The organism is Agarivorans sp. QJM3NY_33 (assembly GCF_050870865.2).
GTDB lineage: Bacteria > Pseudomonadota > Gammaproteobacteria > Enterobacterales > Celerinatantimonadaceae > Agarivorans.
On sequence record NZ_CP194039.2, the window covers coordinates 2,336,271 to 2,451,613 of the forward strand.

At 43.7% G+C, this 115,343-nt stretch carries 104 protein-coding genes, 3 tRNA genes and 1 riboswitch (2 of these 108 cut by a window edge); of the genes, 65 read left to right on the plus strand and 42 right to left on the minus strand.

Annotated elements, in window-relative coordinates; translation table 11 throughout:
* From ACRRSY_RS10495 to cysB, 3 genes are all read left to right on the plus strand, one after another.
* Positions 1–144, plus strand: partial view of an ABC transporter ATP-binding protein gene (locus ACRRSY_RS10495; RefSeq protein ID WP_432452978.1) — the final stretch only. The gene continues 555 nt to the left of window position 1, outside the view; only the last 144 of its 699 coding nucleotides appear in the window; the start codon falls outside the window, past its left edge; it ends in the stop codon at positions 142–144.
* A gap of 10 nt (positions 145–154) precedes the next feature.
* Positions 155–2,653 (plus strand): ABC transporter permease, encoded by a 2,499-nt coding sequence (locus tag ACRRSY_RS10500; RefSeq protein ID WP_432463136.1) that lies wholly within the window; start codon positions 155–157, stop codon positions 2,651–2,653.
* A gap of 209 nt (positions 2,654–2,862) precedes the next feature.
* Positions 2,863–3,849: an HTH-type transcriptional regulator CysB gene (gene cysB, locus ACRRSY_RS10505; RefSeq protein WP_432452980.1), complete on the plus strand. Its 987-nt coding sequence runs from the start codon at positions 2,863–2,865 to the stop codon at positions 3,847–3,849.
* A gap of 71 nt (positions 3,850–3,920) precedes the next feature.
* Here the strand turns inward: cysB and ACRRSY_RS10510 are convergent, their stop codons facing one another.
* The 3 genes from ACRRSY_RS10510 to pabB all read right to left on the minus strand — a co-directional run bounded on the left by ACRRSY_RS10510 (position 3,921) and on the right by pabB (position 7,302).
* Positions 3,921–5,273 carry an L-serine ammonia-lyase gene (locus ACRRSY_RS10510; protein WP_432463137.1) on the minus strand — a complete coding sequence of 451 codons (1,353 nt, stop codon included), beginning with the start codon at positions 5,271–5,273 and terminating at the stop codon, positions 3,921–3,923.
* A 65-nt stretch (positions 5,274–5,338) separates the two neighbouring features.
* Complete coding sequence (locus ACRRSY_RS10515; RefSeq protein ID WP_432452982.1) at positions 5,339–5,902, minus strand: CoA pyrophosphatase; 564 nt, start codon at positions 5,900–5,902, stop codon at positions 5,339–5,341.
* A 29-nt stretch (positions 5,903–5,931) separates the two neighbouring features.
* Complete coding sequence (gene pabB, locus ACRRSY_RS10520; RefSeq protein ID WP_432463138.1) at positions 5,932–7,302, minus strand: aminodeoxychorismate synthase component I; 1,371 nt, start codon at positions 7,300–7,302, stop codon at positions 5,932–5,934.
* A 195-nt stretch (positions 7,303–7,497) separates the two neighbouring features.
* Here pabB and ACRRSY_RS10525 point away from each other — a divergent pair, with 195 nt between their 5' ends.
* Positions 7,498–9,024: a fumarate hydratase gene (locus ACRRSY_RS10525; RefSeq protein ID WP_432452984.1), complete on the plus strand. Its 1,527-nt coding sequence runs from the start codon at positions 7,498–7,500 to the stop codon at positions 9,022–9,024.
* A 12-nt stretch (positions 9,025–9,036) separates the two neighbouring features.
* Here ACRRSY_RS10525 and ACRRSY_RS10530 read toward each other — a convergent pair whose 3' ends face one another.
* The 5 genes from ACRRSY_RS10530 to ACRRSY_RS10550 all read right to left on the minus strand — a co-directional run bounded on the left by ACRRSY_RS10530 (position 9,037) and on the right by ACRRSY_RS10550 (position 11,722).
* Positions 9,037–9,489: a DoxX family protein gene (locus tag ACRRSY_RS10530; protein ID WP_432452985.1), complete on the minus strand. Its 453-nt coding sequence runs from the start codon at positions 9,487–9,489 to the stop codon at positions 9,037–9,039.
* Complete coding sequence (locus tag ACRRSY_RS10535) at positions 9,476–10,255, minus strand: HvfC/BufC family peptide modification chaperone (protein ID WP_432463139.1); 780 nt, start codon at positions 10,253–10,255, stop codon at positions 9,476–9,478. Before ACRRSY_RS10535 ends, ACRRSY_RS10530 begins: the two co-directional genes overlap by 14 nt.
* Positions 10,248–11,090, minus strand: a complete 843-nt coding sequence (gene bufB, locus ACRRSY_RS10540) for an MNIO family bufferin maturase (protein ID WP_432463141.1) — start codon at positions 11,088–11,090, stop codon at positions 10,248–10,250. The genes ACRRSY_RS10535 and bufB overlap by 8 nt, the downstream gene beginning before the upstream one ends.
* Positions 11,091–11,155: 65 nt before the next feature.
* Positions 11,156–11,410, minus strand: coding sequence for a BufA1 family periplasmic bufferin-type metallophore (locus ACRRSY_RS10545; protein ID WP_432452989.1), 255 nt, complete (start codon positions 11,408–11,410; stop codon positions 11,156–11,158).
* Between the two features lie 57 nt (positions 11,411–11,467).
* The gene (locus ACRRSY_RS10550) at positions 11,468–11,722 is read right to left on the minus strand and encodes a BufA1 family periplasmic bufferin-type metallophore (RefSeq protein WP_432452990.1); all 255 of its coding nucleotides are present in this window, start codon (positions 11,720–11,722) and stop codon (positions 11,468–11,470) included.
* Positions 11,723–12,121: 399 nt separating this feature from the next.
* Here ACRRSY_RS10550 and ACRRSY_RS10555 point away from each other — a divergent pair, with 399 nt between their 5' ends.
* From ACRRSY_RS10555 to ACRRSY_RS10565, 3 genes are all read left to right on the plus strand, one after another.
* Positions 12,122–12,727: a hypothetical protein gene (locus tag ACRRSY_RS10555; RefSeq protein WP_432463142.1), complete on the plus strand. Its 606-nt coding sequence runs from the start codon at positions 12,122–12,124 to the stop codon at positions 12,725–12,727.
* Between the two features lie 244 nt (positions 12,728–12,971).
* Entirely contained in the window at positions 12,972–13,610 is a 639-nt protein-coding gene (locus ACRRSY_RS10560; RefSeq protein ID WP_432463143.1) for a TetR/AcrR family transcriptional regulator, read from the plus strand.
* 51 nt (positions 13,611–13,661) lie between these two features.
* Entirely contained in the window at positions 13,662–15,983 is a 2,322-nt protein-coding gene (locus ACRRSY_RS10565) for an acyl-CoA dehydrogenase (RefSeq protein WP_432459462.1), read from the plus strand.
* 157 nt (positions 15,984–16,140) lie between these two features.
* Here ACRRSY_RS10565 and ACRRSY_RS10570 read toward each other — a convergent pair whose 3' ends face one another.
* Positions 16,141–16,992: a MurR/RpiR family transcriptional regulator gene (locus tag ACRRSY_RS10570; RefSeq protein WP_432452995.1), complete on the minus strand. Its 852-nt coding sequence runs from the start codon at positions 16,990–16,992 to the stop codon at positions 16,141–16,143.
* Positions 16,993–17,323: 331 nt separating this feature from the next.
* Between ACRRSY_RS10570 and ACRRSY_RS10575 the strand changes: the two genes are divergently transcribed.
* Entirely contained in the window at positions 17,324–18,289 is a 966-nt protein-coding gene (locus tag ACRRSY_RS10575; protein ID WP_432452996.1) for a glucokinase, read from the plus strand.
* A gap of 191 nt (positions 18,290–18,480) precedes the next feature.
* Positions 18,481–18,568: transfer RNA gene (locus ACRRSY_RS10580), tRNA-Ser, on the plus strand.
* Positions 18,569–19,048: 480 nt separating this feature from the next.
* Here the strand turns inward: ACRRSY_RS10580 and ACRRSY_RS10585 are convergent.
* Positions 19,049–19,219, minus strand: a complete 171-nt coding sequence (locus ACRRSY_RS10585; RefSeq protein WP_432452997.1) for a hypothetical protein — start codon at positions 19,217–19,219, stop codon at positions 19,049–19,051.
* 135 nt (positions 19,220–19,354) lie between these two features.
* Positions 19,355–19,867, minus strand: a complete 513-nt coding sequence (locus tag ACRRSY_RS10590; RefSeq protein WP_432452998.1) for a hypothetical protein — start codon at positions 19,865–19,867, stop codon at positions 19,355–19,357.
* A gap of 702 nt (positions 19,868–20,569) precedes the next feature.
* Between ACRRSY_RS10590 and ACRRSY_RS10595 the strand changes: the two genes are divergently transcribed.
* From ACRRSY_RS10595 to ACRRSY_RS10615, 5 genes are all read left to right on the plus strand, one after another.
* On the plus strand, positions 20,570–23,848 hold the full coding sequence (locus ACRRSY_RS10595; protein ID WP_432463144.1) for a DUF5107 domain-containing protein: 3,279 nt from the start codon (positions 20,570–20,572) through the stop codon (positions 23,846–23,848).
* Positions 23,849–24,100: 252 nt separating this feature from the next.
* Positions 24,101–25,093 (plus strand): arabinose ABC transporter substrate-binding protein, encoded by a 993-nt coding sequence (locus ACRRSY_RS10600; RefSeq protein ID WP_432453000.1) that lies wholly within the window; start codon positions 24,101–24,103, stop codon positions 25,091–25,093.
* A 50-nt stretch (positions 25,094–25,143) separates the two neighbouring features.
* Complete coding sequence (locus ACRRSY_RS10605; protein WP_432459456.1) at positions 25,144–26,649, plus strand: ATP-binding cassette domain-containing protein; 1,506 nt, start codon at positions 25,144–25,146, stop codon at positions 26,647–26,649.
* Positions 26,646–27,647, plus strand: coding sequence for an L-arabinose ABC transporter permease AraH (araH, locus tag ACRRSY_RS10610; protein ID WP_432453002.1), 1,002 nt, complete (start codon positions 26,646–26,648; stop codon positions 27,645–27,647). The genes ACRRSY_RS10605 and araH overlap by 4 nt, the downstream gene beginning before the upstream one ends.
* Positions 27,648–27,677: 30 nt before the next feature.
* Positions 27,678–28,874: an ROK family protein gene (locus ACRRSY_RS10615; protein ID WP_432463145.1), complete on the plus strand. Its 1,197-nt coding sequence runs from the start codon at positions 27,678–27,680 to the stop codon at positions 28,872–28,874.
* A 79-nt stretch (positions 28,875–28,953) separates the two neighbouring features.
* Here the strand turns inward: ACRRSY_RS10615 and ACRRSY_RS10620 are convergent, their stop codons facing one another.
* Positions 28,954–29,787: a hypothetical protein gene (locus tag ACRRSY_RS10620; protein WP_432453004.1), complete on the minus strand. Its 834-nt coding sequence runs from the start codon at positions 29,785–29,787 to the stop codon at positions 28,954–28,956.
* A gap of 312 nt (positions 29,788–30,099) precedes the next feature.
* A complete protein-coding gene (locus ACRRSY_RS10625; RefSeq protein ID WP_432463146.1) occupies positions 30,100–32,100 on the minus strand; it encodes a methyl-accepting chemotaxis protein in 2,001 nt (666 codons plus the stop codon).
* Between the two features lie 438 nt (positions 32,101–32,538).
* Here ACRRSY_RS10625 and ACRRSY_RS10630 point away from each other — a divergent pair, with 438 nt between their 5' ends.
* Positions 32,539–33,006 (plus strand): DUF2127 domain-containing protein, encoded by a 468-nt coding sequence (locus tag ACRRSY_RS10630; protein ID WP_432453006.1) that lies wholly within the window; start codon positions 32,539–32,541, stop codon positions 33,004–33,006.
* A 36-nt stretch (positions 33,007–33,042) separates the two neighbouring features.
* Here the strand turns inward: ACRRSY_RS10630 and ACRRSY_RS10635 are convergent, their stop codons facing one another.
* Genes ACRRSY_RS10635 through ACRRSY_RS10650 form a run of 4 tightly spaced genes read right to left on the minus strand, consistent with a single transcriptional unit; the run spans position 33,043 to position 36,550 of the window.
* Positions 33,043–33,921, minus strand: coding sequence for a metal ABC transporter permease (locus tag ACRRSY_RS10635; protein WP_432463147.1), 879 nt, complete (start codon positions 33,919–33,921; stop codon positions 33,043–33,045).
* Positions 33,914–34,792 (minus strand): metal ABC transporter permease, encoded by an 879-nt coding sequence (locus ACRRSY_RS10640; RefSeq protein WP_432463148.1) that lies wholly within the window; start codon positions 34,790–34,792, stop codon positions 33,914–33,916. Before ACRRSY_RS10640 ends, ACRRSY_RS10635 begins: the two co-directional genes overlap by 8 nt.
* Positions 34,785–35,666 (minus strand): metal ABC transporter ATP-binding protein, encoded by an 882-nt coding sequence (locus tag ACRRSY_RS10645; protein ID WP_432453009.1) that lies wholly within the window; start codon positions 35,664–35,666, stop codon positions 34,785–34,787. The genes ACRRSY_RS10640 and ACRRSY_RS10645 overlap by 8 nt, the downstream gene beginning before the upstream one ends.
* Positions 35,663–36,550 carry a metal ABC transporter substrate-binding protein gene (locus tag ACRRSY_RS10650; protein WP_432463150.1) on the minus strand — a complete coding sequence of 296 codons (888 nt, stop codon included), beginning with the start codon at positions 36,548–36,550 and terminating at the stop codon, positions 35,663–35,665. Before ACRRSY_RS10650 ends, ACRRSY_RS10645 begins: the two co-directional genes overlap by 4 nt.
* A gap of 283 nt (positions 36,551–36,833) precedes the next feature.
* Here ACRRSY_RS10650 and ACRRSY_RS10655 point away from each other — a divergent pair, with 283 nt between their 5' ends.
* Both ACRRSY_RS10655 and ACRRSY_RS10660 read left to right on the plus strand, forming a co-directional pair.
* Complete coding sequence (locus tag ACRRSY_RS10655) at positions 36,834–39,095, plus strand: peptidase U32 family protein (protein WP_432463151.1); 2,262 nt, start codon at positions 36,834–36,836, stop codon at positions 39,093–39,095.
* A 117-nt stretch (positions 39,096–39,212) separates the two neighbouring features.
* Complete coding sequence (locus ACRRSY_RS10660; protein WP_432453012.1) at positions 39,213–39,695, plus strand: FKBP-type peptidyl-prolyl cis-trans isomerase; 483 nt, start codon at positions 39,213–39,215, stop codon at positions 39,693–39,695.
* Positions 39,696–39,843: 148 nt separating this feature from the next.
* Here the strand turns inward: ACRRSY_RS10660 and ACRRSY_RS10665 are convergent, their stop codons facing one another.
* Positions 39,844–41,391: a phospholipase D family protein gene (locus ACRRSY_RS10665; protein ID WP_432463152.1), complete on the minus strand. Its 1,548-nt coding sequence runs from the start codon at positions 41,389–41,391 to the stop codon at positions 39,844–39,846.
* A 389-nt stretch (positions 41,392–41,780) separates the two neighbouring features.
* Here ACRRSY_RS10665 and ACRRSY_RS10670 point away from each other — a divergent pair, with 389 nt between their 5' ends.
* The 8 genes from ACRRSY_RS10670 (at position 41,781) to moaE (ending at position 48,077) form a co-directional block, all read left to right on the plus strand.
* On the plus strand, positions 41,781–43,913 hold the full coding sequence (locus tag ACRRSY_RS10670) for a YgiQ family radical SAM protein (RefSeq protein WP_432453014.1): 2,133 nt from the start codon (positions 41,781–41,783) through the stop codon (positions 43,911–43,913).
* Between the two features lie 142 nt (positions 43,914–44,055).
* Positions 44,056–44,352, plus strand: a complete 297-nt coding sequence (locus ACRRSY_RS10675; protein ID WP_432453015.1) for a Dabb family protein — start codon at positions 44,056–44,058, stop codon at positions 44,350–44,352.
* 136 nt (positions 44,353–44,488) lie between these two features.
* Positions 44,489–44,629, plus strand: a riboswitch (molybdenum cofactor riboswitch).
* Positions 44,618–45,592 carry a GTP 3',8-cyclase MoaA gene (moaA, locus tag ACRRSY_RS10680; protein WP_432453016.1) on the plus strand — a complete coding sequence of 325 codons (975 nt, stop codon included), beginning with the start codon at positions 44,618–44,620 and terminating at the stop codon, positions 45,590–45,592. It overlaps the preceding riboswitch by 12 nt.
* A gap of 216 nt (positions 45,593–45,808) precedes the next feature.
* Positions 45,809–46,381, plus strand: a complete 573-nt coding sequence (gene mobA, locus ACRRSY_RS10685; protein ID WP_432453017.1) for a molybdenum cofactor guanylyltransferase — start codon at positions 45,809–45,811, stop codon at positions 46,379–46,381.
* A complete protein-coding gene (moaB, locus tag ACRRSY_RS10690; protein WP_432453018.1) occupies positions 46,378–46,890 on the plus strand; it encodes a molybdenum cofactor biosynthesis protein B in 513 nt (170 codons plus the stop codon). Before mobA ends, moaB begins: the two co-directional genes overlap by 4 nt.
* Positions 46,891–46,896: 6 nt before the next feature.
* Positions 46,897–47,394: a cyclic pyranopterin monophosphate synthase MoaC gene (gene moaC, locus ACRRSY_RS10695; RefSeq protein ID WP_432453019.1), complete on the plus strand. Its 498-nt coding sequence runs from the start codon at positions 46,897–46,899 to the stop codon at positions 47,392–47,394.
* The gene (moaD, locus tag ACRRSY_RS10700; protein ID WP_432453020.1) at positions 47,388–47,636 is read left to right on the plus strand and encodes a molybdopterin converting factor subunit 1; all 249 of its coding nucleotides are present in this window, start codon (positions 47,388–47,390) and stop codon (positions 47,634–47,636) included. Before moaC ends, moaD begins: the two co-directional genes overlap by 7 nt.
* Entirely contained in the window at positions 47,637–48,077 is a 441-nt protein-coding gene (moaE, locus tag ACRRSY_RS10705) for a molybdopterin synthase catalytic subunit MoaE (RefSeq protein WP_432453021.1), read from the plus strand. It begins immediately after the preceding gene.
* A gap of 145 nt (positions 48,078–48,222) precedes the next feature.
* Here the strand turns inward: moaE and moeA are convergent, their stop codons facing one another.
* Positions 48,223–49,455, minus strand: a complete 1,233-nt coding sequence (gene moeA / locus ACRRSY_RS10710) for a molybdopterin molybdotransferase MoeA (RefSeq protein WP_432453022.1) — start codon at positions 49,453–49,455, stop codon at positions 48,223–48,225.
* A gap of 322 nt (positions 49,456–49,777) precedes the next feature.
* Between moeA and ACRRSY_RS10715 the strand changes: the two genes are divergently transcribed.
* The gene (locus ACRRSY_RS10715) at positions 49,778–50,377 is read left to right on the plus strand and encodes a GNAT family N-acetyltransferase (protein WP_432453023.1); all 600 of its coding nucleotides are present in this window, start codon (positions 49,778–49,780) and stop codon (positions 50,375–50,377) included.
* A gap of 1 nt (position 50,378) precedes the next feature.
* A complete protein-coding gene (locus ACRRSY_RS10720) occupies positions 50,379–50,660 on the plus strand; it encodes an acylphosphatase (protein ID WP_432453024.1) in 282 nt (93 codons plus the stop codon).
* Between the two features lie 101 nt (positions 50,661–50,761).
* Here the strand turns inward: ACRRSY_RS10720 and exaC are convergent, their stop codons facing one another.
* Positions 50,762–52,282, minus strand: coding sequence for an acetaldehyde dehydrogenase ExaC (exaC, locus tag ACRRSY_RS10725; RefSeq protein WP_432453025.1), 1,521 nt, complete (start codon positions 52,280–52,282; stop codon positions 50,762–50,764).
* Positions 52,283–52,535: 253 nt separating this feature from the next.
* On the opposite strand from exaC, the gene ACRRSY_RS10730 reads away from it, so the two are divergent.
* Positions 52,536–54,305: a sigma-54-dependent Fis family transcriptional regulator gene (locus ACRRSY_RS10730; RefSeq protein WP_432453026.1), complete on the plus strand. Its 1,770-nt coding sequence runs from the start codon at positions 52,536–52,538 to the stop codon at positions 54,303–54,305.
* 259 nt (positions 54,306–54,564) lie between these two features.
* Here the strand turns inward: ACRRSY_RS10730 and metG are convergent, their stop codons facing one another.
* Positions 54,565–56,616 carry a methionine--tRNA ligase gene (gene metG / locus ACRRSY_RS10735; protein WP_432453028.1) on the minus strand — a complete coding sequence of 684 codons (2,052 nt, stop codon included), beginning with the start codon at positions 56,614–56,616 and terminating at the stop codon, positions 54,565–54,567.
* Between the two features lie 472 nt (positions 56,617–57,088).
* Between metG and udk the strand changes: the two genes are divergently transcribed.
* The 3 genes from udk to ACRRSY_RS10750 all read left to right on the plus strand — a co-directional run bounded on the left by udk (position 57,089) and on the right by ACRRSY_RS10750 (position 60,265).
* Complete coding sequence (udk, locus tag ACRRSY_RS10740; RefSeq protein ID WP_432453029.1) at positions 57,089–57,733, plus strand: uridine kinase; 645 nt, start codon at positions 57,089–57,091, stop codon at positions 57,731–57,733.
* A gap of 109 nt (positions 57,734–57,842) precedes the next feature.
* Positions 57,843–59,723: an AsmA family protein gene (locus ACRRSY_RS10745; protein WP_432463153.1), complete on the plus strand. Its 1,881-nt coding sequence runs from the start codon at positions 57,843–57,845 to the stop codon at positions 59,721–59,723.
* Positions 59,724–59,833: 110 nt separating this feature from the next.
* Positions 59,834–60,265, plus strand: a complete 432-nt coding sequence (locus ACRRSY_RS10750; protein WP_432456178.1) for a low molecular weight protein-tyrosine-phosphatase — start codon at positions 59,834–59,836, stop codon at positions 60,263–60,265.
* A gap of 76 nt (positions 60,266–60,341) precedes the next feature.
* On the opposite strand, the gene rne is transcribed toward ACRRSY_RS10750, so the two are convergent.
* Positions 60,342–63,620 (minus strand): ribonuclease E, encoded by a 3,279-nt coding sequence (rne, locus tag ACRRSY_RS10755; RefSeq protein WP_432463154.1) that lies wholly within the window; start codon positions 63,618–63,620, stop codon positions 60,342–60,344.
* 414 nt (positions 63,621–64,034) lie between these two features.
* Between rne and rluC the strand changes: the two genes are divergently transcribed.
* Complete coding sequence (rluC, locus tag ACRRSY_RS10760; protein ID WP_432463155.1) at positions 64,035–64,985, plus strand: 23S rRNA pseudouridine(955/2504/2580) synthase RluC; 951 nt, start codon at positions 64,035–64,037, stop codon at positions 64,983–64,985.
* Between the two features lie 50 nt (positions 64,986–65,035).
* Here the strand turns inward: rluC and ACRRSY_RS10765 are convergent, their stop codons facing one another.
* A complete protein-coding gene (locus ACRRSY_RS10765; protein ID WP_432459439.1) occupies positions 65,036–65,620 on the minus strand; it encodes a Maf family protein in 585 nt (194 codons plus the stop codon).
* A 130-nt stretch (positions 65,621–65,750) separates the two neighbouring features.
* Between ACRRSY_RS10765 and yceD the strand changes: the two genes are divergently transcribed.
* The 13 genes from yceD (at position 65,751) to ACRRSY_RS10830 (ending at position 76,084) form a co-directional block, all read left to right on the plus strand.
* A complete protein-coding gene (gene yceD / locus ACRRSY_RS10770) occupies positions 65,751–66,281 on the plus strand; it encodes a 23S rRNA accumulation protein YceD (RefSeq protein ID WP_432453034.1) in 531 nt (176 codons plus the stop codon).
* A 12-nt stretch (positions 66,282–66,293) separates the two neighbouring features.
* On the plus strand, positions 66,294–66,467 hold the full coding sequence (gene rpmF / locus ACRRSY_RS10775; protein ID WP_432453035.1) for a 50S ribosomal protein L32: 174 nt from the start codon (positions 66,294–66,296) through the stop codon (positions 66,465–66,467).
* Between the two features lie 11 nt (positions 66,468–66,478).
* Positions 66,479–67,504 carry a phosphate acyltransferase PlsX gene (plsX, locus tag ACRRSY_RS10780; RefSeq protein WP_432453036.1) on the plus strand — a complete coding sequence of 342 codons (1,026 nt, stop codon included), beginning with the start codon at positions 66,479–66,481 and terminating at the stop codon, positions 67,502–67,504.
* Between the two features lie 7 nt (positions 67,505–67,511).
* Positions 67,512–68,471: a beta-ketoacyl-ACP synthase III gene (locus tag ACRRSY_RS10785; protein WP_432459438.1), complete on the plus strand. Its 960-nt coding sequence runs from the start codon at positions 67,512–67,514 to the stop codon at positions 68,469–68,471.
* A 15-nt stretch (positions 68,472–68,486) separates the two neighbouring features.
* Positions 68,487–69,416: an ACP S-malonyltransferase gene (gene fabD, locus ACRRSY_RS10790; protein WP_432459437.1), complete on the plus strand. Its 930-nt coding sequence runs from the start codon at positions 68,487–68,489 to the stop codon at positions 69,414–69,416.
* 12 nt (positions 69,417–69,428) lie between these two features.
* A complete protein-coding gene (gene fabG / locus ACRRSY_RS10795) occupies positions 69,429–70,163 on the plus strand; it encodes a 3-oxoacyl-ACP reductase FabG (protein WP_432459436.1) in 735 nt (244 codons plus the stop codon).
* A gap of 164 nt (positions 70,164–70,327) precedes the next feature.
* A complete protein-coding gene (gene acpP, locus ACRRSY_RS10800; protein ID WP_016403339.1) occupies positions 70,328–70,564 on the plus strand; it encodes an acyl carrier protein in 237 nt (78 codons plus the stop codon).
* 75 nt (positions 70,565–70,639) lie between these two features.
* On the plus strand, positions 70,640–71,884 hold the full coding sequence (fabF, locus tag ACRRSY_RS10805; protein WP_432453042.1) for a beta-ketoacyl-ACP synthase II: 1,245 nt from the start codon (positions 70,640–70,642) through the stop codon (positions 71,882–71,884).
* Between the two features lie 80 nt (positions 71,885–71,964).
* Positions 71,965–72,747, plus strand: coding sequence for an aminodeoxychorismate lyase (pabC, locus tag ACRRSY_RS10810; RefSeq protein ID WP_432464715.1), 783 nt, complete (start codon positions 71,965–71,967; stop codon positions 72,745–72,747).
* The gene (gene mltG / locus ACRRSY_RS10815; protein WP_432463156.1) at positions 72,740–73,729 is read left to right on the plus strand and encodes an endolytic transglycosylase MltG; all 990 of its coding nucleotides are present in this window, start codon (positions 72,740–72,742) and stop codon (positions 73,727–73,729) included. Before pabC ends, mltG begins: the two co-directional genes overlap by 8 nt.
* On the plus strand, positions 73,730–74,362 hold the full coding sequence (gene tmk / locus ACRRSY_RS10820) for a dTMP kinase (protein WP_432453044.1): 633 nt from the start codon (positions 73,730–73,732) through the stop codon (positions 74,360–74,362).
* Between the two features lie 13 nt (positions 74,363–74,375).
* On the plus strand, positions 74,376–75,311 hold the full coding sequence (locus ACRRSY_RS10825) for a DNA polymerase III subunit (protein WP_432463157.1): 936 nt from the start codon (positions 74,376–74,378) through the stop codon (positions 75,309–75,311).
* Positions 75,305–76,084, plus strand: a complete 780-nt coding sequence (locus ACRRSY_RS10830) for a TatD family hydrolase (protein WP_432453046.1) — start codon at positions 75,305–75,307, stop codon at positions 76,082–76,084. Before ACRRSY_RS10825 ends, ACRRSY_RS10830 begins: the two co-directional genes overlap by 7 nt.
* A 272-nt stretch (positions 76,085–76,356) precedes the next feature.
* On the opposite strand, the gene rsmF is transcribed toward ACRRSY_RS10830, so the two are convergent.
* Genes rsmF through ACRRSY_RS10850 form a run of 4 tightly spaced genes read right to left on the minus strand, consistent with a single transcriptional unit; the run spans position 76,357 to position 81,522 of the window.
* Positions 76,357–77,784, minus strand: a complete 1,428-nt coding sequence (rsmF, locus tag ACRRSY_RS10835) for a 16S rRNA (cytosine(1407)-C(5))-methyltransferase RsmF (RefSeq protein ID WP_432463158.1) — start codon at positions 77,782–77,784, stop codon at positions 76,357–76,359.
* Between the two features lie 16 nt (positions 77,785–77,800).
* Positions 77,801–80,410: an MlaD family protein gene (locus ACRRSY_RS10840; protein ID WP_432463159.1), complete on the minus strand. Its 2,610-nt coding sequence runs from the start codon at positions 80,408–80,410 to the stop codon at positions 77,801–77,803.
* Positions 80,403–81,005 (minus strand): paraquat-inducible protein A, encoded by a 603-nt coding sequence (locus ACRRSY_RS10845; protein ID WP_432453050.1) that lies wholly within the window; start codon positions 81,003–81,005, stop codon positions 80,403–80,405. The genes ACRRSY_RS10840 and ACRRSY_RS10845 overlap by 8 nt, the downstream gene beginning before the upstream one ends.
* Positions 80,989–81,522 carry a paraquat-inducible protein A gene (locus ACRRSY_RS10850; RefSeq protein ID WP_432459428.1) on the minus strand — a complete coding sequence of 178 codons (534 nt, stop codon included), beginning with the start codon at positions 81,520–81,522 and terminating at the stop codon, positions 80,989–80,991. Before ACRRSY_RS10850 ends, ACRRSY_RS10845 begins: the two co-directional genes overlap by 17 nt.
* A gap of 203 nt (positions 81,523–81,725) precedes the next feature.
* On the opposite strand from ACRRSY_RS10850, the gene ACRRSY_RS10855 reads away from it, so the two are divergent.
* The 4 genes from ACRRSY_RS10855 (at position 81,726) to prc (ending at position 85,223) form a co-directional block, all read left to right on the plus strand.
* Complete coding sequence (locus ACRRSY_RS10855; protein WP_432453053.1) at positions 81,726–81,989, plus strand: YebG family protein; 264 nt, start codon at positions 81,726–81,728, stop codon at positions 81,987–81,989.
* Between the two features lie 3 nt (positions 81,990–81,992).
* Positions 81,993–82,472, plus strand: coding sequence for a GAF domain-containing protein (locus tag ACRRSY_RS10860; RefSeq protein ID WP_432453054.1), 480 nt, complete (start codon positions 81,993–81,995; stop codon positions 82,470–82,472).
* Positions 82,473–82,553: 81 nt separating this feature from the next.
* Positions 82,554–83,183 carry an RNA chaperone ProQ gene (gene proQ, locus ACRRSY_RS10865; protein ID WP_432453055.1) on the plus strand — a complete coding sequence of 210 codons (630 nt, stop codon included), beginning with the start codon at positions 82,554–82,556 and terminating at the stop codon, positions 83,181–83,183.
* Positions 83,184–83,210: 27 nt separating this feature from the next.
* A complete protein-coding gene (gene prc / locus ACRRSY_RS10870; protein WP_432453056.1) occupies positions 83,211–85,223 on the plus strand; it encodes a carboxy terminal-processing peptidase in 2,013 nt (670 codons plus the stop codon).
* 62 nt (positions 85,224–85,285) lie between these two features.
* On the opposite strand, the gene ACRRSY_RS10875 is transcribed toward prc, so the two are convergent.
* On the minus strand, positions 85,286–87,220 hold the full coding sequence (locus ACRRSY_RS10875; protein WP_432463161.1) for an exoribonuclease II: 1,935 nt from the start codon (positions 87,218–87,220) through the stop codon (positions 85,286–85,288).
* Between the two features lie 131 nt (positions 87,221–87,351).
* Here ACRRSY_RS10875 and cobO point away from each other — a divergent pair, with 131 nt between their 5' ends.
* Both cobO and ACRRSY_RS10885 read left to right on the plus strand, forming a co-directional pair.
* The gene (gene cobO / locus ACRRSY_RS10880) at positions 87,352–87,948 is read left to right on the plus strand and encodes a cob(I)yrinic acid a,c-diamide adenosyltransferase (protein ID WP_432463162.1); all 597 of its coding nucleotides are present in this window, start codon (positions 87,352–87,354) and stop codon (positions 87,946–87,948) included.
* A 188-nt stretch (positions 87,949–88,136) separates the two neighbouring features.
* Positions 88,137–89,420, plus strand: coding sequence for a serine dehydratase subunit alpha family protein (locus ACRRSY_RS10885; protein WP_432463163.1), 1,284 nt, complete (start codon positions 88,137–88,139; stop codon positions 89,418–89,420).
* On the opposite strand, the gene ACRRSY_RS10890 is transcribed toward ACRRSY_RS10885, so the two are convergent.
* The gene (locus ACRRSY_RS10890) at positions 89,417–90,334 is read right to left on the minus strand and encodes a LysR family transcriptional regulator (RefSeq protein ID WP_432453060.1); all 918 of its coding nucleotides are present in this window, start codon (positions 90,332–90,334) and stop codon (positions 89,417–89,419) included. The genes ACRRSY_RS10885 and ACRRSY_RS10890 overlap by 4 nt on opposite strands.
* Before the next feature lie 111 nt (positions 90,335–90,445).
* Between ACRRSY_RS10890 and ACRRSY_RS10895 the strand changes: the two genes are divergently transcribed.
* The 4 genes from ACRRSY_RS10895 to ACRRSY_RS10910 all read left to right on the plus strand — a co-directional run bounded on the left by ACRRSY_RS10895 (position 90,446) and on the right by ACRRSY_RS10910 (position 95,234).
* The gene (locus tag ACRRSY_RS10895; RefSeq protein WP_432459424.1) at positions 90,446–91,903 is read left to right on the plus strand and encodes an NAD-dependent succinate-semialdehyde dehydrogenase; all 1,458 of its coding nucleotides are present in this window, start codon (positions 90,446–90,448) and stop codon (positions 91,901–91,903) included.
* Positions 91,904–91,920: 17 nt separating this feature from the next.
* Positions 91,921–93,201 (plus strand): 4-aminobutyrate--2-oxoglutarate transaminase, encoded by a 1,281-nt coding sequence (gene gabT, locus ACRRSY_RS10900; protein ID WP_432453062.1) that lies wholly within the window; start codon positions 91,921–91,923, stop codon positions 93,199–93,201.
* A gap of 307 nt (positions 93,202–93,508) precedes the next feature.
* Positions 93,509–94,867: a voltage-gated chloride channel family protein gene (locus ACRRSY_RS10905; RefSeq protein WP_432453064.1), complete on the plus strand. Its 1,359-nt coding sequence runs from the start codon at positions 93,509–93,511 to the stop codon at positions 94,865–94,867.
* Between the two features lies 1 nt (position 94,868).
* Positions 94,869–95,234 (plus strand): hypothetical protein, encoded by a 366-nt coding sequence (locus tag ACRRSY_RS10910; protein ID WP_432453065.1) that lies wholly within the window; start codon positions 94,869–94,871, stop codon positions 95,232–95,234.
* Between the two features lie 210 nt (positions 95,235–95,444).
* On the opposite strand, the gene ACRRSY_RS10915 is transcribed toward ACRRSY_RS10910, so the two are convergent.
* The 4 genes from ACRRSY_RS10915 to ACRRSY_RS10930 form a co-directional block, all read right to left on the minus strand.
* Positions 95,445–95,521 (minus strand) — tRNA-Val (locus ACRRSY_RS10915).
* 4 nt (positions 95,522–95,525) lie between these two features.
* Positions 95,526–95,602, minus strand: a tRNA-Val gene (locus ACRRSY_RS10920).
* Between the two features lie 181 nt (positions 95,603–95,783).
* The gene (locus tag ACRRSY_RS10925; RefSeq protein ID WP_432459423.1) at positions 95,784–96,791 is read right to left on the minus strand and encodes a DUF3080 family protein; all 1,008 of its coding nucleotides are present in this window, start codon (positions 96,789–96,791) and stop codon (positions 95,784–95,786) included.
* On the minus strand, positions 96,788–98,185 hold the full coding sequence (locus ACRRSY_RS10930; protein WP_432463164.1) for an MATE family efflux transporter: 1,398 nt from the start codon (positions 98,183–98,185) through the stop codon (positions 96,788–96,790). The genes ACRRSY_RS10925 and ACRRSY_RS10930 overlap by 4 nt, the downstream gene beginning before the upstream one ends.
* Here ACRRSY_RS10930 and ACRRSY_RS10935 point away from each other — a divergent pair.
* Complete coding sequence (locus ACRRSY_RS10935) at positions 98,184–98,804, plus strand: riboflavin synthase subunit alpha (protein WP_432463165.1); 621 nt, start codon at positions 98,184–98,186, stop codon at positions 98,802–98,804. The genes ACRRSY_RS10930 and ACRRSY_RS10935 overlap by 2 nt on opposite strands.
* On the opposite strand, the gene ACRRSY_RS10940 is transcribed toward ACRRSY_RS10935, so the two are convergent.
* On the minus strand, positions 98,801–99,004 hold the full coding sequence (locus tag ACRRSY_RS10940; RefSeq protein ID WP_432463166.1) for a CPXCG motif-containing cysteine-rich protein: 204 nt from the start codon (positions 99,002–99,004) through the stop codon (positions 98,801–98,803). The genes ACRRSY_RS10935 and ACRRSY_RS10940 overlap by 4 nt on opposite strands.
* A gap of 203 nt (positions 99,005–99,207) precedes the next feature.
* Here ACRRSY_RS10940 and thrS point away from each other — a divergent pair, with 203 nt between their 5' ends.
* The 7 genes from thrS to ihfA all read left to right on the plus strand — a co-directional run bounded on the left by thrS (position 99,208) and on the right by ihfA (position 106,201).
* Entirely contained in the window at positions 99,208–101,133 is a 1,926-nt protein-coding gene (gene thrS, locus ACRRSY_RS10945) for a threonine--tRNA ligase (protein ID WP_432453071.1), read from the plus strand.
* A gap of 3 nt (positions 101,134–101,136) precedes the next feature.
* Positions 101,137–101,679 (plus strand): translation initiation factor IF-3, encoded by a 543-nt coding sequence (gene infC, locus ACRRSY_RS10950; protein ID WP_432456180.1) that lies wholly within the window; start codon positions 101,137–101,139, stop codon positions 101,677–101,679.
* 99 nt (positions 101,680–101,778) lie between these two features.
* Positions 101,779–101,976, plus strand: coding sequence for a 50S ribosomal protein L35 (gene rpmI / locus ACRRSY_RS10955; RefSeq protein ID WP_016401507.1), 198 nt, complete (start codon positions 101,779–101,781; stop codon positions 101,974–101,976).
* Between the two features lie 18 nt (positions 101,977–101,994).
* Positions 101,995–102,348 carry a 50S ribosomal protein L20 gene (gene rplT / locus ACRRSY_RS10960; RefSeq protein ID WP_432453072.1) on the plus strand — a complete coding sequence of 118 codons (354 nt, stop codon included), beginning with the start codon at positions 101,995–101,997 and terminating at the stop codon, positions 102,346–102,348.
* A gap of 176 nt (positions 102,349–102,524) precedes the next feature.
* Positions 102,525–103,505: a phenylalanine--tRNA ligase subunit alpha gene (gene pheS / locus ACRRSY_RS10965; RefSeq protein WP_432459421.1), complete on the plus strand. Its 981-nt coding sequence runs from the start codon at positions 102,525–102,527 to the stop codon at positions 103,503–103,505.
* 12 nt (positions 103,506–103,517) lie between these two features.
* Positions 103,518–105,905 (plus strand): phenylalanine--tRNA ligase subunit beta, encoded by a 2,388-nt coding sequence (gene pheT, locus ACRRSY_RS10970; RefSeq protein ID WP_432463168.1) that lies wholly within the window; start codon positions 103,518–103,520, stop codon positions 105,903–105,905.
* 2 nt (positions 105,906–105,907) lie between these two features.
* A complete protein-coding gene (ihfA, locus tag ACRRSY_RS10975) occupies positions 105,908–106,201 on the plus strand; it encodes an integration host factor subunit alpha (RefSeq protein WP_432453075.1) in 294 nt (97 codons plus the stop codon).
* 67 nt (positions 106,202–106,268) lie between these two features.
* Here ihfA and ACRRSY_RS10980 read toward each other — a convergent pair whose 3' ends face one another.
* The 4 genes from ACRRSY_RS10980 to ACRRSY_RS10995 all read right to left on the minus strand — a co-directional run bounded on the left by ACRRSY_RS10980 (position 106,269) and on the right by ACRRSY_RS10995 (position 110,429).
* A complete protein-coding gene (locus tag ACRRSY_RS10980) occupies positions 106,269–107,027 on the minus strand; it encodes an amino acid ABC transporter ATP-binding protein (protein WP_432453077.1) in 759 nt (252 codons plus the stop codon).
* A gap of 14 nt (positions 107,028–107,041) precedes the next feature.
* Positions 107,042–108,133: an amino acid ABC transporter permease gene (locus ACRRSY_RS10985; protein WP_432453078.1), complete on the minus strand. Its 1,092-nt coding sequence runs from the start codon at positions 108,131–108,133 to the stop codon at positions 107,042–107,044.
* Between the two features lies 1 nt (position 108,134).
* Positions 108,135–109,331 carry an amino acid ABC transporter permease gene (locus ACRRSY_RS10990; protein WP_432463169.1) on the minus strand — a complete coding sequence of 399 codons (1,197 nt, stop codon included), beginning with the start codon at positions 109,329–109,331 and terminating at the stop codon, positions 108,135–108,137.
* Positions 109,332–109,403: 72 nt separating this feature from the next.
* Complete coding sequence (locus ACRRSY_RS10995) at positions 109,404–110,429, minus strand: amino acid ABC transporter substrate-binding protein (protein WP_432463170.1); 1,026 nt, start codon at positions 110,427–110,429, stop codon at positions 109,404–109,406.
* 516 nt (positions 110,430–110,945) lie between these two features.
* On the opposite strand from ACRRSY_RS10995, the gene cobB reads away from it, so the two are divergent.
* Together cobB and ACRRSY_RS11005 are read left to right on the plus strand one after the other, a co-directional pair.
* Complete coding sequence (cobB, locus tag ACRRSY_RS11000) at positions 110,946–111,647, plus strand: Sir2 family NAD+-dependent deacetylase (RefSeq protein ID WP_432453081.1); 702 nt, start codon at positions 110,946–110,948, stop codon at positions 111,645–111,647.
* An 11-nt stretch (positions 111,648–111,658) separates the two neighbouring features.
* The gene (locus tag ACRRSY_RS11005) at positions 111,659–112,423 is read left to right on the plus strand and encodes a glucosaminidase domain-containing protein (protein ID WP_432453083.1); all 765 of its coding nucleotides are present in this window, start codon (positions 111,659–111,661) and stop codon (positions 112,421–112,423) included.
* 1 nt (position 112,424) lies between these two features.
* On the opposite strand, the gene ttcA is transcribed toward ACRRSY_RS11005, so the two are convergent.
* The 4 genes from ttcA to ACRRSY_RS11025 all read right to left on the minus strand — a co-directional run.
* Positions 112,425–113,321 carry a tRNA 2-thiocytidine(32) synthetase TtcA gene (gene ttcA / locus ACRRSY_RS11010; RefSeq protein ID WP_432463171.1) on the minus strand — a complete coding sequence of 299 codons (897 nt, stop codon included), beginning with the start codon at positions 113,319–113,321 and terminating at the stop codon, positions 112,425–112,427.
* Between the two features lie 82 nt (positions 113,322–113,403).
* Positions 113,404–114,336 (minus strand): universal stress protein UspE, encoded by a 933-nt coding sequence (gene uspE, locus ACRRSY_RS11015; protein ID WP_432453085.1) that lies wholly within the window; start codon positions 114,334–114,336, stop codon positions 113,404–113,406.
* Positions 114,337–114,472: 136 nt separating this feature from the next.
* Complete coding sequence (locus ACRRSY_RS11020) at positions 114,473–115,219, minus strand: FNR family transcription factor (protein WP_432453086.1); 747 nt, start codon at positions 115,217–115,219, stop codon at positions 114,473–114,475.
* Positions 115,220–115,287: 68 nt separating this feature from the next.
* Positions 115,288–115,343, minus strand: the end of a protein-coding gene (locus ACRRSY_RS11025; protein ID WP_432463172.1) for a sulfite exporter TauE/SafE family protein. It continues 613 nt past the right edge of the window; the window shows 56 of its 669 coding nt (coding positions 614–669); its start codon lies off the right edge, out of view; the stop codon is at positions 115,288–115,290.

The following is a 115,343-nucleotide window of genomic DNA, read 5'->3' on the forward strand; positions in this document are numbered from 1 at the left end:
AACGGAAAAAACATTGAAGACTTGTTATTTGCATTAAACCAACAATCGGGCGCGACCTTAGTTTTGGTGACCCATGAACGAGGTTTGGCGGAGCGTTGCTCAAGGCAAATAACCTTACAAGCTGGGCAAATGATTGACGGATAAGGAATCTTCGATGAATAAGCTGATTTGGCGTTTATTTCGTGCTGAACTGCGGCGTGGGGAACTGACGATTATTGCCGCTGCTATTGTGCTTGCGGTGAGCTCAGTATGGTTGTTCAGTAGTATTACTGATCGTTTAGAACAGGCCATTTTTTCTAAGAGCGGAGACTTTATTGCCGCCGACCGCTTGGTTCGTAGTGGACATCCCGTTGATCTTGATTTGGCGCAGCGAGCAAGCCGCTTACAATTAGATTACGCGGAGCAATTGCTCTTTCCATCGATGTTATATGCCAATGATAAGTTAGTTTTGGCGAGTGTGAAGGCGGTGTCGAATCACTATCCACTGAAGGGGGCGTTGCGAGTGAGTAAACAGCCGACTGGTAGTGGTGGTGCCTCGATAAAAGGCGTTCCGATAGGACAAGTGTATTTAGCCGAACGTTTGTTTTATCAGCTTGGCGTAAATATTGGCGATCAAATTGAGATAGGCGAGGCGATATTAAAGATCGCCGGGCGTATCGTGAATGAACCAGATGCGCCATTTAGCGTATTTATGACTGCGCCTCGGGTCATGATGAATATCGCCGATGTGCTTCAAACCGAGGTGGTTCAGCCTGGCAGTCGCTTATCTTACCGCTACATGTTCGCAGGAAGTAAATCTCGTTTAGCCGACTTAGAGCTGCAATTAAAGCCCTTGCTCGCGGATAATCAACGTTTCATTAACGTCAGTAGTGGTAGCTCTCCGCTAGCCAATGCCTTAACCAAGGCGCAGCAATTTTTATTGCTTGCGGGCTTAATTGGGGTTTTGTTGGCTTGCGTGGCGATTGCGGTCGCCAGCAGGCTGTACTGTCAACGTCATTACGATACGGTGGCGATGTTTAAAGTTGTTGGGGCAAGTAAAGTACAGATCAGACGCATTTACATTGGACATTTATCTAGCGTCGTTTTGTTATCAACATTGCTGGGATTGGGACTTGCCTCCATTTTGCAATGGCCTGTGGTCAATTATGTGGAAGCTAGTATTAACATTACCTTGCCAAGCGCAGGTTTGAAACCTTATCTGATGGCGGTGGGTAGTGGTTTGATTTGTGGCTTTGCCTTTACTTTGCCCACTCTCTTACAGTTATTTAATGTGGCACCAATGCGGGTGATCCGTCGTGACAGCGACGATGGTGTGGTGAAGCCGTTATGGGTCGGCCTATGGATGCTGCTGAGCGTGTTTGGCTTATTATGGTTGTATAGCGCATCTTTATCGCTCAGCCTTATTCTATTGGGCGTAGGTTTATTGGCGGTGTTGGTGCTGTTGTTAACCAGCCAGCTATTGCTGTGGCTACTTAAAAAACGTTCAAGCAATTTAGGTCACGTGAGCCTTAAAATTGCGGTCTCATCGCTTTATAAAAGAGCAAAGCAGAATCGGGTTCAGTTGATTGGCTTTACCGTTGCCATCAAACTTGCTTTAGTGGTGTGGGTGATTCAACAGGATCTCATTAGCGAATGGCAGCAACAACTGCCGGCCGGGGCTCCTAACCATTTTGTTTACAATATTAGCCAACAGCAAAAACAGCCATTAATCGATCGTTTCGCGGCCGAGAACATTAATTTGGGCCCCTTGTTTCCGATGTTGCGTGGGCGCTTAGTGGCGATCAATGATGAGCTAGTGAGTCAGCAAGCCAATGGCGAATATTCAGATAAGGAATCGTCGCGTCGTCGTGGGGCTGGTCGGGAACTTAATTTAAGTAGCACTGCAGACTTACCCTATCGAAATCAAGTAATTGATGGCCAGTGGTTAAGCCCTCAAAGCCAGCAGCAAGCTTCGGTGGAGCAAGATTTTGCCGAGCGTTTAGCGATTAAACTCGGTGATACGCTGCGTTTTATGGTGGGAGCCAGTACCTTTGAAGTAAAGGTAAGCAGTATTCGCAGTGTTGATTGGAATACCATGCAACCAAATTTCTTTGTGCTATTGAGTCAAGATGTGATGGCCTCTTTTCCAAGTGGATATTTGAGTTCTTTTAATTTACCAGCCAATAAAAGTGCTTGGATGGCTGAAACTATGGCGAGTTTTCCTACCTTGGTATTAATTGATGTGAAGGCTCTGATTCAGCAGTTAAGCCAAGTGGTTGACCAAGTATCACTGGCGCTTCGATTGGTGTTGGTGGTGGTACTGTTAGCCAGTAGTTTAGTGCTATTTGCTCAAGTGCAGGGCTCGTTACAAGAACGCCGACTGCAAACGGTGATTCTACGCACTCTAGGTGCTAGCGGTAAAGTATTGAGAAATGCTGTGATTTATGAATTTGTTATCCTCGGTCTATTATCTGGCTTCATCGCCGCGTGCGCAGCTCAAGGGGTATTATTGTTACTACAAACTCAAGTGTTTGAGATCCGACCGATGTTGAACTGGAGCCTGTGGTTGATTGGCCCAGTGTTGGGAATGGTGGTGATTGCCAGTATGGGGGCGAGTTCAACCTTACGTTTACTGAAGCGAAACTCGGCTCAGTTGGTGAGAAGTTTGCGTTAAGCTTTTCTCGCTTTAGTGGTCTTTGTATTCACTTAAGTGGTGAGTCGCAGCCCAATCTAAGCTAATGTTGCTTCCGCTTTGTTAAAATCAATGGAAAGTGATTTCATTATGGTCTGCAATGGCTATATACTTATGAAAAAATGTAATAAGAGCTTAACTCGCGGGTATATTTGTGGTTAAGACAGTTTGGCGCTAGAGAATCTAACAAAATGAAATTACAGCAATTACGCTATATCGCAGAAGTCGTTAATAATAACCTTAACGTATCTGCAACTGCCGAAAGTTTATATACCTCGCAACCGGGGATTAGTAAGCAGATCCGCTTGTTAGAAGACGAGTTAGGGGTACAAATCTTTAAACGTAGTGGCAAACATCTTAGCCAAGTCACCCCTGCTGGCCAAGAAATTATACGGATCAGCAATGAAATTATGGCGAAGGTGGAGAGCATTAAAGCTGTGGCTAGTCAGCATACTCATCCTGACCAAGGCTCATTAAACATTTCCACCACCCATACTCAAGCACGTTATGCCCTACCAGAAGTGATTCAAGGTTTTATTCATCGTTATCCGAATGTTTCGTTAAATATGCATCAAGGCACGCCCAATCAAATTAACGAAGCGGTTGCCAAGGGCAGTGCAGACTTTGCGATTGCGACCGAGGCCTTACATATCTTTTCCGATTTGGTGATGTTGCCGTGTTATCACTGGAACCGGAGTATTCTCGTACCACCCGATCATGAGCTGGCGAAGAAACATCTGAATGGTGAAGTTGTGACCATTAATGATTTAGCTAAACATTCAATAGTCACCTATATTTTTGGTTTTACTGGACGCTCAGACCTTGACGACGCCTTTGGCCGTGCGGGTAAGGTACCCAAAATTGTCTTTACTGCCACCGACGCCGACGTGATTAAAACTTATGTGCGAATGGGCATTGGTGTCGGGGTATTGGCAACGATGGCGATTGATAAGCAACAAGATCAGGACTTAGTCGCGATTGATGCGAGTCACTTATTTAGAGCGAGTACCACTAAAATTTGTTTCCGAAAAGGAACCTTCCTACGGACCTATATGTATGATTTCATCGAACGCTTTGCTCCTCATTTGACTCGCGATTTAGTCGATAGGGCAGTACAAGCAAAATCATTCGATGAAGTTGAAGCTTTGTTCAACGAGATCCAATTACCAACCATTTAAGTGTTCAAAAAAGCAGTCGAAGTGACTGCTTTCATTGTTTCTGATTTTAATTCGCCAGTTAGCTGACTGCTTTAACACTCGATAATGTTGACCGCTAAACCACCGCGCGATGTTTCTTTGTACTTACTCTTCATATCACGACCAGTTTCCCACATCGTTTTTATCGCTTTGTCTAGCGATACCTTGTGTTCTCCACTCCCGCGAAGCGCTAAACGTGCGGCATTAATCGCCTTCAATGCGCCCATCGCATTGCGTTCGATACAAGGAACTTGTACCAAACCACCGATGGGGTCACAGGTGAGTCCTAGATTATGTTCGATGCCGATCTCGGCTGCATTTTCAATTTGTTCGGGTTTGCCGCCAAATAGAGCCGTTAAGCCAGCTGCCGCCATTGAGCAGGCGACGCCCACCTCGCCCTGACATCCAACTTCGGCACCAGAAATTGAAGCGTTGGTTTTATATAAAGAGCCAATTGCGGTGGCGGTCAAAAAAAACTGATTTAGGGCATCTTGGTCTAAGGCTTGTACAAAATTGTGATAGTAATGTAATACGGCAGGAATGATCCCCGCGGCCCCATTGGTCGGGGCGGTAACCACGCGTCCACCTGCGGCATTTTCTTCGCTAACGGCAAGCGCATATAAATTGACCCAGTCCATAACATTGAGGGGGTCAGAGCTTAGGTTTTGTTGCGAATTGAGCTGACGCTTTAAGCAGGGGGCTCGTCGAGCTAGCTTGAGGCCGCCGGGTAAGATCCCCTCTTCTCCCATACCGCGAGCCACACAGGCTTGCATTGTTTGCCAAATTTGTTGGGTGTACGCGCTAATGCTACGCGTAGAACAATGTACTTGCTCATTGCAAGAAACCACCGCAGCGATGCTTTTACCGCTTTCTTTACAGCGTAATAGTAAGGAATCGGCACTGTCGTAAGGGTAGGGGTAGTTAGCCTCATGGGCTGCAACGGCTTCGCCATCTTCAATAATGTAACCTCCACCAATCGAGTAGTAGGTTGCCGAAATGGTTTTACCATTGTCGAGTGTGGCGGTAAAACGTAAGGCATTACTGTGCACAGGTAAGCTTCTACGTCGGTGAAAAACAATCGCGCCAACTTTTGGAAAGTTAATTATTTTAGAGTTTAATAAATTTAACTCTTGGCTTTGTTCTACCTCTTGTAACATTTGCTCAACGGCATCAATATCAATAGACTCGGGAGTTTCGCCTAATAGGCCGAGAATGACTGCCTTACCTGTGCCGTGGCCTTTCCCGGTGGCGCCTAACGAGCCAAATAGCTCGACTTGTAAGTGATTGATCCGCTGGAATTGCGGTTGTAAATTTTCAGCAAATAGTTTCGCCGCCTTCATCGGGCCTACGGTATGAGAGCTGGATGGACCAATACCAATGGAAAAAAGGTCAAATAAACTTACCATTTATGTTGTTACCTAAAAAATCGAATCGAATAAGTTATTAATTCTGTTGTGCTAAGTATATCTAGTTATCCGCAACAATGAGAGGCCAAATTATACAATATTTGCGCGGTTGCTCCCCAAATGACGTGCTTTTCGACTTCGATGAAATAAACCTGTTTCACGCGGCCTTTGCGATAAAAACGATAGCCCTGATAATTGCTTAAAGACAAAAAAGGCTGCAAGGGTAAAACAATCACTTGAGCCACTTCGTTGTCGTTGATCTTAAACGCAAGGTCTTGCTTGGCGGTCGCGATAAAGGGACTCACCGAGAAATTGCTGACGGTATTTAACTGCGGAAGTTGCCCTAAAATGGTAAATAACTTGGGGTTAATTCCTATTTCTTCTTCGGTTTCACGCAATGCAGTGTGTTGTAAGTTGTGATCGGTGCTGTCGTATTTCCCGCCGGGAAAGCTGATCTCCGAGGGGTGATGCCGTAACTGAGCGCTGCGCTGAGTCAGTACCAGTTGCTCCGTTTGTCCTGGCTGGGCGATGATTGGCACCAAGACTGCCGCAGCTTGCTTTGTTGACTTGGCTGAGTTGGCCACAGCAGGATGCAATAGATAGCGTTGTAGGTAGTGGTGGGTATGCATAAATACAATTGGATCCTTGAGTCTCAGCCTTACTGTAAGGCTGGCAAAATACGACTGAGCTTATCGAAACATTCTTGGTATTCGGCATCGACCTCAGAGTCAACCACAATCCCGCCGCCAGCCCAACAATAGATCTGCTGTTGTTCACATACCAAAGTTCGGATCGTGATATTGGTATCCATATCGCCATTGGCGCTGATATAACCGATAGCTCCACAATAGGCGTTACGGCGGTTTGCTTCAAGTTCTTCAATAATCTGCATCGCCCGGATTTTAGGCGCGCCAGTGATTGATCCTCCAGGAAAACAGGCCGCTAGAAGTTGTTCGCTTGAGTACTGTTTGGCAAGTTCTGCGCGAATGGTACTCACCAGATGGTGCACCGCAGGGAACGATTCTATATTAAATAGCTTGGGCACTGTCACACTGCCAGACTTGGCGACTCGGCCAATGTCATTTCGCAATAGGTCGACAATCATCAAGTTCTCGGCTTGATCTTTTTCCGCGATGGCCAGTTCTTCGGCTAAAGCTCTATCTTTAGCCGGATCGCTACTGCGCGGGCGAGTGCCTTTAATCGGTTTGGTTTCGATCATTCCTTGTTTCAGGCGAATAAAACGTTCGGGCGATACACTCAGAATACAGCTGTCTTCGAGGCGTAAAAACGCCGAAAATGGTGCTTTGTTGGCTGCAATCAGTTTTTGATAAGCAGTGAGTTCACTACCTTGATAGCTGGCTTGAAAGCGTTGGGTTAAATTAATTTGGTAGCAGTCGCCACTGAGTAGGTATTGTTGCACCTGAGCAAAACGTTGCTGATACTGTGCCTGACTAAGGTTGCTCTGCCATTGGCTGGTTAAACTAAATGTTTGCTCAGGTGCCGCTTGCTGTTGTAATAACCATTGCTCGCGTTCTACCAGCTGTGCATAGGCGCTTAATTGATCATCATGATCAGCGTGGTGCACGAGAGTACTACGTTGTTGTTGGTGGTCATAGATCAAGGCCCAGTCATAAAATCCGACTGCCATATCCGGGCTACGCAGATCAGCTTGAAGACGTTGTGGTAGCGGCTCCAATTGGCGACCCAAATCGTATGACCAAAGTCCCAGAGCACCACCGCAAAATGGGAGCTCAAGTTGCTGATCCGTCGCCTTAGAAAATAATTGCAGCCGCAGTTTTTCTAATAAATCGAAGGGGGCTTGTTTGCTTTGGTAGTGTTGCTCGCCAAGTCTAACCGTGGATATTTCTGCTCGAGTACAAACCGTGGCGATGGGATCAGCCACTAAAATGTCGTAACGGCTGTTCTCATGCTCACTGGATGCGGATTGCAAGAAGCAACACCACTGTTGGTTGGCGATCCGCTCGAATAGCGTTGCCGATTCTAAACAAAAAGATTTACTAACAATCATAGGGTTGGTTTTTACTGGCCATTAGCTAAAGGTATTATAAATACGTAGATAAATTGTAAAAATTTCGGACTAGGTTATAGCAGGCTTTATAGCGCAAGCGTATTATAGGCGGGAAGGATAACGATTATAACCCGAATAGCCAAGGACTGAGTTCACTCAATGTACCAAGGCAAAATAAGGACCTGTGGAGACTTTATGACCATCATCCGAAAACAAGACTTTATTGACAGTGTCGCTGAATCACTGCAATTCATTTCTTATTACCATCCTCTCGATTTTGTGAAAGCGATGGCTGCGGCTTACGAGAAAGAGCAAAGTACCGCGGCAAAAGATGCCATCGCACAAATTTTAATTAACTCACGAATGTGCGCCCAAGGTTTACGACCGATTTGTCAAGATACCGGCATTATTACAGCCTTTGTCAAAGTCGGTATGCAGGTTCAGTGGGACAGTGACCTTACCGTGCAGGAAATGGTCGACGAAGGCGTGCGACGAGCCTATACCAATCCCGATAATCCACTGCGCGCTTCTATTGTCGCCGACCCGAATGGGGCGAGGAAAAATACCAAAGATAATACGCCCGCGGTGGTTCACATCGATTTAGTCGCTGGTGATAAAGTGGAAATTATGGTCGCCGCGAAGGGCGGTGGTAGTGAAAACAAATCAAAAATGGCGATGCTTAACCCTTCTGACTCTGTGGCCGAGTGGGTACTTAAAACCTTGCCGACCATGGGAGCCGGTTGGTGTCCTCCCGGCATGGTTGGAATTGGCATCGGTGGCACCGCAGAGAAGGCTGCAGTGATGGCAAAAGAATCGCTGATGGATCCGGTAGATATTCAAGACCTACAGGAGCGTGGCGCAACTAACGCCGATGAAGAGCTGCGTTTAGAATTAATGGAAGGTATTAATAAGCTGGGAATTGGTGCGCAAGGCTTGGGGGGGTTAACCACGGTTTTAGATGTCAAAGTAAAATCTTGCCCAACTCATGCGGCATCCAAGCCGGTGGTTTTGATCCCCAACTGTGCGGCGACTCGGCATGCTCATTTTGTTTTGGATGGTAGTGGTCCAGCACTGCTAACGCCACCGAAGCTGGAAGACTGGCCAGAAATTACCTGGGATGTGGGTGACAATGTACGCCGTGTTGATGTAAACAGCATTACTAAAGAAGAAATAGCCAGCTGGAAAATGGGCGAAACGGTATTGCTTAATGGTAAGATTTTAACGGGTCGCGATGCAGCGCATAAGCGTATTAAAGAATACTTAGAGCAAGGTAAACCATTCCCCAATGGCGTCGATTTTAACGGTCGCTTTATTTACTACGTAGGGCCAGTTGATGCGGTACGCGACGAAGCTGTAGGCCCTGCAGGCCCAACTACCTCGACTCGGATGGATAAGTTTACCGACATGATGCTTGAAGAAACCGGTTTGTTGGGCATGATTGGTAAGGCAGAACGCGGCCAAGCAACCGTTGATTCTATCGCGAAGCACCAATCGGTTTACCTAATGGCAGTAGGTGGCGCCGCCTATTTGGTGTCTAAAGCGATTAAGCAAGCCAAAGTCGTCGCGTTTGAAGATTTAGGTATGGAAGCCATCTACGAGTTTGAAGTTGAAGATATGCCAGTCACTGTAGCGGTAGATAGTGATGGCAACTCAGCTCATCAACAAGGCCCTGCTATTTGGAAGGCCAAGATTGAAGAGCTGGATGCAAAAATGAAAGCTTAATGAAAAAGCGGCTTAGGCCGCTTTTTTTTGTGCCATTTTATGCGTGAGGTAACGATCCAATGAAAGAGGACCTGCGCCCCATATTAAGTTGATCAGTAACATCAGTCCCCATAATTGGTGATCATAGAATCCGCCCGGCCACAGCACAGGATAAGACACGACCGCAATAATGTTGAATACGAACAGTTTTAAGGAAAATATACGGGTAAATAAACCCAAGACTAAAAAGATTGGCAAAATTAATTCTGCGGCGGTGCCTAAGTAAGCGGCTAACTCCCAAGGAATAATCGGAACCTGATATTCTTCTTCAAATAAGTAAAGAGTTGAATCCCATGAACTGATCTTAAGATAACCAGAACGAAAAAACACCGAAGCAACCCACAGTCGGGTGATGGTGAGTAACAGCGGGATCAGAAGTGATTGCATCGCCGTGACAGCTTTTAAATAGAGATTATAGATTGCCATGCTCTGGCCCTCCGGTGGCGTTTGCGTGGCTAAAGCTGGCAAACCTTTGTTGATGGATGGCATCACCCAATAAGGCTTCTAGTTCAAACAGACAATGTTCCGGTAATTGTTCTAAAGGCCGTTGCTGATGACAGTGGGCTAAGAACTCAAAACTAAGAGCCGATATTTGTTCTATGGCAACTTCAAAATTGGCTTGTTTAGTGAGTAATAGATAGTCATTTTGTTGTAGCTCGATCGCCTCAACTTGCTCGGCCTGTACCATCTGATAAATATCAAAAATAGGATACTGGCTGGATAACAAGGTATATTGCGGGGCCAAGTGCAGAACCACAGACCCCAAGTTTTCAGGCGCAATGGTTTGCAGTTCAGCGATAGATAAAAACGTGGAACTCAATGCTTGCCCGGCGGTTTGCTCAATCAGCCAATCGAGTTGAGCAACTGCTGGCAAATAGGGGAGCTCGGCTAGCTTGGGTTGTTGTTGCAGAAATAAATCAAAACCTTGACCAAATAAATTCAAGTCGCCTTGATCGTGTCCTTTGGCCAAGATGAAACGCTTAGCCGATTGACAAAAATATTCTTCACCAACCAATTTTTGGATGGTTGGGTAGCTCGCAGAGAGGGCTTCGCTTAAACTCAACAAGTAGTTGTTTTGGTATATCTGCATCGATTCGTCGGCAGTCAACTGGCCTTGCTGAAGATGTTGATGGATGGCGTTTTCTTGATGGTTTAGTGCATTTGAAAACTGCTGTTGTAATTGTTTAAGCACAAGCCACCTCTGTCACTAGTTGATCAATTGCGCGCGCTCGATCCATTTCCTGGCACAGTACTTCTAGCGCAGGGAAGTCACTATCCCATTCGATGAGTACAGGAATCTGGTTTGTAAAGTGTTGCTGGAAGTATTGATATAAATCCCAAACGGGTTGATGGACGGCTTGGTTATGGCTATCAATCAGCACCGTTTTTCCATCAAATTGTTTTTCGGTGTAGCCCGCTAGATGGATCTCTTGTACGGCGTTAAGATTGAGATGCTCGAGGTACTGCTGATAATTCCAGCCTAAGTTATAAGCACTCACATATACATTGTTAATATCAAGTAAAAGCCCACAGCCCGTTTGCGCCACGAGTTGGTTTAAAAATTCGGGTTCAGGGATATGGCTTTCTGCATAGGCCAAATATGCGGAAGGGTTTTCGATTAATAGCTGTCGTCCTAGAAAATCTTGGGCTTGATTCACGTGGTCAACAAATACTTTTAAGCATTCTTCAGTATAAGGTAGGGGTAGCAGGTCGTTGTAATAACGGCCATTTATACTGCTCCAGCTTAAATGTTCGGAAATTATAAAAGGTTGAATGTGATCAATTAAGGTTTTTAGTTTGCTTAAATGAGCAATACTCAATGCATCGCTAGAACCTAGTGATAGCCCAACGCCATGTACGCTAATAGGGGTGTGTTCAGCAATTTGAGTCAGCTGGTGATAGTCGTAGCTATGTGGATTGAAATAATTTTCGGCGTGAATTTCTAGCCAATCGATGTTGGGATGTTTGGCTAATAGCTGTGTCGCAAAGTCGGATCGTAAACCCAAGCCGTATTGTTTTTTAGTCATATTTATCGTCATCTTTACGGGGTGGGAAGGGACTGTCGAACCAAACTTGGTTCGACATCATCAACTTAGCTAGCTTCGGTGCTACCGCCAGCTAATTTGCCACAAAGACCCTTAGGTAAAACCACAAATGCATCTTTCTGGCTGTCAGATTTTGCAGTGCCAGCACAAGAGCTATTTTTAGTCGCGCAGTCATTTTGGCCTGCTTTGGCAACGCCGTAGCATTTTTCTTTATCGGCGGCGAATGCAGGGCTTGCACCTAAAGTTCCTAAAGCGATTAAACCTGAAACAGCAGTGGCGATGGCGAGGTTAGATTTTTTCATAGTTGATTCCTAATGTAGTGATCTTTAAATGTTGGTTTGCTTATTCAATGTTATTTATTAGCTAGCTTGGGTACTGCCGCCGGCCAATTTGCCGCAGAGACCTTTGGGTAAAACCACAAATGCATCTTTCTGGCTGTCAGATTTTGCAGTGCCAGCACAAGAGCTGTTTTTAGTGGCACAATCATTTTGACCCGCTTTGGCAACGCCGTAGCATTTTTCTTTATCTGCTGCGAATGCAGGGCTTGCACCCAAAGTTCCTAAAGCGATTAAACCTGATACGGCAGTAGCGACGGCGAGGTTAGATTTCTTCATGGTTGTTCCCTTATTCATTTAGCCTGGTGTTTGTTACAACTTGCTTACTTCGTTGTAACTAATGAAACCGAGTTTATTAAAAAAAGATTTCACGATGCATGAAAAAAATATTAATTATTTAATGATAATGGCTGTTTTAGTCCGGTTGATTTTTACAATAAATGTATATTTAACAGATGCTTGCGGGTGTTAATTGGAAATTAGATTATATTTTGTGAAGTCGTGTCAATTGTGTATTAAGTAGCCAGAATGTTAGCTGGAAGTGAAATGAAGCGTAGGAAAAAACAGGAGGCTCTCGATATTTTGAGGCGAGTTGACAGCGGGTATTGGGCAACAATGCTTGTGGAACCGCCATTCATAGTGAATCATGTAAGTACTCAATAAATAGAGGCGAACGATATGAAACTGGCAATTTGCTGGAGTGTAGGGGTTTTATTGTTAGGCGCTTGTAGTCCGCGGGTGCCGCCAAACCAACCGCAACGCAGTGCTCAGCAACAGCGCGACACGATAGTGGTGAGCGCCGACACGGGTTTTGCTTTAATAGCCCAACAAACCGTATGTGACCATCCAATGTTGGCCGAAGCGCTGCGTAATCCACAATTGTCGGATTTAGCAGCCTATGATCTGATGCACCACGCACTTACCAATGCATTGCTCGAGCGCGGGCTTGCTTATCAAAGTAAGGCGAGCGAAAGTTGTGACTATTGGTTGGCCTTTGCTATTCCTAGCAGCCAGCAACTTAGTGACCTGCAACTGATGAGTTTATTTGGGGTGTCTCCCGGTTTAGCCGATGATGGCAATCAAGATTTTCAGCGAGCAACTCTATACCTCAGTTTATATCAGCCTGGTTCAGGTCGCCCCAGTTGGCAGTTAAGTATGCAAGCCTTTGCTGCGGTGGAAATCGATCAACAGGGACGTAGAAAGCTGAAGCTTAAGCCAGAGGGTGTTGATTATGTGATAAACCGTATCTTTGCGCATTTGAAAGTCGACGTTATTCGGCCTTAAGTTTTCGAAGGCAAAAAAAAGCCCAGCTACAGGGATGCTGGGCGTTCAATTTAAGTGTTTAATTGCAGTGGCATAGATTAAGACCCGCCGTTTTCTAGAAAGTTTCAAATTTTTTTATTTTCTATATAAAAAAGTCGACGACAGTTCTCGTTTTTTGTTCTCTTCACAAAATATCCATGCCATAAACATTGACATCGCGGGGTCTTAAACGTAGTTTTTAAACAGTTGTTTAATTTTTAAAGGTGTGATGGTGAGACAAGGAACAAAAAGTAAGATCCTCGATGCAGCAGAGCGTTTATTTGCAGAACGCGGTTTTGCCGATACCTCATTGAGACTAATTACTTCGGAGGCAGAAGTGAACCTTGCTTCGGTGAACTATCATTTTGGTTCAAAAAAAGAGCTGATCCAAGCAGTGTTGATGCGCTATTTAGAGCAGTTTATGCCGTTAGTTGACGAGGCGATGCTCGTACATACGCAGAGCAAGCACGCGCCCAGTCTGGAGCAGGTGTTCAATTCATTTATTGAACCCTTGCTGGCGATGAATCAAATTAAAAGGCACGGCACTGCAATGTTGTTGTTACTGCTAGGTCGAGGTTATACCGATAGCCAAGGTCATCTACGAAAATTTATTACTCACCATTTCGGAGAAGTATTAAGTCGTTTCCAGCAAGCGGTGAAGCGTGCTTATCCGGAGTTATCTGACAGTGATATCTTTTGGCGTTTACACTTTACCCTCGGTACGGTGGTATTCACCATGGCATCAAGCGCGGCCTTAAAAGATATCGCCATCGCCGACTTTAACGAACAAATTAATACCGAAGGACTGATCCGTAAGGTGATTCCTTATCTGGCCGCCGGGGTCGGTGCGCCAAATAACCCATAATAACGATAGGCTAGTGAGCCAAAAATACGACGTGAAATAAAGGATACAGCCATGACAATTATACTAATGTTGCTGACCGCTATCGTGGTGCTGTTAAGTATTACCGAGACACGGATCAAGCTGGTTTCGCGACCAGCCTTTAAGATGTTTAAAAAGATTTTGCCCCCCCTGTCGCAAACTGAAAAAGAAGCCATGGAAGCGGGGTCGGTATGGTGGGACGGCGAACTATTTGGAGGAAAACCCGACTGGAGTAAATTGCATCAATATCCTAAAGCGCGTTTAAGTGAAGCCGAACAAGCCTTTATGGATAATCAGGTTGCAAGCTTACTCAAGCTACTAGATGACTTCGAGATTGTGCAAAACCAACGCGATTTGCCCAAACCGGTATGGGATTACTTAAAAGCCGAAGGTTTTTTTGCATTAATTATCCCTAAAAGTTATGGCGGACGAGAGTTTTCGGCAATTGCTAATTCAACCATTGTTAGCACCATTGCCACTCGCAGTTTATCGGCTGCGGTAACGGTGATGGTGCCTAACTCTTTAGGCCCAGGTGAGCTGTTACTGCACTATGGCACCCAGCAACAGAAAGATCATTGGTTACCCGGCTTAGCCGATGGCACTCATGTGCCTTGTTTTGCCTTAACTGGCCCAGAAGCAGGCTCTGATGCAGGAGCGATACCCGATAAAGGGATTATATGTAAGGGGGAGTTTAATGGTGAAGAGGTTGTGGGGATCCGCTTAAATTGGAATAAGCGCTACATTACGCTGGCACCTGTTGCTACGGTTCTTGGCTTAGCCTTTAAACTGTATGATCCCGAACATCTGCTCGGTGAGCAGCAAGAGCTGGGTATTACCTGTGCGCTGATCCCAACTGACCATCCCGGTGTGCGTACCGGCGATCGCCATTTTCCGTTAGGTTTAGCCTTTATGAATGGCCCAACTTTTGGTGATGATGTATTCATTCCCTTAGATTGGATTATTGGTGGCTCTGATTACGCCGGTAAAGGCTGGCGAATGCTGGTTGAATGTTTATCGGCCGGTCGCGGTATTTCGCTTCCAGCCTTGGGTACGGCAGTGGGCCATATGAGTTCACGAACTACCAGCGCTTATGCCTATGTTCGTAAGCAATTTGGTTTATCGATTGGGCGTTTTGAAGGCGTTGAAGAGGCCTTGGCTCGGATTGGCGGCATGACCTATCAATTAGAGGCTGCCCGTCGTCTTACCGCAGGCGCTTTAGATTTAGATCAAAGCCCTGCCATTGTCACCGCGATTGCTAAGTACCATATGACCGAAATGGCGCGTACCGTGTTAGATGATGCCATGGATATTCATTCGGGACGGGGGATCCAACTGGGTGAAATGAACTACTTAGGCCATGCATATAACGGGATCCCAGTTGCGATCACGGTGGAAGGTGCCAACATTCTCACCCGTAACTTAATGATCTTTGGTCAGGGCGCTACACGTTGTCATCCATATGTTCTCAAAGAATTGCAGGCGGCTGCTAATCCAGACGAAGCCGCAGGACTTGCCGAATTCGATGGCCTGTTAATCAAACATATCGCTTTTGGCGCAGGCAACTTTGTGGGTAGCTTATTCCAAGGCTTAACCGGTGCTTATTTTAATTCAAGCCCGGTTTCGGGAGAAACCGCTGTTTATTATCGCCAATTAACCCGGATGAGCCGAGGATTAGCTTTGTGTGCCGATATGTCGATGTTGATTCTAGGTGGAGAATTAAAACGTAAAGAACGGATCTCTGCGCGCTTAGGTGATGTGCTGAGTCATCTTTACTTAGCGTCAGCCACCTTAAAACATTATGAAGATCAAGGGCGTCCGGCAGAAGATCTACCATTTGTGAAGTGGGCGATAGAACGTAATCTTTACGAAATTGGTATCGCTTTTGAAGGTTTCTTTCAAAACTTCTCGAGTCGGGTGGTGGCACGAGTATTAAAATCGGTGGTGTTCCCATATGGCAATCGCTTTAAGCTAGCGGACGATGCAATAGGCCATAAAATTTGTGAAACCATGATGACACCAGGCTCCGCTCGCGAGCGCTTAAGTCAGTTATGTGTGACCGATGGCAGTAAAGGAGATGCGGTTGCAATTATTGAGCAGGCATTTTTGGCGATGTATAAAGTGAGACCACTAGAGCGGAAGATCGCCAAAGCTCAGAAAGCGGGTCAGTTACCACGTAAGGTTGAACTTGCAGAAATCGTTGCTGCTGCTCAGGCGCAGGATATCTTAAGTGAGACCGAAGCCGCTGAGTTACTCAAAGCAGATGCTTTACGTTCCAAGGCGATTCAGGTTGACCACTTCGAACCTGGCGTATTAGAAGAGAAAAACGCGCCAATTAGCGCTGTGCATGTTGCCTAATTCATTTGGCGACTACAAATAAAAAAGGATGCCATTGCATCCTTTTTTTGTATTCACAAAGATAGAATCACGAACTGTGGTAACAGTTCAGGGAACATCTAATGGTAAGCCTGCTAAAAGTTAGTATAAAGACTAGCGCTTAGCAGGCTGCGTTTGATTATTCGATACCTTTATCGGTTCTAGAGTCTTTTAAGCTTTGTTTCACTTTACGCAGATTCTCTCTGAATCGTTCACCACGACGCAGTGTAAAGCCTGTTGCGAGTACGTCGATAAGAGCCATTTGCGCAATACGTGATGCCATTGGCATATAAACGTCGGTATCTTCCGGAACATCCATCGACAACACCAAATTACATTCTTTGGCGAGTGGGGAGTCTTTAGTGGTGATGCCAATAACCATCGAATCATTTTGCTGGGCAAGTATTGCAATATCGATCATCGCTTTGGTGCGACCTGTATGTGAAATTAAAATAATCACATCTTCTTCGGTGGCCACAATACAGCTCATGCGCATCATTACAACATCATCAAAGTAGCTTACTGGCACGTTGAAGCGGAAAAACTTATTTAATGCATCTTGGGCAACTGAGGCTGAAGCGCCTAAACCAAAGAATGAAATCTTCTTCGCCTGAGTGAGTAAATCGACAGCACGATTCACCGCCACCGGATCTAAGCTATTTTTTGCCGCTTCTAAACTGGCCATCGAAGATTCGAATATTTTGGCAGTGTAGGCTTCTGGTCCGTCTTCCTCATCTACATGACGGTTCACATAAGGTGTACCGTTAGCCAAGCTTTGCGCTAAATGTAGTTTAAAGTCGGGAAATCCCTTAGTATCTAAGCGACGACAAAAGCGGTTAACGGTCGGTTCGCTTACATCAGCTAATTTAGCCAATGCGGCAATACTTGAATGGATTGCCGTTTGAGGAGAGGCAATAATAACTTCAGCAACCTTTCGTTCGGACTTACTAAAGTTCTCTAAATTTTTTGTTATTTTTTCAAGCGTATTCATAATACTCGTTATATTAAGCGCATTTGTTAAGGTTAAATTGTCAAATGTAATAATTTTTCAACATATAGATATGTAATACAATTACATAGACCGCTGGCTGAAACAAGATAAATTAGCATGAATGATAGACCAGACAACGTTTTCATAGTATGAGCTAGGTCTAATATTTTTGAAATCAATCTAAATATTAGTAATTTACTAACGAAATTCCAGTACAAAAGCGCTAAAATCCACAGATAATTAAGAACAACAGCTATTTAATGATAGTTTGTTAGAGTTATTTAATGATATTTTTGTTTTTATTTTTTAATTTGTTATCGAGGAAAACATAATGGCCGGTTTTGGGTTGATCGCTGATGTAGGTGGCACAAATATTCGTTTGGCGTTAGTCGAGTTAAAGACTGGCGAAATAGGTCGTTTACAGAAGTACCTGTGTGGTGACTTCCCCAGCATTGCTGATGTTATGTCGTTGTACTTGAGCGAACAACAAGAAACGGTCACCCAAGCCTGTATCGCCATTGCTTGCCCAACCGATCAAGACTGGATTGCGATGACCAATCATAGCTGGGCATTTTCTCGCAAGGCGGTTCAAGAGCAACTGGGCTTTGAAAACTTTTATGTGATCAACGATTACACCGGCATTGCCATGTCGATCCCAACCTTGAGCGATAGCCAGAAAATACAAATTGGTGGTGAACCCGCCAAATCTGGAGAGCCTATCGCGGTATACGGCCCCGGCACTGGTTTAGGCGTGGCGCATTTAATTCATCACGACAGCGAATATGTGTGTATTCCGGGTGAGGGAGGGCATGTTGAATTTGCACCCAATGATGCACTTGAAGCACATGTTTTGAGCTTCCTACAACAGCGTTATGATCACGTTTCGGCAGAACGCTTGTTATCGGGACCCGGTTTGGTCAATATTTATCTCGGCTTAATGGACTACCATGGCAAAGCAGCCGAAGACTTACAGCCTGCCGACATTACTACCCGCGGTTTGCAAGAAAGTTGCCCGGTATGCGTTGAAGCGATGCAAGTATTTTGTCGCGCCCTTGGCTCTTTTGGTGGCAACCTTGCCTTAAACATGTCGACCTTTGGCGGGGTTTACATTGCAGGCGGTATTATTAGTCGCTTTATGGAATTCTTTAAACATAGTGAATTCCGCGCGCGCTTCGAAGCTAAAGGGCGTTTTGCAGATTTTGTCGCTAAAGTACCCGTTTATGTGATCACCGAAGAACAACCAGGTTTACAAGGCGCATCGGCTTATTTGCGTCAAAGCAATGGCTACCGTATCTAAAGTTGAGCGATTCAAAGCATGGATAAAGGGAAGCATCGGCTTCCTTTTTTTGTGAGTACTTTTATCGTTGCAACAGCAATACTTGTGCAAGAAGTCAGCAACCAACGCCTTTTTAGAAAAAAATAGTTGACCCTCGCCAACGCTATCCGTAATCTAGCGCCTCATTATCGCCCCGAGCGAAAAACAATTTAGGTGACGTGTCCGAGTGGCTGAAGGAGCACGCCTGGAAAGTGTGTATACCGCAAGGTATCGAGAGTTCGAATCTCTCCGTCACCGCCATATTCAAATGAAAAGACGTCTAAGGACGTCTTTTTTTATGCCTGTAATATAGTTAAATCAATAGCTTATCATCTCATCTTGTTTCGGTTTGTCTCATAACGTCCGGCGATTTTGGGTATGACAGAGCGTATGATTTAATCACCCTTGGATTGGGTGTAGATTGGTTTCTGCGAGACTTTCTGAAAAATTGTCTATCTATTAATTGTATCAGTGTGATTACGTCAAAATTGCTTGGTAATTATACTAATACAGTTTAGGAAAAGGATTGGGACTCTATGCATCCCACTCTTTTTTTATACCACACAATTATATCTTCGAGTGGCGTTGGCAGCCATGCACCCGACAAGCCCACTGGCCAATATATACACTAATGAGTTCTTCGACTTATTACTATGAGCGAACAATAAACCCGCGGCAGCTCCTAAACCAGCACCTTGAAGTTGCTCGCTCGAAGGTTTGGTTTGATTAAGCTGTTTAAAATTACTTTTTTGAGCGTTTATAGCTGTAATAAACATTCTGGCCAAAGGCTATGGTAAACACAAAATAAAATAGCCAAGTACGTTGTGGCTCTGCAGATTGCTGCCAGTACCATGCAACAAAACTAAAGATGACCAGACAGTAAATAAGGCTAATGAATACACTTTTTATCATTGCTAGACTCCTGATTCGGTGTTTGATGATTTGGCAGCTCAGTATTTAAAATGTGGTGCCGATAGCCTTACCACACTAGGGCATCTTAAACCGGAATGATAAATTGAATAAAAAAAATACAACGTGATACTATTTTTAGAAAGAGCTTGGCCAGGCTTTTTCAATCGTGTTACTTAAATTAAAAGGAAACTTCAGTTCTGCCATTCCCTCTAGTTTTACTTTTAGCTCAGGGGAAATCTCTGCATATTCTTTTTCAATATACATATTCATGTCAGCAACAAGTAGGGCTTTAATCCTGTTGATTTTTAACGCTTCATCAGTGCTCGGATTGAACTCATCTAAGTTTTCCAGAGATACTAGGGTCCTAAGCGCTTCGCTGTATTCGTACAATGCACATTGCTGTAATGCTTTATAATTTACCACTGCTAAGGCTAAGGCAGCCTCAGAGGGGATTTTTTGCAATTGGACTAAGGTTTCGTTTGATACATTTGTGTTTCTTGCTTGCTTATCACATTGGTTCATTTTGTCAGCAAATGCTTCATATCTTGTTTGTAATATATCTTTTCCAAAATCTATCACCTCGCTTGAAGTATTCGCTTCGCAGCTCAATGTGCATAAAATGCCAAAAGCCAAAATAATATGATTCATCGCGTTATTTTACCTTACATTTTTTGTAAATAGCGCCCCCGAAATTTTCTCTTTTGGGCTCGCTGATGTTCTCAAATGTTGCTGTAGAGCAAGTTTTCAATTTGGCTATTAGCGTGCCTATCTAACGAAGAAAAGCTATTAAGAAAATACTCTCAATTGGTTTGGTATATGCTCCATGAAACGTAGTTGGCGTCAGCAGACATCACCTTAAAAAGATTACTATTTTCAATTATTTTGCCACGAGCGCTTGTTCTGACAGCACCACCAGTAAAAATAAGACTGAGTTGGCCAACAAGCATCACTACCCAGCCTATTTTTCTACTTTAATAATATGGGCTCTATATCGTCGATCGCTTGGCGACTCGCGTCGTTAAATTTAACATTGATGATCACTGGGCAGATCTTATCTTGCAGTGATATTCCATCATCACAAATTAAAGGGCACTATATTGATACAAAACTCTATTGTCAATTGGCTCATTACGTAGAGGCTGGGGGGTTGTCGTTTTCGAATAACAATTCTAAAGCCGCGCATGGCTACGTTGCGCTTAGCCCTTCATCAAAACGCTGTTAGTAAACTCAGATTATTAAACAGCGTGAAGCATTCACAATAATTCATTTCAAATAGCGCATAAGCTTGCCGCATCTTCATTATTTTTAATTAGAAGCGTGTACTTTTGAGGCATATGTATGGGAAATAGCGTGAATGTATGGTCAGAGACAATTGTTTTGCCAACATACCCCACCGGTTCTGTGGATCCCAATCCACTATTTCTTGAGAAGCGGGTTTACCAAGGCTCTTCTGGGGCAGTGTATCCCTACGGGGTGATTGATTCGATTCGCGAGCAAGCGGTCGACCAAGAATACCAAGCCATCTATTTAGAAAATGACTATATCAAAGTAATGCTGTTGCCAGAGCTTGGTGGTCGCATTCATCGCGCTTACGATAAGGTCAATCAACGAGATTTTGTTTACTACAACGAGGTGGTAAAACCAGCGCTGGTTGGATTAGTTGGTCCGTGGATATCTGGTGGGATTGAATTTAACTGGCCGCAACATCATCGGCCTACTACTTATATGCCAGTTGATGTGAATATTCGTAGCTTGAACGATGGTAGCGCAGAAGTATGGCTGGGTGAAGTCGAGCACATGTATGGCTTACAAGTAAGTGCAGGCTTTAAGCTTTATCCCGATAAGGCACTTATTGAGATCACTGGTAAAGTGTATAACGGTAATGCTGTGCCTCGGCATTTTCTATGGTGGTCTAACCCAGCGGTGAAAGGCGGCGACGATCATCAGAGCATTTTCCCGCCCGATGTTACGGCAGTTTATGATCACGGCAAGCGCGATGTGAGTGAATTCCCGATAGCTAAGGGCACTTATTATAAGGTGGATTACTCGCCGGGTACCGATATATCCAGATATAAAAACCTGCCAGTACCGACCTCTTATATGGCTGCTGGTTCCGATTACGATTTTGTGGGGGCCTATAGCCATCATGAACAAGGCGGCCTTTTACATATCGCTAACCATCATTTGTCTCCGGGGAAAAAGCAGTGGACCTGGGGAAATTGCGATTTTGGCCTCGCTTGGGATAAAAATCTCACCGATAGCAATGGCCCTTACATTGAGTTAATGACTGGTGTATTTACCGATAATCAGCCTGATTTTACTTGGATCGATCCCAACGAAGAGAAGATCTTCGTACAAAACTTCCTTCCTTATAGTCAACTTGGCATGGTGCATCAGGCCAATACTGATGTTGCATTAAAACTGCAACGTGATGCAGATGAAGTGCAGTGGGGACTATATGCTATCTCGAAGATTGAACATGCACGGGTAGTGATCCGTAACGATGAAGAGATCTTGGTTGATGAAGTGTTCTCGTTTGAGCCTTGCGAGGTGTATTTACAAACCTTGGATTATTCTGCCGACGAGCGATTAAGTATCACGGTGACTACTCAGAATGGTCAAAAGGTGCTTGTTTATCAGGAACACGGGGCTTCGGATCAGGCTATTCCAGATCCCGCCGATGCGCCTTTGCCACCTAAGGAGGTGTTGTCCGTCGACGAGCTGTATTTAATTGGACAACACTTAGAACAGTATCATCATGCTAGTGGTAAGCCAGAAGCCTATTATCTAGAAGCTTTGGCCAGAGACCCCTTAGATTATCGCTGCAATCTTGCTTTGGCACATCAAGAGTATGACCGTTGCGATTACCAACAAGCATTGGCCTTACTCGATAAAGCACTCCAACGAGTGCATCGTTACAATAAGAACCCAGCTTGCGGCCGCGCTAGTTTTCTTCGGGCTTGTGTACATGAAAAACTGGGTCAGTTGGATTTGGCCTATGCCGATTATTATAAATCGACTTGGAGTGGCAACTGTCGTGATAGTGGTTTGTTGGCGGCTGCGCGGATCTCATTTATTCAACAGCGTTACTTAGACGCATTGGATGAAATTAATCGTTCGTTAGCGCTCAACGGAACCAGTTACCAGGCCGCGTTTGTAAAAGCAGCGATTTTGATCGCATTGGGCCACCAGCAACAAGCGAAGGCACATATCGAATCGGCAATTCAGCAGTTTCCATTGGGTTACGCGCTATTTATGGAGCGTTACCGGCTTGAACAAACTCATGAATCGAAGCAGCGATTTATCACGCTGTGTCAGGGTAGACAAGCCAATGCGGTTCATGTGAGCGGTTTGTATCATTCTTTAGGCTTAACTCACTTAGCCATTCAAGCCATCGATTTAATCGATGCGGCAGGGGCAAATGCCTTGCTCATCAAAGCGGGATTAAGTGAACAGCATCCACAAGCCTTGTTGGCGCTGGCGGAACAACAATTTAATCAAAATGTATTGTTTCCGAATACGCCTATCGAGTGCCTTGCATTAAGCAAGTTAGCTGGTCAGCCCTTTGCCGATTATCTGCTCGGTTGTTTTTTCTATGCGAAAAAGTCTTACGCAAAAGCGCTTAAGTTATGGGAGACTGCTTTATCCAATAGGCCTAGTTTTAAAGCTTGTCATCGTAATTTGGCGGTGTACCACGCTAATAAACATGGGGATTATGAACACGCGATTAGCCATATGTCCTATGCTTGGGCGCTAGATTTAAGCGATGCGAGGGTTTTGTTTGAACTCGACCATTTAAGAAAGCTGGCCGCTTATTCACCGCAACAGCGTCTCGAGGCATTGGATCTGCATCAAAATGTGGTGTTGCAGCGAGATGATTTAACTGCGGAATGGATCAGCTTACTCAATATTGAAGGGCGTCATGAGCTAGCTTTTTCAGTCCTTCAACAGAAAAAGTTTCATCCTTGGGAGGGGGGCGAGGGGAAAATAACCGGTCAATACATTAATGCGCTGATCCGAAAAGCTTGCAGCTTGATGATGAATAAAGACTACGCCGAAGCCGAACAAGCGTTGTCCGATGCCTTTGCTTATCCTGATAACCTCAGCGAAGGTCGTCTGGTAGGCCAAACCGACAATGATGTTTATTTTTTATTAGGTTGTGTTGCTGAATGGAGAGGAAATTTACAGCACGCACAGCAGTGTTGGCAAAAAGCGATGCTCGGTTGTTCCAGCTTAAGCGAAAGCCGTTACTACAACGATCAACCAGCTGATTACCTTTTCTTTCAGGCACTAGCCTTAGCCAAGTGTGGTCAACGAGAGCAAGCACTGGCGCGTTTCACCGAGATGAAGCGCTGGGCCGATGCGCACTTGAGTGACCCAGTTGTTGAGGACTTTTTTGCGGTGTCGCTGCCAGAACTGATCGTATTTGATCGCGACATTGCTAAAAACCATCAAATTCATTGTCGGTTTATTCGCTATTTGGCATCACTTGGCTGCAGTCTACTTAGCAATAGAGGTGTCGCAGAAACAAACCAAGACCGATTAGCGGTTCTTCAATTGGAGCCGGGGCACGCCAAGATCAGTCTGATCGAAAGCCTTTATCCATTGTTATTGCCGGCTTGTGTTTAATAAGCCAACTCTATGGCAGTTTTTTAAAAGCGAATGAGGAGGGACATTAATACTAAACAAAGATTACTATATAGCGTGATTGAACTTCACAATATATAGCAAACATTACATTAACATCAGCATGAATAATAACGATAGCTGTTAAACAATAACGGCAGTTTAGAAATATAAAATACGACGTGAAATGTGTGAATTTCAGTTGAACAAAGGCTGAACGCATTACCATTTGGGGTGATTAAAATAGGTCAAATTATGAATATACTCTACAAAAAAATTGGTACCGCATTACTAACTGCATCGCTTTGCTCTATGTCTTTAGGCGCAGCTGCCGAAGCGAAAAAGAAAATTGGTTTTATTGTTAAACAACCCGAAGCAGGCTGGTTCCAAGATGAATGGAAGTTTGCAGAGGTAGCGGCCAAAGAAAAAGGCTTCGAGTTAATTAAAATTGGCGCGCAAGATGGTCAAAAATTGATGTCGGCGTTGGACAACTTAGGCACTCAACAGGCTGATGGGGTGATTGTGTGTGTCCCTAATGTAAAATTAGGCCCTGCCGTTGTGGCAGCTGCCAACAGAAACGGACTCAAGTTAATGTCGGTGGATGACCGACTGATTGATGGCAAAGGTAATCCCATTGAAGATGTGGTTCATATGGGGATTTCTGCTTATAACATCGGACGAGAAGTGGGGGACGCTTTATTGGCCGAAATAGATGCGCGTGGCTGGGACCGCAACGAAGTGGCGGCGATGGCACTCACCTACAAACAGCTACCAACTGCTTACCAACGAACCAAAGGGGCGACTGATGTTTTAAACGAGGCAAACTACCCAGCCGCCAATATGTTTGAAGCACCGCATCGACTCGATAATACCGAACAAGCATTTAATGCCGCGAATAGTTTAATCACCCAGAAAGGCCAATTTAAAAAATGGATTGTCTATGGCATGAATGACCAAGTGGTGATCGGTGGCGTTCGGGCCTTAGAAGGGAACGGAATTGCTTCATCGGACATTATTGGTGTTGGTATTAACGGTACCGAAGAAGCGATTAATGAATTCCGCAAGCCTGTTTCTACCGGATTCTACGGGACCATTATTTTAAGTGCCAAAGCACATGGCTATCAAACCTCGATCAATATGTATAACTGGATCGCCAATGGAGTAGAGCCTGAGAAGTTAATTTATACCTCAGGCTATCTGGCAACCCGAGATAACTATCAACAAGTGCGTAAAAGTTTAGGTTTGTAATTGTACAATGTTCGGGGTGTTTCACCCCGATTTCATCAAGGATTGTGTGAATGAATAACAAACTCGAATTTTGCGATGTATCTAAAAACTTTCCCGGAGTGAAAGCCCTCGACGCCATTAGTTTCTCGATAGGCCATGGCGAAGTTCACGGTCTTATCGGTGCTAACGGCGCTGGCAAAAGTACCTTGATGAAAGTACTTGGGGGAATTTACCCAGCGAGCTCGGGACATGTGGCCATCAACGACCAAAGCGTCAACTTTCGTTCTCCCAGTGAAGCGATTAAAGGCGGTATCGCTATTATTCATCAAGAGCTGCAATTGGTTCCAGAACTGAGTGTTGCAGAGAATATTTTTTTGGGTCGCTTTCCGTCACATCGGGGAAAAATTGATTGGAAAAAGATGAATCAACAGGCCGACATTCAGTTGCAAAGCCTTGGCTTGAGCTTTTCTTCCAAAGATAAAGTGAGTGGGCTATCGATGGGTCAGCAACAAATGGTGGAGATAGCCAAAGCGCTGATATTAAATGCCAATATTATTGCATTAGACGAACCGACCAGCAGTTTGTCGTCGGCCGAAACTAAAGTTCTGTTTAGAGTGATCCGCCAGTTACAAGCCGAAGGTCGGATCCTGATTTATATCTCACACCGAATGGCGGAGATATTCGACTTATGTAGTTCGTGCACCGTGATGAAAGACGGGAAGCATGTGATTTCTTATGACGATTTGAAACAAATTGATCGCAAAACCATTATTGAGAAAATGATCGGTCGTAACTTGGGCGATATGTATAACTATTCCCCAAGAGAACTCGGAGCAATTAATTTTTCGCTGGACAGCATTCATAGCCATCAGTTTCCTCAAAGCGTTGAATTTAATGTTCGTAAAAGTGAAATTCTAGGTTTTTTTGGCTTGGTTGGTTCGGGCCGTACCGAATTGATGAAGTCGATCATTGGCGCGATATCGAGTCAGCAGATCAGTGCTTCATTCAATCATTGTAAGCTGCCGTCGTTAACGCCTAAAAAGGCGATTCAAAAGGGGATCTTGTATTGCTCTGAAGATCGCAAAAAAGAGGGCAATATCACCTTTCGTTCGGTTTGGGAGAACATCACTGTCAGTAGTCGCCGAAACTTCTGGCGGTTCGGTGGGATCCTCAATCTTGCTAAAGAGTTGTCGGAAGCGGAACGCTTTGTAAAACGGCTGGATATTAAAACGCCATCTTTAGAGAAAGAGATCCAGTTTTTATCCGGTGGGAACCAGCAAAAAGTGATCCTTGCCCGTTGGTTGGCAGAGCCCAGTATCAATGTATTGATTGTCGATGAGCCAACGCGGGGCATTGATGTCTCGGCAAAGAACCAAATTTATAACGTGTTATACGAATTAGCGAACAAGGGAATATCGATTATTGTGATTTCCAGCGAGTTACCCGAGATTATGGGCATTACTGATCGCTTGTATGTGATGCGAGAAAATCAGATATCGGCCCAATTTAAACGTGAAGAATATCAAGAAGAAAGCATTCTTTCTAAAGCTTTCCCTGAACAGGAGATGAGCGCATGACCGCTTTAAATAAAACGGCCCAGATCGATCTATCTAGCCCGGCAAAAACCTCAACTTGGTCGTTGATCCGCAGTAGTGAGAACTTCAATATTATTGTGGTGTACATATTGTTGTTTATTGCACTGGCAATATTTGTCCCTTATTTTTTCTCACTGAGGAATATGGTGGGCCTTGGGCTTTCAATTTCACAAATTGGCATGGTGGCCTGTACGATGATGTTCTGCCTCGCATCGAAAGATTTTGATCTATCGGTGGGCTCTCAGGTCGCATTTTACGGCGTATTGGCGGCACTCATTGTGAACGCAAGCGATAGCTTTATCTTGGGGATTTTTGGTGCGCTTGTCGCGGGTATTTTCATCGGTCTCATGAATGGTATTTTTGTGACTAAAGTTCGGGTGAATGCGCTTATTGCAACCTTAGCGATGATGGAAATTGTCCGCGGCGGCGCTTATATTATCTCCGGTGGGAATGCGGTAGGCGTGGTTAACATGAACTTCTTTATGTTAGGCCAGTCGACGGTTCTGGGAGTACCAACGCCAATTGTGATCACTATATTGTGCTTTATTGTATTTGGCTTCTTGCTGAAAAATACCGCTTATGGACGAAATGCTTTAGCTGTGGGTGGGAATGCTGATGCGGCAAAACTCGCCGGGGTGGATGTTGATAAAGTTCGAATTGCCAATTTTGCGATACAAGGGGCAATTTGTGCCATTGCAGGTGTCATACTGGCGTCGCGTATTACCAGTGGCCAACCCAACGCATCCTTAGGTTTTGAGCTGAGTGTGATATCGGCTTGCGTGCTGGGCGGTGTATCGCTAAACGGCGGGAAGGCCAGTATTGTTGGGGTTGCGGTCGGGGTACTTATTATGGGAACGGTGGAAAATGCACTGAACCTGCTTAATATTGACTCGTTTTACCAATACTTAGTACGCGGTGGTATTTTGTTGCTTGCAGTTGGCGCAGACCAATATCGTCAACGATTAGCCGAAAGAGGGTAACTTATTTAGTGGATGAGCAAGGAGTCTAAAATGCTGAAAGGCATGAATAATCAGTCGGTGAGAACTTATAACGCAAAGTTGATTATTAGGCTCCTTTTTCAGTACCAACAATTAAGTAAGTCACGTCTGTCTCGCTTACTTGAATTGAGTATACCTGCCATTAGTAAAATTTTACTGTTTTTGGAAGACAGGGGCTGGGTAGAGCATGTGCATACCGAGCATATCGGAAGAGGTAACTCTAGCGGTGTGTATCAAATATCTCACAAATCCAGTCCAATCATTTGTATACACATCACGCCCAGTAAAATATCAGCGTTAGTGGTTAACGGTAAAATGGAGTTGCTACTTGAGCTGCGTGAGTGGCATATAGCGCCTGCTATTCCCGAAGAGTTGGTGCAGTCGGTGATTAAGGCTTATCGGCAGTGCGTTAACGCGGCTGCGGTTGGTAAATTAAAAATTGCTTTGGCACTGCATGGTCAGGTAGACGTCCATGCTGGCACTTCAATGTTTATGCCCCAAGCACCTTGGGATAGTCCGATTGATTTTAAGTATATTCTCGAAGCTGAATTAGAGACCCAAGTGGCGGTTGATAACGACTGTGTGATGCTGGCTCTGGCGGAGAAGTGGACCAATCCCGAGCATATTCGTGATTTTTGCGTGATTAATGTCGATTATGGGATTGGTTCTTCATTTTTGATTGATGATCAAATATTTAGAGGGCCACTTTATGGCAGCGGACAGATAGGCCATTCAATCATCGATCAAGATGGTCGAAAATGTGGCTGCGGTCGCTACGGATGTCTGGAAACCATATCGTCAACTAAAGCCATGTTGGCAGATATTAGAAAACAAATAAAAAACCGATTTTCTGACGAGTTGTACCAGTTCGATGAGCTGGAATTTGAGCAAGCGGTTCAACGGTATTTTGAAAACGATCCGCTGGTTCGCCGCGTCTGTAATAAAGCGGCAAGCACATTGGGGATCAGTATTTATAATTTTTTGGTCACGATGAGTGTGAATGATATCGTCATTTATGGCGAAGCCAGAAAATTAGGTGAGCAGTGGTTAGCTCAGGTTAAGGACCAAGCTCATTTCAATCCTTTTGAAGACAATGTAGCCTCGGTTAAAGAACAAAAAGCCAGTATTCGATTTGGAGATTTGAGTGATACAGAGTTACTCAAGGGAATAGGCTACTTGTTTATCGAAAAAATCTTGGAAGACTTTTAGTGGTTTTATACATCTCATCTTTATTATAAAACGCACCAACCGTAAGGCTTAAAAATAGCCCCAAAAGCTCAACATGGCCCTAGAGTGGCAATACCTTGATGGTCATTTTAACCTCCTGGCAGGCTTTGGGCTCTATTTCTGGCATTATGATCTGATGGTGAGCATCGATGGGGTAAGCCTGTGGCTCGATACAGATATAGCCATCGCTTATTGAAGGTTGATACAGTGTTATATAGTGGGTGTTATAGGTAATCACGATACGATAACCGAGATCCGGACGAAACAGGGTTGTTGCCGGGGTTGAGACTCTATAACAGTGATTCAACCATCCTTTCAACAACGCTTTTTTTGTTCTGAAATCATATTGTGTTGCGACGCGTTCTTGGTAAGCCATGGGGAGGTGATGCTCACCCTCAGGCCAATATCCTTGATGCAACAAACACAGTTCAGTTTTATCATTAGCGGAGAAAAATGGGTGAAGACCGATATTAAATGGGAACGCATTTGCAGATTGATTTGTCACCCGAAGCGTCACCGCTAAGGATGACTCGGATAATTGATAGCTAAGCATCGCTAAATAATCAATTTGCGGGCTCATATGCGACTCTAAAACTAATTGAATGGTGCTTTTATTTTTGTTGAGGACGCGCCATGGTTTCTTCCAGGCATCTCCATGTAAAAAAAACAGCTCGTCCCACTCGACATTTGGTAAGGATAGGTTTTGTCCATGCCAAGGAATTGTATTGCCAGTGACTCGGTTAGCAATTGGAGCCATTGGAAATAACCCCCCGCAACCTGCCCCCTCGAGAGCCGGCATCAGGATGTGTTGCTTATTCACCAGAAAGCGAAGAGCATAGCCTCCTCTGGAATCGATGCTGAGTGTGCAATTGGCGTAGTTGATATCTTGAAGCATGTGGGCGCAGCAATGTTGGTCGTTAGCTGACTATATCTCGATATTAAAAGCCAATCTGGTTTTGAAGTCCCAGTTATTAGTTAACGTAGTTTATAAGCATAATCGTGGAACAAAGCCCAAACGTTTTTGCTTCAGACGCTTGGGCTTTTATACTGTTCTAACTCATTATTTGTTGCTCGTTGCTGTAAACCACCACTAACTAAGTTATGTATCTTGCCATTAGAGCCACTCATTACTGCTCTTCATGCCGGGTTATTAGCAGATTTATTTTGTGCAATAAGTTGATTATATAATGAATCAGATCGGTATTACTTACTTTCTCTGCCGGATGGCGATTTGGCTGAGTTGATCGATCAGCTGACTTTCCTCTTCGATTAAAGTAATGCTTTGCTGAGCATCTTGCGCCTGCTGGATATCTCGTTCGGCGCTTAAGGCCGCGTTTTGCGAGTTATCTGAAAGCGTTGTCAGTTCGTTGCTAAAAGATTGAGAACCAAGCTCTATATCACTTAAAACGGTGTCGATACTGTCTATCCCATGGGTGATATGGTTAATCGACTGGGTTACTTCTTTAATCGTCTCGCCAGTTTCATGAACGCTGGTTTGGGTACGTTTGGATAATTGACGTACTTCATCGGCCACTACCGCAAATCCGCGGCCTGCTTCTCCGGCACGTGCCGCTTCGATGGCTGCATTTAGTGCCAGTAGGTTAGTTTGATCGGCAATGCCGCTGATTGATTGAATAATGTTAACGATTTTATCGGCGTTATTTTTAAGGGTGCTTACACCTTCCATCAATTCTTGGCGTTGGCTCTGTTGCTGATCGATTTTATGAATAAACGTAGCAAATTGTTCGCCTAAAGTTCGCAGCTGTTGGGCGGAGTCTGCAGTTTGGCTCGAGCCCTGCTGCAGTTGTGCGGTTGCCGATTGTAACAAGGGGTGAATTTTACTCATGTGCTGAATTACATCGGCTTGCAAAGTATTTATCTTCTGGGTACTCACCAATTTCGAGCGTAAGTAATAATTGTTAAAAGACGCTAAATAAAAGGGGTAGTTGTCGGCATATTCGTCACTAAACTGGCTATGGTCATCTACTTTGAAGAAAGCAACGGCGGTAATGGTTTGATTTTGGTGTAAGCCTAAAAACTCACCAAAAGTGGAAAATCCCGATAGGCAGATCCCATCAAAACTATTGGCTTGATTTAGACTGGAGCCATTGTTGAGCCGTCGTAAAATACAGTCGTTGGCGATCATCGCCAGCGGCTTGTTAGGTTTACCCCGCATAAATTGCTGATAGTCACGCTGAGTCGATTGGTTAAAGTCTTTTGCTTTGACCAATAATAAACGGTCGCCAAAACTAAAATCACTAAAGAAACGAATGCTACCATCCGCGTTGATTGCCGCAACCGAGCGAATAAATAATTCCTTGTTGATCTGAATACCAAAGGAGTGTTTATTGAGTTGCTGCTCGACTTGCTCTGCGCTGCAATGAAAATGCTCACTGAGGCAATCGACCGGGCTGCGGAGTTGCATCTTGTCGTCTAACACCGAATGTAATACGCGAGTAAATGGGTCGAATTCGGCCACGTCGAAGCCATGACCCGTGGCTTCAAAGTTGTGACTCTTCATGATGCCGTAACGATAAGCGGGGGCAACTTTACAAAAACCAACAATTGCTTGCTCGCTGAGTACCTGGCCATCTAAACCGACTTCGGCTTGTTTGAAGTCCAGTTTTCCGCCAGCGCTGCCACCAATGAAGTAACAGGGGAAACGTTGGCTGCGATAAAGGGCTTGGGTGAAAAAGTCTTCGCTGCCAGCTAAGCCATCAAAATAGGTGAGAGCAAGGGTGTCTCGACTTTCCACTTGAAAGGGTAACTGAATCGCTTTCAGTTCGCCGAGGATATGCTTAATTCGACGTTCGGCACTATCATCGGTGGCATGCGCACTTGTGGCCTTGAGTGTAATACGGTGGATCGATACATCGCTTAATATTTTACGTGAGAATGCATGCAATACCATCCCATCCCAAGTTTGCGGGGTCTCGTGATACAGTTTTGTACGTCCGCCGCCTAACTCACCGGCTGTCATCACCGCAATAATATGATCGGCAAAAGGCAGCGCTGTTTTCAGCTGTCGGTTCACTTCTGCAAAATTGCAGTGGGGTGATACAAAAGCGAGTACCAATGCAGTGCCTCCCTCTAACTCAAAATCTTTCAATTCTGCGAGTTTGAGTTGCTGACTGTTTATGGCGCGGGTGATGCTCACCGACACCTCGGTTTGCTCTTGTTTAGCGAAAATCCTTTTTCTAAAAAACATATCCATTGACTCCAAAAGTGAGCGCGCGATTGGCTTACATTTAGCACGCGCTCTTTAATCCGATTATTTTATGCTTTATATAGTAAGACATAAGCGACAGAGCTTAATTGATCAATATAGTCGTTCTTAGGGGATAAGCTTGAGGAAATACTAATAGTTAATGTCAATCATTGAAATTTGACAGTGAGGTTTAGGCGTTTGCAGAGTGCCGTGCCACGATGAATACTGGTGAAGCATTTTAAGGTGCCGCGTTGAGCAACGCAGACCTTCGGTGGTGTTTGTTCAAAGGTAGTTGCGAGGTATTTACTTTGAGTGCTAAGCTGCTGCGTGAATATCACCGCGAAGTTGAAGCCCGCAGCTGGCGCTGTGCTCAATTCGTCTTCTGTCGTATGCTGCTAAGAAGGCAAATTCATCAGCCCCTGCCATGAAAGAGTCGTTATGCTAAAAATAAAGAAAGGCTTACGAGCCGTGGCAATGTTAGAAGCCTGCAAGGGGGGCTTGTCGTTCATTGTGGCTTTAGGACTATTTCAACTGGCGGGTGAAAATTTACAGCAGGTTTTATTAAGGCTGTTAGAACATTTGCATTTTAACCCTGCAAGTCACTTCGCGAGTATTTTATTACATGACGCAAGTTTAGTGACTGAACAAAACTTGTATCTGGTTTTAATTGGCTCGCTGGTTTATACCATGGTTCGATTTATCGAAGCCTATGGTTTATGGCATGGCTTTGTGTGGACCGAATGGTTCGCTTTACTAAGTGGTGCGATTTACCTTCCCTTTGAAATCTATGAGCTGTTGACCCAACAGAACCTTTTAAGTGTGGTGGTGCTACTGCTTAACTTAGCCATTGTTCTCTATATGTATCAGGTGTTGCAGCATAGTCGCAATCGCCAGTTTGATGAATAAGTCGGTGCCAGCAAAGCGCTGACACCATGGGCGTGTTTAGGGCTGAGTCGATGAAAGTACGGTTTTTGGCTGCGAGGCTAGTTTCGCCGCGCGTCGCTTGCCTTTGTTATACAGGCTCTTGTAGCTAAAAGCACAGATGAACACGAGCGCTTGAAACAAGACGATACAGGCGCTAGTTGAACCATCAATATGGTAGCTAATTAAGACTCCCATAAAAGTCGAACAGCTCGCAACCAGACAAGCGATGATTAGCATTTGTTCAAAGCGTTTGCTAAGAATTAATGCAATCACCCCGGGTCCAACCAACATCGCAACCACCAATACAATGCCAACCACTTGAATGGCTGCCACCGTGGTCATCGCCATAAGAACCAACAATAAGTAATAAAGAAAGTTAGTATTTAAGCCGACCACCCGAGCATGACTTTTGTCAAAACAATATAATTTTAAATCTTTACGGAACCAGAGCGTACACAGCAATACCACTGAACAAATGGTGATGGTTTGTAGCATCAGGTTTTTTGATATGCCTAAGATATTGCCAAATAATACATGCATTAGGTGTTGGTCTGTTTCTACTTGGGTAAATAGGACTAAGCCAAGGGCAAACATACTGGAGAAGACAACCCCCATCACAGTATCTTCTTTGATTCGACTGCGTTGTTTTATATAACCAGTTAATAGGGCGCAACTAAAGCCAGAGATGAATGCGCCGATTAAAAGTGGAATGCTTAAGCAATAGGCTATCACTACGCCGGGGAGTACTGCGTGAGATATTGCATCTCCCATTAACGCCCAGCCCTTCAGAACTAAGAAACAAGAAAGCAAAGCACAAACCAGGCTGACGACCAGCCCGGTGAATAAGGCGTGCTGCATGAATTGATATTGCAGTGGCTCTATCAGCATATTAAGCATGTTTAATTCCTGACCGTAATTTGTTTAGCGACCGAGCTTGTCGGTGATGGCTATTGAGCAGTCCGTACTTGGGGGCGAACAATAACGCTGTGGCAAAAATGCTCACTTGACTCAACACGATTAAGCCGCCAGTGGAGGTATCCCAAAAATAACTGAGGTACACTCCAACTAAACTGGTGACCAGACCAAACAGCGTAGAAATAATCAGCATTACTCCAAATCTATCGCTCAAGAGATAGGCGGAGGCGCCAGGGATGATCACCATGGCGATCACCAGTAGCGCGCCAACAGCCTGTAAAGAGGCAACGGTGCAAGCACTTAACAGAACAAAAAATAGCAGTTTGAATCCACGGGCAGAGATACCGGTGGTGGCCGCTTGGTTTTCATCAAAAAAAACTAATAATAAGGGTTTCCAAAACAAGCCGATAATGACAAAGGTTGAGACGGAAATAATGAGTATTTGCAGTAGCTCGCTCTGGGTAATCATTAAGATGTTGCCAAAGATCACCGCTTGAATATTAATTGAGGTTGGATTTAGCGAAATAATTAACAAGCCTAAGGCGAAGAAACTGGTGAACACTAAACCAATAATGGCGTCTTCTTTTAGATGGGAAAGCTGTTTAATGATCGCCATACTGCCAGCGGCTAAGAAACCAGCAAAAAATGCGCCCACAGCAAGCGGCAGGTGAAGAGTGTAAGCCACCGCAACACCTGGCACGACAGAGTGGGATAGGGCATCACCAATTAGCGACCAGCCCTTCAGCACCAAGTAAGTGGATAAAAATGCGCAGACTGAGCCCACTAATGCACCTGCGAGTAGTGCATTATTCATATATTGATAACTGAAAGGTTCCAACAAATACTCAATCATAATCTTGCCTGCTGGTTTCTGTTAACAGTTGGCTGTGTTCGGTTTTACTCCCATAAAATACCGCTGGTTTTTCATGGTCAGAAATAATCGTTACGGTACGTTGGTCGTCGTCCTTATGCAGGTCTGAACCAGAAATACCCATCTGTTTGAGCACGCCACCGAAGGTTGCAGCAAGGTTTTGTTGGGTAAAGGTAGTTTCTACCGTACCCGTTGCGACCACACTGCGATTGATCAATATCACATCATTACAATAGTCGGCCACGTTACCTAAGTTATGGGTCGATACGAGAATCAAATAGCCTTGCTTTTTTAGAGACTTAAGTAAATCCATAATTGCATTTTCGGTATTGAAATCGACGCCGGTAAATGGTTCATCAAGCAGCATGATGCGGCTTTGCTGGCTCAATGCCCGAGCTAAAAACACGCGTTTCTTTTGGCCGCCTGACAACTCGCCGATCTGTCGGGTGGCTAATTCAGCAATGCCCATTCGCTGCATCGCTTGGTCGACAATTGCATGGTCTTTTTTTGTGGGTCGTTTTAACCAGCCCATATACCCATAGCGCCCTTGCATCACCACATCTTTAACCAAAATTGGAAAATCCCAATCAATGTCTTCGGATTGTGGCACATAGGAGACTAAGTTACTTTTTAAGGCTTGTTGGGTGGACATACCGGATAAAAGTATTTTGCCGCTGGTTAATTTTACCAAGCCCATTATGCTTTTAAATAGCGTGGACTTACCGCCACCATTGACCCCAACTAAAGCGCATATGGTTCCCCCAGATAAATCAAAGCTCACATCTTGGATTGCGGTAAACCCATTATTGTAAATCACGCTGACCTCTTGGGCCTGAATGCTGACAGCTTTACTCATAAATCAAACCCCCGTTTAATGGTGCTGGTGGTCACGCGTAATAAATCGATATAATTTGCAACCGGGCCGCCTTTTTCAGACAGTGAATCCACATAAAGTACTCCGCCGTAGTGGATCCCGGTTTCGCGGGCCACTTGCTTGGCTGCTCGGTCCGAAATAGTACTTTCGCTAAATATCACCGGGATGTGGTGTTGCCTAATGGTTTCGATTAATCGTTTTACTTGTTTGGGAGTTCCCTGTCTATCGGCATTGATTGGCCATAAATAGGTTTCATTGAACGCTAAATCTCTTGCTAGGTAGCTAAACGCGCCTTCGCTGGTGGCTAACCATTTTTGGCTTACCGGAAGAGTTGTAAAACTCTGTTTGATTGTTTGTTCTAGCTGGCTGATCTGTAGGGCGTAATTCTTAGCGTTACGGTTATAACTGGCAGCATTTTGGGGATCATATTTCACCAAGGCTTTGCGGATATTTTCGATGTATATCAATGCATTTTGGGTCGACATCCATGCGTGTGGATTGGGCTTTCCTTGATAGGGACCTGCATAAATAGAGATCGGTTCGATCCCCTCTGTAACCACCACTGACGGCTTTGTAGGCATGTTACTAAAAAACTGTTTAAACCAACGCTCAAGGTTTAAGCCATTCCACAAAATAAGATCGGCCGCTTGTGCTTTAACTATGTCTTTGGGTGTTGGTTGATAATCGTGAATTTCTGCGCCCGCTTTGGTTATCGATAGCACATCTGCATTTGTTCCGGCGACGTTCTGAGCAATGTCTTGAATAATGGTGAAAGTGGTGACAACTTTGAACTTAGCGTGTGCGGTGTAAGGAACACCAATTGCAAACAACAAAATTGAACTCGTGAGCCAAAACCGAAGTGCCATGACTGTTTCCTTTTAGGTAAATAACCACACCACTATAGATGATAATGATTATCATTTGCAAATTGGTTTTGGATTAATCATGCTCAAGGCTGGCTTATTTTAAGCGATTATTTTTGCAGGAAGTGGGGAGTGCTTGGGACTAGGTTCAGTATTAATCATGTTTTTATTAATTAAAATTTTATTTGATTCAAATTAAACTTGTGGCGCTTAGTTATCCCTTTGCGCTGAGCAATCGGTAGAATGCACGGCTTTGATCCTGACGAGTCGTGTAAAGTTTGTGCTTATGAAATCTCAGTTTGAATTGTTGGCTCCTGGAGGAGATCTTGGCTCGGTAAAGGCTGCTATCGCAGCTGGGGCCGATGCGGTTTATTTAGGCTTGGAGAAGTTCAATGCTCGGAGTCGAGCAAGCAACATCTCACTGGATCAGCTTGATGATCTGTGCATTTTGGCACATCAGCAAAATTGTAAAATTTTTGTCGCACTAAATATTATTTTATTAGAGAGCGAACTGCCTACGATGACTCGCTTACTCAATCGTTTGGTGAACATCGCGATTGACGGCATTATCGCGCAAGACTTGGGCTTGTTGCATATGGTTAAGCAACATTTTCCCAGCCTGGACGCGCATGCTTCAACCCAACTAAATACCCATAACATTGGGCAAATTAGTTTGTTGAACAAACTTGGGGTGAGTCGTGTAAATCTTGCTCGAGAACTCAATATTGAAGAAATTAAATTATTGGCAGACTACGGACATCAACACAATGTACTGATGGAAGTATTTGTACATGGTTCCTATTGCATTGGCTTTTCCGGACTATGTTACATCAGTTCGGTACGTAACGGTTGTTCTGGAAATCGCGGCCGCTGTAGTCAGCCTTGTCGCGATCAATACCAAACTACCCAAATGGGCAAAGACTTTCCGTTAAACCTAAAAGATAATTCTGCTTTTCATGATCTTCAGGCTTTGGCCGATGCTGGTGTTTATTCCTTAAAAGTGGAAGGGCGCATGAAACAAGCGCATTACGTATACACAGTCGTTGGACAATGGCGCCAGCAGTTAGACCGCTACTATCAGAGTCAGCCGTTGTTAAGCGACAGCACGCCTTTGTATAAGGTGTTTAATCGTGATTTTAGTAACGGTTATTTAAAGGGCAAGCTTAGCCAACAGATGTATATTGATAACTCTCGGAATCATGCACTACAACATTTTTCTCAGCAACAATCTGCACTGAGCGAGTCGGCACGGCAAGTGTTAAAACAGTCGCTATATGATGATAATAGCGCGCTCATTGCAAACATGCAGCAGGTGATTGACCGCTTAAGCATCAGCCAAATCCCGGTAAAAATTAAGCTGATCGCTAAGCTTGCTCAACCACTGAAATTAATCGCTCACAGCGGCTCGCAACAATTTATTCTCTGCAGCGAAGAAAATTTGCTGACAGCTAACTCACAGGGTTTGTCGACCCAACGACTGCAAGATTTATTTACTATCAACAATCGGGGCTATTGCCTAGCAGCGCTTGATGTGAGCGAAGTTTCCCCTGGGTTGGCTATTTCGGTCAAATCGTTATTTGCGCTCAAGCAACAGTTTGATCAACAGGTACTTCGGCAGCCGCCAAAGGTAAAAGCGCTTGATCCATCTGCATTGAATTGTTCCGTTGTGGCAAGCGCCGACAAACCAATAACTGTGCCTCGACTCGCGGTTTTAGTTGATGATCATAGTGATCTTGAGTTGGCTGAAATAGAAGAGGTAGATTTATATTGGCACTTACCAAATGCCTTCGCTGATTCTCTTGATGACAGCATTGCATTATTCCAAGCTAAACCAAGGCTTAAGGCCTGGTTTCCTGCAATCTTAATCGGTGAGCATTACCAAGCTGCGGGGGAGTTTTTAAGGGTGGTTCAACCGAAACTGTTGGTGACCAACAATAGTGGGATCGGCGCTTTGGCACAACAATTAGGGCTCAACTGGATTGCCGGGCCACAGTTGAACACAGCAAATTCATGGGCGATGCAGGCCCTTCAACAGCAGGGGGGCTGCGTTGGCGCATTTGTGAGTAACGAACTTAATGCCGGACAAATGCGCCAATTAAAAGCACCGCAAGGCTTTCGTTGCTTTTACAGCATTTACCATCCAATCAAGATGTTGACCAGCCGTCAGTGTTTATTTCAGCAAGTGGTTGGTTGTAAGAAAACTCAAGTTGATCATAAGTGTTTACGTAAGTGCGTAAAAACAAGCTCGATTATTAATTTGAAAGACGCTGAATATGTGATTAGTAAAAAGGCTGGTGAGCATAATAGTTTGTATAGTCAGCAACATTTCTTAAACAGTGAGATCTTAACAAAATTGCCTGGCATATTTAGCGACGTCTTAGTTGATCTTAGAGATGTGAAAAATCAGACAAGGATAGCGGCGCACCTTACTAAGCAAGCTTTAATCGCCGAGTTTGTCAGTTTATTAAATGCAGAGCCAAACGCAGAGCAAACATTACACAGCCATATAAGCCCGACTCAAATTAAGCAGTACTACAAGGGTTTATAGCTTGATTATCGCAACTGGAAGTACGGATTAAGCCGTTAGCGTGGCATTTTGTAAGCCAAAGCTTTAGAATTGGCGGTTTCGTGGCATCGCCACAACCCATAAATTGAGGAATCATTGATGACTATCGCAAAAGACGATGTTGCCATAATCGAATACACGGTACATGCAAACGGTGAGCAATTAGACACCTCTGAAGGTAAAGAACCACTGGCAGTGATTGTTGGTCAAGGTCAACTCGTACCAGGTCTAGAAAACGCGCTACTTGGTAAAAAAGTTGGCGATAAGTTTGACGCAGAGATCGCTGCCGCAGACGGTTATGGTGAGCGTAATGATAACCTTGTGCAAGCCGTGCCTAAATCAATGTTCGGCGAAGTTGAAGTGGAAGTTGGCATGCAGTTCCGAGCTACGACCGATGAAGGTGAGCAATCGGTGATTATTATTGGTATCGAAGATGATGAAGTCATTGTTGATGGTAACCATCCTTTATCTGGTATTGATTTAGCGTTTAGTATCGAAGTGGTTGAAACGCGTAAGGCCACCGAAGAAGAACTGGCCCATGGGCACGTTCATGCGGCTGGCGGTTGTGGTCACCACCACTAAGACGAAGCGGCTTAAAGTGTCGCGCAAGCTGGTGGCTCCAGAATAACCAGCTTGTTGCGAGGCGTGCCTCGCGAGCGACAGTATTTATCGTCGTAACATCACTATTCACCCCGCAAATAATTATCCAATATGGCTCGTTTGCGAGCGATTACAGTTGATCTTCCAGTGGCAACAAACCCACCAACCAGGCTTGAAATTTCCGCCATAGGGTGGCTTTCGGTTCTTGGCTGTAAATAATCTCGGTTTGATTGCGTAATTTTTCGCGCCAGCGTAGCCGATGATTACTATCGAGCTGAACTTGATAACTTTTATAATCCAGATTATCACGTATTTGTTGGGTGACCTTGTCCGCCAAATTAGGGCAGCTTAGTAACAAGCCCATTTCGGTGTTTAAATTGATGGAGCGAGGATCCCAATTAAAGGAGCCGATAAATAATTTTTCCTGATCGATAACAAACAACTTGCTATGTAAGCTGGCTCGAGAGGCCCCCTTACCGAAAAAAGCAAGCCGTTGACGTTGCTTTGCATCGGGTTTTATTTCATAAATAAACACGTTTGCTTCCAGCAGTTGCTGGCGGTAGTTTTTATATCCGGCATGCACCGCTGCGACATCGGTTGCGGCTAAAGAATTGGTAATCACACTCACATCTACGCCGCTTTTGGCTATAGCGGACAAACCTTGGCTACCTGCTACTCCGGGTACAAAATATGGCGAACTAAGCAGGATAGTTTGTTTAGCCCGACCCAATACTTGTGCCAGATTGCTAGCAACATCTTGCGCAAAATCGGGGTTTTTATCGGGATGGTCGACGAATAATTCAGCGTCACACCAATACAGTACATCGCGTAAAGAATGGTTGCTAATTAGCTGTTGATAGCGAGTATGCGCCTGTAGCAGCGGCTTAAGGCTTTGGCTGAATAATTGTTGTTCTAAACGTCGTAATTGGGCATCTTGGTCGACCGATTTAAGGTTGAGGGCTTCCATCGGGTAGCTACGTCGATCATTCCAGTACAAGTCGAAGGCTTGGCTCACCTGCTGAACCACCGGCCCAAAAGCCATGGCGTCGATGTCGGCAAAGTCGAGGTCATCCCGCGCGCTAAAATACTCATCGCCAATATTTCGACCACCAACCACACTGATCAAGCCATCGATGGTTAATGATTTATTGTGCATCCGGCTATTTAAACGCTGAAAATCTCCCAGCATATTGGTCACGCGAAAGCGTCTATTATAGAAGGGATTGAATATTCTCACTTCGATATTCGGGTGCATCGTAATGGCTTTGAGCATATCGTCGTAGTTATTGGTGTTAATGTCGTCCATGAGCAAGCGCACCCGTACCCCTCGCTCCGCAGCTTTTAACAAATGACCCAGAAAAATTGCCCCCGTTAGATCTTCCTTAATCATATAGTATTGGGCATCTATCGATAACTGAGCCTTTTCGATGAGGGCTATTCGTGCGGCCAGCGCACTCACCCCATCAGGTAATATCGCAATGCCATTTTTACCCGGCTGGTAGCTCTGAAGTTGCATGATACTTTGTTTATTGGACAGCTCATCTGGCGCAATTAGTGCGTAGCTCGCTTGTTTGTATTGGGCGATAAGTGCGGGGTCGGGACGCTGTGCACAACCAAAAAATACCAGGCCAGCGAATGCCATGATGATTAACTTTACTAAAAATTTAGTCGCGTCCATGTGCTTGTTCTTTTCCAAATAAATTGAATTGAGGACCAAGGGTTGGCTGCGAACATCGCCCAGTAAGCGCTTTTTTCATCGAGCAGTCGTTATCTCCCTAAGGCTCGGTAAGCAGCGTTTTTTACTAAGCGTTGCAATCTGTTTGGCCATACGATTGATCTAAACCAAAAGCGCTATCACCAATGGTATATATTGTGAATTTGGGCCGAAGGCCTCTCGCTTTGCTTAACTATTTAAATTACAAAGAAATGTTAGCTGTTATTTAGTGTTTAAGCTAGCTAACCAACAGGCAGATAAAAAGTTAGTTTGTTAATTTGGTGTTAATCCGTTTCCTTAGCTTGGTGAATACGTATATAATATGCGGCCTTCATTTTCGAGACCTTAAGCCTATGCACACCGCTGAAACCCTATTTAAACCTGAAAGCTGCGTGAATCGTCAGCGTAAGGCTGCGCCGTTTTTGCCGATGTCGCGCAAAGAGATGAAAGCTTTAGGTTGGGATAGTTGCGATGTGATACTCGTGACTGGCGATGCTTATGTTGATCACCCCAGTTTTGGTATGGCGGTGATTGGTCGAATGCTGGAAGCCAAGGGGTTTCGGGTCGGCATTATTGCGCAGCCCGAATGGACCAACAAAAATGATTTTATGCGCCTTGGTAAACCCAATCTGTTTTTTGGGGTGACGGCCGGCAATATGGACTCGATGATTAATCGTTATACAGCCGATCGTAAATTACGCCATGACGATGCCTACACGCCAAACAATGAAGGTGGCAAACGACCCGATCGGGCGGTAATTGTGTATTCACAGCGCTGTAAAGAAGCCTATAAAGATGTGCCGGTGATCTTAGGTGGTATTGAAGCCAGCTTACGACGAATTGCCCATTATGATTATTGGTCTGACAAAGTGCGTCGCTCGGTTTTGTTTGATGCCAAGGCTGAACTATTGATTTACGGTAATGCCGAACGTCCCCTGGTTGAAGTGGCCTATCGTTTGAGTCAGGGCGAAGCTATCGCCGAGCTCAACGATGTGCGTGGTACTGCGATTATTCGTAAACAAGCGCTGCCCGGTTGGAGCGGTTTAGATTCCAGTCATTTGGATAAACCCGGTAAAATCGATCCGATTATTAGCCCTTATGCCGAGATTGAAGAAAGCTGTTCTACTCAAGATGATTCGGTAGAAACGATTGATCCACAGCAAGCCAAGCCGATTGTGGTGCAGATGGAAAAGAAACGGCCTTGGGAAGAAGTTTACATTAACTTGCCGGCCTACGAGCAGGTGAAAGTGAACCCGGTGTTATACGCTCATGCTTCGCGTATTTTTCACCTCGAAACTAATCCCGGTTGTGCACGTGCTTTAGCGCAGCGTCATGGCGACCGGATTGTCTGGTTAAACCCACCGGCTTTACCTTTGAGTACTGAAGATATGGACGGGGTATTTGGTCTGCCTTATCAACGCATTCCACATCCCAGTTATGGCAAAGCGAAGATCCCAGCCTATGACATGATTAAGTTTTCCATCAACATCATGCGGGGCTGTTATGGCGGCTGTACCTTCTGTTCGATCACCGAACATGAAGGGCGAATTATTCAGAGTCGCTCGGAAGATTCAATCATTGAAGAGATCGAACAGATCAGAGATCAAGTTCCTGGTTTTACGGGGGTTATTTCTGATTTAGGTGGACCTACGGCAAACATGTATCGGCTGAATTGCAAGAGCCCCAAGGCCGAAGAAACTTGTCGACGCTTATCCTGCGTTTATCCGAGTATTTGCCATCATATGGACACCGACCACCAACCGACCATCGATCTATATCGGCGGGCTCGCAAGGTTGAAGGGATCAAAAAAATCCTGATTGCTTCTGGTGTGCGGTACGACATTGCTATTGAAGATCCGCGCTATATTAAAGAGTTAGCACTGCACCATGTGGGCGGATATCTGAAAATTGCGCCTGAGCATACCGAAGAAGGGCCCTTATCAAAGATGATGAAACCGGGCATGGGAACTTATTATAAATTTAAAGAGTTATTTGATAAGTACTCACAGGAAGCAGGGAAGAAGCAGTACCTTATCCCGTACTTTATTTCGGCTCATCCGGGAACCAAAGATGAAGACATGGTCACCCTTGCATTGTGGTTGAAGAAAAACAAGTTTCGCTTAGATCAGGTGCAAAATTTCTATCCTTCGCCGCTGGCCAATGCTACCACGATGTATCATACCGAGCGCAATCCTTTGCACAAGATCAGCCATAGCAGCGAGCGAGTTCCAGTAGCGAAAAAAGGGCGTCAGCGGCGTTTGCATAAGGCTTTACTGCGTTATCATGATGAGAAGAACTGGCCAATTATTCGGGAAGGTTTAACCAACATGGGCTTAACCAAGTTAATTGGGAATGGCTTACACCATCTGGTGCCTGCCGAAGGTCGTCGTGATGGTCGTCGCGCCGGTAATCGTGGTTTTAAAGGTGCCAAAAACAGCCAGTTTGCTGCCACCCGATTTACCAACAAGCAATTTAAACGTAAATAGGCTGGTGGTTGATTTGAATATTCTTTTTATTAGTGACTTAGTTTCAGCCTCTAGGTTATAGCGGCATGGCTCAACGGAGCGATAGATTGTTGAATCATTTCAATGTTTATCGCTCCGATATAGGCATTTGAAGGAGTACATCATGATACGGCATATATTGCTGATTAAGTTCCAGGCCACGGCAGACACGGTGCAGATTAAGCACTTGCAAACCTTATTTGAAGCGATGCCGCAAAAAGTTACTGGGGTGCTTACGGTTGAATGGGGCGTAAACAACAGCCCAGAGTATCGAAATAAGGGATATACGCATTCGGTACTGATGACTTTTGCAGACGAAGCTGGGCGACAAAACTATTTACCTCATCCCGAGCACCTTGCGCTTAAGCAAGTACTCAGACCTTTATTAGACGACATTATCGTATTTGACTTTCAGTTATAGCGAACGACAGCAAAGGTCTGGTGAGATAAATTTCCAAGCCAAATTCCTTTTAGTTCCACCAGCTTAATGCTAAAAGCATGTTACATAAACCCATCACTCGAAATAAATTACTTAACAAACAGCGATTTATTGCTTAGCATTCAGCAATCACCGAAGTCTAAATCGACCTAAGTCATAACGATATGGCGTTTAGACCCTTAGCAATAGTCTAAGCAGGGTAAAGGACAGAAATGCCTTTGCCTCCCGCATTTGGAAAGGTTGATTTATGTTATCGGATTCATTTTCCCGACAGTTTAGCTATTTGCGGCTTTCGCTCACTGAAGTTTGTAATTTTAAGTGCAACTACTGTCTTCCCGATGGCTATCATTGCGATACGCCTAAAAGCGAACTTAAGCTGTCGGAGATCGCGTTGCTCGCGCGTTGTTTTGCAGACTTAGGCACCAATAAGATCCGTTTAACTGGCGGTGAACCCAGCTTACGCAAAGACTTAGTCGAAGTGATCGAAATCTGTTCCCAAACCGAGGGAATTGAGCACTTGGCGATGACCACCAATGGTTTTAAATTAGCTAAACATGCCAAGCAATGGAGACAAGCCGGCTTAAACCATATTAATATTAGTGTTGATAGTTTGGACCCGCGTCAATTTGCTGCGATTACTGGCACCAACAGCTTTGTGAAAGTTATGGCGGGGGTTGACGAGGCTCTCAACCAAGGTTTTCGCTCTATAAAATTGAACGCGGTGTTGATTAAGCAGCTTGCAAAACATGGCTTTGAACAATATCTAAACTGGATCAAACACCGTCCGGTCGAAGTCCGCTTTATTGAAGTGATGGAAATAGGGGCAAATCCCGAATATTTTGAACAACATCATATTGCTGGGACGGGATTTAAACAGCAACTGCTGTCACGCGGATGGCAAGCGCAGATAAGAGCCCATAATGCCGGTCCTGCTGAGGTTTTTTACCATCCAGATTACGCCGGTAAGGTTGGTTTAATCATGCCCTATGCTAAAGATTTTTGTAGTACGTGCAATCGATTACGAGTCTCTTCTCAAGGGCGGTTGCATCTGTGTTTGTTTGGTGAAGAGGGGATTGAACTACGTGATTTGTTGAACTCCCCATTACAGCAGGCCGCTTTAACTCAACGAATTGAACAAGCCTTGTTGAGTAAAAAAGGGACTCACTTCCTTCATGATGGTAATACTGGCGCCACCCCTCATTTAGCGTCAATAGGCGGTTAGTTGTTAACGATGATGTATCATTGTGAGTCATCGGGAAGGTTGAAGTCACGTCATTTCCGTTTATCCCTTTAGCCAAGGCCCTTAAATTGGCCGCTGAGCCGAACAAGAGAAACACCAATAAGTTTATATTATATTAATACTTTTAATCATTACGCTAAATAGGCATTATTATGGTGAGCAAGCCGATGCAACAAAAGGATTGATGAGTCGTTATTTATGCAGGCAATTATCGGGGTAGTACTTGCAGGCGGGCGCTCTAGCAGGATGGGGCGCGACAAAGCGCTTCTTCACTGGCAGGGCAAAACTCTATTGCAGACCAAGGTTGAACAATTACAAAGGCTGCTTGGCTCTGCAGTATATGTGAGCGGCCAATATCCGGGCTATCAGTGTATCGTGGATATTGATATTTCCCGCGGCCCTTTGTCAGGTATTTATAGTTGTTTAAATCAGTTGGAGTCGCCAGCGTTTTTATTTGTACCGGTTGATATGCCATTACTGTCCGATGTGGTCCTCCGTCAATTATTGGCATGCTTTCAGCAAACCAATCGGAGTGCCTATTGCCAAAATAGTATGTTTCCACTTTATGTGGTTCGGAATCAACAAACAGAATCGATCTTACGCTCGCTGCTAGATGAACAAGATCCCAAGCGCGCTTCAATTGTTGCCTTTAGTTCAGCGATTGGTGCAAACGTCATTGAGTTACCCGCTGAATATCAAACAGTGATGGTCAATACTAATACGCCCGACCAATGGCAAGCGGCCCAAAAAACCAATGGAGAACACTCATGAGCCATTTGGCTACCGTTCAACAAACATTCTTAAATATTGCGGTACTTACGGTTTCAGATACCCGTAATGAAGCTACCGATAGTTCCGGCCAATATCTTGCGGAGGCACTTCAGCAAGCAGGACACCGGTTAGCGGATAAGCACATCGTAATTGACGATGTTTATCAAATTCGCGCGATTGTCAGCCAATGGATTGCTTCGTCTGAGATTGATTGTGTGATTAGCACTGGCGGAACAGGCTTTACTGCTAGAGATAATACTCCGGAAGCTATGAGCGTATTATTTGATAAAGACATTGAAGGCTTTGGCGAATTGTTCCGGAGTATTTCTTATCAAGAAATAGGCACATCTACGGTGCAAAGTCGTGCTTTAGCAGGTTTTGCCAATAAGACTGTGATTTTTTGTGTCCCAGGGTCAACCAATGCCTGTAAGACCGCATGGCAAAAAATACTTTTAGAACAACTTAATAGTACCCACAAGCCTTGTAACTTTGTGCCCCATATCAGGTGATTTTGGATGAGTAAATTTAGTCATATTAATGCTTCTGGCGAAGCTATCATGGTTGATGTCTCTGATAAGATAGCGACCAGCCGCGTGGCCAAGGCTCAGGCTTTAGTATTGGTTAACCAGCAGGTGGTTGATAATTTATTAGGTGCAGAGCAGCACAAAGGAGATGTTTTTGCTTGTGCTCGTATTGCAGGTATTCAAGCGGCTAAAAAAACTTCCGATTTAATCCCGCTTTGTCACCCCTTGATGCTGAGCAAAGTGAGTGTCGATTTAACTTTAGATGCATCTCGTCGAGAGATCTTGATTGTAAGTACTGTTAAATTAAGCGGCGTAACTGGGGTCGAGATGGAAGCTTTAACTGCTGCTAGCGTTGCAGCATTAACTATTTATGATATGTGTAAAGCGATTCAAAAGGATATTGTCATTCAAGATATTCGATTACTTGAAAAACATGGCGGTAAGTCTGGTTCTTTCCAAGTGAGTGGCCGTGAGGAAAATAAATGTTAATTAAGGTGTTATTTTTTGCTCGCTTAAAAGATCAGCTCGGCCAATCGGCGGTGACTATCGAACTCACCAATGGCGGCGACACTGCCACACTAAAACAGCAGCTTTTGAGCCTAGGCTCTCGCTGGACTGCATTGCAAGATCCAGCGTTATTAATGGCCGTTAATCACCAGCATGTAAACCACGATGTGGCTTTACATGCTGGTGACGAAGTCGCATTTTTCCCTCCCGTTACAGGTGGTTAGATGATTAAAGTTCAGCAACAAGATTTCGATGTAGGCGCCGAATACCAACGTTTGGCAACCAATTGCCACACCGGCTCGATTGTGTTTTTTGTCGGTTTAGTGCGGGATATGAATCTTGGAGAGCAAGTCGACAGCTTGCATCTTGAGCACTATCCCGGGATGACCGAAAAGCAGCTGGCTGATATTGTTGAGCAGGCCAAACAACGTTGGCCGATCCAAGATGCTAATATTATCCATCGAGTGGGGGATTTGGAAGTTAACCAACAGATTGTGTTTGTTGGAGTGAATAGTGAACACCGCGAAACGTCATTTGCCGCGTGTCAATTCATCATGGATTACTTAAAGACACAAGCTACATTTTGGAAAAAGGAACGTGGTCAGCAGGGCGAATCTTGGCTCGATGCGAGACAGTCTGATTTACGTGCCACAAGTAAATGGTAAAGCTTTAAGGGCTTCAACCTATAGCCTTACACTGATGGTCCTTCATTTTGCGATTCTAATGCCTTGTTGGTTAACGGCTAAGCTTTCATAAGCTTTGCCTTGTTTAGTGGAGCACCTAGCATCGAGATAGAGATCAAACCTAGCATTAAATCATGGGGCTGGCGAATAGCTCTATTTTGACCCATTCTCCTGCCATCACCTTGCCACGCTCTTGTTCTAACACGATAAAACAGTTTGCTTGACTAAGGCTGCTAAAAATAGCGCTGCCTTGATTTCCTGTGGGGGATACTTGCAGCTGCCCTTGCGCATCTGTACTCACAATACCACGCTGGAAATCGAGTCTTCCGGGACGTTTTTTCAACGCTGTCGTCGTTTGAGCGCTGATTTGCGGTGGCGCTTGATAATTCCAGGCACTTGCCTTTGCAATGACAAGCAAGGCCAATTTGTAAAAAGTAATGTAAGCGGAAACTGGGTTGCCGGGAAGGCCAATAAAGTAAGACTCTTTTAACTGGCCAAAAGCGAAAGGCTTACCCGGTTTCATTGCCACTTTCCAAAATCCGATCTCTCCCAGTTCGTCCAGCACCAATTTTGTATAATCTGCTTCACCAACTGATACGCCGCCACTACAGATCACAATATCAGCCTGTTGGTCTGCTTGCTCGAATGCTTGTTTGATCAATGAATGTTGATCTGGAATAAGCCCAAAATCGAGCACTTCAACAGGTAAGCGTTCTAGCATCGCTTTAATTGCAAAGCGATTACTGTCATAAATTTGCCCATGACTTAACGGATTGCCGGGGGCGATAAGTTCATCTCCTGTGGACATCAGCGCTACTTTCAGACGAGTTTGCACCGCAATTTGATCGAACCCTAAGCTGGCTAATAGGCCAATATGACTTGAATTGAGCAAAGTATTCGCGCTAATCACGATTTGCCCTTGAGTGATATCCTCTCCCATTTTTCGGATATTATTCCCGATGGATATTGGCTGTTTAAAGGTAATCAGAGAACCATCGACACTGGTATTTTCTTGCATTTCGACTGCATCGGCACCGCATGGTAGAGGTGCTCCGGTCATGATCCTGACACAGTGCTTTGGTTTAAGTTGGTGTTTGTTTACGTCTCCGGCAAACACCTTTTCACTGAGCGGAAGTTGTTGATTGGCCGGTAAGTGACTCACACATAGTGCGTAACCGTCCATGGCACTGTTATCGAAGGGAGGGATATTCAATGGTGAAATAAGATCAGCAGCGAGCACTCGGTTTAAGGCTGAATCTAAACCGACCATTTCAGTCTTGGTGATTACTTTTACATTTTCATTGAGCAGTGCTTTGGCTTGTTCCAGTGGCAATAGTCCAGGTTGGTGACAACAATCCATTGATTTTCCTATATATGAGTGCTTGATTATTAATATAACAAGATTATCGTATCTTTGACTGTAGGGGCAGGGAATTCATTAAAAAAACAATTTAGTCGAAAATACTGTATAACTAACTCGCCTTTGATTTTGCTTAAGTATAGCGAACACGCATTAGTTTAATGTACTATGAATGGTTGATTTAATAATATTAAATGTGAAACTGTCAAAAGTTAACGGCTTGTTATTTTTTATGTTGCGGATTAACATAATACAGCTATGATTTAACTGGTTTGTTACAGATGTGGCAAATTTAGGCCAGAATATTTTCAAGGAAGTTTATATGTCCACAGAGCCGAGTCCGAATCTAGTCGTTCGTGCTATTTCCAGCATCGAGCTTTATCAATTTTGTGAGTTATTGATGGAAGCTGCGTCTTGGTTTGAGTCACGGGGGGAAACCTTGTGGAAATGCCATCACATCACTCCTCACTCCATGTTAGCAAGTCATCGTTTAGATGAGATGTATATGGGGTATATTGCTGGTAAACCTGTCGCCGCGATGATTTTAGACAAAAACAGTGGAATTATTGATGTCGGTTTAGAAGAAAAACGCGAAAGCTTATTTATGCATAAGCTAACCGTTAAACGAGAATTTGCGGGTCAAGGTATTGCCAAGGCAATGGTGGATTGGGCGCGTTGCAGTGCCTTAAAAAAAGGATATACATTGCTGAGTCTTATTTGCAATTGCCAAGACCAACGACTTCGTTGGACCTTGGGTCAGTTTGGTTTTGAAGAAATAGAGATACTGAACCCCCATTATCAGTTACAACGTTATTTTCGTTTGGATTTGGAACACTGCAAAGTGCCTCTGGATAGGCCTTCTGTTGAGGGCTTGAGTTTTGACTATTCGCAGTTAGACTGTGCGACTTCGTTAATGAGGTAGTATGAGAAATTATCGTTTAATGGCGGTTGTTAAAGGTCATGTTCAAGGCGTAGGCTATCGATATCATGTGATGCAACAAGCAAGTAAATCAGATATTGTTGGTTACGCTAAGAATTTGGCAAACGGTGATGTTGAAATATTTGCCGAAGGAAAACAAACCAATTTGGAGCAACTTATTTCATTTTTATATCATGCATCACCGCTTGGCCGGGTGTCTGAGGTGGAGACTTTGGAATTTATTTCTATCGATCAAAAATCCAAAACCAACTTTGTCTGCTATTAGCTGTTCTTCTGTGTTTCACTTCCGAATTATTTTGTAATGAATAACAAACAGTGGCTTTACATACTTTGCCACTGTTTGCTATTGGCTAAGCTTATTTGTTTTTAGAAGAAACCCAGCGGGTTCACGTCGTAACTAACCAACATATTTTTAGTATTTTGGTAATGTGAGAGGGCTATTTTGTGGGTTTCACGACCGATACCGGAACGTTTGTAGCCACCAAAAGCAGCATGTGCGGCGTAGGCGTGGTAGCAATTTACCCACACGCGACCAGCTTGGATATTTCGCCCCATTCGTTGTGCTAAATTGATATCGCGGGTCCACACGCCTGCGCCTAAACCATACTCGGTATCGTTGGCGATACGTAAGGCGTCGGCTTCATCTTTAAACGTGGTGACCGAAATCACCGGTCCAAATATTTCCTCCTGAAAGATCCGCATGTCATTAGTCCCTTTTAAAATCGTGGGACTCACAAAGTAACCGTTGTTATGTTGACCGGGTAACTTACAGGTATCACCACCCGTTAATAACTCTGCACCCTCATTGCGGCCGATCTCAAAATAACTGAGAATTTTATCCAGTTGTTCTTTAGAAACTTGAGCCCCCACTTGAGTTGTCAGATCAAGTGGATCCCCTTGCTTGATGGTTTTTACACGCTCTAGGACTCGTTGCATAAATTGATCATAAATGGATTCTTGGATCAACGCGCGGGAAGGGCAGGTACAAACTTCCCCTTGATTGAAAAATGCGAGTAGCATACCTTCCACAGCTTTATCCAAATAGTCATCTTCATGAGCCATCACGTCGGCAAAATAGATATTGGGCGATTTTCCGCCAAGTTCAACCGTTGAGGGGATCAGTGAATCGGCGGCACATTTTAATATATGCTGACCAACTTCAGTGGAGCCGGTAAAGGCTAACTTGGCGATACGCTTACTGATTGCCAGTGCTTGCCCAGCTTCAGCACCAAAGCCGTTGATCACGTTAATCACTCCGACAGGCACTAGATCTTCAATTAGCTCCATGAGTACCATAATCGATACCGGGGTTTGTTCTGCGGGTTTTAATACCACACAGTTACCAGCAGCAAGTGCTGGCGCTAGTTTCCATGCCGCCATGAGTAAAGGGAAGTTCCAAGGAATAATCTGTCCTACAACGCCTAAAGGTTCGGGAAAGTGATAACTGACAGTGGTTGAATCTATATCGGCAGCACCACCTTCTTGGGCTCGAATACAGCCCGCGAAATAGCGGAAGTGATCAACAAATAGTGGTATGTCTGCGTTCAATGTTTCGCGGATTGCTTTACCGTTTCCCCAAGTTTCGGCAACAGCAAGCGATTCTAAATGTTGTTCGACGCGATCGGCTATTTTTAATAAGACCTTAGAGCGATCTGCGACCGAAGTTTTGCCCCAGCCCGCACTTGCTGCATGAGCGGCATCGAGTGCTAAACCGACATCTTGAGCATCGGAACGAGCGACCTTGCAATAGACTTCACCGTTGACCGGTGAACGATTCTCAAAATATTGTCCATTTTTGGGTGGGACCCACCGACCACCGATAAAATTGTCGTATTGTTCTTTAAAAGTAATCAATGAACCTTCGGTTCCTGGCTGCGCATATAGCATCGTCAAATCCTTCTATAATTTACTTTTTGTTATCAAGTTGTTGCTTTTGTGGGTGCTGATATATTGCACTTAATCAGCGTATTGCAAGTGATGAACCAATTAATCAGGACTTGTTGTTAATGAAATGTAAAGTTATGATTGGTAAAATAAACTATTTTCTCAAGGTGTGGCGGGCTGGTTGTTGAGTCATCAGGTGGGCTGTCACACTGTTATATTCTGGCACATACAATGTGTTACATTTTGGAACAGTGTTATGAGCGTAAAGTACCAACTGCCCAATTCACTTAATGCCTCTTGGTTAAGAAGCCAAAATGCGGGCTTATCGGAGAGTTATTCACCAGACGAACTTCGTTTAGCCAAGGCTGAATTAAAAATGCGCCACCAACGGTATGACGATCTGATTCAATTAGTAAAAACTTATGCCTATCCATTATTTGAGCAATTGATGGCCCACACGTCTTGTCGATTGATTTTGTCTGATATAGATGGTTTTGTGATTGATCATTGGGGAATAGACAAGTTCGCCGATAAACTCGCGAATGTGGCTCTTGAGTCTGGTGTGAACTGGTTAGAGCAGTATAAAGGGACCAATGCCATTGGCACCGCTATCGCGATCGGACAAGCAGTATCTGTGGTTGGTGAACAGCATTATATTAAACACCATCGCTTTATGAGCTGTAGTGCCTGTCCAATCTTTTCTCCACAGGGCGAGATGGTCGCAGTGTTAGATATCACCAGTGAACAACAGCGCCATAACCAACAAGCTATGTCTTTAGTTGCGAGTCTCGCCCAACAAGTTGAGATTGCCTTGCTGTGTCGACTCCCCCAAAGTGTTTACCGGATTGACTTAGCTGCGCAACCGCATTTGCTTCATTCTGGCTGGCAGGGGATTGTCGTGGCCGATGAAGAAGGTAAAGTATTGGGTCATAACCCAATGGCTCGCCAGTTGATCAAACAACTCGAAGTGGGCCAGAGTTTGACGACTCATTTAGGCGAGCAGTGGTTAAGCAAGGTGCGCTCAGCTAACTTGCGCTTACATATGCAGACTAAAACCTTAAGCACACCTAAATTTGTGCATGCGAGGCCTCCGGCACAGCCAAAACTTTCAGGTTTTAAAGAACCATCAATTCAACGCGCTTGGCTGCATGCTCTCAAGGTGATCGAGAAATCTATTCCTTTGTTAATTTATGGGGAAACAGGGGTCGGTAAAGAGCAATTTGTAAAACGTCTGCATCAGGCTAGCCAACGCGCGAATCACGTTTTACAAGCCGTGAACTGCGCGGCCTTGCCGCACGACTTAGTCGAAAGTGAACTATTTGGTTATCAAGCTGGTGCTTTTACCGGTGCCGCTCCAAAAGGCGCTTTGGGAAAAATTCGTCAAGCGGCAGGTGGGTTTCTATTTCTGGATGAAATTGGTGAAATGTCTTTATCGGCACAAACTCGTTTATTGAGAGTATTGCAAGAGCGTGAAGTGGTCCCGGTGGGTGGACATCAAGCGATTGCGGTCGATGTTCAAGTGGTTGCCGCTACCCACGTAAATTTGAAACAACGAGTACAGCAGGGATTATTTAGAGAGGATTTATATTATCGTTTAAATGGATTTCAGCTAACTTTACCAGCATTACGCGAGCGTCGAGATATTCAACAGATGATCGAACAGATCCATTTGCAGCATTGCCATGCAGGTCAACGTATTTGTCCTCAGTTACTGGCTATTCTCTGCGCATATCAATGGCCGGGAAATCTGCGTGAATTAGATAATTTTATGCAGGTTGCTTGTTTGATGGCGGAACATCAAAAGTTATTACAATGGGATGATTTACCGGAGTCTCTGCAACAGCAACTTGGTCATCCAGCTGAAGATAGACTTTCTGGAGAGGTGGGTTTAAAGCAGACGATTGATGAGAATATCCTACAGGTTTATCAACGTTGCCATGGCAACATTAGCCAGAGTGCCAGACTGCTAGGGATCAGCCGTAATACGCTTTATCGAAAATTACGACGTTTAAAACATAGTCGTTAATCGTTTTGTTAATACTAATTTGGTTGGTTATATGACCAACTTATTGCGTAGAATAAATCTGCCGATAAACAGGTATGAAGGGCGTAACTAGTCGCTTTAATCATAAGGTTCATCATGCAGTGAACGGTGATTTAGGCAGCAACAATGAACCGACAATTAGTTATATTGTTATAAGGCAAGTGTCACTTATTTTAAAGATAAAAAATCCGAGCCCTTAGACTCGGATAGAACCATTGATTGATGACCAATCGTCGGTAAATTACATGACTCGCATGCCCGGTTGAGCACCATCATCGGGACTTAAGATCCATAAATCTTTTCCACCCGGTCCAGCGGCTAACACCATACCTTCAGAATTACCAAAGCGCATTTTTCTAGGTGCAAGATTTGCCACCATTACGGTTAACTTACCTTCTAGGTCTTCAGGGGAATAAGCGGATTTAATCCCCGCAAATACCTGGCGATTTTCACCACCAATATCGAGTTCGAGGCGAAGCAGCTTTTCGGCTTTTTCCACATGTTCCGCTTTAACGATACGAGCGATCCGTAAATCAATTTTTGCGAAATCATCAAAACTGATAGTTTCTGCAATTGGTTCAATTTCGACAGACTTGGCCGGTGTCGCGGTTTCTGTTTCAGTGGTGGTTTGGCTCGATGCCTGTAAGTTGTCTTTTGAGGCCTCAACCATGGCTTCAACTATGCTCATGTCGATACGTTGCATCAAGGCCTTAAAGCTTTGTATTTCACAACCCACCAAGTGCTCGCCAATTTCATTCCACTTCAATTCAACATTGAGGAACTTTTCCACTTTAATTGATAGTTCTGGGAGAACCGGTTTGAGGTAAGTGATCAGCACTTTAAATAAGTGGATCCCCATAGAGCAGACTTGATGCGCACGCTCTAAGGTGTCTTCTTGTTTGGCAAGTTGCCATGGTGCTTCTTCGGCAATATATTGATTAGCTTTATCAGCCAGCGCCATAATTTCTCGCATCGCCTTACCAAACTCACGATCTTCATAGAGTGCGGCGATGGTTTGCTCTGCATCGGTAAATTCTTTTAATAAGCCCGGATTAATCAGTTCGCTAGACAAACGGGAGTCAAAACGTTTACTAATAAAGCCAGCAGTACGACTGGCGATGTTGATCACCTTGCCAACTAAATCGGAATTAACCCGCTGCGCAAAATCTTCAAGATTTAAATCTAAATCATCGATTTTATTGTTTAATTTGGCTGCATAATAGTAGCGTAAATACTCAGGATCTAGATGATCCAAATAAGTGCGCGCCTTAATAAAGGTACCACGAGACTTAGACATTTTGGCACCATTCACCGTGACGAAACCATGCGCGTAAACACTGGTTGGTTTACGGTAACCTGCACCTTCTAACATTGCCGGCCAAAACAGACTGTGGAAGTAAATAATGTCTTTACCGATGAAGTGATAAACTTCTGCTTTTGAGTCTTGGTTCCAATAATGAGCAAAATCTAAATCGTCACGTTTGTCACATAAATTCTTAAAGCTGCCCATATAACCAATCGGCGCATCGAGCCAAACATAAAAGTATTTATCGTCGGTCTCTGGTATTTGGAAACCAAAGTACGGTGCATCGCGACTGATGTCCCATTGTTGCAAGCCTTGTTCAAACCATTCGCTTAGTTTGTTAGACATTTCATCCTGCAGCGATCCAGATACAGTCCAATCTTTCAGCATTTTCTGAAAGGCTGGCAAATCAAAGAAGTAGTGCTCGGAATCTTTGAGGACCGGTTCGGCACCTGAAACTACCGATTTAGGTGAAACTAGATCAGCTGGGCTATAGGTTGCGCCGCAATTATCACAGTTGTCGCCATTTTGATCGTCGCTGCCACATTTAGGGCAGGTTCCTTTAACAAATCGATCGGGCAAAAACATGTTTTTCTCAGGGTCGTATAGTTGAGAAATAGTCCGCGTTTTTATGTGACCGGCTTGGTTCAATCGACTATAGATATCTTCTGATAAAATTTTATTCTCAGGGCTGTGCGTAGAGTGATAGTTATCAAACGCAATGTTGAATTCTTTAAAGTCGGCACTATGTTCGCTATGAACCTGATTGATCATTTCTTCAGGGCTAATGCCCATCTGCTGAGCTTTTAGCATGATTGGCGTTCCGTGGGCATCATCGGCACACACATAAGTGCAGGTATGACCGCGTAACTTTTGGAAACGAACCCATATATCCGTTTGAATATATTCTAATAAATGGCCAAGGTGAATGGGTCCATTGGCATAGGGTAAAGCGCTGGTGACCAGAATTTCTCGTTGTTCGTTTGTCATGTGATCTACTGTAAGCTCAGTCAATAAACAGGGGAATCAAGGGATGTAATACTACCTTAAGCAAAGGTTTATGCCTAGAGGCTGTTGGCCTTTGAAGCTTGGTTTACAGTCGTTTATGGATGATTTGAGCACGGCTGTTCCTATCTAATCTAGTAATCCAGATGAATTCTCAAAAAATGCTGTATTTATGAGCAATCTACACTTCGTTTCATCTAATTGTGCTCAGTGCTTTGTGATATAGATGAATTGATATGACTTACGATATAGCGCTTAGTCATGATGCTGCTTCAAGGGTCAATTTATGAACGCTATTGCCGCGAAATAGTGCACCACCTAAAATTCAAACTGTTCGCTGGTATGAGCAGAGGGAAGGGCGTTTAATATATGATAAATCACTGATACAAAGCGATTAGTCTAATGACTAATCGACGCTTACCACCTATAATTGCGGCAAAAATTTTAGGTCAATTCAATGCAAAATCAAAATCATCATGTTGTCGTTATCGGGATATCGGGGGCGTCTGCATCCGGTAAAAGCCTATTTTCTAAAACGATAGTAAGTGATATTCGTAATGAACTCGGTGATAGTTGTATTGCAGTTATCAATGAAGACAGTTATTACAATGATCAGAGCCATATTCCAAGGGAAAAGCGTAAACTGACCAATTATGACCACCCTAAATCGATGGATCACGCCTTATTAGCAACACATTTACAAGCGCTTAAACAGGGGCAAACCATCGAGCGCCCGCAATACAATTACACAGTCAACAATCGAATGAGCGAAACAAAAACGGTGTGGCCGACTAAGATTATTGTATTAGAAGGTATACTTTTGTTTACCGACCCAGCGATTCGAGAACAACTGGATATCAGTATTTTTGTCGATACACCTTTAGATATTTGCCTGGCTCGTCGTATTCAGCGAGACATTAAAGAGCGAGGTCGTACTCTCGATTCGGTATTGGCTCAGTATCACAACACGGTACGACCAATGTATTTGCAATTTATTGAACCGTCCAAGCAGTATGCCGATGTGATTGTGCCTCGTGGCGGTAAAAACCGAATCGCGATCGATATTATTAAAAGTAAAATACGTCATTTACTGGGATCTTGAGTGCTATTCACTTGTTTTACTAAACAAAGTACACGCAGTATCACAAAGTTTATTATTATCTAATTGTCATTTACATATTATTCAAGCGCTTTTATAAGTAGGGAAAGTTATGAAGAAGTTGCTATATGGCTTTATTGCTATCGTTGTGTTGCTGCTCGTTGTGGTAGTGATTGCTGTCTCTTTGGTTGATACCAACGATGTTAAACAGCTTATTGTAAGTAAGACCAAGGAGGCCACTGGCAGAGAGCTGGTGATTGATGGCGATTTATCTTGGCGTTTTTTCCCAAGTATTGGTTTTCAGTTAGGCTCGCTTCATTTATTAGATCATCCTAACTTTGGTCAAGGGGAAACATTGAGCATTGACGGTGCAGAAATGTCGGTCGCACTCATGCCCCTATTTAGTAAGACTATTGATTTGGGTGAGATTTCGCTTTCCGGTTTATCTTTTCGTTATCAAACCAATGCTGACGGCTCAAGCAATTTGGATGATTTGACCAAAACTGGCGACGCAGCATCTCAAACAGAGCCGTCGGTCAGTCAAGCTCCTAGCGAGCAAGTCGCAACGGAAGCAGCAAGTCCTTGGAATATCAGCTTATCGGGACTTGTGATTAAAGATGCCAACATTGAACTGATTGATTTAAAAACTAATAAGACACAAAAAGTAGGCCCAATTGACTTTAAGTTAGAGGGTTTAGAACTTGGTAAAGACAATCGTTTTGAATTGACCAGCCAATACAGCGACGGAGAGTTAAGTTTAATACAGCAAGCTCACGGCATTTTGTTTGTCACTAAAGATTTTTCAAGTTTGTCAGTGAAAGACTTAGACAATAACCTTGAAATAAATGGTGATGCGATTCCGAATGGTAAAATGAATATTCAGTCTAACCTGAACTTGGAATACTTGGTTTCACAGAAAATAGCCGAACTATCTTCATTGAACGTCGATATTGATGGTAAGACTCAACTTAGCGGTAGCAGTCGTTTACAGCTTAGCGATGCCATACCAAGTTTGAGCTTTAACCTGATGATCCCATTACTAGATACTTCTGCGTTCATTAGTCCTAGCCAAGACGCTCAACAAACTGATGCGGTTAAAACTTCGCCTGAGCAGACTTCTGGCACTGAACAGGAACCTGATCTGAGTGCGCTTAAAACAATTAATCTCGACGGGCGTTTGACCATTACGAAGCTGCAGCACCAAAAATTACATTTGGAAAATATTAAGCAGCACTTAGTCATTAAAAGTGGCGTGTTAAGCCTTAAGCAGTTAAGCGCAGATCTTTATGGCGGCAAACTGGATAGCAGCGCGCTTGTGAATGGCAATGAGAAGCAAGCGAGTTATTCAATGTCGGCTAAATTGTCTGGAGTGAAAGCTCAGCCTTTGTTAAGTGATGCTGCTAACTTTGAGTTTGTTGCTGGAAAATTAGATGTCGACCTTAACCTAAAAGGTAAGGGGCTGACTTCGATGGCGGTCAAGCAGCGGATTAGTGGACCGATTAATGCGACTTTTAGTGACGGTGCAATTTATGGCATTAATATTCCACAAATGATCCGAGCTGCAACGGTATCCTTAAAAGGGGGTGATAAGCAACAAGCTCAACAAGAGCAAAAAACTGATTTTAGTGAACTGGTTATTCATACCAAACTCGGTCAGTCATTGGCTTCGGTTACTAAGGCTCAAATGGTATCCCCCTTATTAAGGGTTGATGGCAAAGGGAAAACTCATTTAGTTAACGAAAGCTTAGATTTTAGTTTTATTACCAAGGTTGTTGCCAGTTTAGAGGGACAGGGGGCTTCTAATGATTTAGCAGGTTTAGATATTCCTTTGAAAATCAGTGGATCTTGGACGCAACCAAAAGTGCAGTTAGATATGAAGAAATTACTTGAAGGCCAAGCGAAGGAAGCACTGAATAAAGAGTTGAATAAAGCCTTAGGTGGAAAAGAAGGTAATAAAAAATTATTGGATAGTTTAGGTAGCTTCTTTAAATAGAGGCATACATTATTACCAATGGAATAGAACTTTTATAATGGTCTGATGGTGCGAGTAAAGGGAACTGAGTGGATAAATTAAATGGTGTCAAATCGATTCTTGTTGTTTGTATGGGCAATATTTGTCGCTCGACAACCGCAGAAGCGGTACTCAGAGAGAAATTTAAACAGCAAGCGTTGAAGGTTAAAGTTGATTCGGCTGGCACCACCGATTACCACCGTGGTGATAAGCCAGATCCTAGAGCGATGAGAGTTGCAGAGGAGAAAGGCTATAACTTTAAAGGGATCCGTTCGCGTAAGGTTGCTGATAAAGATTTTACGAAATTTGATTTGATTCTTGCATCGGATAAAAAAAATCTTAGTTACTTGCAACAACATTGCCCTAGTCATTATAGCCACAAGTTAGCGCTGTTGTTGCCCTCTGGTGGTCTGGATATCGAAGAAGTACCAGACCCATATTACGGCAGCGTACAAGGGTTTAAACAAGTTTTGGGACTAATAGAGCAAGCTAGCGATGGCCTCATTACCAGACTAAAACTTTAAAGACCAACGAATCTATAAAAATAGATGTATTAAAAAAGGCCAGCATATGCTGGCCTTTTTGTTATACCGTTTAAAACTATTTATTCGGCTTCGTCATTGGGCTTTGTGACGAACTGGTTGAACTGCTGCTTGATATGCGTCGCGTCCCAGTTTTAATCGGCTTACGAACATAAGGTTTTTTCACTTCTTCCTGCACAGGGGCTGACCTTACTACCGGAGCTGCAGGTTTTGCCATAGCAGCAGAAGCGCTGCCCTTGGTGTCGACAGGGCTAGGCTTTAGTTTCCCGCGATTACTACGTTTCGCTTTAACAATCGCTTTTGCCGGTGCTTCGGCTTTCACTGTTTCCACAGGCGCTTCAGCTTTCGCTGTGTCTGCAGGTGCTTCAGCTTTCACTGTTTCCACAGGTGCTTCTGCTTTCGCTGTTTCTGCAGGTGCTTCAGCTTCCGCTGTTTCTGCAGGTGCTTCAGCTTTCGCTGCTGCTGCAGGTGCTTCGGCTTTCGCTGTTTCTGCAGGTGCTTCGGCTTTCGCTGTTTCTGCAGGTGCTTCAGCTTTCGCTGCTGCTGCAGGTGCTTCAGCTTTCACTGTTGCCACAGGCGCTTCAGCTTTCGCTGTTTCCACAGGCGCTTCAGCTTTCGCTGTTTCCACAGGTGCTTCAGCTTTCGCTGTTGCCACAGGCGCTTCAGCTTTCGCTGTTTCCACAGGCGCTTCAGCTTTCGCTGTTTCTGCTGGTGCTTCGGCTTTCGCTGTTTCTGCAGGTGCTTCAGCTTTCGCTGTTTCTGCAGGTGCTTCGGCTTTCGCTGTTTCCACAGGTGCTTCAGCTTTAGCTGTTTCTGCAGGTGCTTCAGCTTTAGCTGTTTCTGCAGGTGCTTCAGCTTTCGCTGCTGCTACAGGTGCTTCAGCTTTCGCTGTTTCTACAGGTGCTTCAGCTTTCGCTGTTTCTGCAGGTGCTTCAGCTTTCGCTGTTTCTGCAGGTGCTTCGGCTTTCGCTGTGTCTGCAGGTGCTTCTGCTTCTGGGTAACGTGAATCGACGGCTTCTGCGTTAGTTTCCGCTTTTGGTAAGTCATTAAAGCGTTTACGCCCAGCATTGCTTGAAGAACGACGACGGCGTTTAGGTTTAACTACTTCTGCTTGTTCAGTCTCAGTTGCGTTTAGCGTATTTTCAAGTGAAGTTGATTCTGCCGCTTTAGCTTTTGCCTTTGCTTTTGGTGTAATCTCTTGACTAACCTTTTCTGCAACCGATGCGCTTTGGCTGAGTTCTTCGGATACTTCAGTTGTCATACGCACTTTTTTACGCAAATTACGACGTTCTCTACGTTCTTTTACGCGTTGCTCTTTTGGTGCAGCCGCTTCTTTTGGCGCTTTAGATACTTGCGATTTTTCTGCAACGGCAGTATTCGAAGTGTTTACGCTTGCTTTTGCTTCATCGTTTAGTGCGTTGTTGCGTCCACCTTTATTATTCCGCGGTTCTTTACGGCGACGGTTGTTGCTGCTGTTTTCGCCGCGGCTGCGCTCTGTTCGCTCTTGGGTTTTGCCATTGCGCTTATCATTTCTAGGATTATTGCGTCGAGGATTACGCTTGTCCTTCTCATTCGACTGACTGCGTGGCGCTGGTTTAGCAGCCGGTGCTTCTTCGGTTTTAAATAGGCCAGAAATAAAAGCAACGATACGGGCGCCCAGAGAAGGTCCGCTGGTTTGTTGGACTTCAGCTTTAGGGCTCTTAGCTAAAGGCTTAGGCGCTGCAGTCGGGGCAGGGGCCGCTGGAGCAGAAAAGCCTTGTAAAACGGGTTGTTCTGCCTCAGTTTTTTCCTTGGCTACTTGATTTGGTTGATATACCGGAGATGGATTTTCAGCGGTCAATTGATAACTGGTTTCTTGAGTCTCTTCGCCACTACGAACCCGAGTCACATCATAATGTGGTGTTTCCATGTGCTGATTTGGGATAATAATCAAGCGAACATCATGACGTTTTTCTAGTTTGTTAATCGCGACCCGTTTCTCATTCAATAAATAAGCGGCGACTGGCACTGGTACTTGAGCGTGTACTTCAGAGGTGTTTTCTTTTAACGCTTCTTCTTCAAATAAACGGAGGATCGAAAGCGCCAAAGATTCATTATCTCGAATAGTACCTTGACCACTACAACGAGGACAAATGTGGGTGCTAGATTCCCCCAAAGAAGGGCGTAAGCGTTGTCGAGACATTTCCAATAAACCAAAGCGAGAAATTCGACCAATTTGCACTCGCGCACGATCTTGACGGATGGCGTCACGGAAGCGATTTTCGACTTCTCGCTGATTTCTAACAGGTGTCATATCGATGAAGTCGATAACCACCAAGCCACCAAGGTCACGCAAACGAAGTTGACGAGCTATTTCATCTGCAGCTTCTAAGTTGGTTTGTAAGGCTGTTTCTTCAATATCTCCGCCTTTTGTCGCTCGGGCCGAGTTAATATCAATAGAAGTTAAGGCTTCGGTCGGGTCAATTACAATGGAACCGCCAGAAGGAAGGCGAACTTCACGCTGAAATGCAGACTCAATTTGTGATTCGATCTGATAATGATTGAACATTGGTACTTCGCCTTCGTAGCGTTTCACGCGATTAACGAAGTCGGGGCGAACCAAGTCGATATGTTTTTTCGCTTGTTCAAAGATAGTTTTGTTATCAATTAAGATCTCACCAACATCGCGACGAAGGTAATCACGAATAGCCCGAACAATCACGTTACTTTCTTGGTGAATTAAAAATGGGGCTTGTTTTGACTTGGATGCATCAATAATTGCACCCCAATGATTAAGTAGAACTTTTAGGTCCCACTGTAATTCTTCAGCTGACTTACCAACACCCGCAGTACGAACGATTAAGCCCATACCTTTAGGTAGCTCTAATCCGTTCATCGATTCTTTTAATTGGGTTCGCTCATCACCTTCGATACGACGAGAGATGCCTCCGGCACGCGGATTATTTGGCATTAAAACCAGATAGCTACCCGCCAAACTTATAAAAGTGGTCAAGGCCGCGCCTTTGTTGCCACGTTCTTCTTTATCGATTTGAACGATGACCTCTTGGCCTTCCTTGATCACTTCCTTAATACTGGGGCGGCCTTGATAAACATAGCCTTCGGGGAAGTATTCTTTAGCTATTTCCTTCATGGGAAGGAAGCCATGACGTTCTGCGCCATAGTCAACAAATGCAGCTTCTAAACTAGGCTCTACGCGAGTAATTTTACCTTTGTAGATATTCGCTTTTTTCTGTTCGTGACCAGGACTTTCTATGTCTAAGTCGTATAGCCGCTGGCCATCGACCAATGCAACGCGCATCTCTTCTAGCTGCATTGCATTAATTAACATTCTTTTCATTTATATTGCCTTGGGGTTTGTTTGATTAAAACAACCTCACAAGCAGCAATTAACCTGCCTTAAATGGCCAGACCCTGTGTTTTTTGTTAGAGCGATTAGGTAACCTCTCGGTTAGCTACTCTAATCCTTAGGGCGCATTTTGGCGCTTTTATAAATAATAAGTGCCGCAAAAAAGTCTTGCAGAACTGAAAAATCTATTCTATATAGCGTTGATTTAAGGCAAGTATTTTTGATTGCCTATCAGGTTGCTATGAAAATTCTTACTATCAAGCTTTGCGTTTTTTACAAAAAATAACAGCTTGAAGTTGGTGCCAAATTAGGAAAATGTTTAAAAACGGGCACTTTAAGCCTGTTAAATATAGCAAAGCTATATTTTTCCATCAAATTATTTATGAACATGTTACACTTTTTGCTATGAATACCGAAAATAAAGCGGTTCAGATGGTCATGGTAAGTGACGACGAGGCTGGACAAAGAATAGATAACTTCCTCCTAAAGCGGCTAAAAGGGGTTCCTAAAAGTCGTATTTACCGTATTTTACGCAAAGGAGAGGTTAGGGTTAACAAAAAGCGGGTAAAGCCCGAATATAAGTTACTAACTGAAGACTTGGTCAGGATCCCGCCGATTAGGGTCGCGGAGCCGAATAGTTTACCTTCAAATAAACTTAATCAAGTGACTCAACTCGAACAACAAATTATCTATGAAGATGATTATTTGTTAGTTTTGAATAAACCCTCTGGGATGGCAGTACACGGTGGCAGCGGATTAAGTTTTGGTGTGATTGAAGCACTGCGCTCATTGCGCCAAGATTGCCGCTATCTGGAATTGGTGCATCGCATCGACCGTGATACATCGGGATTACTGGTTGTCGCGAAGAAACGTAGCGCGTTGCGAGAAATGCATCGACAGTTAAGAGAGAAGCTTGTTCAGAAGGACTATCTCACTTTAGTTCATGGTCAGTGGCCTAAAGGAACGAAATCGGTAGACGCGCCATTGCGAAAGAATGCCTTGGCTTCTGGCGAACGTGTTGTGGTGGTTGACCCAATGGAAGGGAAACAATCTCTTACTCGCTACAAAATAGAACGACGTTACACCGATATGACCTTGATGAAAGCCAGCCCGGTCACCGGACGAACTCATCAAATCCGTGTACATAGCCAATATGCAGGGCATAGTATTGCTGGTGACGATAAGTATACTGATAAGAAACTCATCGCCGAAGTTGCCGATATCGGCTTACATCGTCTATTTCTGCATGCTTGGCAGATCCGCTTTGAACATCCAGGCACTCAACAGCAAATGCAGTTGACTGCGCCATTAGATCCTGAGTTACAAGCGGTTTGCGATTGTTTAAAGCCGATTTAGGTGAAGTGAGGGAGGTGAGCCTCCCTTTGGCTTTTGCCTGCCATCTATTGCTAAACCAGCAATGTGAAGCCCTGAGCCTCGAGTAAAGCACATAGCTTAATTAACGGTAACCCGATTAAGCTATTTGGATCATCTCCGCGTAGGTGTTTGAACAATACAATACCCGAACCTTCGCTTTTAAAGCTGCCCGCACAATTATAAGGTTGTTCAAGCTGAAGATATCGTTCGATGAGCTCAACGCTTAAATCTCTGAATTTAACTTCAAAGGGTTCAACCAAGCTATTCATTTGTTTATTTTCACTATTATATAAAGCCATGCCGGTATAAAAGGTAATTGTTTGACCGCTGGCTTCAGTGAGTTGCTTAATTGCAGTTTGGTGATCCCCTGGTTTGCCGACAATCTTGTGGTTAATACAGCAAACTTGGTCGGAGCCTATAATCAAATGTTGCTGAAATCGAGACTCACCAGCTATCGCTTTTTGTTCAGCTAGGCGCTTAACCAAGTGCTCGGCTGTTTCATTTGCGAATGGCGTCTCATCTATATCGGGATTGAAAGTGCTAAACTCAGGAACGATTTTCTGAAGTAACTGTTTTCTGAACGGAGAGCTAGAGGCAAGAACTAGGCGATTTTTCATCGTTTTTTAACCAAAAATGAGAGAACGATGATTTTAAACACAATCTTCAGCAATGGCGATGCTTTAAAGCCATGAAAAAAGCAGAATTTGTTTTGACTATCGCTAACTGTAACTATATTATGCGCGCCTTATGCAGAAAGTGAAATTACCAGTAGAGATTGACCCGTTTAGGGCGGCTAAGCGAAAGTTAGACTATCAAGGTACTCTTGAGGTTAAGCGTTTGCCCCGTCTAAGCGAAGCAAGCTTGAAAGTGAATAGTGATGTAGACGTCTGGTTACGCTTTGAAACTGACCCTCTTGGGTTGGTTGTCGTTCAAGGCAGAGCGTTAACTGAGGTGGAGTTGGAATGCCAACGTTGTGGTGAAGCGTTTAGTTACGCCATTGATGTTGAGTTTACCTATTCGCCAGTCTGCGATGAATCGCAAGTGGAAGCGTTAACTGAAGATTACGAACCACTACAACTTAATGACGATAACTACTTTGTTGTGCAAGAGTTGATCGAAGACGAGCTATTATTGGCGTTACCGATTATTCCTAGACATTCATTAAGCGATTGTTTAGTGAAAGAAAGCGAACAAGTATTTGGCGAGATTGAGGAAGTAGAGGAAGAATCGAAACCGAATCCATTTGCAGTGTTAGAAAGTTTAAAAAAGAAAGACTAGGAGACTGGGTCAATGGCTGTTCAGAAAAGTAAAGTTACACGTTCAAGACGTGGCATGCGCCGTTCACACGACGCAATTGAAAACAATGTTGCATTAACAACTGACGCAACTTCAGGTGAACTTCACCGTCGTCACCATGTTACTGCTGACGGTTTCTACCGCGGTAACAAGGTAATCAACAAGTAAATTTTTGCATTTTGCAAAAAATTACAATTGCAGTTGATGCAATGGGGGGCGATGTTGGCCCCCATGTTACAGTGCCTGCCGTTGCGCAGGCACTTAACTATTACCCTCATCTTAATATTATCTTAACTGGCGACAAGCAGGTGGTTGAGACTTTGCTCGTTAGCCACAAAATCAATCTTCACCCTCGATTCAATTTTATTCATACCTCACAGGTAGTGAGTGCGAATGATAAACCGTTAATCGCACTTCGTTCCCGTCGACATTCATCGATGCGCCTTGCCTTAGACCTAGTTCATCAGCGCCAAGCTGATGCTTGCATCAGTGCCGGTAATACAGGTGCTTTAATGGCGATGGCCAAGGTTGTGCTAAAGCTGCTTCCGGGGATCGAACGCCCTGCATTGGTCAGTCATTTACCCGAGGAAAATGGGCGAGGCAGTTTATTATTGGATTTGGGTGCGAATTCGAGTTGTGACTCCGATGTTTTAATGCAATTTGCCCTAATGGGTTCTGCTTTGGCCGAGAGTGTCTGGGGAATGACTCGTCCACGGGTTGCATTACTAAATATTGGTGAGGAACAAATTAAGGGTAACGATGTCGTAAAACAAACGGCCCAACTTCTTGAAAACTTAAACGCAATAAATTATATCGGCTTTGTCGAAGGTAATCAGTTATTTAGTGGTAAGGCTGACGTGATCGTGTGCGATGGTTTTGTTGGTAATGTTGCACTAAAAACAGCGGAAGGTGTCTCTCAGCTGATACTGTCAAAATTAAAAAACCAATTTGATGTAAATTGGTTTGCGCGTTTTGTACTCAAACTATTTCTTCCGAGTTTTAAAACTCAGTTAAAACAACTGAACCCCGACCAGTATAATGGCGCCAGTCTGTTAGGATTGCGCGGTATTGTGATTAAAAGTCATGGTCATGCCGATGAACAAGCATTTCTTCAAGCTATTCATCAAGCGGTTGCCGAAATACAGCAACAAGTTCCTAGCCGTATTACCGACAAACTTGAATCATTATTAATTGATAAGCATTAAATCATTTATGTACTCAAAAATTTTATCTACCGGTAGTTACCTACCAATTAACGTGAGAACCAACTCTGATCTTGAGCGCATGGTAGAGACGAGCGATCAGTGGATCACTGATCGTACAGGGATTAAAGAGCGTCGAATTGCGGGTAACGATGAGTCTGTTGCAGACATGGGATTTTATGCAGCACAGTTGGCAATTGAGCGTGCAGCTATTGACAAAAGCGACATTGGCTTAATCATCCTTGCCACGACTTCAAGCGAAAATGCATTTCCTGCTGCGGCCTGTGAAGTGCAAGCTAAATTGGAGTTACCCGGGGTTCCGGCTTTTGATATCGCCGCAGCTTGCGCAGGTTTTACCTATGCACTGAGTGTTGCGGACCAATATATTAAGAGTGGTCTTGTTAAAACCGCGTTAGTCATCGGCGCAGACAAGTTGTCTCATATGTGTGATCCCGATGATCGTTCCACCATTATTCTATTCGGCGATGGTGCTGGCGCAGTTCTATTGGGAGCAAGCGAAGAACCCGGAATTTTGTCTACTCATATTCATGCTGATGGTCGATTTGGTGAATTGCTTAAATTACCTCATCCACGCCGTGGTATGTCAGGCTCTACCATGGAATCATATATGAGCATGAGTGGTAATGAAGTATTTAAAGTTGCCGTGACTCGCCTCAGTGAAATTGTGACCGATACATTGCAGGCAAACGGAGTCGAAAAATCAGCATTAGATTGGTTAGTTCCTCACCAAGCTAACTTTAGAATTATTAAAGCCACAGCCAAAAAGCTCGCTATGCCGATAGAGAAAGTTGTGTTGACTTTGGACCGACATGGTAATACTTCGGCGGCATCAGTGCCGATTGCTTTAGATGAAGCGGTAACCGATGGTCGCATTCAACGCGGGCACCTTGTATTATTAGAGGCCTTTGGTGGCGGTTTTGCATGGGGCAGTGCCCTAGTTAGATTTTAACAATTAGGATAGAAGATGAATAATTTAGCATTCGTATTTCCAGGCCAAGGTTCACAAAGTGTGGGCATGTTGGCTGAATTGGCGAACGAGTATTCTGTGGTAGCGGATACCTTAAAACAAGCATCTGAAGTTCTAGGCTATGATTTAGCCGAACTTATTGCGAATGGGCCTGTCGAAGATTTGAATGTCACCAGTCGTACTCAACCTGCATTATTAGCCACATCAGTCGCCCTATGGCGACTTTGGCAGGAACTTGGTGGCACAATGCCAAGCTTATTAGCTGGACACAGCTTAGGCGAGTATTCAGCCTTAACTTGCGCCGGTGTATTAGATTTTGCTGATGCACTGAAGTTGGTTGAATACCGTGGCCAGTTGATGCAACAAGCTGTTCCTGCTGGGGTTGGTGCCATGTCTGCAATCATTGGTTTAGGTAATCAAGACATTATTGATGCTTGCGAGAAAGCTGCGCAAGACCAAGTGGTGACAGCTGTTAATTTTAATTCTCCGGGTCAAGTGGTTATCGCCGGGCACAAAGAAGCAGTCGAGCGAGCCAACGTATTATGTAAAGAAGCGGGTGCAAAAAGAGCCTTGCCGTTGCCGGTAAGCGTACCGTCTCACTGCGCGTTAATGCAGCCTGCAGCCGATGAATTAGCAGGCTATATTGAAGGGATTCAATTCTCTGAGCCCAAATTCGACGTGATTAATAACGTTGATGTTGCCATTGAGAAAGATGCCAAAGCGATTAAATTAGCGTTAATTAAGCAGCTTTATAGCCCAGTACGTTGGACTGAAACCATCGAAGCCATGGCAGCCAAAGGCATTGAAACTGTATATGAGTGTGGTCCGGGCAAAGTATTGACAGGATTGGTAAAACGAATTCATAAACCATTGGTAGCAGCGACTATTAATGATTTGACATCGATTAAGTCTGCATTAGATAAGTAACGAGGAATATTGATGACTTTACAAGGTAAAGTAGCACTAGTAACGGGAGCCAGTCGTGGAATTGGTCGCGCAATCGCCGAAACGTTGGTTGCCAAAGGCGCTATCGTTATTGGTACCGCAACATCGCAGAAAGGGGCGGAGTCAATCGGTGACTACCTCGGAGAGCATGGTACAGGGCTCGCCTTGGATGTAACCTCCAGCGAATCTATTCAGCAGTTGTTTATCGATATTAAAGAAAAATATGGCGATATCGATATTTTGATCAATAATGCTGGGATTACTCGCGATAACCTGTTGATGCGAATGAAAGATGACGAGTGGGAAGACATAATCAATACTAATCTCAGCTCTATCTTTCGTTTAAGTAAAGCGGTATTACGCTCGATGATGAAAAAACGCCATGGGCGTATTATCAGCATCGGCTCCGTGGTTGGCACGATGGGTAATGCGGGTCAGGCAAATTATGCGGCTGCGAAAGCCGGTGTACTTGGTTTCACCCGTTCTTTAGCGCGCGAAGTTGCCTCTAGAGGGATCACCGTAAATGCGATTGCTCCTGGTTTTATTGAAACAGATATGACTCGGGCACTTGACGAGAATCAACGTGGTGCTATCTTGTCGCAAGTGCCTATGGGCCGTTTAGGTGATGCTGAAGAGATTGCAAAGACGGTTGCATTTTTGGCCAGCGACGATGCTGCTTATATTACCGGTGAAACCATTCATGTGAACGGCGGAATGTACATGGTTTAAGCAATGGCTTAAAAAAAACGCAAAAAATTGATAGATCGCAAGTTTTTCATAAAAATAACTACGAAAAATGTGGTTAGACCACTACGGTTAGGCTTGCAAAGTATCTCGGTTTGAATACACTATCGCAACAACGCAGAAGCGTATTACTAAGGAAAAATATTGTCATGAGTGCAATTGAAGAACGTGTTAAAAAAATCATCATTGAGCAACTTGGTGTAAGTGAAGACGAAGTTAAAAACGAAGCGTCTTTTGTTGATGACCTAGGTGCTGATTCTTTAGATACAGTAGAATTGGTTATGGCTTTGGAAGAAGAATTTGATACTGAGATTCCTGATGAAGAAGCTGAAAAAATAACTACTGTACAAGCTGCAATTGATTACGTTCTAAATAATCAAGATTAGTTAAAAAGTGGGCGACATAGGTCGCCCATTTTGCATCCCCCTAAGATAAGTAAATCCCCCCTTGGAGGCATTTCAGTGACTAAGCGTAGAGTCGTTGTTACTGGTATTGGTGCGTTATCACCAGTAGGTAATACCGCTGAATTAACTTGGCAGGCACTCAAAGCAGGCCAAAGTGGTATTGGGCCAATTGAGCATTTCGATATATCCGCATTTCCCACCCGTTTTGCTGGTCTCGTTAAAGACTTCAATGTAGAACAGTTCATGAGTAAGAAAGATGCTCGTAAAATGGACGCGTTTATTCAATATGGTGTCGCTGCTGGCATCATGGCTTTCGAAGATTCGGGTATTGAAGTCTCCGAAGAAAACGCTGACCGGATTGGTGTATCAATTGGTTCGGGCATTGGCGGATTAGGCTTAATTGAGCAAAATCACGAACATTATTTAAAAAATGGACCGCGTAAAATTAGTCCGTTTTTTGTTCCATCAACCATTATCAATATGGTAGCTGGGCATCTTTCTATTATGAAAGGCCTTAAAGGACCGAACATTGCGGTTACGACAGCCTGTACCACAGGCGCTCATGCTATTGGTTTGGCTGCCAGAATGATCGCCTATGGCGATGCTGATACGATGGTGGCTGGCGGTGCTGAAAAAGCATCAACTCATTTAGGTATGGGCGGTTTTGGTGCTGCCAAAGCGCTATCCACTCGCAACGATGATCCATCAAAGGCGAGTCGGCCTTGGGATCAGGATCGCGATGGTTTTGTATTAGGCGATGGCGCTGGCGTGATTGTGCTTGAAGAATATGAAGCGGCAAAAGCTCGTGGCGCTAAGATTTATGCAGAGCTCGTTGGTTTTGGGATGAGTGGTGACGCTTACCATATGACATCTCCACCAGCTGACGGTGATGGTGCTGCACGTTCGATGGCAGCAGCGATTAAAGATGCCGGCATTGATGCTGCGGATATTGATTACATTAATGCCCACGGTACCTCGACTCCGGCAGGTGATATCGCAGAAACTCAAGCGGTGAAAACGGTATTTGGTGAACATGCTAAAACTGTATTGGTTAGCTCTACTAAATCGATGACCGGTCATCTATTAGGTGCCGCAGGCGCTGTTGAAGCGATTATTTCTGTATTAGCAATCCGTGATCAAATCGCTCCGCCAACCATCAACTTGGAAAACCCAAGTGAAGGTTGTGATTTAGATTATGTGGTTGGTCAAGCACGCGAAGCTAAAATCGATTACGCTTTATCCAATTCTTTTGGTTTTGGTGGCACCAACGGTTCGTTAGTATTTAAGAAAGTTGACGATTAAACTCACTTCGATACTATGAAAAATTGAAAGCCTGATGTTCATATCAGGCTTTTTTATGTTTAGGGGCATCGCAATTGAAAGTGGTTAACGTTAATAGTCATGATCGTGGTTTAAACTATGGAGATGGTTTTTTCACCACGGTGTTAATTGCTCAAGGCAAACCTGTGCTATGGGATTACCATTGCCAGAGACTGGTAGCCGCGCAACAACAATTGGGATTTCCACAACTTGATTTAGATAGTCTGTACATAGAACTATTAAGTCGAATTGAGCATCCACATGCGGTTGCAAAAATATTGATCTCCCGAGGTGTCGGTGGGCGAGGGTATGCAATTCCAGACAAAGTTGAGCCGACGCTGCTTATTTCGATGTCTGCTTACCCCGAGCATTATACATGTTGGCAACAAGATGGCTTAAGTTTAGGGGTGGCCGGCCAACGCTTGGCAGCTGGCTGTAGCTTTTCTTCCATAAAGACGCTCAATCGTTTAGAACAAGTGATGTTGCGCAAGGAAGCGGATCAATCTAAGTTTGATGATTTGATTTGTTTGGATATTTTTGATCACTTGATTGAATGTGTGTCTTCTAACTTATTCTGGTTAAAAGGAAATACGCTATATAGTCCTGATCTCAAGACGGCTGGTGTCGCAGGGATCCAGCGTCGGTTTCTGATGGACCACTGTCATCATTCGCCTTACAAATGGCAGGTAGGCCAATTTCAACTTGATGAACTCGTAGCAGCAGATGAAATTTTTATTAGCAATGCCGTCCTCCAGTTTGCACCTATAAAACAGTTCAATGAGCGAGTATTCACAGAGCATCATGCTTGTCGTTGGTTTCAACAGTTGGTAATTCGTTTTGCGTAAATTTTTTATTAGCGTCATGCTGTTAGCCATGTTGGTAAGCATTGGCTTTATAAGTTTCAAACATTTTCTGGAACAACAATGGAACCAAGAGAAGAGCAGCCAAGTGGCATTGCTTGCTGTTGAGCCAGGCGATAATTTTTATAAGATGGTTAACTTGGCATTTACTGATGCCGAGCAAGACAATTGGTGGTTAAGGTTTTGGATTAAGCTCAATCCACAATTTGGGAAGATAAAAGTTGGTCACTACCAACTGGCTAAACACCTTAGCTATGCGACGCTTAGTCAGTTGTTAACGAGCGGTAATGTGGTGCAGCTGAAAGTAAGTTTGATTGAAGGGGAAACCTTTAAACAATTTTGGCAAAAGTTAAACCAAGCCGAAGGCATCAAATCGAGTTCGAAAACTGAGCAAGAACTAGCCTCTTGGTTGGGCAGTGAACGGAGCAAGTTAGAAGGTTTGTTGTTACCGGAAACCTATTTTTACGTCCACGGTACTTCTGCGGAAGAAATTGTTAAACGAGCTTATTTAGCTTTAGACAAAACACTGCTTGCTCATTGGCAGCTACGGGATAAACATTTACCTTTAGCCAAGCCCTATGACGCGCTTATTTTAGCCTCTATTATTGAAAAGGAAACGGGCGCAAAATTCGAGCGTCCGCGAATTGCATCGGTATTTATTAACCGTCTAAATAAAGGCATGCGTTTACAAACCGATCCTACGGTTATTTATGGCATGGGGGACCGTTACGATGGTAATATTCGTCGTAAAGATCTACGTGAGGCTACCGAATATAATACTTATGTAATTAAAGCCTTACCGCCCACACCGATAGCGATGGCGAGTGAAGACGCTATCGCTGCAGCCTTAAACCCTGAACACACCCAATATTTATATTTTGTCGCGAAGGGTCGTGGTGAACATTATTTTTCAAAATCGCTAGCAGAGCACAATCGTGCTGTACGTAAATACATTTTAAAGAAGTAGATGATGACTCCTGGAAAATTTATTGTAATAGAAGGCTTGGAAGGCGCAGGTAAAAGCAGCGCAGTTAGCGCGATTAAAACGGTCCTGAATCACCGTGATATCCCATTTATTAGCACCCGAGAGCCCGGTGGAACGCCAATTGCTGAAGCCCTACGAGACATTGTGAAGCAGGGGATGGCAAACGAACATGTATGTGATAGTACGGAATTGTTGCTGATGTATGCCGCGCGCGCGCAATTGGTAGAAACGCTGATCCGTCCCGCTTTAGCGAACGGTACCTGGGTTATCGGTGATCGCCATGACTTAAGTTCACTCGCCTATCAAGGTGGCGGGCGAGAGCTGGGAATGGCCAAGCTAAAAGCGATTAAGCAGATTGCAATTGGTGATTTTGAACCTGATCTCACCTTGTACTTAGATATTGAGCCGAGTTTAGGCTTGAGTCGAGCCCGCCAGCGCGGGGAGCTCGATCGTATCGAGCAGCAAGATTTGAGCTTCTTTGAACGTACTCGAGAAGTTTATCTACAGCAAGTTGCAGAAAAAGAGAGCATCATGCTTATCGATGCCAGCCAAAACATGGAGCAAGTCGCCGCGTCCATTACGGCGATACTTATCCAATATGTAGATAATATCTAAGCGAGAGTCATTTATGAGTTTGCCCTGGTTAGGCCCAATTTGGAAGCAGTTAGCTTCACAGCTACAACAACAGCACTTTCCTCAATCCATACTATTAAGAGGAGAGAAAGGCCTGGGCAAGCAGCAAATGGCACAATTTCTTGCGAAAACACTGTTATGTACTGAACAGACTCACCAAGCTTGTAATGCTTGTCATAGCTGTCAGGTATTTGAGGCGAATAATCATGGTGGCTTGTATCAGGTGAATCAAGACAAGCCAAAACTTGATGATGTTCGAGCGCTTAGCGCTTGGGCGGGCCAAACTAGTCACCTCGGGCCACATAAGGTTGCTATTATTCACGATATTAGCTCACTCAACGATGCTTCTAATAATGCCTTATTGAAAACACTTGAAGAACCTGTTGATGGCACCTTTTTCATACTCATTAACCACTTACCGTTTAAAGCGATGCCAACCATTCGCAGTCGTTGCCAATCATTTAACCTTCCAACTCCACCTCTTGAGTTAGTCAAAACTTGGCTGGTGAAACAAAAAATAAGACTGGATGAAAATTTTCTGCTGATACACCGTTTTTGTAATGGTGCGCCGTTAATCATGGCTGAGTTTTATCGCCAGCAATCACTGAAAGATTTACAGCTGTTTTTAACGCAGTACCAGCAGATGGTTCATGGTCAAACACATAAACTCGGCGATATAATACAAAAACAACCGGCACAACTATCATGGTTAGGCCATACGCTGGCTTTAAGCAGCAGTATTCGTGGAGGATTACTTAATCAAGCATTGTTCCCACAATTACCAGTCAAGCAGTTATCAGCTTCAACCTTAAACAAAGCCTATCAAGATTGGTTATTGTTGGTGAAACAGCTAGAATCATTTCCAAGTTTAAATCTTGGCCAGCAGCTCTACCCATTATTCAATCGATTTAAGGAACCCGTTTCGTGTTAGTTGACTCTCATTGCCACTTAGACCGATTAGATTACCCAGGCAAACATAACAATGTCGCCGATGCTTTAAGTAAAGCGAAACAAGCGGGGGTCGATTATTGTTTGGCGGTTGCTATTTCGCCGGATAAGTTTCCGGCGATGATGGAAAAAGTCGAACAATTCGATAATGTATTTGCCTCTTGTGGTATGCATCCATTGTATGTTCAAGAGCAAGCCTTCGATAAAGCTTTACTCGCTCAATATCTTCAGCAAGCTAAAGTGGTTGCTGTGGGTGAAACTGGCTTAGACTATTTTTATGCAAAAGAACATAAAGAGTTACAGCAGACTGTATTTATTGAGCAGATCCAATTAGCGGTTGAATACAACAAACCTTTAATTGTGCATACTCGTGATGCTCGAGACGATACCCTACGTTTATTGGCTGAGCATCGGGCAGAGCAATGTGGCGGTGTATTACACTGTTTTACCGAAAGTTTAGAGATGGCTCTCGCGGCCATCGAAATGGGTTTTTATATATCAGCGTCTGGCATTATTAGTTTTAATTCAGCAAAAGAATTACAAAAGACCTTTAAGCAGATCCCCCTCGAACGTATTCTCGTTGAAACGGATAGTCCTTACTTAGCGCCGATCCCACATCGCGGTGAAGAGAACCAACCAGCCTATACCCGGGTGGTAGCGGAGTGTTTAGCGAATATCAAAGGCATCAGTTTTGAGCAAGTCGCAGAACAGACCAGTCATAATTTCTTTGAGTTATTTAGTTTAGCTAAACCTTAAAAAGACATCTCCACTCTAATCCTTGAGTGGAGAGTAGGGGAAGGGCTCTTTAAAGAGCCTTGCGCTAATAATCATTTAATTCCAATCTAACTAATTATCTGTTCATTTTTGTTGGCCCAAATCACCGCTAACGGGGTTATGTATCTTGTAGTTAGAGTCACTAGTGACTTCACTTCATGCCTCGTTATCGGCAAATTTATTGTGCGCAATAAGTTACTCATATGATGAATCAGATTGGTATAAGTCTAGCTGTCAACACTGACTTTGCAAACTCAATATAGGCCTTTGTCTTTGACCAATTCTCGCGGGTAAGCATTCTTAATTTTGTTGCGGATCCACTTTCCTAAACCAATCACTTGGTCTTTATAAATTAAGGCTACTTCACCACGATTACTATTTGGGTAGGCGATATCTTTTCCCTGATAAAAGTGATGTGCTTGCTGTTCATCAAGTGTGACCGTATTTTTCCCGATCAAAGCGCCTAAGCTGGTGATCGCATCATGGCTGGTTCGAAAACCTTGCTTGAATGATTCGGCAAGCTTTAGACCTACTCGTTCAAAACGCATTTCATCCTTTATGGCTAAAAACGTATCGGGGATTAACCAATAGCTGTCGCCCTTTATAAATACGCTATAGAATTCTGGCAGACTTAAAGCAAAACCATCCATAAAGTGCTGTTTAATTGCTTGGCATTGTTTGGTATTGGCTTTATGGTAAGTAAAACCCTTAATATTTTTTTGAATTTTCTCTGCTGACAATCCATGCATTGTTTTACGCAGGGCTGCAACAAAGAAGCCTTCACTATCGAAATATTGCGGCCATATATGCAAGTAACCTTCCTCGGTTAAGGCTCGCTCAGCACCGGGAAATAAATCAGCAAGTTGAAGTGGGGCTAACTGCTTCGGATATTCAGACATCAAGCGGGAGATAACTTGTTGGTTTTCTTGTCGATTGAGGGTGCAGGTGGAATATACCAATAAGCCTTCAGGCTTCAAAGCAAACAGTGCACTTTCCAAGAGCTTAAATTGTAAGGCGGAGATCTCGCTCAGGTGCTGTTCACTCCAGTTTTCTAAGGCTAAGGGATCTTTTCTTAAGGTGCCTTCACCAGAGCATGGTGCATCCAATAAAATGGCATCAAATTTTTCAGGCATCCACTGGCCAAATACTTCCGCGCTAAAGTGAGTGATAGCAGCGTTATTTACACCACAGCGTAATAAGTTTGCACTAAGCACTTTAATTCGACTAGCTGAAAACTCATTGGCAATGATGACGCCACAACCGTTGAGCTGAGCGGCAATTTGAGTGGTTTTTGACCCTGGGGCGGCGGCGGCATCCAAAATGAGGCTGTCGTCTTGTCCTTGGTAAAAATTAAACAAAGCACTCACTGGCAACATCGAGCTTGCTTCTTGGATATAAAATAGCCCGGCCATATGTTCAGCAGTATTACCTAAAGAAACACTGTCTTCTGCACGATCGATCCAAAAGCCTTGTTCACACCAAGGAATAGGCTGCAATTGCCAATCAAGTTGGTCTGCAAGGCTGATAAATGCCGAGACCGATATTTTTAAAGTATTGACTCGAATACTCTTGCGCAAAGGTTGTTGGCATATGTCTTTAAAGCTTGCCAAACTCAAATCGTTAGGTAGATCTTGTTCAATACGCGAAATGAACTGGCTGGGAAAGCTAATCGTTTTCGACAAAATAAATAGATTTCAGTTAAGGTTGAATTGATGGGCTCCATTGTAGCCATTTTTCATCATAAGTGGACTGCAATTCAAACTTATCTTCGTTTGCGGCTGCTTTCGCTAAGGGCAGTTTATCTGGAGTTGCAAAAGCAATCCCCCCACTGAGTAGTGTTTCCATTGAATCCACTCGAATGTCGGCGCCACTTAAACCCAGTTTCACATCGATACCGGATGCATTCCAAAAAAGGCTATTGGCTCTCACTAAGTGACGATATTTAGAGTTTATCTTCAGTCTAGCCATGATTTTTGAACCATCAAGGCTTAACTTAGCTGCATCGACTTTACCCACCTGGTATTGCTTATATAACACTGGGCTACCAACTTTCAAAGAACCAAAGTGGCTAGCACTAAGCCACACAATCAAGGCCTTACGATCGGTATTGGGTTGCTGTTTATGTAAACTAAATTCTAGCCTAGGCTGACCTTTGCCAGGTAAGGCACTGATAAAGTCACCTTTTACTAGCGTGTCTAAGTTTTTAACAGAAGAAAGGCTGAGCTGTGCACTCTCTTGCCAATAGAGGCTACCAGTTCGAGCAAAATTACGATAATAAGGATAATCAAGTTCAGCTGTTGCGGTTAATCCGCTGAGCGAATCGTCAAAGCTTAAATCGACGATTCTTCCAATTTGCTGGCCTTGGTATTTTATTGGCATATGCCGGCGTAAACCTTGAGCATCTTGACTATGCAGCTTGATGGTCAGTTGTCGTTTGATCGCAGATTGCTTATCTTTGTGGACTATTCTCTGGGTTTCTTTGGCTAATTGCTCAAACTGGTCAACACTTATTCCGCCAATCATTAGGCTTTTGAGCGATTCACTATTCACTGATAGCCCATCAAGGCTGGCTTGAATTTCGATGCCTGATGCGTGCCAAAAACGGCTGTGGTTGGTGATAAGGTGTCTATATTGCCCTTCAATGATAAGATCAATTTGTAACTCGCCATTCGCGGCCAATTGATAATGGCTCACTTTTCCTATCGGTAATTTGTGGTATAGAACCGGCGAGCCTTCTCCAAGTGAGCCCAATTCTTCAGTCATTAAACGTAACTTAAGCGCCGGTTGCGATTTCTCTTTAGAAAGTTTCGCAGCTTGTTGGTTTGGGTAGAGAGTGAATTGTTTTTGGGTCGAAGCGGTGGTGCTTGTTCCCGGCATTAAGACAATCGGCGTGTTTAAAAAACCACTTAAGCCACTACTTTCCACACTAATACCATTGATGTCAGCTCGCAAAGCTAAGGGACTCTGTAGGTAGAAACGACTATTTTTTGAAACCAGTGATACATAATCAGGCTCAATAAAGGCATCTATCTCAAAATGACGCTTAACTAAACGTATATTACTTAATTGACCAATGCTCAGGCCTTGATAGATAACAGGACTACCAATGTTAAGATCGCGCACGTTATCGCTTAGTAAGCGTAACGACTTACTGCCTAAAGGTGGTTTTACGGTTTGCGATAATCGAAAGCTATTTTGTAATTCTTGAGGGGAGGGGTCGCTATAGACTTCAATTTGTTTTGCACCGATCAAAGCATCAATATTTTTGAACCCCTTAAGACTGATGTTCGGTTTAATTAGTACCAGTTGTGTGCTCTGGTTAAACAGCCCTTCGTACTTGGGTTCAACTAGAGCTTTGGCCACAAAATCATCTTGGCTACTGTTAGTATTTATCTCAGTAATGAAACCGACGACAGCGCCGCGATAGAGCAATTTACTACGTTGCGCAATCAGGCCATATTGTTTTGCCATGGTAATTTCAATGACTTTGCCGCGATGGGCCTCTTGCAAGTTATTAAAAAGTTTAAATTGGTGACCCTTGACTGCGACAGGAGAATCCGGGGGGCTATCAAAACTGATCCCGCCCGTAATAACACTGGCTAAACCTTCACTGCTAATTTGCATCCCGTCCAGAGAGATATCGGCTTTAAAACCACTTACATTCCAAAAGTGCGAATTAGTCTTCACTAAATGTGCAAATTGCGGCTTAATCAAGATGTCAAATTCAACTTGTAGGTCATTTTTAAGCTGAAATCGCTGTACATCCCCAACCTTGATCTTTTTATAGTAGATACCGGAGCCGATATTTAAAGAACCTAAATCAGCGGCACTTAGTTTTAAGTTTAAACCTTCCCCACGCACTATATTGGGAGGCTCATTTAGCGCGACAAACTGATCGGCAAGTTCTCCAGTTCCTGGATTTAGTTCGATGTAGTTTCCGGATACTAAGGCATCTAAACCGCTAATTTCGGTGATTGATGCTTTTGGACGAACTAACCAGAACTGGGCATCGCTAGTAAGAAGACTTTCTGCTTCGCGTTTGATTTCAACTTTTACCACCACGCCCTGAAGTTTAGGACCCAGTTTGACTGACTTAACCACACCGATATCGAGCCCTTGGTAAAATACTTGGGTTTGACCTGTTGTGATGCCTTGGGCGCTTTCGAAAACAATATCAATTTTTATCCCCGCTTCTGACCAGGCCTTAAATAGTAACCATCCGCCGAGTAATACAGCCAAAATGGGTAGCAGCCAAATGGGAGAAATAATTCGCTCTTTTTTATACTCTGCGGTACTAATTTTATTCAATTTCTTTATCCCAAATGAGTCTGGTATCGAAAGACTTCGCAGCAAATAAGGTCAATAGCACCACTGCACCAAAGGCAGTTGCCCCTGCACCCGCTTCCACGCCAACCAAATTATTACGCTCAAATACCGCGATCATAATCGACAATACAAATAAATCTAACATTGACCACTTACCTATAATGTCGATGATCCGATAAATAACAATACGTTGCTTGTTAGTTAAGTTAAAACGGAAATGTAAGCTTAATAATATGACCGCTAAGCCGATGAGTTTCATGACCGGAACAACAATACTGGCGACAAAAACCACAATGGCAATTCCGACCATGTCATCTTTAATCAATGAAGCGACTCCCGACATAATGGTTTCGTATTGCGGAGCCCCCCGAGTAGTCAGCACCGTAATCGGTAATAAATTCGCAGGGAATAGACCGATGGTAGCGGTGATAACGAAAGCCCAACAGCGCTGTAAACTATTCGGTAATCGACTATGCACTGGCATATGACAACGTGGACAAGTCGCCTGTTCAACTGGCATCGTTAATTCGCAATGCCTGCATAACTTTAAACCGAGTTGTTTAGCTGATGTGAACATAACGATCCCAATAATCAGCCGCTCGATAGCGTTGAACCAAATAAGTGGACAAAAACAAGGTGGTACAAATACACCATAGCCCGTAACCTAGGTGGATATCTGCAAAATCAACCAGTTTAACTAAGGCCACTAAAAAGCTGACGATATACACTTCGATCATGCTCCAATCAATTAAGTCGTCTTGAAAGTGCAGCGCGGTAGCCAAACCGGGCGATTTCCAAGCGATTGCGAGGCTAAAAGACGTGTAAGAAATTAAACTAAAAAGTAAGATTGGCGCAATAAAACTGGCAAGAAAAACACAAAAGCCGACTAAATAATGCCCATGCTCCAGCAATAATACCGTGCCACGCAGTATGTTTGCTGAGTTAGGGATCCCTAATACTGTGAAGCTGAGTAGCGGGTAGGTATTGGCGAGAATAACCATGACTAAACAGGCTAAAGAAAGCGCTAGTTGACTTGAAAAACGAAGCGAAGAACCACGAAATAACACCTGGTCACAGCGGGGACAAGTGGTCACTTGGCCAGCCTTACATTGTTGCTGCTTTTCGAGCAACAAGTCACAGCTAGGGCAAATGGACAGCTTTGATATTTCTAAAGAATTCATAGTTATGTATATTAGCTCAACTAAGCTACAGAATACTGCATAATTTTTCTCTCTAGTAGTTTTGTGATTGATGATGCATAATAACCTGTACATAAAAACAGTAGATGGAGGCAGCCGTGGCTGTAATTATTAAATATGTCGTCGAACGTAACGGTGTAGAAAAAATGACTTTTAGCTCAAAAAAACAAGCCGACAGTTACGACAAGATGTTAGATGTCGCCGATCAGCTTACTTTATTAGTGAAACATGCCGATCCTAAAATGAGTGAGGCGCAAGCTGAAAACTTAGGTTACTTCTTGTCTTTGCAACGTAATGCGGTGCAACAGTTATTAAAAGGCCAAGAGTTTTCGGAATCAATGATTGAAGCAGAAGAGGAATAGCGCTTGCAGCAAGTTTCTAGCAGGTATCTAACCCTCGCCAAGCAAATTTCAGCCTTGCTTGATAGAGATTTACCCTATATTTCTAATTTGGCTAATTTTTCGGCCTTGTTATGGATGGAGTTAGAGCATATTAATTGGGTCGGCTGCTATCTCATTAATCAAAGCAACGACACATTGTTGTTAGGTCCTTTTCAAGGAAAACCAGCTTGTAGCTCCATTGTTGTGGGCAAAGGTGTCTGCGGAGAAGCCTTCGCCAAACAAAGCTCTATCTGTGTTCCCGACGTCCACCAGTTTCCCGGCCATATTGCTTGTGATGGCGCAAGCGCGTCGGAAATCGTGGTCCCGTTTCATCTAAATGGTCGACTGATAGGAGTGATTGATATCGATAGCCCACAGCTTTCACGATTCGACGATTCTGATCAAATTGGTATCGAGTATTTAGTTAAAGAGCTAGAAAATAACTTATCAGAAGTGCATTTTTAATGGCTTTTCAATATACCCTCACTATAATAGCCGAAATCAGCCCTATCGCTGTACCAGTAAAGATGTATAAGAAAGGTCATCATGGAACAAACTAATAAACTGAAAAATAGTAAAGAAGTTATTCAATATTTAGCGACTCAATTTCCGCTTTGTTTTTCGACGGAAGGTGAAGCTAAGCCACTTAAAATTGGTATTTTTCAGGATTTAGCTGAACGTCTTAAAGAAGATGAAAAAATCAGTAATACCGTATTGCGCTCAGCTTTACGTCAATACACTTCAAGTTGGCGTTACTTACATGGCGTGAAGGTGGGCTCCAAACGAGTTGACCTAGACGGCGTTGAAGGTGCAGAGATTGAGCAAGAGCATGTTGAACATGCACAAAAAACCTTAAAAGAGAGTAAAGATAAAGCCTTTGCTCACAAAAAGGCGCAAGCAGAAAAAGCTAACAAAGCTAAATTGGCTGAGCGTAAGGCAAAAGCTGATGTAAAACGCAACGAGAAACCCAAAGCCAGTGTTAGTAAACCTGCGGTAGAGAAAAAACCAATCGAGAAAATTGATAGTAAAGATTTGGTTGCAGGCAAAGAAGTGAGGGTATTAGTTGGTCAGACTCCTATGCCTGGGCAGATTTCCGAAGTCAGTAAAGATGGCATTGCGGTCACGCTTAAAAGCGGTATGTTAGTAAAAGTGAAAGCTGAGCATATCGTTGCATAAATTAATTTAGTAGTGAGATAGGTGCCTATGAAATATTCGAGCCGTCTTTGGCTGTTTTTTTTAACACTCTGTTATTCAACATTTTTGTTAGCTCAAACGGCTAATTTAAGCGAAGAAGCTTTACCGACATTAAGTCAGCAAAGTCAACATGCTACAGCGGCTAAAAGGATAAGTGCGCTCTACTCTCGCTCGCATTACCGTAGTATTCCCTTTGACGATGAATTATCGAGTGAGATTTTCGATAAATACATTCAACAACTTGATTACAATCGTAGCTTGTTTCTAAAAGAAGATATTGCTCGTTTTGAACGTTATCGTTATGTTTTAGACCAAGATATTCCAGCTGGCCGTTTGGAACCGCTTTACTCTATTTTTGACTTGTCGCTAAAACGTCGTTATCAGCAATTAGTATATTCGTTGCAGGTGATTGACGAGCAAATGGATTTTAGTAAAGACGAACAGTTTCAATTTGACCGTAGCAAGGCAGATTGGCCAAAAGATCAAGCTGAAGTCAAGGAACTATGGCGATTAAAAGTTAAGTACGATGCACTAAGCCTTAAATTGGCGGGGCGTGACCACGATAAAATCGTCGAGATTTTAGCAAAACGTTATAACAGCGCGATTAAACGTCTGGTACAAACCTCGAGTGAAGATGTTTTTCAAACTGCAATGAATGCTTATTCTCGCAGTATCGAACCTCACACTAGTTATCTTTCTCCCCGTACCGCCGAACGCTTTCAAATGGAGATGAACTTATCTTTAGAAGGGATTGGGGCAGTACTACAGGGCGAAGATGAATACACCATTATTCGTAGTTTGGTTCCCGGAGGCCCTGCGGCGCTGAGTAACCAATTAGGGCCAGACGATAAAATTGTTGGTGTAGCACAAGGCGAAGGCGAATTTGTTGATATTATCGGTTGGCGTTTAGATGATGTTGTCGATCTTATCAAAGGACCTAAAGGAACTACGGTTCGCTTAGAAATATTATCTTCTCATGGCAAGGTCGACGGTAAAACTAAAATTGTTGGCATCGTTCGCGATAAAGTTCGTCTGGAAGATCGCGCCGCTAAAAGTGAAGTATTAGAGATTGAAGGAAAGAAAGTAGGGGTACTGAATGTCCCTAGTTTTTACGTTAATCTGAGCAAGGACGCGAGCAAAGAACTGGCTAAACTAGCAGAGCAAAATATTAGCTCTTTAGTGGTTGATCTTCGCGGTAATGGCGGAGGCGCGTTGACCGAAGCCACTGCGTTAACTGGTTTATTTATCCCGCAAGGTCCGGTGGTTCAAGTTCGAGACCAATTGGGACGAATTAGTGTCAATAGCGATACCAGTAACCATGTGAATTACGATGGCCCAATGGTTATTTTAATCGATCGTTATAGCGCGTCAGCGTCTGAGATTTTTGCTGCGGCACTGCAAGATTACGGCCGAGCAATTATTGTGGGCGAACAAAGCTATGGTAAAGGTACTGTGCAACAGCATCGTGGTTTAGGCCGTATTTATGATTTATATGAAAACGAACTTGGCCATGTACAATATACAATTGCTAAGTTTTATCGAATTAATGGCGGCAGTACTCAACATCGAGGTGTGATCCCTGACATTGCTTACCCGGTGGCATTGTTGCCGGAAGAAACCGGAGAAAGCTTAGAGAAAAATGCCTTACCTTGGGATAAGATCAAACCTGCGGAATATAAAGTATTGAGTAATATTCATCCGTATATTGCGACTCTTGAGAAGAAGCATTTAGCGAGAATCAGTCATGATCCTGAGTTTCAGTATATTATTAATGATATTGCCGATTTTCGAAAAGATAAGGATATGGTTGAGATTAGTCTCAACGAGAAAACTCGAGTCGCCCAACGCGATGACAAAGAACAGAAGCAGTTAGTTCGATTAAATGAGCGCTTGACTCGTTTGGGTAAAAAGCCAGTTAAAAGTTTAGATGATGCACCAAAGGATTTTGAAATTGATGACGCTTTTTTAGATGAAGCTGCAGAAATTTCTTTAGACTATTTGGCGCTCAGCAAGAACAGTTAAATATGTAATCCACCTAAAAAAAAGCCAGCTTTTACGCTGGCTTTTGTGTTGATGACAAGCGCTTAATCAGAGAATACAGGGCTAGCCAATATGGATTGTTGCAGCTTTTTAACTTCTATAATTTTGACCTGAATAATATCGCCAATTTTATAATGGTAGCTATCACTTGAGATGGAGCCCATTTCATTATCTATTTTTAGCTCTTCAGCTGATTTAGCTAATTTCCCCTTAGCAATAAACGCAGTGGCTCCACTATCAAGTAAGCGAACATTTAAGCCCCCTCGATTCACATTCGTAATTTCTGCATCTAAGCTGGTTGTGGCAGCTTGTTCACTGAAATATTCACAGTAGAGATAGTTGGCCATTTCTCTTTCTGCAAATTTCTGTTTTTTGCGACAATCGCTTAAATGTTCAGTGAGGGCCTCGGTTAAAGGTGAGTCAACTTGGTCACCTCTAATTGCTGCTTTAATCAATCGATGATTCAGCAAATCACTGTATTTTCGAATTGGTGACGTCCAGGTCGCGTATTTGGCTTCACCTAAGCCAAAGTGGGCTTGACACTGCGCACTATAAACACTGAAGTTGAAGTGACGCTTTACTAATTGATCTAAAGTCTTATTCCCCGATTGACTAATCTTTCTACGTAATTCACAGAAATAATCCAAGTCATCCAATCGTGTACTGTCGACGCTAAACTCAAACTTTTTCAGTAGTTCAACCAGGCCTTCCAGTTTTTCAACTTTAAAACCAGAATGGCAGGTAAACACCCCGTGACCGAGTCGTTCATCAAGCAATCGTCCACCACATATGTTGGCAGCCACCATCGCTTCTTCCACCATTCGATTAGCACAGCGCCGTGATTGACGAAGGATATCGATGACTTGCCCTTTATGGTCCAGAACAAATTCATAATCAGCCTGATCACCAAATACTGAACGATGTGCAGCGCGCCAATGATAACGTTGTTCGCTAAGTTGATGAAGCTGGCTTAGTGCTTGCTGCAAATCTTCTAAACCATCAAACGTTCCGGTTTCATTTTCTATAAAATCGGAAACTTGTTGGTAGTTAAGACGATATTTAGATTCCACAGTCGCCAGATAAAACGTGGCATCATCAAGTAATTCACCGTCCAAGCTAATATTCATTTCACAGACTAAAGCGGGGCGCTGCTGGTCCGCGTGCAATGAGCATTTTTCGTTGGCTAATTGATTTGGCATCATCGGCACAGTACGAGCAGGCAAATACAACGTAAAAGCACGCTTTGCTGCAGCGGCTTCCAACTCACTCTCTGGGTTGAAATATGCACTGGGGTCTGCGATAGCTACCTTAAGACACCAGCCATTGTCGTGACGCTGAATCGCAATCGCGTCGTCCATATCCTTGGTACTTTCACCATCAATGGTGAAAAATAGCTCATCGACTACGTTACGGCGTGCCTCTTGAGGATCAATGAGTTCAAGTGGCTCTGTAAGATCAGGTTGATCCCAAACTAAACCATGTTTTAGCGTGGTTGCTTTCCAGCGCGCAAAATTGTCATCACTATCGGCAATAAATTCAATGATCTCGACTTGAAACTGCTTATCTCTCAGTGCGTGTTTCAACAAACGAGCGATTACCCAGTCTCCTTGCTTGATGGTGAAATCACTACCTTTCTTCACCCTTGCACTCAAGGCTTGATTAATCAGTGGATGATCAACGATCACCTTAGTGCGATTATCAACAAACTTGATCCGTGCAACAAAGCTGTCTAGTGCTGCTTCCACTAAAGTTTCTGGCTCAGCGGCTTCTTTGCCATTATTTTCACGGATTGCGGCCTTGATTCGGTCACCATGAATCAGCTGCTTCATCGAAGGAGGCGAAATAAAATAACTTTTTTTATTATCGGTTTGTAGAAAACCAAAATTCTTATCGGTGGCTTTCACCACGCCTTCAACCGTGGGAATGGTCTCTCTAATTTGCTGTTTCAGCTGGGCTAATAGAGGGTTATCTTTAAGCATAAAGGGATCCGTCATACATTGTGCAGGCACTATACCCAAAGGTTTCTAGCTATTCTAGAGAAACAGTACTGGTTTGTTGGCTTTCCCGCGAGTTACACTTACTAATACGATGTCAACTAAATGGATTGTAGATGAGTAAAGACAAGCAAAAACACCAACAGCGCCAACAAAAAATAAAGGAAAACGTTGATGCTAAAGTTGAACAAGCGCAAATAGAACGCGGCTTACTACTGGTGATTACCGGAAACGGCAAGGGAAAATCCACTGGCGGATTTGGCAATGTCACCCGCGCTGTAGGCCATGGTTTTAAGGCGGTAGTCGCTCAATTTATTAAAGGCGGTTGGGACTGCGGTGAACGCGAGTTGCTTAGTCAACATGGTGTAGAATTTGCGACGATGGCGACTGGTTTCACTTGGGAAACGCAAAATCGCGACTTAGATCGCCAAGCGGCCGAGGAAGTATGGCTGCGTTGTAAACAGTGGCTGACAGATCCGTCCATTTACCTGGTTTTGCTGGATGAGCTCACCTATATGTTGAGCTACGACTACTTGGATGTTGATGAGGTTGTTGAAGCTATTGCGCAGCGTCCAAGAGAACAAACAGTTGTTGTGACTGGACGAGCTTGTCATCGAAAACTCTTGGAAATTGCCGACACCATATCAGAAGTAAAAAGTCAGAAACATGCCTTCGAAAATGGCATCAAAGCACGTAAAGGGATTGACTGGTAGATATTCAATCATCAATTATTTGCGCGAAATGATATTGAGCACTCATCAAAATATAAATTAAAATACTATAAGTTGAGTTAGATTGAGAATTTATTTCTCAATCGTTCTCTTTTATTAGCTAAATCAGCCAGTTTTTTCTAGTGAGTCGAGGTTAACATGGTTTATCAGTTAATCAGTTGGATAGCTTTATGCACCAGTGGCAAGCTTACATAAACCTCGTTCAGTCTCAAGTTGTACCCGCTTTGGGTTGCACCGAACCAGTTACAGTCGCTTTGGCCAGCGCGAAAGCAAGACAAATTCTTGGTGCCACACCAGATAACCTTAAAGTTAAAGTCACGCCCAATCTCTATAAAAATGGGATGGGTGTTATGGTTCCAGGCACAGGTAAAGCTGGTCTTGCCATTGCTGCTGCGGCAGGAGCTTGTACAGGGAATGCCGATAAGGGTTTGGAGGTACTGGCTGATATCTCCAGTGCCGCCTTAGCTGAAGCGAACCAGATGCTCGTGCAAAAACGTGTCAAGATTGAGATGATTTCTCATCCAGATGTATTGTATACCGTTGTCCAAGCTGGTCTTGGTGAGTCTTTGGTTGAAGTGTGTATTGCGCAATCACATACTCATTTTGAATATATCGAAGTAAACGGTCAGCGGAGCCCGCAAGTGACGGACAATGCTTGTGGTGAGCATTTAGCGGTACCACCTTTGCCATTATTAACGCTGTCTGAGATCTATACATTTGTAACTCAGGTCCCGCTTAATCAAATCATATTTATAAAACGTGCCGCGGAATTAAATCGAGCGTTGGCCAGCATTGGGATGACCGGAGAGTATGGGCTAGCCTTAGGAGCAAGTTTACAGCAACAAATTACTCAGGGCTTATTGAGCGATGATTTAATGGGGCGAGCCATGCGTTTGGGAGCCGCTGCGTCAGATGCTCGCATGGGGGGCGCACCACATGCTGCGATGAGTAACTCCGGTAGCGGTAATCAAGGAATAGCAGCGACCATGCCTATTATTGCTTTTGCCGAATTACGCCAACTTAGTGACGAGCAATTTACCCGAGCGCTGATGCTAAGCCACCTCGTTGCCATCTACGTTAAATCCAAACAAAACAAACTGTCGGCCTTATGTGCCGCTACCACTGCATCTATGGGCGCAGCGGCAGGATTAACTTGGTTGTTGGGCGGAGACCTTGCCGCAATTCATCGGGCAATTAATGCCATGGTAGGGGACATTTCGGGTGTATTTTGTGATGGTGCGAAGGCTGGTTGTGCAATGAAAGTCTCGACGGGCGCGGGGAGTGCAGTTAAATCAGCTATTTTGGCAGTCTCGGGAAATACGGTGAGTGCGCAACAAGGGATCGTATTTGATTCCGCTGATGATAGTATTCAACAACTGGGGTTCTTGTCCAAAACCGCAATGTTGCCCACCGATGAAGCAATTATTGCAACCATGCAACATAAACAATTTTAGTTGAATACCAAACTGAGTTTATCCATAGCCAACTGAACCTTCTCTTTATCGTTAGGATTTTGTTTATGCACTAAGCTCAGTTCGAAAGGGTAGCTATATTCCGCTGGTTTTATCAGCCGTATCAACTCTGTTTCTAAATAACCCTTCAGCTCACTCAAAGGCAGATAACCAATATAAGCACCCGAGAGGATCAAGGCCACACGGCTATCAAACTGATAGCCTTTTGCACCAAAATTTAAGGCTTGTAGCTGCGCTCTTCCCATTGGGTTTAGCTCGATGCCGGGATGGATGGCGGCATGCTTGGAGAGTTCTTCGTTATCAATATTACCATCATTCATCGCATATAATTCCGATTGTTCGCTGGCGCATAAATATAAGGATTCACTAAAGACTACTTGGCTCGTCAGCCCATCAATACTTCGATAAGCCGGATAAAAGCCAATGTGAGCCCTATTATTGATAAGGGCAGCTTCAATATTAGCGACCGTATCCATGTTCAGGCAGATACATAAGCTAGGCGCCTGCTGTTTAATTAAGGCAATGGCTTTTCCAATTTTTTGAATACTCAAGCGATCAAGGAGATCGGAGTACAGTATAATTAGCTCACCGGTGAGTGCTTTGCCAAGGTTGTCGACGAGGGCACTAAATTCACTAATACTTGAAAATAGCCTTAAGCAAGCCTGATAAACCGTTTGCCCACGCTCGGTTAAAGCAAAACCACTGCGGCCTCGTACGCAGAGCCGCATATTCATGCGGCTCTCTAAGCTAGACATGTGGACACTAATGGTGGAACGGGTAATACCTAAGGCATTTTCTGCGGCAGCAAATCCGCCGTGTTCAACTACCGCTTTAAATACCCGCAATAGACGTAAATCGTATTCGCTGAGTTGTTTGCCATTATTTGGATCGAGCATAGTTTTATCTACTTCAAACTTTAGTTTTATTGTTTGATATTTAACATTGTTTTTACTTGGTATTCAATAACGCTAAATTGTTATTTCAACTTCGTACATGAGGCCAGAGCCATGGATAGAATCATCGACCAACAATTAGTTCGTCATCAGTCTTACATTAACGGCCAATGGATGGCTAGCGAACAGCAGTTTTCTGTATATAACCCGGCCAATCAACAAGCAATAGCTCAAGTAGACGATGCTGGAATTCAAGGCGTGGAGAGTGCGATTGCTGCCGCCAAGGCTGCCTTTAAAGCTTGGTCTAATATGGCAGCTGCTGAGCGAGCAAAACTATTACGTAGCTGGTATCAGCTGATGTTGGAGCATCAAGACGATCTTGCCGCTATTTTAACCCTTGAACAGGGTAAACCTTTGGCCGAAGCCAAAGGTGAAATAGCCTATGGCGCTTCGTACATTGATTGGTTCGCCGAAGAAGGTAAACGTTGTTATGGAGACGTGATACCCGGTCCCGCCTCAGATAAACGGATTGTCGTGATCAAACAGGCGGTTGGAGTTGTGGCGGCGGTCACTCCATGGAACTTTCCAAATGCAATGATTGCTCGTAAGGCGGCTGCGGCACTGGCGGCGGGTTGTACCTTTGTGGTTCGTCCTGCCCAACTCACGCCTTTATCAGCGCTGGCTATGGCCGAATTAGCCGACCGAGCAGGTATCCCCAAAGGTGTATTTAACGTGGTGGTTGGTGAAGATGCGCGCGGTATGGGGCGGGTGCTAACCGAAAGTCCAGATGTTGCCAAATTCACCTTTACTGGATCAACCGCGGTGGGTAAACAACTGATCGCACAATGTGCCAGTACGGTGAAAAAAGTATCGATGGAACTAGGAGGTAATGCCCCCTTCATTGTATTTGATGACGCAGATTTAGATGCTGCTATTCAAGGTGCTCTTGCGTCAAAATACCGTAATGCAGGGCAAACCTGTGTGTGCGCCAATCGATTCTTGGTACAAAAAGGTGTTTATCAGGCCTTTAGCGAGAAATTGGCCCATGCTTTAAGTCAACTGAAGGTTGCTGATGGCTTGAGTGAAGCAGCTGTCATCGGTCCAATGATCAGTGAACAAGCGAAACAAGAAGTACACAAACTGGTGACTGACTCGGTTGCGGTTGGTGCCAAGATCCTGTGTGGCGGTGAAGAGCATCCAGCCGGAAAACAATTTTATAGTCCAACAATTATGACTCATGTTAGTAATGACATGCCGATTGCCGCGAATGAAATTTTCGGCCCAGTCGCGCCCTTAATTATGTTTGAAGATGAAGCACAAGCAATCGCACTGGCTAATGATACCGAATATGGTTTAGCGGCGTATTTTTATACACGAGATATTGGTCGCGTTTGGCGTGTTGGCGAAGCGCTTGAATATGGCATGGTCGGCGTCAATGAGGGGATCATTTCTAATGCTGCGGCTCCTTTTGGGGGGGTTAAACAGTCCGGTAACGGACGCGAAGGCTCGCATTACGGCTTAGACGATTACATGGAAATTAAATATTTGTGTTTAGGTGGCTTAAACGCCTAGTTTAGAGGAACTCAGCAATGTCTAATCAATTACTACAACAACGAAAACAAGCGGTATTCGCTCGGGGTCAAGGTAACGCCTATCCAGTGTTTGTCGATAAGGCACTTAACGCCGAAGTCTGGGATGTAGAAGGCAATCGCTACATTGATTTTGCCACCGGGATCGCGGTATGTAATACCGGTCATTCGAATCCGGCGGTAGTCGCTGCAGTGAAACAACAACTGGATAGGTTCAGTCATACTTGCGTGATGGTTAATCCCTATGAAAGTGCTGTCGCCTTAGCCGAAAAGTTAGTCGAAATTGCTCCTGGCGAGAGTGAGAAAAAAGCGATTTTTGTCACCACTGGTGCTGAAGCAGTAGAAAATGCAGTCAAAATTGCTCGGGCATCTACCGGACGTCGTGGCGTGATTGCCTTTAACGGCGGTTTCCACGGAAGAACCAATCTCACAATGGCGCTGACCGGTAAAATTACGCCATATAAACATCTATTTGGTCCTTTCGCTGGCGATATCTATCATGTGCCTTTTCCGATGGCTGCCCATGGAGTGACCACCGAAGACACTTTAAAAGCGCTGGAAAATCTGTTTAAGGTAGATATTGGCCCACAAGACGTGGCGGCTATCATTATCGAACCAATACAAGGCGAGGGAGGTTTCTATCCTGCGCCTCATGCTTTATTGCAATCATTAAGAGCGCTCTGTGATGAGCATGGCATCGTCTTAATTTTGGATGAAATTCAAACTGGCTTTGGTCGTACTGGTAAGATGTTCTGTTGTGAAGATAGCGGCATTGAACCGGATCTCATCACCATGGCCAAGGGCATTGCTGGCGGTTTCCCGCTTTCTGCAGTGGTTGGTAAGAGCCATATCATGGATGCACCTTTACCTGGCGGTTTAGGCGGGACTTATGGTGGTTCTCCCGTTGCTTGTGCAGCAGGCTTGGCGGTTCTGGAACAAATTGAACAACAACAGCTAGTTAGTCGTGCGCAAATGATTGGTCTGCGTTTTAATGAACACTTGATGCAATTGAAAGCTGACTATCCTCAGTTAATTGGTGAAATTCGTATCTCTGGGGCGATGATCGCTTTAGAACTGATCTGTGATGGCGATCCAGAGTTGGCCAACACCAGTCTGACACAAAAGCTCATTGCTAAAGCAGCCGAGTTTGGTTTGATCTTGCTTGCATGTGGTTACTACGGAAATGTGCTTCGTTTCTTACCTGCGCTTACCATTGAAGACGAAATTGTTGACGAGGGCATGGCTAAGTTTACCCAGTTGTTTCAAGCCGCTGCCGAGTAGCGCATCTCAGCATTATATACTGTTGCCAGTCATTCTCATTAAGCGAACCATTTGGTTCGCTTTTTTTAGGGTTGATAAATCCTATCGCAATGCTGTAGAGAATGAGTTAAAGCAGCGTTAAGTCTTGGTTATTTTCATCACAATAGTCGCCTAGAGTGAGCTTATTCGCTTGCTTAACTCACGGGATGATTGCGAGGTATTTACTTAGAATGCTAAGCTGCACCACACGCCGCGATTAAAATACGTTATCTCTAACCCAAAATGAACCACGCCACACCCATAGCAGCTAGAGTTTTAAGGAAGCTACATGCCAAACCCCGTTCAAAATAGCCCCAGTACCTTATTTGTATTATGTCGTTGGCTATTATTGTTAATTCCAATGGCTTTAGTAGTTGGGTCTCTGAATGCCTTGTTTTTGTGGCTGTTGGACTTTGCGAGCCGAACTAGAGCCGACCAGCCCTACTTATTATACTTTTTGCCAATTGCTGGCTTAGTGGTGGTATTTATCTACCGACGGTTTGGTAAAAACTCGGAATCGGGAAACAATCTCATTATCGATGAAATTCATCAACCAGGTGCTGGGATCCCTGCGCGGATGGCCCCCTTAGTTTTACTTTCTACGGTCGTCACCCACCTGTTTGGTGGCTCTGCCGGACGCGAGGGCACCGCAATACAAATTGGTGGCGCTTGCAGTGCGGCTTATGGTCGATTATTTAAGTTACAAGGGCGAGACTATCAAGTCTTTCTCGCTGCCGGTGTCGCTGCCGGTTTTTCTGCTTTATTTAGTACTCCTTTAGCCGCCACTATCTTTGCTCTAGAAGTATTGGCAGTGGGTCGGATCCGCTTCGACTCCGTTATCCCAGCACTATTTGCCGCAATTTTAGCTGACTTGGTTTGTACCGCCTGGGGCACACCACACACTCAATATAAAGTCGATTTTTTAGAACAGGTGATGTTATTTCATCATATAGTTCATATTGATCTGCTGTTATTAGCGAAAGTTGTGGTTGCCTCAATGGCCTTTGGTTTGGTCGGATATTTGTTTGGCGAAATGGTGTTTATGTTTAAAGACATTTTTAAATTTGTCTTTAAAAACCCTTATCTCATCGCTGTGATGGGAGGCATTATTGTGATTGTTTTAGTGACTCTGATAGGTAATCAAGATTATGTTGGCTTGGGCGTGAATAGCTATCGCGAAGGCGGAGTCAGCATCATTAGCGCTTTTAGTCCAGGTGGCGCTGAATGGTACAGCTGGATGTTAAAATTATTGCTTACCGCTATCACCCTTGCTGCCGGCTTTAAGGGTGGCGAAGTTACACCACTATTTTTCATTGGTGCGACCTTAGGCAATACGCTTGCTTGGCTAATGGGGGCTCCAATTGATTTGTTCGCCGCGATTGGATTTATTGCGGTATTTGCCGCAGCCACCAATACGCCTTTAGCTTGTACCATCATGGGGGTCGAGTTATTTGGCTCAGAACACTTGATGTATTTTGCGGTCGCCTGTTTTGTTGCCTACTATTTTAGTGGGCATACGGGGATCTATTCTTCACAACGGATAGCGGTGCCCAAATCTGCCAACTTTAACGCCCATGCCAAAACGCTAGGAGAGTTGAGAAATACCGGTAACTATTTGGCGAAATGGTTTAAAAAACGGGGGGAATAAGATGTGGCACTCAACCGTGGTTCGACTGTGCTGGGCGACTGCTTTTAGTGTTGCCCTCATTTGGCCAAACATCAGTTTTGCCTATCCTGGGTCGATGACGACCATGTTACAAAACGACCAACTTAAAGTGACCATAACTTCTAATGTTGACCAGCCTATCCGTTGTCAGTTAGTCGCAGGGCGAGATACCGTATGGATGGAACTGGAGGCAAAACAGGAACATTTTAAATTAGCCAAAGGCTATCGAACCATCGATTTGAGCCTCTATTGTAAGATCATCAAGCAAAAAACCAGAGCCTTACCATGGCGACTGAATCCGAATAATATTCCATTTCCCGCTTGGAACAAGGTGATCTTTCCTGATTAATCAAGTAAAGCCGCTGCTTCTTATCAACACAAATCCGGAGAGGTGATTGGCTTATATGCGATAAAGGTTTTAGCTTACTCATGGGGCGTGCACTATAAAAGCCAAACAAATAACTTAGCGAGGTTTTAATCCACCATATACATACAGGCAAATTCCAAGGCTAAATAATCACTACGGGAAATCTAAATTATCTGACTGGGGGGAGTCAGATGGTATTCGCGAGTGGATTTGAACCACCGACCTCTACCATGTCAAGGTAGCGCTCTAACCAACTGAGCTACGCGAATATTTTGGTACAACCGAGTGGATTCGAACCACCGACCCCCACCATGTCAAGGTGGTGCTCTAACCAACTGAGCTACGGTTGTATTGTGCTTGTGAACAAACTACGGCGTGAAAGGTACTGCAAGTTAATGCGTCCGTCAACTGCTGTTCGCGAATATGCGAACTGTATGCTTAATCATTAATCAACCAAAAGGCAAGGGACGCTTTTTTGCTGATTTTTCGTTCTACTCGTCAATTCAACTCAACAAGGTCTTCGCTTCCGCTTCAAGTTGCAGTGCAACTCGCAATAATTTCCTGCCATTGAATAACGTGTTGTCTATTTGCTTGATGAAACCTTTGCTGAATCAATTGCGTCTTGCTGATTAGTGTTGTGAAGGAGGGAGCATGATACAGTTGGGCGAGGGCAATATTCACCACACTTGCACTTTGGTCGAGTTCGGCTAGATAGCGCTGTACTTTCGCCATGTACACCTTATTTAGCACATTATCTAAGATCTTGTATTGTTGTTGATTCGAAGAAACACAGCGAAATTCAGCATGCTTTAAGGATTCGGAAATAGATTTTAACCAAATGGTGGCCCGATTTAATTCGCTAAATAAGCTGAATATGCTAGGGCTTTGATCAAGTTGTTTTAGCTGTAAAAGTAAAGCGGCTTCATCTAGCGCAGCCCCATTTTGCAATACCGTTTGGTAACTCGCCAGGTGCTTGATTCGCTCAGCTAATTTGCGATAGGCTCCGCTAGGCGTCTGGGATAAACGATCTCGCCGAGTCCATAATTGCCTTAGGCTTATCTCATCCACTAAGAAATTATGCCAATAAATCGCGCTAGCTTGCAGCTTTCGGCTCAGCAGGCGATTTAGAACTAAAGAAAACTTAGGGTCGATATCCGCGTTATTTGAACAACGAGCTAAACCAAATATAATTTGAGAATGCCAAATCAATTTATACACAGCACTGGCTTGTTTGCCTAAACTGGAGTTTTTCTGGAAAACGGTCTGTTGCAAACCGCAGCGATTCAACTTAAAGCTATCCACAAAGGAAAGCCTTAAGTCTGGCTCAGTGAGATGGTAATTTCGCCATATAATGGTGCCTTGCCCAAGTTGATGTGGGTTCACAACGCCAATCTTAATATTGAGTACCCGTTGTAAACGTTGTCGGTAATCATTAAATAACTTGTCGCTGCGGGGGAGCAACCCATCGTGAACCAATGCAATGGCTGCTAGCAGCAATAAAGTAGCTGCTAGTATTTTTAAGCATTGCCTAAGGCTCATGCTTCCTTATTGATGAGATAGAGTCGCCCTGGATTATTCGATGCCCAAACCAAGCGAGCAAGTAGGCCTATCGCACATGCCGTTAAGGCAATCACAATCGCAATCCAAAAACCTTGTACACCCATTGGGTGCTCGGTAAAGGTATTGGTAAAGGTTAACAACGAACCAATACCTAAGCCAATTGGCCAGAAGCTAATAAGAGTCACCAACAAGATAAAGCGAGTGTCTTGATAACCTCTTAAGGCACCTGCACAGCATACTTGCAATGAGTCTGATAGCTGATAAGTCGCAGCAAGTAAAAATAGCGGTGCAGCAATCGCTGCAACGGTTGCGTTATCGGTATACCAACTAATAATTTCGAGTCTGAACAAAATGGTAGCAGATGCGATAAATACGGTTGCTATTACCGACAATATAATGCCGCTATAGGCACTAATTTGCGCCTTATCATAAGATTTCTCGCCCATGTAGTTGCCGACACGAATGGTTAGCGCAATCGCGATACTTAAGGGCAACATAAACACCATTGAGGTAAAGTTAAGCGCAATTTGATGAGCAGCCACAATATCTGCACCCAAAGGCGATAGTAATAATGCAATCATTGAAAACAAGGTCACTTCAAAAAATATCGCACAGCCTATAGGCAAGCCCAATTTAAAAATTCTCGAGATGGTTGGCCAGTCAATGGTAAGCTTAGCTTCAAATAAATGAAGTTTCTCGAGGGTCTGACTTCTAAACACATAAATGATCATGGCAATAACCATAAACCAGTTAACAATTGCAGTCGCGACACCGCAACCCGCTCCGCCTAATTTAGGTAAACCCAATAAACCGTTAATAAAAATATAATTAACCGGGATGTTTACCAATAGTCCCAAAATCCCAATAATCATGATGGCTTTTATATTCGAACAGGCTTCGTTCACCCCTCTTAGCACTTGATAGACGGCAAATGCAGGTAGCCCAAAACTCACAAACAACAGATACTGTTGGGTTAAACCCACGAGCTTAGGATCGACATCCATCAATTTAAATACGCTCGGTGCAAACCAAAGGACCAGCCATCCAATAACGGTTAAGCCTAAGGAGATAACCACTGCTTGCTGAAATATCATGCCCCCTCGATGCGCTTGTTTTGCACCAACTTGATAAGCGACTAAGGGCGTGACTGCCATGAGGATCCCTTGCAACAATAAGATCACTGGGTTAAAGAAGCTGGACGCAACGGCAACTGCTGCTAAATCGGTTGGACTCACCGAACCGGCCATCAACGTATCAACAAACCCCATACCAGTAATTGTTAATTGGGCCACGACAATTGGCCCCGCAAGTCTTAAAATAGCAAAACATTCTTTAGCAAAGCGTTGCTTTAAACCGAGGATAAAATACTTCATGTTCACCGGAATAGTTCAGAGTAAGAAAAAAATAATCAGCGTTAAAAGATCACCCGGGCTTATGCAACTTTGGGTCGATTTAGGAGAGACCGAGGGCTTAAGTATTGGCGCTAGTGTAGCAATTAATGGCACTTGTTTAACCGTTGTAGCTATCAGCGAGCAGGGTGTTCAATTTGACTTGATTCAAGAAACGCTGAGTTTAACAAATTTAGAGCTGATTCACGAAGGAGATTTTGTGAATATTGAACGGGCGGCAAAGGTGGGAGACGAAATTGGTGGTCATCTCGTCTCGGGTCATATCCATACAACCGCACACATCCAAGAAAAGCGAAGCAGCGAGAACAACCTAGCCATACACCTCGCGCTCGATAAACAGTGGCAAGATTATGTCATCTACAAAGGATTTATCTGCGTAGACGGGGCAAGCTTAACGGTCGGGCAGTTAAGTGAATCAGGATTCTGGCTACACCTCATACCTGAAACGTTAAGAACTACCACGCTTGGTGATAAAATAGTTAATGACCTGGTGAATATCGAGATAGACAGTAGCACTCAGACCGTGATTGATACCCTGAAGCATCTCATGAGCAACGGTGATATTAAACGCTGGTTAAACTAAAAAATTTGCTCGTCGTCGGCGTCGATATAAGCGACAATTTTGTTGTTTTGTTCATCAACTGACAGTTTACAGTGGATGGTATAACAACAAACGCGGCAATCTTCATAATAATCTTGGTCACCATTGCTCGCATCTAACACTAATGGCGTATGGTGACCACAGTTTGGACAGCTAATCATTTTTTCAACATAGTTTTTCATGGTAATCACTCCATATGTCCACGATTTAAGTATGGCGCAAACCGCTATGAACAACGAACTCTTCGGTCAATAAAACTTCCGCTATTGAAGTTATTCGCCCAGCGCATTAATATTGCTCTCTTTTTAGTGCCTCAATGCACTTATTTTATCGACGAGACACGTGATGTTTAGTAGGCATCACCACTGTAAAAGCAAGGATAAATATGCCAGTTATAACTCTCCCCGACGGTAGTCAACGTCAATTCGAAAATGCTGTATCTACTATGGACATCGCCGCAGATATTGGCCCTGGTTTGGCCAAAGCCTGTATCGCTGGCCGAGTAGATGGAAACCGAGTCGATGCCTGCGAGTTGATTCACCATGATGCAAAAGTTGCGATTATTACCGCGAAAGATGAGGATGGTTTAGAGATCATTCGCCACTCTTGTGCGCACCTTTTAGGTCACGCGATCAAGCAGCTTTGGCCGAACACCAAAATGGCGATTGGGCCGACGATTGATAACGGCTTTTATTATGACGTCGATTTAGATCATTCACTCACTCAAGAAGATATCGATAATCTTGAGAAACGAATGAAGGCTTTAGCAAAAACCAATTACGATGTCATTAAAAAGACCGTCCCCTTAGCCGATGCAAAAGCAGTGTTCGTCGAACGTGAAGAACCCTATAAACTGGAGATTATCGAGGGCATCGATAGCGCCGCCACACCGGGTTTATACCATCATGAAGAATATGTTGATATGTGCCGTGGGCCACATGTTCCAAACATGAAATTTTGTCAGCATTTTAAACTGATGAAGGTCGCGGGTGCTTATTGGCGTGGTGATAGCAAAAATAAAATGCTGCAACGGGTCTACGGCACCGCTTGGGCAGATAAAAAACAATTGGCAGCTTACTTAAAACGTTTGGAAGAAGCGGCGAAGCGAGACCATCGTAAAATCGGTAAACAATTAGATTTATACCACATGCAGGAAGAAGCACCCGGCATGGTGTTCTGGCATGATTCTGGTTGGACAATCTTCCGTCAGCTGGAAAGCTATGTGCGTGAGCAGCTCACTAAATACCAATACCAGGAAGTTAAAGCGCCTCAAATCATGGACCGCAGCATGTGGGAAAAGTCGGGCCACTGGGATAAGTATGCCGATGCGATGTTTACCACCCAGTCGGAAAACCGCGAATATGCGGTGAAGCCGATGAACTGTCCGGGGCATATTCAAATTTTCAACCAAGGATTAAAGTCCTACCGCGACTTACCATTGCGGATGGCTGAATTTGGTTCGTGTCACCGAAACGAGCCATCTGGTTCTCTGCATGGCTTGATGCGCGTTCGTGGCTTCACCCAAGATGATGCGCACATTTTCTGTACAGAAGATCAAATTCAAGATGAAGTGTCTTCATGTATCGACATGGTTTACGAGACTTATAAAACCTTTGGTTTTGAAGAAATTGAAGTAAAACTGTCAACTCGCCCAGAACAACGCGTTGGTGATGACGAAACATGGGATAAATCGGAAAAAGCTTTGGCCGATGCATTGAGCTCAAAAGGGATTGAATTCTCCTATTTACCAGGAGAAGGAGCTTTCTACGGACCTAAAATTGAATTTACATTGCATGATTGCTTAGACAGAGCGTGGCAATGTGGTACTGTACAGCTAGATTTCTCTATGCCGGGTCGTTTATCCGCTTCTTTTGTTGGAGAAGATAACGAACGCCATGTGCCGGTGATGATTCACCGCGCCATTTTAGGATCTTTAGAGCGCTTTATTGGCATTTTAACCGAAGAGTATTCGGGCTTCTTCCCAACTTGGTTAGCGCCAAGACAGGTCGTGGTGATGAATATTACTGACAAACAGGCTGATTTTGTCCATAAAGTTGTAAAAAAATTAAATAAACAGGGTATTAGAGCCATTGCGGACTTGAGAAATGAGAAGATAGGCTTTAAAATCCGCGAACATACTCTAAAGCGTATACCATACTTGCTAGTCGTCGGTGATCAAGAAGTCGCCAGCAATGAGGTTGCGGTTAGAACTCGTAAGGGTGATGATCTTGGTAAATTTGCTGTTGATGATTTTATTCAACAGATAAAACAAGAAATTGCCAATCGTGATAATAATTGTATTGAGGTATAAATTATAAAAACCGGAAGACGTGGTCAGCAACAAGCTGCAAGAGCACACAAGATAAATGAAGAAATTCAAGCACAAGAAGTACGCCTTACGGGCTTAGATGGCGAAGCCATTGGCATTGTGAGTTTGGATGAAGCGCTAAACACCGCCGAAGAATCAGGCGTAGATTTAGTTGAAATTAGTCCGAATGCTGAACCACCTGTTTGTCGGGTCATGGACTACGGTAAGTTCATTTACGAAAAGAGTAAATCTGTTAAAGAGCAGAAGAAAAAGCAAATACAGGTTCAGGTTAAGGAAATTAAATTCCGACCTGGAACTGATGAAGGCGACTATCAGGTAAAACTACGCAACCTGATTCGTTTTCTAAGCGAGGGTAACAAAGCTAAAGTAACGCTACGTTTCCGTGGTCGTGAAATGGCACACCAAAGCTTAGGCTTTGATCTACTAAACCGTATTAAAGCGGATTTAGAAGAGATTGCAGTTGTGGAAGCTTTTCCAAAAATGGAAGGTCGCCAAGCTGTGATGGTGTTAGGCCCTAAAAAGAAGTAGTTGAGGCTCACAAGTAACAAGCAGCTTACTTTATAAGTAAGCTGTTTTTGTTCGCCTTTAACTATATGTTGTTCATATTGCAATGCGGAGTGCATGTAAATGCCAAAAATGAAATCAAACAAAGGTGCTGCGAAGCGCTTTAAGAAAACTGCTTCTGGTGGTTTTAAATACAAACAAGCTGGTCTTCGTCACATCCTGACTAAGCGCCGTACTAAGGTTAAACGTCACCTTCGTCCGAAGGGTATGATTGCTGCATCTGATGTTGCATCAATTGTTCGCATGTTGCCGTACGCATAAGTTTAGAGGAAGTTAAGAATGGCCAGAGTTAAACGCGGTGTACAAGCACGTGCACGTCATAAGAAAGTCTTAAAGCAAGCCAAAGGTTACTACGGAGCACGTTCACGTGTTTATCGCGTAGCCTTCCAAGCGGTAACTAAAGCAGGTCAATATGCTTACCGTGACCGTCGTCAGCGTAAACGTCAATTCCGTCAATTATGGATTGCACGAATTAATGCTGCGTCTCGTCAAAATGGTTTGTCTTACAGCCGTTTGATTAACGGACTTAAAAAAGCATCTATCGAAATCGATCGTAAGATCCTAGCTGATATTGCTGTTTTTGATAAAGCAGCCTTCACAGTGTTGGTAGAAAAAGCAAAAGCTGCTTTATAAGCGTCGCTAATGTTTGAAATGGGAGCCTAGGCTCCCTTTTTTTATATATAAAAATCACTAACATCCAGCCTTTTTCCGGGAACAAGTCTAGCTATAAGCGGTTCATTAAAGTACTATTTCCGGTCTTATTTAAAACTAAAAAATCAGCCTTTCCCTTGGGGGAATATGAGGAAATCATGCTAGATCTTGATGCGCTAATCAATCAGGCTAAGACTCACATTGATGCAGCTTCAGCGATGAATGAACTTGACGCTGTTCGCGTGGAATACTTAGGTAAAAAAGGGTTAATGACCAAACAACTGCAAGGACTTGGCAAATTATCGCCAGAAGAACGTCCGCAGGCGGGGCAACTTATTAACCAAGCCAAACAGCTTATCCAAGATGCGTTAAATGAAAAACGCGAAGCCTTGGTACAACAAGAGCTTAATGCCAAGCTCGCTTCGGAAACCGTCGATGTAACCTTACCGGGTCGCACCGATGAGCTGGGGGGCTTACACCCCGTGACACGTACCATTGAACGTATTCAGACCTTCTTTGGTGAACTCGGTTTTCAAGTCAAATCAGGGCCAGAAATTGAAGATGGCTTCCATAACTTTGATGCCCTAAATATCCCCGAGCATCATCCCGCTCGCGCCGACCATGATACCTTTTACTTTAATCCTAATTTAGTATTACGAACTCAAACTTCTGGGGTGCAAATTCGCACGATGGAGACAGAGAAGCCGCCAATACGCATAATTTCTCCAGGTCGGGTGTATCGAAATGATTACGATCAGACACATACACCGATGTTTCATCAGGTCGAAGGCTTAATGGTTGACAAAAATGTTAACTTTACCGAACTAAAAGGCGTTTTATACGATTTCTTACAAAACTTCTTTGAAGACGACCTACAAGTGCGCTTCCGACCATCTTACTTTCCTTTTACCGAAACTTCCGCAGAAGTTGATGTACTCGGAAAAAATGGTTGGTTGGAAATTCTAGGTTGCGGCATGGTACACCCGAATGTACTTCGCTCGGTAAATATTGACCCTGAGGAATACACAGGTTTTGCCTTTGGGATGGGGGTGGAGCGCTTAACCATGTTGCGTTACGGCGTTAACGATTTGCGTTCATTTTTCGAAAATGACTTACGCTTCTTAAAACAATTCAATTAAGGGTTAATTGATATGAAATTTAGTGAATCCTGGCTAAGAGAGTGGGTTAACCCTGCAATTACCCGAGAACAACTAGCAGAACAAATTACTATGGCAGGGCTAGAAGTTGACGGTATTGAGCCCGTCGCTGCCGAATTTAGTGGTGTTGTGATTGGTGAAGTTGTCGAGTGTGGCCAACATCCAGATGCGGACAAACTACGGGTTACCAAAATAAATGTCGGTCAAAACGAATTACTCGATATCGTTTGTGGTGCGCCGAATTGCCGCCAAGGCTTAAAAGTAGCCGTGGCGATGGTTGGTGCTGTGCTGCCTGGCGACTTTAAAATTAAAAAAGCTAAGCTTCGCGGCCAAGCTTCTCACGGTATGTTATGTGCCTATAGTGAGTTAGGCATTAGTGATGAGTCTGATGGCATCATGGAACTGCCAAGTGATGCGCCAGTAGGTACAGATTTACGGAATTATTTACAGTTAGATGATGTAGCGATTGAAGTTGATTTAACCCCCAACCGTGCTGATTGTCTTAGCCTACGCGGCTTAGCTCGTGAAGTTGGCGTGTTAAATCAAATTGATGTAGTAACACCTCAATGGGTTGATGCTGCGGTGACCATCGACGATACGTTTGCTGTCAATGTGCTTGCAACACAAGAGTGCCCTCGCTACTTAGGTCGGGTCATTAAAGGTGTGAATGTGCAAGCGACTACACCGTTATGGATGCAAGAGCGTTTACGCCGTAGTGGCGTTCGTTCAATTGACCCTGTTGTTGATGTCACCAACTACGTATTGCTTGAACAAGGCCAGCCGATGCACGCCTTCGATCTTGCGAAACTGCAGGGGAGTATTGAAGTTCGCTTAGCCAAAGCAAACGAAAAACTAGTGCTTCTAGATGGTAATGAAGTTGAGTTACAAGAAAATACACTGGCAATCTGTGACCAAAGTGGGCCTATCGCCATGGCGGGTATCTTTGGTGGTTTAGCCACTGGTGTCACTAACGCTAGCCAAGATATCTTCTTGGAATGTGCCTTTTTCAGCAAACTAGCGATCACTGGGCGTGCCCGTCAATATGGTTTGCACACTGATTCTTCTCATCGCTACGAACGCGGCGTTGATTTTGAATTACAAAACCAAGCGATGGAACGAGCCACCCAACTGTTAGTTGAAATATGTGGGGGACAAGTCGGTCCTGTACTTGAATCCGGAGACTTAAAGCAACTGCCAACGTCATCCAATATCACCTTACGTCATGCTCGTTTAGAGAAAGTGATTGGTTATCCATTTGAAAAGTCTAATGTGACCGACATTTTAACCCGCTTAGGTATGACAGTGGAAGTAACTGAGCAGGGTTGGCAAGCCTTAGCACCAAGCTACCGTTTTGATATGGATATTGAGGAAGATCTGATCGAGGAAGTCGCACGTATTTATGGATATAACAATATCCCGAATCTGTCGCCTAAAGCCTCATTAACGACCGCTCAACACCAAGAAAACATCTTACCCAGCGCTAAGTTACGACAGTTACTTTGTGCGCGTGGTTACCAAGAAGCAATTACTTATAGCTTTGTTGACCCTAAACGACAACAACTACTTCACCCAGAACAGCAGGCTATGATTTTGCCGCATCCAATTTCGGTTGAGATGTCAGCAATGCGTTTAAGTTTATGGACAGGATTACTTGATACCCTATCCTACAACCAGAAACGTCAACAGACGAGGGTAAGAGTTTTTGAGTCTGGCTTACGCTTTGTACCAGATGAAAATAGCGAGAATGGAGTGAAGCAAACACCGATGATCGCTGGGGTTATCTGTGGTAATGCAAACCAAGAAGCTTGGAATGTCAGTGATCGTGAACTGGATTTTTTCGATATCAAAGGCGATGTACAAGCCTTATTACAATTAAGCGCTAACGACGATGCCTTTAGCTTTGCTGTGGGAAGTCACCCCGCATTGCATCCAGGACAATCGGCAAAAGTAATCTATCAAGGGGAGGTGATTGGTTATGTAGGAGCGCTTCATCCACAACATCTAAAAGCCTTTGGTCTCAGCGGAAAAGTATTCTTGTTTGAGCTTGAAATGAACGCTGTAAGCTTACGCCGTTTGCCCGAAGCAAAGCCCGTTTCGAAGTTTCCAGCAAACCGCCGAGACTTAGCTTTATTGGTATCGCAAAACGTTCAAGCAGGTGATTTATTAAATTGCATTAAGAAAGTTGGCGGAAATCAATTAGTTGGCGTAAACTTATTCGATGTATACAAAGGGAAAGGTATTGCAGACAATATGCAGAGTATAGCGATTAGCTTAACTTTGCAGGAGCAGGGCCGTACCCTTGAAGAAAAAGAGATTGCCGCTACAGTTGATATTATTGTAGAGGCGTTACGTACCGAGTTTGACGCATCCTTGAGGGACTAGTTATGGCATTAACTAAAGCTGACCTGGCAGAAAATTTATTTGAAAACTTAGGCTTTAGCAAAAGAGAGTCTAAAGAAGTTGTAGAAGCATTTTTTGAAGAAATACGGGTCGCTTTGGAAAATGGGGAGCAAGTCAAAATTTCAGGTTTTGGGAACTTTGATCTTAGGGAGAAAAATCAACGCCCTGGTCGTAACCCCAAAACTGGTGAAGATATCCCCATTTCTGCGCGTCGAGTAGTCACCTTTCGCCCTGGGCAAAAGCTCAAGAGCCGGGTAGAGAACGCTGAACCGAAATAGATTTTAACCGTAATAAAAAAGGAAGCCAGATGGCTTCCTTTTTTTATCCAAATGATTCTAACGATAGTTAGTGATTTAAAATTTGGCTCAAGAATAACTTGGTTCTATCGGATTGCGGGTTTTCGAAAAATTGAACTGGTTCGTTTTCTTCAATAATCTCCCCCCGATCCATAAAGATAACTCGGTCTGCAACTTGCTTTGCAAAACCCATTTCATGCGTTACACACAACATGGTCATACCTTCATCTGCCAATTCCACCATCACATCGAGCACTTCTCGGACCATTTCTGGATCAAGCGCTGAGGTGGGTTCATCAAACAGCATAATCGATGGATTCATACATAAGCTTCTGGCAATTGCTACACGCTGCTGTTGGCCTCCGGACAATTGTCCTGGAAATTTATCGGCTTGCTCGGGGATCTTGACCCTTTCTAAGTACTTCATGGCAGTGGCTTCAGCTTCAGCTTTTGGTATTTTCTTTACCCAAATTGGCGCTAAACAGCAATTTTGTAATACCGTTAGGTGAGGGAACAGATTAAAGTGCTGAAAACACATACCAACATCGCTACGTACCATTTCGATGCTTTTCAGATCGCTCAATAGTTCAGTACCATTGACGATGATGTCGCCTTTCTGATGTTCTTCTAAGCGGTTAATACAACGGATCATCGTTGATTTACCTGAACCAGAAGGACCACAAATAACGATCTTTTCGCCTTTCGTGACGGTAAGATCTAAGTCCTTTAATACGTGAAACTCCCCGTACCATTTGTTCATTCCCTTTAATTGAATGACCACTTCAGGGCTATTTTGATTTGAATTCATTTCAAACTTCCTTATTAATGTCCTGTGTGTAGTTTCTTCTCGAGGTAAATTGAATACCTAGACATACTGAAACAGAACACCCAAAATACAAACGCTATAAATACATACATTTCGCTTGAGAAGCCTAACCAAGCCGGATCGGCTAATGCTGACTGCCCAATGGCTAGTAAATCGAATAAACCAACAATTAACACTAAGCTAGTGTCTTTGAATAAGGAAATAAAGGTATTCACAATCGAAGGAATTGTAATTTTTAGCGCTTGCGGCAAAATCACCAAGCCCATTGACTGCCAATAAGTTAAGCAAAGTGCTTCTCCCGCTTCATACTGACCTTTCGGAATTGCTTGTAAGCCACCACGAATAACCTCTGCCATATAAGCAGATTGGAACAAAATAATACCGATAATTGCTCTTAACAATTTGTTGAAGTCAACTTCTGAACCAACAAATAGAGGGAGCATCACAGAGGCCATAAATAATACGGTAATCAATGGTACTGCTCGCCAGAACTCAATATATATCGTACAAAAACTCCGAACGATAGGCATATGTGAACGGCGACCTAGAGCAAGTAAAATACCAAATGGTAATGCCGCAACGATACCAGTAATGGCTAATACTAAAGTTAGCATTAAGCCACCCCATTGATGGGTTTCTACTTTAGGTAAACCAAATGAATCACCGATAAGTAAGAAAAACACGATCACCGGATAAATCACTAAAGTAAAAATAGCAATTTTAGGCTTATGTGGCGTTTTTTCATAAACCAATGCGGCGATTAATAGTAAAAAGCTAACGAAAACAATATTTACCCGCCAGCGTTCGGCATGCGGATAAAAACCGTAGATTAACTGTGAAAAGCGATCTGCTACGAATACCCAGCACGCGCCATCACTGGTACAAGCTTCACGACTATTACCTATCCAATCCGCATCGATAACCACCCACTGAAATGCGGATATAATCGGCGGTATGATGATGTAAGCAATAAGCAAGGTTAATATTGTATTACCCCAAGAAGAGAATAGATTTTTCTTGAACCAACCGATAAATCCAACACTCATATTTGGTGGAGCAAGATCAGGTTTAAATTGATGTTCTGACATATTAACGCTCCACTAAAGCCATTTTTTTATTGTACAGATTCATGAGGAAAGACGTGGTAATACTGATGGTTAAATACACTGCCATCGTTAACGCAATTACTTCAATCGCTTGACCTGTTTGGTTGAGAGTCGTTCCCATAAAAACCGATACTAAATCTGGATAACCAATTGCCGTTGCCAAAGAGGAGTTCTTGGCTAAGTTTAGATATTGACTAGTTAAGGGTGGAATAATCACCCGCATGGCTTGCGGGATAATAACCAATTTAAGCGCCTGAGTTCTAGTGAGCCCCAAAGACTCTGCTGCCTCACTTTGCCCTTTACTGACTGCTAATATACCGGAGCGAACGATCTCTGCGATAAAAGTAGCAGTGTAAAATGTAAGTGCCACTAATAAGGCCGCCAGCTCAGGAATCACGACCATCCCACCGCGGAAATTAAAACCTTTTAATGCGGGGTAATCCAAGCCTATAGGGGCTCCCATCACAAAGAAAACCACTAAAGGAACCAATACGACAACGGCTAAAGATACCGATAGGGTCGGAAAGGGTTGTCCGGTTAACACCTGACGCTTTTTAGCCCATCGAGCCATCAAGAAACATCCAATCACAGCAATAATGAAGCTGATGACAACAACATTGGATCCAGCTTCCATTATTGGCGAGGGTAAATATAAACCACGGACATTTAAAAATAGAGCGTCGCCGACGTTAATACTCTGTTTCGGACTTGGTAATGCACGTAAAACCGCAAAATACCAAAAAAAGATCTGAAGTAATAAAGGAATGTTACGTAGTGTCTCAATATAAACCGTCGCAACTTTTGAGATGAGCCAATTATTCGAAAGTCGAGCGACCCCCATAATAAAGCCCAATATCGTTGCAAAAATTATCCCGAGAACTGAAATAAGAATAGTATTGAGCAAACCAACAATGAAAGTATCACCAAAAGTGTGGCTTTCGTCGTATTCAATTAGGGTTTGAATAATACCAAAACCAGCGGTTTGGTTTAGAAAACCAAAACCGGTTGTAATACCACGTTGCTCTAAATTAAAAAGAGCATTGCTAATAATGTAATAAAAAAATCCGATTACACCAATTACAACAATAATTTGGAAAACTAGCGCTCTTACGTTGGGATCAAACCAGATCTTACGAAGACTGTTTGCTGAGTTATCCTTGGTAGAAGGATGAGCAGCCATATAAATCAACCTAGTGTGGAAGTTAAATGAAAAGAGAGCAGGCTAGGCCTGCTCTATGTTATTACGATGATATTAACGAATTGGTGGAGCGTATTGGAAACCACCTTTGCTCCATAGCGCGTTCACGCCACGAGCGATGCCTAACGGAGAACCTGAACCTACGTTTCTATCAAATGACTCACCGTAGCTACCTACTTGCTTGACGATGTTATAACCCCATTTGTCATCTAAACCCAAGCCTTTACCTTTTGGACCTTCTAGTCCTAAGATACGACGAACGTTAGGATTAGTTGATTTCAGCATGTCATCAGCGTTGGTTGAAGTTAATCCATACTCTTCGGCATTGACCATTGCAAATAATGACCACTTAACAATATTCAACCATTGGTCATCACCTTGACGAACCACTGGGCCTAAAGGCTCTTTAGAAATGATCTCAGGTAGTACCATTGCGCTATCAGGTTTAGCTAATTTAATACGTAATGCATATAATTGTGATTGGTCAGAAGTTAATACGTCACAGCGGCCAGCTTCAAACCCTTTAACGGTTTGGTCAGAAGTATCAAATACAACAGGAGTGTATTTCATGCCATGCTCGCGGAAGTAATCCGCTAAGTTCAATTCAGTCGTTGTACCAGATTGGATACAAACCGCGGCGCCATCAAGCTCTTTCGCACTTGATACACCTAGTTGCTTACTGACCATGAAGCCTTGACCATCATAGTAGTTCACACCAGCAAAGTTAAGACCTAGAGAACTATCTCGAGTCAGAGTCCAAGTTGTGTTTCGTGAAAGGATATCGATTTCGCCGGATTGAAGCGCAGTAAAACGTTCTTTCGCAGTTAAAGGTGTGTACTTCACTTTAGATGCGTCGCCTAGTACTGCGGCAGCAACTGCACGACAAACGTCTACATCTAAGCCTTGCCAATTACCAGTTGCATCTGGATTAGAGAATCCAGGTAAGCCGGTGCTTACACCACACTGCAAAAATCCTTTACTTTTAACACTGTCTAATATGCTATCAGCAGCACTCGCATTAGCAGCGAATGCTAAAGCAACAGCTGCCACAGCGGCTTTAATATGTGTGTTTTTTAACATGTTTTCTTCCCTGTACAGTTTGTCATTTGTTTATGTATGTACAAATCTCAAGATTTAAAAGAGATATATCCAGAGCCAATAACAACATAAACATTCAAATATTCGCTGTCAACAAAATTGTAACACTGAAATTCGATGCTTATGCCGAATAAGTGACCATAAGCGAAAAATTATTCACTATAAATGAATATAGTCTCACCTACATATTTTGCTCAAAAATCCATATTTTATTTGCGCTAAGTCAATTTTAGCACAAGTCCCTTTAATACTCTGATTTAACTGTTACTAACTTGCTAAAAGCGAGAAATGTTGCATAAAGCACAATTGCTTTCTTAACTTAGTTAGAGTAACTAGATATTTAAAGGACTGTCGAGAATAATACTACAAATTATGTTAAGGCTTGGTAACTTTTCACCATCCTATGTCACATTACAACTTAAGTCTGATGGGGAAGGGCGCGGCGATATTATATATTTATGAATTATTATTTGGTTCTCGGATTAATAGAAGATGAATATGAGAAAAAATATCGTGGTGTTGACTGGTGCCGGAGTATCTGCTGAATCGGGGATCCAAACGTTTCGCGATGCCGACGGTTTATGGGAGAAACATCGAGTAGAAGATGTTGCAACACCTGAAGCTTACATTCGAGATCCGGACTTTGTTGATCAGTTTTATAACTTACGCCGTCAGCAATTGCAGAATAAAATAGTTCACCCCAACGCGGCTCACTTTGCGTTGGCGGAATTAGAGCAACAAGAAAATATAGAATTGCTGCTGATTACTCAGAACATCGATGACCTGCACGAACGAGCAGGCAGCAAAAATGTTTTACATATGCATGGCGAGTTATTAAAGGCTCGTTGCCCAGTCTCCAATCAAACCACCGAATGGAAAGGGGATCTTGGTAAAAATGCATTGTGTACTTGCTGTCAGTTCCCAGCACGACTTAGGCCTCATGTCGTGTGGTTTGGAGAAATGCCCATCGGCCTTGACAAGATTTACCACCGACTTAGCCATTGTGATATATTTATTGCGATTGGTACCTCTGGACACGTTTTTCCAGCAGGAGGCTTCGTTCATGAAGCGGCTAGTCACGATGCAAGAACTATAGAATTAAACTTGGCCCCATCGGAAATGCAGAGTGAATTCGCTGAACGCTATTATGGTCCCGCTAGCGACTTGGTACCTCAGTTTTTGGGGCAATTATCACCTTAAAGAGAAACTGCTTGAAAAATAAAATATTAACGGCGTTGTTACTGTGCGCCTTAGTTGGCTGTGACAAAACACCGCAACAAGATCCTTCCGCCTTCGCTAAGGCTAAATTGCCTAATTTCCAATCAATAAGTGATGTTACAGAGAAAAAGCAGGCTTTTACTGATTTTATTTTGCCATTAGTTGATGTCAACAACCAACAATTACGAGAGCTTCGCCAACAACTAATTGGGTATCAAGAGTCTGCTTCAAACCACAAATTAAATAAGACTAAACTTAAGCGTGTTGAGCAACTGGCCAAAACATATCGGGTAGCGTTTGATTCTGATATCAATCGTGTTTTACAGCAACTATTAATGAAGGTTGATGTGATCCCGTCTGCTTTGGTTTTGGCGCAGGCAGCAAATGAATCGGCTTGGGGAACGTCTCGATTTGCCCGAGAAGGTAATAATCTGTTTGGTCAGTGGTGTTATACAAAAGGCTGCGGTTTGGTTCCATTAAGCCGGGTTAGTGGAGCCAGCCATGAGGTCCGAAAATTTACTTCGGTGTATCAATCGGTGAGCGCATATATGTTGAACCTCAACAGTAACCCTGCCTATTCGGATTTTCAGCAGTATCGACAGCAAGCGCGACAAACCGGTGCGCTTAATGCCATCGATCTTGCTTCACACCTTACAAATTACTCGGAACGTGGCGAAGCTTATGTCGAAGAACTAAAGAAGATGATACAAATTAATCAAAAATTATGGCCATCTTCTATCGCTGTCACTTCAAGCTAGATTACAATTCGACGATCTGAACAAGACTTGAAGATGGTTGGACTGCTGGACTGGTGTCCAGCTCAGGCTGATCAAATCCAATATCCCCGCCATCAATAATGCCACTATTACGGTCAATCGATTTAAAATCAAATTGTTGATGGTCAAGTAGATGAGAAGGGACGATATTTTGCACCGATCTAAACATAGATTCTACTCGTCCAGGGAACCTCTTTTCCCAATCATTGAGCATCTGTTTTATCGCTTGGCGCTGCAAATTTTCCTGAGATCCGCATAAATTACATGGAATAATTGGAAAGTTTTTTAATTCCGCATAACGTTGCATATCACTTTCTTTGCAATAAGCCATCGGTCTAATGACCACGTGTTTACCATCATCACTCACTAATTTTGGCGGCATTGTTTTAAGCTTCCCGCCATGAAACATATTTAGAAAAAGGGTTTCTAAGATGTCGTCGCGATGATGGCCTAAGCCGATTTTTGACGCGCCTAGTTCAGTTGCAGTACGGTATAAAATGCCACGACGTAAGCGTGAACATAAGGAACATGTTGTCTTTCCTTCAGGTATTTTGTCTTTTACGATGGAGTAGGTATCTTCTTCAACGATTTTATATTCAATACCTAAACTTGAAAGATATTCTGGCAAGATATGTTCTGGAAATCCCGGTTGCTTTTGGTCTAAATTCACCGCAATCACATCAAAATCGATCGGAGCATGGGCCCGAAGGTTCAGCAAAATATCTAACATGGCGTAACTGTCTTTACCACCAGATAGACAAACCATCACTTTGTCTCCCGCTTCTATCATGTTGTAATCGGCAATCGCTTGTCCAACATGACGACGGATCCGTTTTTGTAGTTTGTTATGGTTGTACTGTTGTTTTGCTGTAAATGACATGTCGTGTTCCCAATGAAAAAGCGGGGCTATTATATATCCCCGCTAACACGACGCAACTATTTAAACGACGCCTTATTTGGCGTTATTTTTGAAATGGACTCACAAAATTATCTGGTTTAAGTGCCAAAAGATCACAATCTAATTGATCAATTACGTGCTCAGCGGTGTTGCCGATCAAAGCTGCGCTAAATCCACTTCGACCAGAAGTACCCAAAATAACAATTTCAGCATCAATATTGTTAGCGACTTCTGGAATAACATCATCTGGTAAGCCTTCTTCAAGGTGTGTTTTCACTTCATGTTCAAAGTTTTGTTTTACAAAATCAGCCAAGGCTTTTTCGTGAAACTCTTTCACATTTTGGTTGTATTTTAAAGGATCAAAATCGGGTAACTCTATAGCGATATTCACTGGTGCTGAAGGATAGGCCGTTACGACATGAGCTGAAGCATCTAATAGATGACACAGATCTTTAGTTTCGTTGGCGATATTGAGATTAAGTTTATGATGATCTTCGTTTTCAGAACCAGCATGAATCGCCGCCAAAATTTTACCTTTGGTGGGCCATTGATGTTCTTTCACCATTAATACTGGAGTGGGGCATTTTCGTAAAATATGCCAATCATTTGGCGTGAAAATAATTGACTGTAAAGTTGGGTGCGGATGAGTCGCTTTAACCACTAAATCGTGACCAAAATCTAACACCTCTTGAATCACGCTTTCGTACAGGCGATTGTTCCATATCACTTTGGTTTCAACTTCAATACCATGAGTCTGGGTATTAGCCACGATATCTTGAAGCCAAACGTTACGCTCTTCGATCACCCCAGAACGCATCGCTTCCCGTTCTTCAATCGAGAGCATTGAAGTCATCTCATAAGAGAAATCATAGATAGTGAGTAGCGCTTTGATCTTGGCTTTATCTTCTTTGTTTGCTAAGAAAACAGCACGAGACAATGCCGCTTGAGAGTCGTGTAGGGGATCGATTACCACCAATATATTACGATACTTAATCATAAAGCAGCTCCTAGAATTTGTCTGGAATAGCTACTTAACTTTAGCTCATATTGTTGAAAATATATTAGAGGTGGTTAACACTGACCTCATTATTATGCAGTTGATTGATATAAATCAGGTCAGTGTTTTTAATAGCTTAGCTTGGTTTCGTGCCGGCCAAATGACGAAGCGCGTCACGATCGGTAATTGAAATATATTTACCCTTTACAGCGATCATGTCCGCTTTTTGGAAACGACCTAGGAGTCGAGAAATAGTCTCTACAGTTAAGCCCAAGTAGTTTCCGATATCGCCTCGAGTCATGGTTAAACGAAATTCGCGCGGAGAAAAACCACGTTCTGAAAAACGTTGTGATAAGCCATAAATAAAAGCAGCTAAACGCTCTTCTGCATTCTTTTTACTAAGCAACAAAATCATTTCTTGATCAGCGACAATTTCGTTGCTCATTAAACGCATCATTTGCCGACGCAATTTGGGCATGCTTGCAGAAAGTTCATCCATGGTATCAAATGGTATTTCACAAACCATTGATGTTTCAAGGGCTTGAGCGAAACTGGGATGGACTTGATTATTAATGGCATCAAAACCTACTAAATCTCCCGCTAGATGAAAACCGGTGATTTGTTCGTCGCCTTGCTCGGTGATTGTATAAGACTTAATTGTGCCCGAGCGAATAGCATACAAGCTTTTCAATTTGTCACCAGCAGCAAAAATTTCTTCGCCTTTTTGAATTGGTTTTTTTCTTTCAATAATGCTGTCTAAGCGATCGAGCTCAGTTTCATTTAATGAAAACGGGATACACAATTGTGCAATACTACAATCTTGGCAATGGATCTCACATCCACCGGTTTGGATTCTTTGATTGGCTTTTGGGTTAATGCTCATACTCAAACTATGCTACTGGAGTTCGAGGCAATTCTACTCTTTCTGTAAGTCATTTTCTATAGTTATTGCTACAACAATGTAACAACTTGATATAGTCCTAAACTAAATACCATTAAGCCGGAAC

Coding starts and splice junctions, on each gene's coding strand:
- ACRRSY_RS10500 (WP_432463136.1), top strand. CDS start 155: ATGAATAAGCTGATTTGGCGTTTATTTCGTGCTGAACTGCGGCGTGGG.
- cysB (WP_432452980.1), top strand. CDS start 2,863: ATGAAATTACAGCAATTACGCTATATCGCAGAAGTCGTTAATAATAAC.
- ACRRSY_RS10510 (WP_432463137.1), bottom strand. CDS start 5,273: ATGGTAAGTTTATTTGACCTTTTTTCCATTGGTATTGGTCCATCCAGC.
- ACRRSY_RS10515 (WP_432452982.1), bottom strand. CDS start 5,902: ATGCATACCCACCACTACCTACAACGCTATCTATTGCATCCTGCTGTG.
- pabB (WP_432463138.1), bottom strand. CDS start 7,302: ATGATTGTTAGTAAATCTTTTTGTTTAGAATCGGCAACGCTATTCGAG.
- ACRRSY_RS10525 (WP_432452984.1), top strand. CDS start 7,498: ATGACCATCATCCGAAAACAAGACTTTATTGACAGTGTCGCTGAATCA.
- ACRRSY_RS10530 (WP_432452985.1), bottom strand. CDS start 9,489: ATGGCAATCTATAATCTCTATTTAAAAGCTGTCACGGCGATGCAATCA.
- bufB (WP_432463141.1), bottom strand. CDS start 11,090: ATGACTAAAAAACAATACGGCTTGGGTTTACGATCCGACTTTGCGACA.
- ACRRSY_RS10545 (WP_432452989.1), bottom strand. CDS start 11,410: ATGAAAAAATCTAACCTCGCCATCGCCACTGCTGTTTCAGGTTTAATC.
- ACRRSY_RS10550 (WP_432452990.1), bottom strand. CDS start 11,722: ATGAAGAAATCTAACCTCGCCGTCGCTACTGCCGTATCAGGTTTAATC.
- ACRRSY_RS10555 (WP_432463142.1), top strand. CDS start 12,122: ATGAAACTGGCAATTTGCTGGAGTGTAGGGGTTTTATTGTTAGGCGCT.
- ACRRSY_RS10565 (WP_432459462.1), top strand. CDS start 13,662: ATGACAATTATACTAATGTTGCTGACCGCTATCGTGGTGCTGTTAAGT.
- ACRRSY_RS10570 (WP_432452995.1), bottom strand. CDS start 16,992: ATGAATACGCTTGAAAAAATAACAAAAAATTTAGAGAACTTTAGTAAG.
- ACRRSY_RS10575 (WP_432452996.1), top strand. CDS start 17,324: ATGGCCGGTTTTGGGTTGATCGCTGATGTAGGTGGCACAAATATTCGT.
- ACRRSY_RS10585 (WP_432452997.1), bottom strand. CDS start 19,219: ATGATAAAAAGTGTATTCATTAGCCTTATTTACTGTCTGGTCATCTTT.
- ACRRSY_RS10590 (WP_432452998.1), bottom strand. CDS start 19,867: ATGAATCATATTATTTTGGCTTTTGGCATTTTATGCACATTGAGCTGC.
- ACRRSY_RS10600 (WP_432453000.1), top strand. CDS start 24,101: ATGAATATACTCTACAAAAAAATTGGTACCGCATTACTAACTGCATCG.
- ACRRSY_RS10605 (WP_432459456.1), top strand. CDS start 25,144: ATGAATAACAAACTCGAATTTTGCGATGTATCTAAAAACTTTCCCGGA.
- araH (WP_432453002.1), top strand. CDS start 26,646: ATGACCGCTTTAAATAAAACGGCCCAGATCGATCTATCTAGCCCGGCA.
- ACRRSY_RS10615 (WP_432463145.1), top strand. CDS start 27,678: ATGCTGAAAGGCATGAATAATCAGTCGGTGAGAACTTATAACGCAAAG.
- ACRRSY_RS10620 (WP_432453004.1), bottom strand. CDS start 29,787: ATGCTTCAAGATATCAACTACGCCAATTGCACACTCAGCATCGATTCC.
- ACRRSY_RS10625 (WP_432463146.1), bottom strand. CDS start 32,100: ATGTTTTTTAGAAAAAGGATTTTCGCTAAACAAGAGCAAACCGAGGTG.
- ACRRSY_RS10630 (WP_432453006.1), top strand. CDS start 32,539: ATGCTAAAAATAAAGAAAGGCTTACGAGCCGTGGCAATGTTAGAAGCC.
- ACRRSY_RS10635 (WP_432463147.1), bottom strand. CDS start 33,921: ATGCTTAATATGCTGATAGAGCCACTGCAATATCAATTCATGCAGCAC.
- ACRRSY_RS10640 (WP_432463148.1), bottom strand. CDS start 34,792: ATGATTGAGTATTTGTTGGAACCTTTCAGTTATCAATATATGAATAAT.
- ACRRSY_RS10645 (WP_432453009.1), bottom strand. CDS start 35,666: ATGAGTAAAGCTGTCAGCATTCAGGCCCAAGAGGTCAGCGTGATTTAC.
- ACRRSY_RS10650 (WP_432463150.1), bottom strand. CDS start 36,550: ATGGCACTTCGGTTTTGGCTCACGAGTTCAATTTTGTTGTTTGCAATT.
- ACRRSY_RS10655 (WP_432463151.1), top strand. CDS start 36,834: ATGAAATCTCAGTTTGAATTGTTGGCTCCTGGAGGAGATCTTGGCTCG.
- ACRRSY_RS10660 (WP_432453012.1), top strand. CDS start 39,213: ATGACTATCGCAAAAGACGATGTTGCCATAATCGAATACACGGTACAT.
- ACRRSY_RS10665 (WP_432463152.1), bottom strand. CDS start 41,391: ATGGACGCGACTAAATTTTTAGTAAAGTTAATCATCATGGCATTCGCT.
- ACRRSY_RS10670 (WP_432453014.1), top strand. CDS start 41,781: ATGCACACCGCTGAAACCCTATTTAAACCTGAAAGCTGCGTGAATCGT.
- ACRRSY_RS10675 (WP_432453015.1), top strand. CDS start 44,056: ATGATACGGCATATATTGCTGATTAAGTTCCAGGCCACGGCAGACACG.
- moaA (WP_432453016.1), top strand. CDS start 44,618: ATGTTATCGGATTCATTTTCCCGACAGTTTAGCTATTTGCGGCTTTCG.
- mobA (WP_432453017.1), top strand. CDS start 45,809: ATGCAGGCAATTATCGGGGTAGTACTTGCAGGCGGGCGCTCTAGCAGG.
- moaB (WP_432453018.1), top strand. CDS start 46,378: ATGAGCCATTTGGCTACCGTTCAACAAACATTCTTAAATATTGCGGTA.
- moaC (WP_432453019.1), top strand. CDS start 46,897: ATGAGTAAATTTAGTCATATTAATGCTTCTGGCGAAGCTATCATGGTT.
- moaD (WP_432453020.1), top strand. CDS start 47,388: ATGTTAATTAAGGTGTTATTTTTTGCTCGCTTAAAAGATCAGCTCGGC.
- moaE (WP_432453021.1), top strand. CDS start 47,637: ATGATTAAAGTTCAGCAACAAGATTTCGATGTAGGCGCCGAATACCAA.
- moeA (WP_432453022.1), bottom strand. CDS start 49,455: ATGGATTGTTGTCACCAACCTGGACTATTGCCACTGGAACAAGCCAAA.
- ACRRSY_RS10715 (WP_432453023.1), top strand. CDS start 49,778: ATGTCCACAGAGCCGAGTCCGAATCTAGTCGTTCGTGCTATTTCCAGC.
- ACRRSY_RS10720 (WP_432453024.1), top strand. CDS start 50,379: ATGAGAAATTATCGTTTAATGGCGGTTGTTAAAGGTCATGTTCAAGGC.
- exaC (WP_432453025.1), bottom strand. CDS start 52,282: ATGCTATATGCGCAGCCAGGAACCGAAGGTTCATTGATTACTTTTAAA.
- ACRRSY_RS10730 (WP_432453026.1), top strand. CDS start 52,536: ATGAGCGTAAAGTACCAACTGCCCAATTCACTTAATGCCTCTTGGTTA.
- metG (WP_432453028.1), bottom strand. CDS start 56,616: ATGACAAACGAACAACGAGAAATTCTGGTCACCAGCGCTTTACCCTAT.
- udk (WP_432453029.1), top strand. CDS start 57,089: ATGCAAAATCAAAATCATCATGTTGTCGTTATCGGGATATCGGGGGCG.
- ACRRSY_RS10745 (WP_432463153.1), top strand. CDS start 57,843: ATGAAGAAGTTGCTATATGGCTTTATTGCTATCGTTGTGTTGCTGCTC.
- ACRRSY_RS10750 (WP_432456178.1), top strand. CDS start 59,834: ATGGGCAATATTTGTCGCTCGACAACCGCAGAAGCGGTACTCAGAGAG.
- rne (WP_432463154.1), bottom strand. CDS start 63,620: ATGAAAAGAATGTTAATTAATGCAATGCAGCTAGAAGAGATGCGCGTT.
- rluC (WP_432463155.1), top strand. CDS start 64,035: ATGAATACCGAAAATAAAGCGGTTCAGATGGTCATGGTAAGTGACGAC.
- ACRRSY_RS10765 (WP_432459439.1), bottom strand. CDS start 65,620: ATGAAAAATCGCCTAGTTCTTGCCTCTAGCTCTCCGTTCAGAAAACAG.
- yceD (WP_432453034.1), top strand. CDS start 65,751: ATGCAGAAAGTGAAATTACCAGTAGAGATTGACCCGTTTAGGGCGGCT.
- rpmF (WP_432453035.1), top strand. CDS start 66,294: ATGGCTGTTCAGAAAAGTAAAGTTACACGTTCAAGACGTGGCATGCGC.
- ACRRSY_RS10785 (WP_432459438.1), top strand. CDS start 67,512: ATGTACTCAAAAATTTTATCTACCGGTAGTTACCTACCAATTAACGTG.
- fabD (WP_432459437.1), top strand. CDS start 68,487: ATGAATAATTTAGCATTCGTATTTCCAGGCCAAGGTTCACAAAGTGTG.
- fabG (WP_432459436.1), top strand. CDS start 69,429: ATGACTTTACAAGGTAAAGTAGCACTAGTAACGGGAGCCAGTCGTGGA.
- acpP (WP_016403339.1), top strand. CDS start 70,328: ATGAGTGCAATTGAAGAACGTGTTAAAAAAATCATCATTGAGCAACTT.
- tmk (WP_432453044.1), top strand. CDS start 73,730: ATGATGACTCCTGGAAAATTTATTGTAATAGAAGGCTTGGAAGGCGCA.
- ACRRSY_RS10825 (WP_432463157.1), top strand. CDS start 74,376: ATGAGTTTGCCCTGGTTAGGCCCAATTTGGAAGCAGTTAGCTTCACAG.
- ACRRSY_RS10845 (WP_432453050.1), bottom strand. CDS start 81,005: ATGTTCACATCAGCTAAACAACTCGGTTTAAAGTTATGCAGGCATTGC.
- proQ (WP_432453055.1), top strand. CDS start 82,554: ATGGAACAAACTAATAAACTGAAAAATAGTAAAGAAGTTATTCAATAT.
- prc (WP_432453056.1), top strand. CDS start 83,211: ATGAAATATTCGAGCCGTCTTTGGCTGTTTTTTTTAACACTCTGTTAT.
- ACRRSY_RS10875 (WP_432463161.1), bottom strand. CDS start 87,220: ATGCTTAAAGATAACCCTCTATTAGCCCAGCTGAAACAGCAAATTAGA.
- cobO (WP_432463162.1), top strand. CDS start 87,352: ATGAGTAAAGACAAGCAAAAACACCAACAGCGCCAACAAAAAATAAAG.
- ACRRSY_RS10885 (WP_432463163.1), top strand. CDS start 88,137: ATGCACCAGTGGCAAGCTTACATAAACCTCGTTCAGTCTCAAGTTGTA.
- ACRRSY_RS10890 (WP_432453060.1), bottom strand. CDS start 90,334: ATGCTCGATCCAAATAATGGCAAACAACTCAGCGAATACGATTTACGT.
- ACRRSY_RS10895 (WP_432459424.1), top strand. CDS start 90,446: ATGGATAGAATCATCGACCAACAATTAGTTCGTCATCAGTCTTACATT.
- gabT (WP_432453062.1), top strand. CDS start 91,921: ATGTCTAATCAATTACTACAACAACGAAAACAAGCGGTATTCGCTCGG.
- ACRRSY_RS10905 (WP_432453064.1), top strand. CDS start 93,509: ATGCCAAACCCCGTTCAAAATAGCCCCAGTACCTTATTTGTATTATGT.
- ACRRSY_RS10910 (WP_432453065.1), top strand. CDS start 94,869: ATGTGGCACTCAACCGTGGTTCGACTGTGCTGGGCGACTGCTTTTAGT.
- ACRRSY_RS10925 (WP_432459423.1), bottom strand. CDS start 96,791: ATGAGCCTTAGGCAATGCTTAAAAATACTAGCAGCTACTTTATTGCTG.
- ACRRSY_RS10935 (WP_432463165.1), top strand. CDS start 98,184: ATGTTCACCGGAATAGTTCAGAGTAAGAAAAAAATAATCAGCGTTAAA.
- ACRRSY_RS10930 (WP_432463164.1), bottom strand. CDS start 98,185: ATGAAGTATTTTATCCTCGGTTTAAAGCAACGCTTTGCTAAAGAATGT.
- ACRRSY_RS10940 (WP_432463166.1), bottom strand. CDS start 99,004: ATGAAAAACTATGTTGAAAAAATGATTAGCTGTCCAAACTGTGGTCAC.
- thrS (WP_432453071.1), top strand. CDS start 99,208: ATGCCAGTTATAACTCTCCCCGACGGTAGTCAACGTCAATTCGAAAAT.
- rpmI (WP_016401507.1), top strand. CDS start 101,779: ATGCCAAAAATGAAATCAAACAAAGGTGCTGCGAAGCGCTTTAAGAAA.
- rplT (WP_432453072.1), top strand. CDS start 101,995: ATGGCCAGAGTTAAACGCGGTGTACAAGCACGTGCACGTCATAAGAAA.
- pheS (WP_432459421.1), top strand. CDS start 102,525: ATGCTAGATCTTGATGCGCTAATCAATCAGGCTAAGACTCACATTGAT.
- pheT (WP_432463168.1), top strand. CDS start 103,518: ATGAAATTTAGTGAATCCTGGCTAAGAGAGTGGGTTAACCCTGCAATT.
- ihfA (WP_432453075.1), top strand. CDS start 105,908: ATGGCATTAACTAAAGCTGACCTGGCAGAAAATTTATTTGAAAACTTA.
- ACRRSY_RS10980 (WP_432453077.1), bottom strand. CDS start 107,027: ATGAATTCAAATCAAAATAGCCCTGAAGTGGTCATTCAATTAAAGGGA.
- ACRRSY_RS10985 (WP_432453078.1), bottom strand. CDS start 108,133: ATGTCAGAACATCAATTTAAACCTGATCTTGCTCCACCAAATATGAGT.
- ACRRSY_RS10990 (WP_432463169.1), bottom strand. CDS start 109,331: ATGGCTGCTCATCCTTCTACCAAGGATAACTCAGCAAACAGTCTTCGT.
- ACRRSY_RS10995 (WP_432463170.1), bottom strand. CDS start 110,429: ATGTTAAAAAACACACATATTAAAGCCGCTGTGGCAGCTGTTGCTTTA.
- cobB (WP_432453081.1), top strand. CDS start 110,946: ATGAGAAAAAATATCGTGGTGTTGACTGGTGCCGGAGTATCTGCTGAA.
- ttcA (WP_432463171.1), bottom strand. CDS start 113,321: ATGTCATTTACAGCAAAACAACAGTACAACCATAACAAACTACAAAAA.
- uspE (WP_432453085.1), bottom strand. CDS start 114,336: ATGATTAAGTATCGTAATATATTGGTGGTAATCGATCCCCTACACGAC.
- ACRRSY_RS11020 (WP_432453086.1), bottom strand. CDS start 115,219: ATGAGCATTAACCCAAAAGCCAATCAAAGAATCCAAACCGGTGGATGT.